Origin of the sequence: Fundidesulfovibrio putealis DSM 16056 (genome assembly GCF_000429325.1) — a bacterium.
GTDB lineage: Bacteria > Desulfobacterota > Desulfovibrionia > Desulfovibrionales > Desulfovibrionaceae > Fundidesulfovibrio > Fundidesulfovibrio putealis.
In genome coordinates this window covers 167947-282604 of sequence record NZ_AUBQ01000003.1, presented here as the reverse complement: position 1 = coordinate 282604, position 114658 = coordinate 167947, and the positions used below count along the sequence as shown (strand labels likewise).

The window sequence follows — 114658 nt, the reverse complement described above, 5'->3', positions numbered from 1 at the left end:
TGGATGCACTCATCCCGGCGTCCGGTCCCGCCAGCTCCCTTGCGCAGGTCGCAGACGCCCCGGACCTGCCAGTCCTGCGGAGCCTGGGCCTGGGCCGGAGCGCGGCCCGCCGACATTATGACGAACAGAGCGGCGAGCATGCCCGCCGCGGCGATCTGTCTCTGGGCGAAAACCTTCATTGGCAATCCCTCCGCAGCCGCTCTACCCTTCTCCGGCCCGCTCCACAAGGCTTGCCAGCGAGCCTCGCGCCGTGCATGCTGCGTCCATGTCACAACAGCTCGAACTGACCATCGAACAGCCCGCCTACGGCGGAGCCGGTCTTGCCCGCCATGAGGGGCGCATCGTCTTCGTGGAGGGCGGCCTGCCTGGCTCGCGCGTCCTGGCCCGCATCATCAAGGAAGAAAAAAGCTGCCTGCGCGCCGTGGCCGAGAAAGTGCTCGACCCGTCGCCCCACGCCGCCGAGCCCTTCTGCGCCCACTTCGGGACCTGCGGCGGATGCACCTGGCAGGACGCGGCCTATCCGGCCCAGCTCACCTGGAAGCGCGACATCGTGAGCGAACAGCTCAAGCGCCTGGGCGGCATCGAGACCCAGGTGGACGACACCATGGCCTCGCCCCTGGAGCGCCTTTACCGCAACAAGATGGAGTTCGCCTTCGGGCCGGGACAGGGCCACGGCCTGCGCCTGGGCCTGCGCGAGCGCCTGAATCCGGGCCGGGTGCTGGAGGTGGAGACCTGCCACCTGATGCCGCCCCTGGCCATGGACATCCTGCGCACCGTGCGCCGCCTGACCCTGGCCACGCAGCTGCCGCCCTATTTCGCGCGCACCGGCACGGGCGCGTGGCGCCATCTGGTGCTGCGCCACTCCGAAAAGAGCGACTCCTGGCTGGCCCAGATCATCGTCGGCCCCAAGACGCCCTTCAAGCGGCTCTCCTCGCTGGTGGAGACGCTCATGGACGAATACGAGCAGCTCTCCGGCGTGGTGGTGGGCATTCGGCGCGACCGCGCGGACTTCGCCATCGCCGAGACGCGGGGCAAACTCGTGGGCGAGGACTTCCTGGAAGAGGATCTGGACGGCCTCACGCTTCGCGTAAGCGCTGACGCCTTCTTCCAGACCAACACCAGGGCCGCCGCCCTCCTCTACGCCAAGGCCGTGGAGGCCGCGAACTTAACCGGCGAGGAGACCGTGTGGGACCTGTACTGCGGGGCCGGGGGCCTGACCGCCTACATGGCGCGCGCCGCCAAGAAGGTCATCGGGTTCGAGATCTCCGAGCCCGCCGTGGAGGACGCGCGCACCAACGCCGCCCAGAACGACCTGTACAACTGCGCTTTCGTGGCCGGAGACCTGAAGGACGCCGTGGCCCGGCAGAAATCCAAACCCGACGTGGTGGTCATCGACCCGCCCAGGGCCGGGCTGCACCCGGACACCATCGAGATCCTCCACAAGATCGCCGCGCCGCGCCTGGTGTACGTGTCCTGCAACCCCTCCACCCTGGCCCGCGACCTGGGCCGCCTTTCCGACCAGTACTCCGTGAGCAGCGTCACCCCCGTGGACCTGTTCCCGCACACCTCGCACATCGAGTGCGTGGCCACGCTGGTACGCAGGGACAGCCTGTAGATTCCGGACCGGGCGACGGGGGACGCGCGATGTCTCCCGTTGCCCGAGTCTCTCTTCAGAATCTGTAGGCGATCGACAACTGCCCGCTGATCCCGGAGCTCTTTGCCCCATCCCCGATGACGCCGTTGCCCCTGGCCTTCACGGTGAAGGCGTCGCGCGTTGCGGTCAGGCCCAGACCGGCCTTCATGAGGTCGTGGCTGTCGTAGGCGGACTTCTGGCTCACGGCGACGCCGTAAAGCGTTGCGAGGCTGTCGGACTGCGGGTTGCCGAGCACCCGTTCATACCCGAGCGTGAGGGCGGGGGCGATGGTCCAGGAGCCGAGGTTTTGCCGGTCAAGGCTTACGTCCAGGTCGACCAGCAGGCTGGAGGACGCCTTGTTCAGGCCATGGACGTTCAGGGGCAGGTCGCTGCCGCTTTCCTTGAACCCGCCGAGGGACACCCCGCTGGCGCGAATCCCGGCTTGCAGCGTAAACGTGGCCGGAGCCAGACAGTACACGTCGCCAAGACCGACCCGGCCGCTGTACACGACGCCGTTGGTGTTGCCGGTGGCGGTTCCCAGGCCTGCGCCCAGTGAGCGCCTGCTCTGGTAGTCGACCCAACCGGCGTCCGCCCGGGCATCCATGAAGACGCCGGATTCGAGGGCTGAAAAGCCGTACCGCCCGCCAAGCGTGGCAAGGACGGTGTTCACCGTGGCCGTGGCGTCCGCGCTCCCCACCGACCCCCAATTGTACCCCACGCCGAAATGTGCGCTGGCCTGCCTGTTCATGCGGTACGTGACTCCCGCCACCGAACCGGCGCTGTACTCCGTGCTGTCCGCGACGCCGCTCTGGCCAGCGGAGCGGAATTCCCCCCCGGAACCGGCCAGCCAGACGCGGGCCTGTCCCTCTCCCAGATCGCTGCCCCCGGCATAGGGCGAGATGGCCTCTTCGGTCCGCAGGGGCTGGCGCAGCAGATACGAGGCGGCGTCGGCATGAACCTGCCCGCCGACCTGGGTCTGGACGCCCCCGAGCGTGCCCTGGTCCACTGCCGATTGCAGATAGTAGTTATAGGCGGTGTAGCTGCCCGACAGCGGGGAGTTCTGCAACGCGTTCAAGAGCGCGGCCCCCGAGGCGGCGTTGCCGGATGAGCCGACTTGTCCGGGCAGCGCGGGGTAATACACCATCCGGGCGCGCAGAACATAGATGTCCGCCTGGCTCAGGCCCAGGCCCTGGGTCAGATACCCGTGCATGGACCCGTAGGACGCGACCACCTGGTCGAACGCGGCCTGGAGATAACTGGCGTCCACTCCGAACAGGGGGATGAGGTCCTTTGCGGAGAGTCCCGGTACCAGCGCCTGGACGGCAGCCACCTGGGGATTGATGCTCCCGGCCAGATAGGCGTTGGAAGCCAGGTAATCCGTCATGATGGTTGCTGGCGACACCCCTGCGATGCTTTGCAGGATGACCGCCGCCCATCCGGTGCGGTCCTTGCCGTCCGAACAGTGGAACAGATCAGGCCGGGAGTCATGAGCCATGGTGACGAGGACCGCGCCGAACCCTGCCCGTTCGATCGGGTTGGTGACGAATGTCCGGTACCCGTTCTGCCCGATGCTCAGAAGCGACCCTTGCGGGTCTAAAAACGCGGTGACCGGAGGCATGGCCGGAGTGCCGATGACGTTGATGTTGGTATACATGGCCCCTGTCGGAACCACGTCCGGCGTCTGGCTGATCTCGGCGGGGGTGCGCAAATCGATGTCCCGGCCAATCCCAAGACGCGAGATGGTCGCAAAATCAGCATTGCTGAGCGTCAAGGCGTTGGAACGGTAGATGACGCCAGTGCGCATCAGCCCGAAGTTGGCGGTGGGGTTGACGTATCCGGTTCCCCCGAAACTGACGGGGATTCCCGCCAGATCTCTGAAGTTGGTGACCGACGGCAGGATCGGCGTGGAAATCGCCAGTTGGGCCTTTGCTGGCGTGAACAAACAGAGCACGACCGCAATGGAGCAAAGCAATACTGTGCGCAACGATTTGAGATGCGGCCTGATGCGAAATCCTGCGGTGTTCGGCTGCATTCCCACGCTCCGTATTCTGACGAGTATCATTGAAATTTTCCTTAACATTCAAGACATTAACATATCGACATATACCGGGTTCCGCAAATGGTTATTCGCTGGCGCGCAGATGTTGCCTGCCAGGGATCGCCTTTGGAATTGGCGAAGCCGGAGTGATGGAATTGCAATTGCCCTCTCACACTCCCCCTGCTCGTCCTCTGGACAGCCGCACGGATTGCGTGCATGAAATTGCCATGGTCTTCCCGGACGATACCAGCCCAGAGCGCCTCAAACAGCGCGTGGACAGCCTGCGGCGCTGCTTCGAACTGTGCGCCCTGATAAGCTCCTCCATCGACGTGGACGACGTGCTGGAGCGCATCATGACCGCCTCGCGCCAGGCCCTGGACGCCGAGACGTGCAGCCTGCTGCTCACCGACCCGGATTCAGGCGACCTGGTGTTCACCGTGGCCCAGGGGCCGGTTGCGCATCTGTTGCCCAAGGGGCGCGTGCTGCGCCGGGGCGAGGGCATCGCGGGCTGGGTGCAGGTGAACGAGAAACCCGTGCTTGTCCCCGACGCCTACGCCGACCCCCGCTTCAACCGCGAGGTGGACCGCCAGACCGGCTACCGCACCAACACCATCATGAGCGTCCCCCTGGCCGTGAAGAACCGGCCCATCGGCGTGGCCTCGCTCATGAACAAGAACGGCGGCGGCCCCTTCACCGAAGAAGACCTGGAACTCTTCACCATCATCGGCGCGCAGGCCTCCATCGCCATCGACAACGCCCGCCTGCACACGGCCATGTTGGCCAAGCAGCGCATGGAGTTCGAGTTGGAGATCGCCGCCAGCATCCAGCGCGATTTCCTGCCCCACACCCCGCCCTGCGTGCCTGGGTTCGAGCTGGCCGGGGCGTCCATCTCTTGCGACTCCACCGGCGGCGACTACTACGACTACCTGCCGCACCCAGACCCCGCCTCCAGCGGCTTCTCCGTGGCCGTGGGCGACGTGAGCGGGCACGGCATCCCGGCGGCGCTGCTCATGGCCAGCGCCAGGGCCTTCATCCGCGCCAGGGCCACCATGCCCGGCATGCTCGGCGAGATGCTGAGCGACGTGAACCGCCTCATGAGCCGCGACACCGGCCAGTCCGGGCGCTTCATGACCCTCTTCTGGCTGGCCCTCGACCCCGAGCGCGGCCACCTGACCTACGTGAAGGCCGGGCACGACCCGGCCCTGGTCTACAATCCGCGCACCAGAACCTTCCAGGAGCTGGACGTGAAGGGCATCCCCCTGGGCGTGGAAGGCTGCTGGGGTTTCGAGCAGTCCTCCCGGCGCGGCTTCGAGGCTGGCGAGATCATCGCCATCGGCACCGACGGCATCTGGGAGTGCCGCAACAAGGCGGGCGAGATGTACGGGAAGACGCGCCTTCGCCAGGTGATCGCCGATCACTCCAGCCTGCACGCCCGCGACATTCTCCAGGCAGTCCTGGACGACGTGAAGAATTTCCAGGGCCAGGCCCAGCGCCAGGACGACATGACCCTGGTGGTGCTCAAGGCGCTCCAGAACGGCGGCCTTCCCATACAAAATTGTAGCACGTGACGCTTTGCTACAATTTTGTACGTCCCGGCATCATTTCATCTTCAAAGCATCGTTCGTGATTCAGGCATGTTAGCATCAGCGCTGTGCTGGCATGGTTGTTGCCCTTATGGAGGCAAGGCGTGAACAACGCCTGTGTCCCCAACGGGAGGTAATCGCCATGATTGATTGGCTGCTCGTCGCAACACTGTTGGCCATAGTCGCATTGCACTGGCTGTTCGAACTCCTTCCGGGGCGCGACCGCTCCATGTGGTGCTCCGAATTGTCCCTGGAGCCCGCCCCCGCGCGCCGCTCCCCGCGCCGACACCGCGCCAGATGACCACAGGCCCGGTGCTCATTCCCCTGGTCCTGACTCTCAAGGTGGCGTTCGTGGCCACCTTGGGAGCCTTGATGCTGGGCGTGCCCGTCGCCTACGGCTTAAGCCGCAAGGATTTCCCCGGACGAACCCTCCTGGACGCCCTGGCCACCCTGCCCATGGTGCTGCCCCCAACGGTCCTGGGCTACTACCTGCTGGTGCTGTTCGGCCGCCAGGGCGTCATCGGCAAGGTGCTGAACGAATATTTCGGCGTGACCCTCATGTTCAGCTGGCAGGGCGCTGCCCTGGCCTCCTGCGTGGTGGCCTTCCCCCTGGTGTTCACCACCGCCCGCGCCGCCTTCGACGCCGTGGACCCCAATCTGGTGAACGCCGCCCGCACCCTGGGCGCGCCCGGTTTCTCCGTGTTCGCGCGCGTGAGCCTGCCCCTGGCCCGGCGCGGCATCCTGGCCGGAGCCATGCTGGCCTTCGCGCGCGGCATGGGCGAATTCGGCGCGACCCTCATGATCGCGGGCAACATCCCCGGAAAGACCCAGACCCTCTCCCTGGCCGTGTACGACGCGGTCATGGCCGGACGCGACGATCAGGCCTTGTTCCTGGTGTGCGTGGTGTCCCTGGTCAGCCTGTCCATCCTGGTGGCGTCCGGCAAACTGCTGCGGGGGCGCGCATGAGAGTGCGCGTGGACATAGAAGCCGTGCTGTCCTCCGGAGACCGCAGCTTCCATCTGCGCTCGGCCTTTGAGGCCTCCGGCGACGCCGTGGTGCTGTTCGGGCCTTCCGGCTCCGGCAAGACCCTCACCCTCCAGGCCATGGCAGGGCTCATGCGCCCAAGCGGCGGGCGCATCGAACTGGACGGGCGCGTGCTCTTCGACCACGCCGCAGGCATCGACCTGCCCCCAAAGGACCGGGGGCTCGGCTATCTTTTCCAGGATTACGCCCTCTTCCCCCACCTGAGCGTGGCCGGGAACGTGGGCTTCGGCCTGAATCCCGGATGGCCCGGAAAACTCTCGCGCGAGCAGAATGAACGGGTGCGCGCCATGCTGGACGCCTTCGGGCTCGGCCAGCTCGCCGCCGAGCGCCCGGTTCGCCTGTCCGGCGGGCAGCGCCAGCGCGTGGCCCTGGCGCGGGCCATGATGGCCAGCCCCGCCGCGCTGCTGCTGGACGAGCCGTTTTCCGCGCTGGATCCGCTGCTGCGCGTGCGCATGCGCCGCGAATTGGCCGCTACGCTGGAAAAATTCGGCATACCCGCCGTGCTCATCACCCACGACCCCGACGACGTGGCTGCCTTCGCCAAGACCCTGGTGGTCTACCGCGATGGGCGCGTGGTGGAACAGCTGGAAATGGAGACCGAGGACGAGAGGAAACGGCGCATGCCGGAAGTTATCGCGCTGCTGGAGGAACAGGACAGTGAAGAGTGAGGCGAGAGCAAAAACATGAACATGTTTTTACTCTCATTATGGTTTTAGCTGGTTACGACTGGTTCCATCGTGAAAAAGCGAGGGGAGAAAGGCGAGAAGATGCCTCCGGCGGCCAGGGGGATGATCCCCCTGGACCCTCAGTGGGCTTCGCGGCAAGACTCGTAGAAAAAACATGAACATGTTTTTTCTACAAAATAGCACTGGTTCTTTTCGGAAGGCTTTTACGGCGCATGAGCGCGCATACGAAACGCGACAACTGGAGCGTATACTTACAAGTACATCCGGTTGGACTTCTTGCGGGCCGAGCGCCCCAGCAGATACCCGAACACCCACCCCGCGAACAGCACCCCGGCCCCTGCCAGGAACCACTTCACGTCGGAGATGTCGCGCAGGGTCTCGTTTTCGCGCTTCAGGCGGTCCGCCTCCTGGCGCGCGGCCTCGGACGCGGCCTTCATTTCATGGAAGCTCTTGGTCATCTCGGCCACGTTGGCGTTGGCCTTGGAGAGCGTCTCGTATTCGGACTTGAGCTTGCCGTATTCGCCCTGAAGCCCGGCCAGGTTCTTCTGGAGGTTCTTGTTCTCCTCCTCGAACTTGCCCACGATGGCTTCCACCTGTCCGGCCTTCTCGATCATCTGGGCGTTGCGGGTCTTGAATTCCTCGAACTGCACCTTCACGGGCATGTCGGAAGTGAGATACCGCTTGAGGACCCAGCCTTCCTTGCCGGTGTCCGTGCGCACCATGGCCCACTCGCCCTCTTCCTTGATCTTGTCCATCTTGGTGCCGCTCTTGACCATCTGGACGATCTTGTTGTCGAGCGACGGCCCGGTACGGACGGTGATCTCCTGCACGTCGGAAACGAAGAGCTGCTGCCCGGCCGCCAGCGACGGCAGGCACAGCAAGGCCGAACATACGGCTATATATCGCAGGATACGCATGGTGTCCGCCAGATCGTTCTATACAGATGCAACTACCCGAAAAAACGCCACCCCAGCCGTCCCGGCATCGGGGGGCGAGACTATCCAAGAAAGCCCACAAGTTCAAGACCCTTACGCCAGGCCGCGCATTTGGCTGCGGACTGTTGCCAACCATCAGTTCGTGGTGCTAAATGCTGCTCATGGAAGAACAGCAATCCGCCGCCTATTACAAGCGACTCATCGACCAGGCCGAAAGCTACCACGACCTGGTGATTCTGCGCTCACGCTTCTTCTCCCTCATGGACCGCACCCTGCCCAAGGAAGACTGCCTGGCCGTGCGCGACCACTGGAACGCCAAGGCCAAAGAAGACTCGCTGCCCATCGCTCCGCCCAAACAGCAGGCCTGAGCCGACTCCTCCCGACTGTGAGACGTGCCCAGGGTGTTATTTCCTTCCACGGGAAATCCTCGGATCATACCCGTCTGTTGAGCCGTTGTCCGGACCGCTCTCTCGACGTCCTGCTGCTCCTGGTGCTCCTGGTTGCCGGGGCGCTGAGGTTCTACGCGCTGGACGTTCCGGTCATCCTGTTCGAGGAGGGGTTGGTGGCCAACGCATCGCTCCACGACTGGGGCTACATCCTGCGCCGGTCCCTCTACACCGACGCTCACCCGCCCTTCTTCTACTTTTTGACCAAGACGATCCTCTGGGCCGGATCGTCCGAGTTTGCGCTGCGTAGCCTTTCCGCTGTCAGCGGCGTGGCTGCCGTCTTCTTCCTCTACCGCCTCGGGACGCGCTTGTTTTCCCGGGAGACGGCCCTGTGCGCCGCCGCGCTGCTGGCGGTCCATCTGCTGCACGTTGAACTGTCGCGGGTGCTTCGTCCGCACAGCCTGATCATACTCCTGAGCATCATCTGCTTCGACCGGCTGGTCTGCTTTCTCAGCGCGCCTTCGCGGCGCAATCTCTGGCTCCTGGCCGGAGCGAACCTCCTGGTGTGCCTGTGGCACTTCAACGGGACGCTGATCATCGGGGCGCAGATTCCGGTCATCCTCGGAGCCATGCTGCTTGGGCACGTCCCCCCCCGCATGGCCCTGGGCTCCCTGGCCGCCAACTCCGTGAGCCTCTTGCTGAACGTGGTCCCCCTGGTCGTGCGCCTCGGCAAGTTTCCCGGCGTCGCGCTGGGCGGCAACTCCATGTTCTGGACCATCGGGCGGACCGGGGACAACCTCGGCGAACTGCTCTCCCTATTTCCTGTGCCCTGGATGACCCTCGCGGGTGCCGCGCTGTTCGCCCTCGGCATGTGGTCCATGTGGAAACGGGACACCGGCCTCTTCGCCCTGTTCGCCATCGCCATTGCCGCCCCGCTGGCGGCCCTGATCGCCGCGCGCTACGGCATCATCTACTCCGCCCAGCACATCGGCTTCATCCTGCCGCTGCTGCTCCTGGTCGTGGCCTGCGGCATCGGACAAATTCTGGGCAGGCCGGAGAGGGCCGTCATCCCGATCCTCCTGGCGGGCTCGCTGCTGCTGGTCGGTAAGAATCATTCGCGAATTTACGGCGCCGACGCCCCCATGATCAATCACAACCTCTGCCAGGACGCCATCGCCAGGGAGATGTCCGTCTCCTTCACCCCCAAGGCCGTGGCGGGATTCCATCCCTTTTACCTCGAGGACTTCGTCGGCTGGTACCTCAAGCGATACACCGGGGTTGACCTGCCCAACGCGGTCACTCCTGAAGACGGCCAGGTGGAGTTCTTCCTGGTGAAGCAACAGGGGTATGAACAGAGCGACTCCGAAAAAGCTTTCGGCATCGAAAAAAGCGGCTTCCGCCAACCCCTGAATGTTCAAATCCCCTGCGGGTTTTCCGTTGCCAGCTTCGTCATCCCCAGGACCCCGGTCCTGGCCGTCCAGACTCTGCCCGCCCGCATGGCCGTGACAGCCGACCCGGAGGATTTTTACGGGCATGTCTACGAGGCCAGGGATCTCACGCCGTATTTTTCACCTTTGGGAAACCTGCTCTATCCGTCCAGGTTCGACGCTCCCGGAGCGATGACCTTCAGGGTGGAGAACAACACCGGCAAACCCGTCCCAGGCCTGGACCTGACTTTTTTCATGGCCAAGACCCTGCCGGAAAGCACCTTCGAGGTTTTCTACAGCTTTGACGGCGAACCCGCGCGCCAGGGATTCGCAGTGCGCGAAGTCACGCCCCACGGCTGGATTCCCTTGCGCCTGGGACGCGCGGAGCCCTTCAGAACCGTGGACATCACGATCCGCATGGTGGCCTCCAGCGCTCTGCCCTCGTTCTACAACAACACCGAGACCGTGCGGTTCAGGTCTCTGGAAATCTCCCTGGACAACCCGGGCCAGTCTTTCGATTCCGACGTTTCCATGGCCGTCACCGGCCTGGACTACACGGAATCAAACCCCCAGGGCGACTTCCGCTGGGGGCGCGGGCCGCAAACCGCCATGTCCTTCCAATCGGACAAGCCCCGGGAATTCGCCTTGCAGCTGGTCGCCAAGAGCCCCATCGCAGGGCAACGGATCGAGGTTGTCCTGAACGGGACGACCATCGGGCAGGCCGACTTCCCGGAAGCCGGAGTCAACAGCCGCATTGCCGTGCCCGTCAAGACGCAGCAGGGCGAGAACACCCTGGCCCTGCGTTACGCCTATTGGAACCACGGCGGACACGGACCCGCAGGCGAGACGTTTGAAGCGGACGATCCCCGCACACTGGCCGCCTATTACTCGACCCTTCGCCTTGTCGACCCTGTCCAGGCAGTCGTGAAGCCGCAGGACGGCCAGTAGCCGCAGCCACGCGACAGGCGGGCCATGCTCACGGCATCTGAACGTCATCCCTGGAATCCCGCGTCGTCCCGTATCAGCTCCCGGCCAGTTCCAGCAACGCTTCCAGCACCTCCTGGGCGTGCCCGGAGCTTTTGGCCTTGGGCCAGTGGCGGGACACCGTGCCGTCCGGCGCGATGAGCACCGTGGAGCGGACCACGCCCTCGGACTCCTTGCCGTACAGCTTCTTTATCCCCCAGGCTCCAAGCGCCTTGATGGCCTCGGTGGAGGGGTCGCTCAGAAGCGGGACAGTCAGGCCTTTCTTGGCGATGAACCCATGGTGGGACTTGAGCGGATCCTTGGACAGGCCGAACACCTGCGCTCCGGCCTGGGCGAACTGCGGCGCGCGCTCTGAAAACTCCAGAGCCTCCACCGTTCAGCCCGAGGTGGAATCCTTGGGATAGACGAACACCACAACCCAGCCGCCCGCAAGCCCGGACAGGCTGACTTGGCGCTCGGACCCGTCCGGCATGGCCGCCGCCAGGGTGAAATCGGGGGCCTTGGCCCCTGGTTCGAAAACTGCCATTGCGTCCTCCTTGCTCTTAAGATGTTCAGCCGACTGCCGATAAGACAGACGAGGAGCTTTTTTATTTCCTGTTGCCAGGAAAGCGCGATGAGGCCGGGAACTTTCCATGCAACCCCGAACACGCTATGGACAGGCCATGCTTTCCGAATTCAAGGACTTCAACCCGCAATACTACCTGGTGTTCGGGGTCATACTGGGCCTGTCGCTGGCCGCGCCGGGCTTTCTCTACGCCCTGCGGCGCAAGGCCCTGGCGAGCGGCGGCGGTTCGCGAAAGCTCATCTCATCAGAAATCTTCTCGCTATTTGCTTCAGTCTATGCGTTTTTCCTTGGCTTCGCCATCGTCACGCTGTGGGGCGCGTACGGTTCGGCCAGGAGCCTTGTCAGCGCCGAAGCGGGCGCGGTGATGGTGGCCTACCGCCTGTCCGTACCGCTTCCGGGCTCGGAAGGCTTCCGGCAGGCCCTGATCGCCTACTCGAAGGTGGTGGTGGAGGACGAATGGCCCGCCATGGACCGCGACCAGTCCATGAGCGTGAGGGCCTCGGACCGTCTGGGCGACGTCTGGGAGGCCTTCTACGCCATGAAGCCCTCTGGCGCGGACAACCAGTCCTATTACGCCGGGCTGGGGCAGGCCGTCGCGGACCTGAACCGCCAGCGCGTGGCCCGCTCCCAGACCTTGTCCGGCAACCTGTACCCGCCCGTGTGGATAATTCTGGGATTCGGCCTGCTGGGGGTGTTCGTGGGGCTTCTGCTCACCAACCCGGAACAGACGCGCTCCCAGGTGGCCTTGGAGATCATCGTGGCCTTCCTGATGTTCTCCTGCGTGTACTTCATCGTGGACATCGCCACGCCGTTTTCCGGGGTGCTGAACGTGTCCAGCGCGCCCTTCACGGAGGTGCACGCTGGAATGCTCACCCTCCAGGGCGCGCCGCGCTGAGCCGGAGCTTTGGCATGAAGATTTCGGACCGCCACTTTCTTCGCTTCGCGGGAGCCGAACCGGCCAGACAGATGCGCAAGGAGCAGCGTCTGGCCCACGATGCCTATTCCCAGGACGTGGCCTATGAAAGGCCGCTGAACCACCCGGAACGCCCCAGCAACAAGGACCGGGCATTCCTGGAGGGGTTGCTAAGCAGCCTGCCGGACTCGGACAATCCCAGCAAGATAGCGGCGGCCTTGAGTTCGTTCCAGCCTCCCGTGCCCGAAGGCCAGGAGCTCACCGTGGTCAAGGACGGGCCGGACAATCCCACAACCATCGCGGCCAACGCGGCGGCTGCCGCACTGCCTGCGGGTCTGCCCCCCCCGGCGATGACCGGCCTTGCGCCGCAGGCGCTTCCCGAAGAAGCCTTGGCCTCCGCGCCAGCTTCCAGCGCGTCGGGCCTGGAGCCGCTCCAAAACGAGACACTGCCCACGGCGGCACCGCTCAGCCCGACCGTGACGGACCTGCCCGCAGAGGCGCGCCCGCGAGGCGAGGAACTTCCCGCAGCCTCGGCTCTCGCCCCCACCGCCACGGACATACCCACGGAGTCGCGTCCTGCGCAGGAAGCCTTGCCGACCCCGCCGCCGCTTGCGCTCACGGCAGTGGACATGCCGGTCAGCTCGCGCGGGGACTCCGGCCCGGTCGGGTCATCCCTGGACCTGGCGGCGGAGTTGCGGCCAGCTCCCCAAGCCCCTGAGAGGAGCTCCGGGCTCATCGTATCGGAAACGGCGTAAATCCCCGCTGGCTGCATCGGACGATTAAAGCCAGCCCCCACGTATGCGGCATACGTGGGGGCTGGCTTTTTCCTGCGTCTTGCCAGCGAGTTTGTTGATCAGGCCGGGACGAACTCTACCAGAACAGATCACCCGGCACGTCGCCGGGACGCCCGGCCAGCCTGAAGGCCGCCTCGGCCAGGGCCTCGATGGCCCTGCGCCCTTCCTGCCCGATCTCCAGGCTGAACGGCGTGACGAAGGTCTCGATGTGCGACTGGCATACCTCGGGCGAGAGCTCCTGGGCGTGCTCGGCTATGAACGCCTTGCTGTCCTGGGGATGCTTCCAGGCGTGCTGCAGGCTTTCGCGGATGGCCTGCGCGGCGAACTGCGCGCCCGGCTCCCCCAAATCGCGCCGGGCGGCGATGACTCCCAGCGGCAGCGGCAGGCCGTAGCGCCCCTCCCACCACACGCCGAAATCCTGAAGCAGGCTTAAGCCCTGGGCCGCGTAGGTGAAGCGCCCCTCGTGGATCACCACGCCCGCGTCCACCTCGCCCCGGATCACGGCGGGCATCACCTCGTCGTAGCGCATCTGCACGCGCCTGCCCGGTATGCCGGAAAGCTCCGCCAGAAGCGCCGCCGTGGTGCGCGCGCCGGGCAGGGCCAAGGTCTCGATTGCCGCGCCAAGAGAGCGATCGGCGCGGGTGACCAGCAGCGGGCCGCAGCCGCGCCCCAGCGCCCCGCCGCAGGGCAGCAGCCGGTAGTGCGGGGCGGCGTCGGCCATGGCAGCCATGGAAATCTTCACCACGTCCAGCTCCCCGCGCGCGGCCAGGGAGTTCAGCTCCTCCACGTCGGCCATCACCAGCCGCGAGAGCGCGAATCCTGGCTCGCTCGGCGCGAGGCCGTTCAGCAGGGCGTGAAAGATGAAGGTGTCGTTGGGGCACGGCGAGATGCCCAAACTGAATGGCCTCAGTTGACGAGGGGTGCTGGGGGGAGTATCGGTGACCACCCGGTCACTTTACGCATGAGGCCCCATGGACGCAAGCCCCACCTTCCAGAACATCCCCGCAGACAAGCAGCAGCGTGTGCTTGGCGAGGCCCGGCGCGAATTCGCCGAGCGCGGCTTCCTGGGGGCCAGCATGAACAGGCTGTCGGCGCGCCTGGGCATCGCCAAGGGGTCGCTGTTCAAGTACTTCGGCAGCAAGGAGGGGCTCTTCTCGCGCGTGTTCGACGGCGCGGTGGAGCGCTTCGCACTCTTTCTGCGCGAGGCCCGCGACGAGACCAAGGGCCGCCCCCTGGCTGAGCGCCTGGAGCGGGTGCTGCTGGTGGGCACGGAGTTCGTGCGCACCCACCCGGACATCTACGCCATTTATCTGAAAATGCTGGCCGGGGGCGATTTCCCCCTGCGCGAGCAGTTCCTGGGCAAGGTTCGCGCCCTGTCCGCCCGGTTCCTGACCCCCATCATCGTTGAAGCCAAGGCCTCGGGCGAGCTGCCCGAAACTTTGGACGCCACCCTGGCCGTGTTCGTGCTGGACGCCGTGCTGGACCGTTTCGTCCAGGCCCAGGCCCAGCCCTGGATGGACATCGGCCTGGGCCTTAGCCTGGATGACCCTGAAAACTCACGGCAGGCCGCCGGAAAGCTGGCCGCCATGCTGGCTGGAGGATTCCACGTTGGATAGACAATACATTGCCTCGCTTGGCCTGGAGCCCGTGTTGGACGCGGTGCTCTCCGGCAAGCGCCTGACCATCGGGCAGGGCCAGGCCCTGTTCGACTGCCCGGACCCGCACGTCCCGGCTGCTCTTGCCGCCCACGCCCGCAAGCGCCTGCACGGCGACCGGGTGCACTACGTGGTCAACCGCCACGTGAACCCCACCAACGTCTGCGTGAACCGCTGCCGCTTCTGCGCCTACCGCCGCGACGAGGGCCAGGAGGGGGCCTACGTGCTCACCCCGGATGAGGCCCTTGCCAAGCTGCGCGAGGCCGGAGCCGTGGACGAGGTGCACATCGTGGGCGGATGCCACCCGAGCCTGGGCCTCGACTACTACGAGGATCTGGCCGCCAGGGTGCGCGCCGCCTACCCCAAGGCATCCATCAAGGCCCTGACCGCCGTGGAGGTGGACCATCTGGCCAAGCTTTCGGGTGTAAGCATCCGCGAGGTGCTCGAACGCCTGAAGGCTTCGGGCGTGGACATGCTGCCCGGCGGCGGCGCGGAAATCTTTGCGGACGCGCCCCGTAAAGCGCTCTGCCCCGAGAAGATCGGCGGCGAGGCCTGGCTGTCCGTGATGGCCGAGGCTCACGGCGTGGGCCTTCGCACCAACGCCACCATGCTGTTCGGGCACCTGGAGACCACCCGCCACCGCCTGGAGCACATGGACGCCCTGCGCCGCCAGCAGGACGCCACGGGCGGGTTCGTGTGCTTCATCCCCCTGCCCTACCTGCCCGGCAACAACCCGCTGGGCGAGGAGGCGCGCGGCCCCTCGGCCATGGACGTGTTGCGCACCATGGCAGTGTCGCGCCTGATGCTGGACAACATCCCGCACATCAAGGCCTACTGGGTGATGCTTGGGCTGAAACTCTCGCAGCTGTGCCTCTCCTGGGGCGCGGACGACCTGGACGGTACCGTGGTTGAGGAAAAGATCGGCCACGAGGCGGGCAGCGACTCGGCCCAGGCCCTGTCCATCGCCGACCTCGAGGACGCCATCCGCTCAAGCGGTTTTACGCCTGTTCGCCGCGACGGGCTTTTCCGGGAGGCTTAAGGAATGTCCGCGATATTCGATCACGCCCAGGTTCTCGCCGTGGCCCGCAAGGCCGACTCGGCCCAGCGCCTCACAATGGAGGACGCCCTGATCCTGGCCGAGTCCGCCAGCCTGCCGCTTCTTGGCAGCCTGGCCCACCGCGCCCGCCTGCGCAAGCATCCGGCCCCGGTGGTCACCTACGTGGTGGACCGCAACGTCAACTCCACCAACATCTGCCAGTGCGGCTGCCGCTTCTGCGCCTTCTTCAAGGCTCCGGGGCAGGCCGGGGGGTATTCCCTCACCCGCGAGGAGCTCGGCCAGAAGATTGAAGAGACCCTGGCCCTGGGCGGCAGGCAGATCCTGCTGCAAGGCGGCCACAACCCGGACATGGGCCTGGAATACTACGAGGCCCTGCTGCACTTCGTGCGCGAGACCTACCCGGACATCCACGTGCACGGCTTCTCGCCGCCGGAGATCGTCTATTTCGCCGGGCTTGCCGGGCTTACAGTGCCCGAGGTGGTGGCGCGGCTCAAGGCCGCCGGATTGGCCTCCATCCCCGGCGGCGGCGCGGAGATCCTGGTGGACCGCGTGCGCCAGGCCGTGGCCCCGGCCAAGTGCTCCACGGCCGAGTGGCTGGACGTGATGCGACAGGCGCATCTCCAGGGGCTTCGCACCACGGCCACCATGATGTTCGGCCACGTGGAGACCTGGGCCGAACGCATCGAGCACCTGCTGGCGCTGCGCGACCTCCAGGACGAGACGCGCGGCTTCACGGCCTTCATCCCCTGGGGCTTCCAGCCCGACAACACCGCCCTGGGCGGGCGCAAGTGCTCGCCGCAGGAGTATCTGCGGGTACTGACCATCTCGCGCCTGATGCTGGACAACTTCCTGAGCGTCCAGGCCTCCTGGGTGACCATGGGCCGCGAGATCGCCCAGGCGTCGCTCTGGTACGGAGCCAACGACTTCGGCTCCACCATGATCGAGGAAAACGTGGTGGCCGCAGCCGGAGTGCGCTTTCGCATGGACGAGCCGGGCGTGCGCCAGGCCATCACCGACGCCGGATTCAAACCCGTGCGCCGGGCCATGGACTACAGCCTGCTGGAGTCTCTGTGATGCCTGCGAACCTGCGCCTCGGGCGCATCAGCTACCTGAACGTCCTGCCCATCTACCATCCCATCGAGGACGGCTGGGTCAAGCACGATTTCGACATCGTGTCCGGCCCCCCGGCCACGCTGAACGACCTCATCCGCGCAGGCGGGCTGGACCTCTCGGCCTGCTCCTCCATCGAGTACGCCAGAAACCCCGGACGCTACTACCTGCTGCCCGATCTGGCCATCGGCAGCCGGGGTCCGGTGAAGAGCGTGCTGCTCCTGAGCCGCGTGCCCCTGCACAAGCTCGCCGACGCAAGCGTCCTGGTGACCGCCGAGACCCACACCTCTGCGGCACTCCTGCGCATCGTGCTGGAGCGCGTCCACAACGTGAAGCCCGCCTTCGTCAAATCTCCCGGCTCCGTGCGCCAGGCCCTGGCCCAGGGCGCGCAGGACCCCGCCGTGCTGGCCATCGGCGACGAGGCCCTGGCCATGCGCACCGATCCCAGGTTTCCCTACCAGCTGGACCTGGGCGAGGTCTGGCGCGACTGGACCGGCCTGCCCTTCGTGTTCGGCGTGTGGGTGGCCCGGCGCGAGGCCGTGGAGGAACGGCGCGAGGAAGTGGCCGCCGCCTCGCGCACCCTGTGCCAGTCCAAGCGCGCGGGCGTGGCCGCCATCGAGGAGGTAGTCAGCCTGGCCTCGCTCACCAAACCCAAGATGAGCCGCGCCGAAATACGTCGCTACTTCGGCCACCTGAGCTACGATCTGGGGCCGGAAGAGCAGCAGGGGTTGTCGCGCTTCTTCGACTGTCTGGCCGAGCACGGTTTCATAACCCAGGCCCCCTCCCTGGAAATCCTGGACAACTCGCCACAAGACGGTTGATTCGCGTGCCTAAGCACCGTACACAGGCCCGGTTCCATTCATAAACCGGCCCATCATACAGGAGGCTTGCCCGCTCATGAAACGCTTCTCCGTCCTGGCGGCGCTCTTCGCGCTTTTTCTCGCTTTCTCCGCCGTGGCCCAGGCCGCCACGGAAGTGGTCATGACCGGCGACGCCCGCGTCCACGGCACCTTCTGGTCCAAGCCCTATTTCACGGGCTGGAACGGGGCCGGTACCCGCACCGGCGATCCCTTCACCGTGTGGCAGCGCTTCCGCCTGCGCACCGACTTCATCGCCAACGAGGGCCTGAAGTTCCGCCTGGGCATCCGCGTGAACAACACCGCCTGGGGCAACGGCACCTACACCGTGGACAATCCCGCCGTGGTCATCGACGTCTACCAAGCCTACCTCCAGTTCTACTGGCCCGGCACGCAGATCGAATTCAGCATCGGCCAGCAGGACATCAACCTGCCCATCTCCGGCGAGATCCTCTCCGCCAACCCGGTACTGGGCGGCATCCGCGGCCCCGGCGCGTTCGTGACCATCCCGGTGTGCGACAGTTTCAAGGCCATCGCCGGATTCCTGCGCTTCGTGGACGCCAACCGCGACTTCGACCCCACCACCACCCAGGTCCCCGACGAGTTCGACGCCTACTACCTGGCCCTGCCAATCACCGTGGAAGGCTTCTCCGCCACCCCCTGGGGCCTCATGGGCGTGGTGGGCCGCAACGCCAACCTCCCCGGCGTCAGCACCGGCGGCGCGGGCGCGAACCAGACCCTGGCCAGCAACCTCTATTCCGCCGGAAGCCGCCTTGCCCCCGTGGGACAGCGCGACGCCCAGGACCTGTACTGGTGGGTGGGCGGCGCGTTCAGCCTCACCGCCCTGGACCCCTTCAAGTTCTACGCCGACGTGATCTACGGCGCGGGCGGGGCCACCGAGCGCTCCAAGAACCAGCGCGGCGGCCTGTTCTTCGACGTGGCCGCCGAATACGTGGGCCTGTCCTTCATGAGCCCGCAGATCGCCTTCTGGTACGCCACCGGCGAGGACTCCTCCACCCGCAACGGCTCGGAGCGTATGCCTGTCATCACCAGCGCCTGGGGCGCGGGCAACTCCTTCCTGTTCGACTCCACCCAGGAGTTCAGCCGGGGCTTCATCGGCGTGGACTACCTGGGCGCGTGGGGCTTCATCGCCACCCTGGACAAGATCTCCTTCATCGAGGACCTCACCAGCCGCATAAGCTTCACCTTCGCCAAGGGACTGAACTCCCCCCAGGCCCTGCGCGCAGGCGTCGCACTCTGGGGCTACGGCAACTACTTCCAGATGGGACGCGAGCTGGCCACCACCGAGCACATCCTGGCCGTGAACATCGACAGCCAGTACAACATCTACAAGAATCTCGCCCTCATCCTGGAGACCGGCTGGGCCCACGGCGAGTTCGACAGCTCCGTCTGGGGACGCAGGCTGGTGAACGCCTCGCACAGCGGCGACACCTGGAAGGCGTCGCTGGGCTTCAGGTACAAGTTCTAGCTGTGGGTCTGTCCCAGCCCCTGGCAGGGCGCTGCCCTGCACCCGCCAGGGGGATGATCCCCCTGGACCCTCAGTGGGCTTCGCGCCGCTTACCCGTCACACGGTAGGCGGCGCGTTTTTTGTTGAAGCAGCCTCTTGACAATTGTTATATCTATGACAATAGTTGTCACATGAATAACAGCAAGTGGTTCTTCTTCTCCTTCACGCTGCCCGCCAAGAACCAGACCGCCCGCATGCGCGTCTGGCGTCGCCTGAACTCCCTTGGCGCGGTGATCATAAAAGGCGCTCTCTACGCCCTGCCCGCCCGGCCCGACCTGCACGAGCAGCTCACCTGGCTGGCCAAGGAAGTGGACGAACTGGGCGGCGAGGCCCTGTTTCTTGAGACCGGCCCCCCGGCCAACATGACGCCCACGGACCTTGCAGCCTGCTTCACACAAGCCCGCGACGCCGACTGGCAGGCCATCGAGCAGGACCTCCTGCCGCTCCTGGACCAGACCCGCCAGCCCGGCTTCGACGCAGACGCGCTTGAATCCGCGCGCCGCAAGCTCGCCAAGCGCGCTGACGCACTCCAGGCCATCGACTACTTCCCTGGCGGGCGCGGCCCACGCGTGGCCGCCCTGCTGGCCGAACTCGCCGCGCTGCTGACTGGTGACGGCCCTGACGCTCCAAGCGGCCCGGCCATCCCCAAACTGGCCGCTTCGGATTACCTGGGCAAAACCTGGATCACGCGCCAGCGCCCCTACATCGACCGCCTCGCGTCCTTCTGGCTGGTGCGCCGCTTCATCGACCCCGACGCGCGCATCGATTTCGTCCCTGCCGACGTACAGCCCGCCGCCCGTGCCGATGCCGTGCGTTTCGACATGGCCGAGGCCGAGTTCACCCACGTCGGCCCCTTGACCACCTTCGAGGTCCTCTGCGCCGCCTTCTCGCTGGAGGCCAATGTCCCGGCGCGCCTGCGCGAGGTCATCCGGGCCATTGATTTGAACGACATCGAAGCCGGGCCGTCCGAGGCGCTGGGCGTCAAACAGGTGCTGGACGGCATGACCATGGCCCAGCCGGACGACATGCTCCTTACCGAAAACGCCCTGGCCCTCTTCGACGCGCTGCTGGCGTCCTACTCCAACCCCAACACCGGAGAATAGATATGAAAGACATCGCAATACAGGTCGCCAACCTCATGGCCGCGTCCGCCCGCACCGCTCCCAAGGCCGGAGGCAAGGATTTCCTGGAGATCGCCGTGGTCTCGCAGGAGGCCGACCTCAAGAAGATCGCCCAGGCCATGAAGGACTACGCCCCCAAGAGCACCAACGAGGCCTACTGGCTGCGCGACGCCGCCAACATCGAGAACTGCCACGCCCTGGTGCTGGTGGGGCTCGGCAAGTCGCTGGCCGCAGGCTACGACTGCGGGGCCTGCGGCTACGCCACCTGCAAGGAGTTCGAAGCGAAGCGCGTCATGGCCGACAAGGACATGGGCTACGACGGCCCGCACTGCATGATGCGCATGATGGACATCGGCGCGGCGCTGGTGTCGGCGGCCAAGACCGCCAGTATCCTGAACCTGGACAACCGCGTGCAGCAGCGCGTGGGAGCGGCCGCGCGGGCGCTCGGGTACATCCAGGCGGGCGTGGTTATGGGCATCCCCGTGGGATTCTACGGCAAGTCCATTTTCTACGACCGCGCCGTGCCGAAGCATTAAGAATTAAGATGCCTCCGGCGGCCAAAGGGCTCCGCCCTCTGGACACCCTGCACCGCTTCGCATTCCAGCGCGGCAGTACGACGATCAGCGGAGAAAGCATAAGAGGCCTATGACGACTTCGCATTTCAGAGCTGTAGACTGGAGCTTCAACGAGGCTGCGTGCTGGCAGCCCACGAGCCTCATTCAGGGCCAGGTAGCGTGTGGTTCACGCGGGTGCCGAAGGTTTGTAGCGGACGCGTCCTGCCCGGAGGGCGACGAATCGTCTTGAAACCGAAGTGGGTACTGGCAGTCCACGGGCCTCGTTCTGAGTCTGGAAGCGTGTGGTTCACGCGGGTGCCGGGGGCTGTAGCGGTCGCGTCCTGCTCGGCGGGCGACGAATCGTCTTCAAATCGGTTCTAGCCCGCCGAGCAGGACGTGAACGGGACAGCCCCCGGCACCCGCATAGCGCAATCTGTCCGCTAACGACGCGAAGCTATTGCAGGGTCCAGGGGGATCATCCCCCTGGCGGGTGCAGGGCAGAGCCCTGCCGGGTCTGGGCGGAGCCCAGCCTTTCCCCCACATCATCAAGGACACTCACATGGACGCATTCAAGAATCTCTGCACCGTAGGTTTCCTGGCCCGCTTCTCCTACGCGCTGGCCCGGAACCCGGTGCTGCCGCTGTTCGCGCTCTTCCTGGGCGCAGGCCCGGAGGCCATCGGCCTGGCCGTCGGCATCTCGACCGTCACGGGCATCTTCTTCAAGCTCCCCTCGGGTGCGCTGTCCGACGTGGTTGGGCGACGCCGCACCATGCTGGCGGGGCTGGTGGTGTTCGGGGTGATGCCCTTCGCGTACCTGTTCATCTCGTCGTATTCGGCGCTGGTGGCCGTGCGCTTCCTGCACGGCCTGGCCACGGCCATCTACGGCCCGGTGGCCATGGCGGTGGTGGCGGACGTGGCCGGGTCGCGAAAGGGCGAGATGCTCTCCTGGTTCTCGTCGGTGGGCATCATCGGAACGCTCCTGGGCGCGCCCATAGGCGGATTTATTCTGGATATGGGCCAGAGCGGCGGGCCGGTGCTGTGGCAGTTCCGGCTGGTATTCGCGGTGAGCGCCTTGGCTGGCGTGGCCGCACTGATACTGGGGCTTCGAACTCTGGGCGTGAAAGAACGGGTCGAACACGGCGTGGGGTTCGGCGAAAGGCTGCGCCGCTTCCGGGAGGGCATCCGGGAGGTGCTGTCGGACAGGCGCATCGTCACGGCCTCGTCCATGGAGGGCGTGCAGAACATGACCATGGGCGCGCTGGAGGCGTTTCTGCCGGTTTACGCGGTCACGGTGGTGGGTCTTTCGGAGTTCCAGGCAGGCCTTCTGTGGGGCGCGCAGATCGTGGTGACCATGCTCTCCAAGCCGCTGATGGGCCGGGTGTCCGACTCGCACGGAAGGAGGCCGCTGATCGTGGCGGGGCTTGCGCTGTGCGGGGCGTCCTTCGCGGCGGTGCCGTTCATGCACGGGTTCTGGACGCTGCTGGCGGCGAGCCTTGTTTTCGGCATGGGCGAGGCGCTGGTGACGTCGTCCTCGGCGGCCATGGTGGCCGACCTGTGCCGGGAGCGGCATTTTGGCTCGGCCATGGGCGCATTCGGGACCATTTTCGACGTGGGGCATGCATCAGGCCCCATTCTGGGTGGACTTCTGGTGGGATGGATGGGATATCAGATCAGTTTTCCCCTGATGGCCTTGGTGCTGTTCCTGGCCATCCCTGTTTTTCTGAAAAACGTGCCCCAAGGCTTCGAGGAGAGACCCCATGCTTCATGACATCGACCCCACAGACGTACAGCTCCTGCGCGCCCAGGGCATGAACGACGAGGACATCGAGCATTCCGTGGCTGTGGCCGAACTGGCCCTGGAGATCGCCCATCGCGTCAACGTCCCGCTGGACATGGAACTGGTGGGGCGCGGAGCCCTGTTCCATGACCTGGGCAAGGCCGCCACCCACGCCATCGAGCATGGGCTGATCGGCGCGGAGATGGGCGCGAAGCTCGGCCTGCCGCCCGAGGTGTGCGCGGTGATGGAGAAGCACATCCGGGGCGGGTTGACCGAGGCCGAGGCCATCGAGTTCGGCCTGCCGGTCAAGGATTACGGCCTGCACCGCCTGGAGGAGCGCATCATCATCTACGCCGACCGGCTGGTGGACATCATCACCGAAGGCAAGGTCCCCCTGCGCGACGCACGCGACGCCGAGGAGCGCTTCGAGGAGATCCTCCGGGAGTACCCGAAATACGGCAAGAACGCGGTCACCATGGCCCGCTACTTCGGCTACCACCGTGAGATCCAGGGCCTGATCGCGGTGGCTGGGAATGCGTCCCTCCCCGTTTAGGCTGCTGTGCGGGGCGGGGTTCCTGGCCATCCTGTCCACCACCATGGCCAAGAACCCGGTGCTGCCGCTGTTCGCCGCGCACCTGGGGGCCGGGCCGGAAGGCGTGGGGCTTGTGTCCGCGCTCTCGCCCCTGGCCGGGGTGCTGGTGGGCATTCCCGGCGGCCTGTGCTCGGACCGCTTCGGCAGGCGGCGCATGCTGCTGGCCTCCTCGCTGATATTTGCAAGCGCGCCGTTCGCCTACCTGCTGGTGTCTGGCGTGTGGGGGCTGGCCCTGGCCCGGTTTTACCACGGGCTGGCCACGGGGATCTTCATGCCCGTGGCCCAGGCGGCGGTGGCCGACGCCTTCGACGCGGCGCGCGGCGAGAAGCTGGGCACGTTTTCCTCGGCCACGCTGGCCGGGCGCTTCGTGGCCCCGATGCTTGGCGGCGCGGCCCTGTGGATGGGCTATTCCGGCGTGTACGTCCTGTGCGGGCTGGCCGGGATAGGTGCGATGCTGCTGGCCTGGAAGCTGCCGAATTTCGAGGGGCAAGAGCGCGGGGCGCAGAAGTGCCGTCCCCCGTTTCGAGACAGCCTGCGCGAGCTGCTGGCCAGCCGGGGCATCCTGGCCGGATGCCTGCTGGAGGCCGGGATACTGTTCGCCTACGGCAGCTTCGAGGCGTTCTTACCCATCGTCTCGCAGGAACGGGGACACCCGGCCTGGCTGACCGGTGCGCTGTTTTCGGCCCAGGTGGTCACCGTGGCCCTGACCAAGCCCTTTTTCGGACGCTTATCCGACCGCCACGGACGCATGGGCCAGATGCTCGGCGGCGCGGCTTTGACCGCAGGGGCCTGCGCGGCCATCCCCTTCGCGCCGGGGCTTGGGTCGCTGTTTGCGCTGTCCGTGCTGCTGGGGCTGGCCTTGTCCGTGGCCACCTCGGCCACGTCCGCCTTTGTTGCGGACCTGAGCCGCCGGGAGAACCGGGGCGGGGCCATGGGGCTCCTGGGGTCCATCATGGACGTGGGGCACAGCACCGGCCCGCTGGTCGCGGGATGTGCCGCCGCACTCTTCGGTAGCGCGGGAGCCTTCGCCACGGGCGCAGCCGTGCTGCTGGCCGTGGCAGCCTGGGTCTGGGCCGGGCCTGGACGCATGAAAACCTGACCGCATCAGGGAGAACACCATGAGCCTGTTCGGATTCCTCAAGAAGCAGAACGCCTGCCGCCTGCTGGCGGACCCAGAGGACAAGGCCGCCCGCAAGTATCGTCATTTCCGGGACATGCTCGCCCACAACGACGCGGTGCTGGACGGGCTGGCCGCGCTCGAGCAGGCCTACTACGGCGGCGAGCCCTTCACCACCGACGCCGCGCGGCGCACCTGCCTGAACATCGGCGAGGCCACACACGCCATGGTCAAGGCGCTGAACGAGATGTCGCGGCAACATCACCTGGGGCTGTATCCGGCCCTGGACCGGGTGCTGAAGCTGGCGCTTAAGGCGCTGGAGCCGAGGCAGACGGCGCAGGCCGGGCCGCTGGCGCTCGCGTTGCAGGACGTTGCCGTCGAGACGAGTCCATCACTGGTCAAAACAGACAACATGGCGACGCTGCTCGGCGGCAAGGCCGCCAATCTGGCCCGCGTGCGAAACGCCGCCACCCTGCCCACGCCCGGCGGCTTCGTGCTGACCACCGCCGCCTTCCAGGCTTTCATGCAGACCGAGTGGCTGGGGGAGCGCATCGCAGACGAGCTGGCACCCATCTCCCCCCTGGACCTGCCGGACCTGGAAGCCCGATCCCTGCGCATCCGCGAAGCCGTGATGGACGCGCCCATCCCCCCCGCCGTGAGCGACGCCCTGGCCGGAGAGCTGAAGAAGCTCGCCGCCGTGTACGGCGAAGGTCTCACGCTGGCCGTGCGCTCCAGCGCCGTGGGCGAGGACGGCGCTGCCAGCTTCGCCGGGCAGTACGAGTCCGTGCTGAACGTGGCCCCGGCGGACCTGCATGCGGCCTGCCGCCGGGTGTTCGCCAGCAAGTACTCCCCGCGCGCCATCCTCTACCGCCTGCGCCACGGCCTGGACGACGCCGACGTGCCCATGGCCGTCTTGGTGCTGGCCATGGTCCAGAGCACGGCCAGCGGCGTGCTCTACACCCTGGACCCGGCCTCCCGGACGCAGGGGGCCATGCGCCTGGACGCGGTCCTGGGGCTTGGCGAAAAGCTGGTGTCGGGCGAGGCCTTGCCCTCGGTGTACGCGCTGTCGCGCGGCCCCCTGCGCATAGCCTCGCGGCCCGATGCGCCTTTGCTGACAGACGCCCAGGTCCTGGAGCTTGGCCGCATGGGCCTCGCGCTGGAGGAACACTTCGGCGCGCCCCAGGATGTGGAGTGGTGCCTGGACGACTCGGGGCAGCTTTACGTGGTGCAGTCGCGCCCGCTTGGGCCGGATGATGCGCATGGTGATGCTCCTGGCGATACGCCCGGCGGCGCAGCGGACATTTCCGGCCATCGCGTGCTGTTGTCCGGCGGCGTGGCCGCCAGCCCGGGCGCGGCCAGCGGCGAGGTCCTTCGCGTGGAGGGGGCCATCCCCGCGAACATACCGGACGGGGCCATCCTGGCGGCCAGGAACGCAGCCCCCGAGCTGGCGGCGCTCCTGGACCGGGCCGGGGGCATCGTCACGGCCATGGGCGGCGCGGCCAGCCATCTGGCCTCGGTGGCGCGCGAGATGGGCATTCCGGCCCTGTTTGGCGTTCCAGGCTGCCCGGAGGCCCTGGCCGACGGCCAGCTGGTCACGCTCGACGCCACGGGAGGGCACATACTGGAAGGACGTGTGGAAGCCCTGCTCACGGCTGGCCGCACGCGCTCGCGCATGGTGGACAGCCCCATGCACCGCCGCCTGCGGGCCGCCCTGGACCACATCTCCCCCCTGACCCTCACCGACCCCCAGGCCGCCAACTTCGTGCCCGAGGGCTGCGAGACCCTGCATGACGTGGTGCGCTTCGCCCACGAGACCGGCATGCGTGAGATGTTCGGCCTGTGCGGCCGCGCCGAGGAGGACGACGTGCTGGTGGCGCGCCTCAAGGCCAAGATCCCGCTCATGCTCTACTGCGTGGACCTGGGCGGCGGCCTGCGCGAGAACCTGACCACCTGCGACGACATCACCCCAGGCGACCTGCGAAGCGTGCCCATGCTGGCGGTGTGGCGCGGCTTCACCCATCCGGGCATCACCTGGTCCGGCTCCGTGGCCTTCGACGCCCGAAGCTTCATGACCCTCATGGCCACCACGGCCACGGCGGACGTCGGCGGAGGCACGCCCGGCGGCGACTCCTACGCCATGCTGGGGCGCGACTACCTGAACCTCTCGGCCCGCTTCGGCTACCACTTCGCCAACGTGGACGCCTTCTGCGGCGACCAGGCCGGGCAGAATCACGTGAACCTGCGCTTCGCGGGCGGCGCGGGCGGCTTTTCCGGCAAGTGCCTGCGGGTGGCGTTCCTGTCCAAGGTGCTGTCGCGCCTGGGCTTCACGGTGGAGGCGAACGGCGACGTGCTGGACGCCTCCTTCAAGGGCGCACCCAAGGCGGAAACCGAAGCGGTCCTGGACCAGCTGGGGCGTCTCCTGGCTTCCAGCAGGCTCCTGGACATGGCCATCACCGGGCAGGGCGAGATCGACTCCATGGCCGAGGCCTTCCTGCGCGGCGACTACGACCTGCTCGCGAAGCGCGCCGAGAGCCCCCTGCCCGGCTTCCACCTGACCCTGGGCGACTGGGAGCGGCTGGAGCCTTCCGACGGCCAGGACGGCGCCATCGCCAGGCAGGACGGCTCCAAGTGGGCCACCGGACTCTCCAAAAGCTTCGCGGGTCTCATGGGCCGCGTGGCCGGACAGCGCTACCAGCGCTTCCTGGATTCCATCGAGGCCTATTTCCACTTCCCCCTGGCCGTGGCCAAGGACTCGGACATGGGCGAGGGCCGCGCAAGCCTCAAGGTGCGCCCCGTGGCCGGGACCATCGACCGCGCAGGCGGCCTGGCCTTCGCGGTGCGCTCCGCCGGGACCTATCTGGTGCTGCGCGTAAACGCCCTGGAGGACAACGTGATGCTCTTCGCGTTCACCGACGGCGTGCGAAAGGAGCTGTCCAGCGCGAACCTGCCCGTGGAGACCGGCGTCTGGCGCGAGCTGTCCGTGGAGGTGAGGGGCGGACGGGTGACCTGCTTCGTGGACGGCAAGCCGTATCTGGTGCACCACTTCGACGAGACGCCGCGAGGGCTCCTGGGCCTGTGGAGCAAGGCCGACTCAATCACCGAGTTCGCGGATCTGGCATGTACCGACGCGGACGGGCAGCCTCGCAGCTTCCCGATTTAGGAGACACATGACCGAGTCTTCCGTCAGTTTCCGGGCGGCCCTGCGCTACTGGTTCACGCTGGGTTTTTTGAACTTCGGCGGCCCTGCCGGGCAGATCGCCATGATGCACAAGGACCTGGTGGACCAGCGGCGCTGGGTGGACGAGCGCACCTTCCTCCAGGCCCTGAACTTCTGCATGCTGCTGCCAGGCCCGGAGGCGCACCAGCTGGCCGTGTACCTGGGCTGGCGGATGCACGGCTACGCTGGCGGGACAGTCGCGGGGGTGTTCTTCGTGCTGCCGTCGGTGGCCATCATGCTGGGGCTGTCCTGGCTGGCGGCGGCCAAGGGGAACGTGCCCGCCGTGGCCGCCATATTCCACGGCATCGCCGCCGCCGTGGTGGCCATCGTGTTCGAGGCGGTGTGGCGCATCGGGAAGAAATCCCTCAGGCATCCGGCCCTGTACGCCTTCGCGGGCATCGCCTTCGGGCTGGGGTATTTCCTGGGAGTGCCTTTCCCGCTCATCGTGCTGTGCGCCGGGCTTTCGGGGATGGTTCTGTCGCGCTCCCACCCGGAAATATTCTGCCACCGCGCCAGCGGGTCCAGGGAGTGCTCCCTGGACGAGCCGGAAGCCTCCGTCGCACTGCCCTCGGCCTGGCATCTGGTCCGGGTGGCGGCGGTGTTCGCGGCCATATGGGCCGCCGTGGCCCTGCCCGTGTTCGCGATATTCGGCTTCGAAGACACGCTCTCGCGGATCGTCCTGTTCTTCACCCAGGCTGCCTTCGTCACCTTCGGCGGGGCTTACGCGGTGCTTGCATACATCGCCCAGTACGCCGTGGAGCTCTCCTGGCTGTCGCAGGCGCAGATGCTCCTGGGCCTGGGTTTGGCCGAGACCACGCCCGGCCCGCTCATCATGGTGACGCAGTTCGTGGGGTTCATGGCCGCCTGGAATGCCCCGGGCGGGCCGAACCTGGGCTACGCCGTGGCCGGGGGCCTGTTGACCACCTTCGCCACCTTCCTGCCGAGCTTCCTGTTCATCTTCGCGCTCGCGCCCTACATCATGGCCATCACCGCCAACCCGCGTCTGGGCGCGGCCCTCACCGGAATCACCGCCGCCGTGGTGGGCGTGGTGCTGCAACTGGCCATGTTTTTCGCGCGCCACACCTTCTTTCCGGCAGCGTCAGGGCCGGACTGGTTCGCCATCGTGCTTGCGGGCGTTGCGCTCGTGGCGCTGGTGCGGTTCAAGATGTCCATGCACGCGCTCATCGTCGGGTGCGGCCTGCTGGGGTTCTTCTGGGGAATGATATCCTGACGTGCGCGCGATGCCCGCGAAAGCATCGCCTGCCTTTATTGTTACAGACGTGTTTGCATTTCGCGCGGGCTTGCCTTAATGGCGCGCCATGACGAAACACATCTCGATAGTGCGGCACGGACATGCCTCCCCTGCTGAAGGCGCGTCCCAGGATCGCCTGGAATACCTCGACCTGCTGCGCTGCCTGGCCATCGTGGGCGTTGTGGTCATGCACAGCGCCTCGCCGCTTCTGGGGAGCTTCCAGATCTCGGCCATGGCCTCGGGGCTGTTCTATTCGTCCATGAGCCTGTTCTGCGTCCCGGCCATGCTCATGATAAGCGGCGCGCTGATGCTGGGAGACCAGCGCCCCATGAGCCTCTCGAAATTCTACGGCAAGCGCTTCGTCAAGATCCTGCTGCCGCTGCTGGGCTGGTCGCTCATCTATTATCTGATCCTGTGCATGCAGACCGAGTCCGCGCCCAACGTCATAAGCTTCGTGAAGCGCTTTTTGACCGGCATGTGGTCCGGCCCGCTGTGGTTTCTGTACATGATCGCGGGCGTGTACCTGATGGTGCCCTTCATGCGCCCGGCCTTCGCGGACTTAAGCTCCGGGAGGGCCACGGTATTCGTGGGAATCATATTCGGGCTCCAGGCGCTCAATTTCGTCACGCGCCTTCTCTGGGAGCAGGACCTGAACCGCTTCCTGTCCGGGGCGGTGATGCCCTATTATCTAGCTTATTTCGTGCTGGGGCACCTGCTCAACCGGACGCACATCCGGGTTCCGGGAGGCAAACCGCTTTTGGCCGTGGTGTTCCTGGCCTGCGCCACGATCACCGCAGCGGGCGAGTTCGCGGCGTTCGGGGCCAACACCATGCTCCCCAACACCTTCTTCAGCTACCAGCAGCCCCTGACCGTGCTGATGACCGCGTCCATCTTCCTGTTCTTCAAGGGCTGGAAGCCGGAAGCCGCCAGAAAGCGCGCCAAGCTGGTGCATGAAGTGAGCGGCCTGAGCTACGGGGTGTTCCTGTCGCACATTCTGGTGCTGTCCATCCTCACGGGGCAGCTGCCCATCCTGTTCACCTACGGCCACGGGCTGGACTGGAACACCGTGCACCCCTGGGTGGGGCCGGTGATCACGGGGCTTACCACCTTCGCGCTGTCGGCGCTCTTGACCGCCGGACTCAAGCGTATCCCCTGGGTCAACAGGATCGTGCCGTAACGCGACACTAGCCGCCAGGCTTGGCGCCGGGCCGGGCGAATACCAGCTCGCCTTCTCCCGGCAGCAGGACGCGAAGCGTCCCGTCCTGAAGGATTCCCCGCAGGATGCCCCCGCTCTTGGAGTGCAGCCAGACCTCCCCGCCGCGAACCTCCCAGCGCACGGGCACGGAGTCCGTGGCGGTCTCCCACTCTCCGGTGAAGCCCGCCTTGAGCGTCAGCGTGACATTTTTCCCGTCCTGCCCCTGCGCCAGGTACTTGCCTTCCACGCCGGGAGACCCCTCGCACCCCGCCAGCACGAGCACAGCCGCCACACACAGGAGGAGAGCGCGCATCACAGCTCCTTCACCTTCACCAGGAACAGGTGCTCCAGGTGCAGTTTCCGATCATAGAAATAGACGTGCAGGGTCATGCCCAGCCACAGGATGTCCCGGAAAAAGGTCTTCCAGGTGATGGGGTCTTCCATGGAGTGAAAACAGCCGCAGCCGATGGGCACGCCGCGCAACAAGGTGATGACGATGGTCACGGTGAACAGCGCCATCATGCCCGCCAGCACCAGGATGGCTGCCTTGGGCCGGATGCCCGTGACCACCAGGACCCCGCTTATGAGCTCCAGCCAGGGCATGACCATGGCCATGGCCCCGACAGCCCAGTAGGGAACCAGTTCGTAGCTGGCGATGGAACCAGCGAACTCTGCGGGATAGTTTATTTTATACACGCTGGCGTAGATGAACAGCCCCCCCATGTACAGGCGCAGGGCAAAGGCCAGCCAGGGGCTGGTGGCCAGTTCCATCAGTCTGGCGGTCAAGACGGGTTTTGTCTGCGTGGCCGTGGTCATGGCTGCACCGGCAATCCCGCCTGCTTCCAGGCCTGGAAACCCCCGGCAAGAAGCGTGACGTTTTTGTGGCCGCGCCTGGCCAGAAGCCCGGCCACGTCCTCGTCGTAGAGCCTGCTGACCGTGCGCCCGTAGATCAGCACCGGCTTGTCCTTGGGCTGCTTGGCCAGACGCATGCCGTAGAGAAAATCGAAGAGGTCCGGGGTCAGGTTGATCGCGCCGGGGATGTGCGCCTGCTTGAAGGACTCCGAGGGGCGGGCGTCCACCAGCACATACTGCCCCTTGTCCAGCATGCCCCTGGCCTCCTGGACCGGCACCGAGTCCGTGGCCGGGCGCGACCAGTGCGAGGGGATCAGGTTGACGCCCGACGGGCTGGCCCAGTTGAACAAAAGCCCCATGGCCACGGACACGGTCAGAAGGATGGCGAAATCCACCCAGGATACGAGGGAGACCCGGTCCATCTCGCGCTGGATGATCTCCTTGATACGGGCCTTGGCCCGCTCCAGGCCGTCGATCTCGATGCGGTAGCCGGTGATCTGGTCCAGGGTCTGCTGCAGCTCCAGGTTCCTGGCCTCAAGCTCGCTGTTGAGCTTGCGCGTGGCTTCCAGCAGGCGCACCGTGCGCAGGCAGGTGAGGAACCCCCCGGCCACGGCCAGAAGCGTCTCGCGCTGGGAGTCGTCCAGTTGCGCCCTGTCCAGCCTGGAGCCGAGCCCGGCGAAACCGTAGACGTTCTCGTCCGCCAGGAACCAGATGCCGCAATACCCTGGCGGCAGGCCGATCTGGGCGAACTGCTCGGGGTCGTCCAGCCAGCCGACCCGGCGTCCGCCGCCCGAGAACAGGCCGCGCGTGGCGGTCTGGCGCAGGCGCACAGGGTCCAGGGCGCGCATCTGCCCCGCGTCCACGCCCTTGCCGCAGAACCCTGCCATCTGGCCGGCGGCGTCCAGCAGCAGGGCGAAGCCGTGGCCACACCCGGCCGTTCCCATCAGGAAAAGAAGGAAGCTCTCCAGAAGGTCGTCCGAACCGGTCAGGGAGTTCATCTCGCCAAGAGCCTGGATGAGGGTCTCCTGCTGGAACACGCGCCGGTCAAGCTCCGTATTGCGCGAGGCAAGATCCTGGCCCATGGCCGCCAGGCGCTGGGTGAGCATGGAGCGCGAAAGCGCCGTGACCAGACAGTCCACCAGATTCAGGAGAAGCGAGGAGTCCTCCGGCCCATATCCGGGGGTTCTTTGTGGGCCGCCGAGCTTAGGGCCAAGCCCCAGGATGCCGCAGCTGCCGCCGTCCAACGTCCAGCGCGCCAGCAGGCGGCTGTCCTTGGGGAAAGGGGAATCGTCCGCCAGATTCGAAGCCGCGATGAGGTGCGGCTGCCGCGGAGGCCGCCCGCCGGGGCCGCAGGCCAGCCAGTCCAGCCGGACCGCGCCTGCCCCATCCTGCAGGCGCTCGGCGCTGGCTTCGTCCAGGCCACGGTGCAGCACCAGCGGATCAGAGGCGTCGCTGCGCCCGTCGCGATCCGGCGCGCCCGTCACCAGGATGAAACCGGAGACCGCCCCGAGGCCGCCCATGGCTGTCAGCAGAAACGCCCTGGCGATCTGCTGCGGCGTGGACAGGCCGCTCAGTTCGCTCGCGGCGTCGTGCAGAAGCCCCAGGTCGAAAAGCCGCCTGTCCGGGCCGGTGCGGGGTGTGGAGCCGTCCATGGGGAACGATCCTCGGTTGGTGGACCCGATTCTAGCGCGTCAGGGCCACTATCTGTTCGTAGAGCGCGTTCACGTCCTCCACGATGCCCAGATGCGCGTAGAGCACCTTGCCCTTGGCGTCCAAAAGCATGGTAAAGGGGGTTTTGGGTTCGCCGAGCAGCTTGTGGGCCGCGTAATCGGGGTCGCTGGCCACCGGGAACTTGTAGACCCCCGATTCGCGCAGGTATTCCATCTCCTCTTTGGTGGCCCCGGCGGCCATGCCCAGCATCTTCACCTTGCCGCCCAGGTCCGGGTCCTGGCTCAGGCGGGTGAAGAGCTTGTCGAAAAGAGGAGCCTGGACGTGGCACTGCGGGCAATACACGCCCACAACTTCCAGAAGCACAAACCCGCCCTTGACCTCGGACAGCTTGAAGGACTCGCCCGCGCCGATGCCCAGGTAGGACCGGTCCTCGGGACTGAGCGGCCCGCGCAGCGTGAGTCCGGGAGGCACCGTGCCGCCCGCCTTGGGTGGTTCCGCACACAGACCCTGGCCGGGCAGGGCGGACACAACCAGCAGGCAAAGAAGGACCAGGACCGGAAAACGGGGAAACGAGCGTGTCATGAGACTCTCCAGGTCAGGATGCGGGCGAGCCCAGCGACGAAAGCGCCTTGGCCTCGGCCTCGTGGATGGGTGCGGCTTGTGCGACGCCCGCCGCTTCCAGGACGTTTCTCTGGCTCTGCCGGGGAGCGCTGATCGCCACGCGAAGCCCCTTGCCCGCGCACTCCAGCAAAAGCTGCGTCAACAGGGCGATGCCCGCTCCGGTCAGCTCGACCGAGGCGTCCAGCGACACCAGCACCGGCCTGGCGCCGCCCACGGCCTGGGCCGTCGCGGAGGTCACGGCCCCCTCCGAGGAGGCCGACAGACGCCCGCGTACGCCGACCACGGTGGCCTGCTCGGTGTTTCGCACCATCACCTGCTCCCGGCACTCCCCGGACTGGCACAGGCGCTCCTCGGCGCGCGCCAGGGCCTGCGAGAGCGCTTCGGCGCGGATTGGCTTGTCGATGAAGTCGGCGGCGTCCAGGTTGAGGGAATTGAGCGCCAGCTCCACGTCTCCATGCCCGGTGACCACGATGACCTCGGCGGAAGGGTCCATGGCCTTGATGCGGGCCAGCACCACCAGGCCGTCCATGTCCGGCATCTTGATGTCGGTGAAGACGATGCGGGGGCGTTCGCGCTCGAAGATTTCAAGCCCGAGCGCGCCGCTGTCCGCAGTGAGCGCGCCGTAGCCCATTGCCTCCAGCAGCAGGCTGAACATGGAGAGGGTCGGCTTCTCGTCATCGATCACCAGCACGGACCGCATGGGTGCCCCCTGCCTCCCTGAGTGGGTTCATGAAGGAATAATCCATGGAAACCAGCGCTTTGCTTCGGAAGGCTTCCAATAGTACCGCGCAGGGGTCCGCCTGTCCACAAAATGGCCGGAAATTCGCCAGTATCGAGGCTGCCTCACGTTTTGACATAACCCGCTCTGAACGCGCTGCCCGGATGAGGGAAGAATCCCGTCGGTGAGGCATGATGCGCCTCGCCGCTGTCACGCGCGCCCTAAGCGTTGCCACACCGCGCGTTGTCGCATATGACTTCGCAGTCGTACGGCTCGGCCATGCGCAGGCCGCGCGTTTGGTCCGGCAGTCTCCACGTTCAAACATCTCCCTGGCGGGTTGCAGTTGATGGCAAAAGGAACCGGGAATAGCGCCGCCGAAAAGGCTGCATGTCAGGTGGCGCTCGAAGGGGGCGACCTCCTGGTCACGTTCGCGGGGCCGTGGCGCGTTGGCAGCGAACTGCCCGACGCCGAGGCAGCGCGCCGCTCCATGCTGGCCTACCCTGCGGCCAAGGCGCTCCGGTTCGAGTCCGCCCAGGTGACCGCCTGGGACAGCCTGTTCCTCAGCACCTGCCGGGCCGTGCTGGCCGTGGCCGCAGAGATGAAGCTCACCGTGGACTTCTCCGGCCTGCCTTCCGGAGCCGCGAGCCTTCTGGACCTGGCCGCCAAGGTGCCGGAGCGCAAGGGCGCTGCCCGCACCGTCGCCTCCGCCCCGTTTTTGGAGCGCATCGGCGGCTGGACCCTGACCGCGCGCGACAACTTCCTGTCGCTTCTGGAATTCATTGGCGAGGTGGCCATGGCCTGCGTGAGCCTCGCCAAAGGGCGCGCCGTATACCAGCGCTCCACGCTGTGGTCGCTCATCAAGCAGACCGGCATCGACGCCGTGCCCATCGTCTCGCTCATAAGCCTTCTGGTCGGCCTGATCCTGGCCTTCGTGGGGGCCATCCAGCTGCGCCAGTTCGGAGCGCAGATCTACGTGTCCACCATCGTGGGCATCGCCATGGTGCGCGTGATGGGGGCCATCATGACCGGCATCATCATGGCCGGGCGCACCGGCGCGGCCTTCGCCGCAGAGCTTGGCACCATGCAGGTCAACGAGGAGATAGACGCGTTGCGCACCTTCGGCTTCTCCCCGGCGGAGTTCCTGGTGCTGCCGCGCGTTCTGGCCCTGGTGCTCATGATGCCGCTCCTGTGCCTCTACGCGGACCTCATGGGCATCCTGGGGGGCTTCATCGTTGGCGTGGCCATGCTGGACATAAACCCGCTCCAGTACCTGCACAGCACCTGGAGTTCGGTGCCCCTGGCCAATCTGTGGATAGGGCTTGTGCACAGCACGGTCTTCGGCGTGCTGATCGCCCTGGCCGGGTGCTACCGGGGCATGCGCTGCGGCCGCAGCGCCCTGGCCGTGGGACAGGCCACCACCTCGGCGGTGGTCACCAGCATCCTGAGCATCATCATCGCCACGGCCATCATCACCGTGGTCTGCGAAATAATAGGCGTCTAAGTCCATGACCCTCGAACCGGAAGCCAAAGAACCCGCGCCGCGCCTGACCGTCGAGCACCTGGACATCGCCTACGGCGATTTCGTCATCATGCGCGACCTCAACTTCACCATCAGGCGCGGGGACATCTTCATCATCATGGGCGGCAGCGGCTGCGGCAAAAGTACGCTGCTGCGCGTGCTGGTGGGCCTGAAATCTCCCTCCGGCGGCGAGGTGCTCTACGAAGAGGGCAGCCTGTGGCGCGCCGACGAGGACACCCGCGCCGCGATCCTGCGCCGGGCCGGAGTGCTCTTCCAGAGCGGAGCCCTTTTCAGCTCCATGACCCTGGCCGAGAACATCGCCCTGCCCCTGCAGCAGTACACGAAGCTCAAGGCGCGCGACATCCGGGAGGTCGTGTCTTTGAAGCTCGCGCTGGTGGGGCTGGCCGGATTCGAGGACTTCTACCCCTCGGAGATAAGCGGCGGCATGTGCAAGCGCGCCGGGCTGGCCCGGGCCATGGCCCTGGACCCGGACATCCTGTTTTTCGACGAGCCCTCCGCCGGGCTGGACCCGGTGAGCGCGAACCTCCTGGACGAGCTGATCCTTGAGCTGCGCGACAGCCTGAAGGCCACCTTCGTGGTGGTGACCCACGAGCTGGCCAGCATCTTCGCCATCGGCAACAACTCGGTCTATCTGGACGTCGAGACCCGCACCATGACCGCCCACGGCGACCCGAAGAAGCTGTTGGAAGAATCCACCGACCCGGTCCTGCGGCATTTCCTCACCCGGGGCAAAGAGTAACCGCATTCCCATGCAAACCAGGGGATTTCTCTCGTGAGCACCAAAGTAAACAAGGGCATGATCGGCGCGTTCGTCCTGGGAGCGCTGGCCCTGGCCGTGGCCGGAGTGATCGCCCTGGGATCGGGCATGTTCTTCACCAAGAAGTTCAAGTTCATCATGTTCTTCGACAACTCGGTCAGCGGCCTGACCATCGGCGCGCCCGTGGTGTTTCGCGGCGTGCCCATCGGGCTGGTCACCGAGATCGGGGTCATCGCCGACCCGCACAACCTGCACTTCTACATCCCGGTAACCATCGAACTTCAGAGCGGCCTGCTGAACATGAGCTCCGGCAAAGGTTCGCAAACGAAGGAAACCCTGATGGATGCCCGCAAGGAAGGCATGGAGGAAGTCCTCAAGGATCTGGTGGAGAAAGGCCTGCGCGCCCAACTGGTCACCCAGAGCTTCGTCACCGGCCAGCTTGCCGTGTCCCTGGACCTCATGCCCAACACGCAGGCCCGGCTGGTGGGCGCGAGCAAGCTGCCGGAAATCCCCACGGTGCCCTCCATGTTCGACGAGCTGTCCCAGACCCTCAAGCACCTGCCCCTGGAGGAACTGGTGAACCGGCTCATCGGGGCCGTGACCGGCATCGAAAAGTTCATCAACTCGCCCCAGATGGCCCAGGTGCCAGCCAACCTGGACGCGGCCCTCATCGAATTCCGGACGCTGACCCAGGACATCCGCACCAGGGTCGACCCTTTGTCCAAGAGCGTGGACGGAACCCTCAAGAGCTACAAGGACCTGGCCGACAACCTGGACCAGCGCTCCTCCGGCCTCACAGGCTCCGTGAACAACACCCTCAAGGTGCTGGACGCGGCCCTCAAGGACGGACGCCAGACCCTTACCAAGATGGACAAGGTGGTCAGCCCGGATTCGCCCACCGTCACGGACCTGAACAAGGCCCTTTCCGAGATCGCGGCCGCCGCCCGCTCCATCCGTACCCTGGCCGACTATCTTGAGCGCCACCCGGAAGCCCTGATCCAGGGCAAGGGAACCAACAGGAGATAAGGCATGTTCACACGCGCCAACGCACTCGCCGTGATGCTCGCCGCACTGGCCCTGACCGCGCCCCTTCTGGGCGGCTGCGGCAAGAGCGCCCCCACCCGCTTCTACACCCTGGCCCCGGACCCCGCAGTGCAGGACGCCCAGGCGGACAAAGCCGCCCCAGGCCAGCCCTGCCGCTCCCTGGGCATCGGCCCGGTGGACTTCCCCCCCTACCTGGACCGCAACCAGATCGTGACCAAGAGCGGCAGCCACCAGATGATCGTGGCAGACTTCGACCAGTGGATCGAACCCCTGCACGACAACTTCAAGCGCACCCTCATCGCCGATCTGGCCGGAGTGACCTGCGACAAGCCCCTGGTGCTGTTCCCCTGGCCCGCCGGGGTGCGGCCCGACTATCAGGTGGCCATCCAGGTGCGCCGCTTCGACGGGACCCTCGGCGGCGAGGCCGTGCTCCAGGCCGACTGGTCGGTGATCGACGCCTCCGGCCAGGCCGTGGCCTGGCAGACCTCCATGTTCAAGGAGGCCCCCGGCGGAGCGGACTACGCCCACCTGGCCTCGGCCCAGAGCCGCCTGGTGGCGCGCCTGGCCCAGGACATCGCCGCCAAGGTCAGGACATTGAAGCCCTGACGGACTCCCAGCTCTCGCCCCCGAACGCAAGAAGGGGGTGGACCACTGCGGTCCACCCCCTTCGTTTGTCTCAGGACGCTCTCATCCCGCAAACCGTGCGAGACTAGAACTTGTAGGCCTTGTTGGTCTTGGAGAAGTCGTTTTCGGTCAACCCCACGTTCACCTTCAGGTCCTTGTAGCCGTACTGCTCCTGCAACTGGCCCTTCTCGTCGTAGCAGGTGATGCCCACGGGGAGCATGTGCTCCTTGTCGATGTGGGCGATCATGTGGGAGGTGTAGTACTCCTGGCCGTCCTTGGGCGTGAACTTGGCCTCCACGCGCATGGTGGGCCTGCCGTCGAAGGGCTCCTCGGTGATGCGCACGTCGTTCACTTCGCCGCGCTCCACGGCCTTGGGGATGTTGCGGCGCATGACGTCTATGATGAATCCGAAGCCGATATCCGTGATGGGGTGGCGGTTGCCCTCCATCAGCCTGGGGTCGCGGGGGCTGAAGGACCAGGTCCACAGGCCGAGCAGGCCGTCGCAGCGCGCCTGCACCTTGTCGCTGTAGGCCCCCTGCACGTAGAGCGCCTCCTTCACGGAGACCTCCAGCCACTTCATGTACACCTTGAACGGCTTCATGAACTTGATGGAGATGCGCTCCTGATCGCGCAGCTTTCCCTCCACCCGCTCCTGCTTCAGGAACGTGGCGGTGTAGTCCTGTACCTTGGCGTATCCCGCCTCCACCTGCTCCACGATGGACAACAACTCGCCGGTATCCCCGGCAGCCAGGGCCGGACGCGCGGAAACCACGGCCAACATGAGAATAAATGCGATCAAAGAAAATGTGCAATGCTTCATCGGGTCCTCTTCAGGCTCTCCGTGAGAGATGTTGTGTCTGCATCCGGCGGCGCTTGCGCACACTGGTTCCGCCCGGCCTGACGCCTCGCGGGTTGCTTCCGGTCGGGGTGTCCTCACTTCATTTTGCTGGATACGTCAACCGTTTCCACCATGAAAAAAAGGTCATCTTCAGTAAAGACCGCCTGCAAAGCCTCTTCGTTACAAGCAATACCGCAGATGAACCCTTTTGAGCCCCATCGCCCGCCGACATGATTCCAGCGCAAACGCCACAGTTTTCCGCCCTCGCAGAGGGCGACCGCTCCCTCAGAGGCTCCACACGGACGTGTCTGGGCGCATTAAAGACAAGATAAGCAGCCTGGGCGCAGAAGCAAGAATCCGGACCCGGGGCCGCCTGGCCACGCCCGGCCCCCGGCCTGTTTGGGGTCGACAGTGCACAAACGTAGGGAGTCTCTATCTTGTCTGCATATATACGATGGCATATGCTCTCTATGAACGCACCATCCCCGGCTGCGCGGAAACCACCCATAACCCGGAAAGACTGACCAGCATGATAGTCAAGATATACACCAAGGACTTGAAGCCCGGAATGCACATAGCCAACCCCGGACTTTCAAGCGAGAGCAACCCGCACATTTTTCTCAAAGAAACCGACATCACCAGCGAGGAGCAGATCATTGCTCTTCAGCAGGGAAAATTCGTGGAAGTGTTTGTCGACACGGAAAAGGGCGAGTATTTTCAGGAAAACAGGCAGGAAAAGATACGCCTGGAGACTCCGTTCACCGTCGTGTCCACGGACAACCCGTACGAAGTGAACACCAGGTCGAACTTCGACGACATCGGCAGCATCGTAAACGAAGCGGACCAATACTATGGCGAACTTCTTGAATATGTAAGAACATTCACTCAGCGCCTTTCCGAGACACGCAACATCAACCTTGAAGACAGCCAGGAATTCACCCGCTCGATCATAAGCCGTGCAGGAAGTCTGGGCAGCGCGCTCCTGTTTCTGTCGAAGCTCCAGAAGTATGACGAGTATTCCTACACGCACAACCTCAACGTGGCCATGTTCTCCATCCTGTTCGGGCAATTCATCGGACTCGGACAGGACAACCTCATGGTGCTCGGCCTGTCCGGCCTGTTCCACGACATAGGCAAGATACTCATTCCGGAACGGATTCTGAAGAAACCCCACAAGCTGTCGGCGGCCGAGTATGCTGAAGTGAAGCGGCATCCGACTCACAGCCGGGACATTCTCCTCAGGCAGAAGAACATCCCCCAGGACGTGATCCGCGCGGCCTATGAGCACCACGAACACTTCGCGGGCGGCGGCTACCCCCAGGGGTTGCAGTACAACCAGATCGGCAGGGCGTCCTCGCTGATAAGCATCGTGGACACCTTCGACGCGCTGACCACCGACCGCTGCTACAGCAAGGCCATGCACGCCCACAATGCGCTGAGCACCATCTTCAACCTGCGCGGCAGTTCCTTCTCGCCCGCCCTGGTGGACCGTTTCGTGAAATTCATCGGAGTCTACCCGGTGGGATCCATCGTGGTGCTCAACAGTGGGAAAAGGGCCGTGGTCATAGAACAGAACCAGGACAACCTGCTGCTGCCCAAGATCCGCGTGGTGCTGGACAAGAACAACCGCTACTGCAAGCCCAAGGACATCGACCTGATGACCGCAAGCACCGGCGCATTACCGCAGAGCATTGTCGGATGCATGAGCTATCAGGAATGCAGGATCAACATCGCGGAATTCGTGCCGCAGCTCAGGAATCCACGGCAGCTGGCAGTCAACGCCTGACGACATCCGCCCTTCACCGTAATGCGGCTGTTACCGGAAGAAGTCGACGAGGAGCGCGATCAGGACGAATGGAACCGATTTTACGAGTTTGGGCGCAAAAAATCTGTCGATGCGCTCCGAACAACTCGACGCGGCGCAGGCCGCGATGCTGAAACAGACATAAATGCCTGTGGTCACGAACAACAAGGGCATGACGACCGTAAAGAGATAGGTCAGTTCACTCTGCATGTTTCCTCTCCTGCCGTAAGAATGAAGCAACAGGAGGCCGTGTCCTTCGGAAGCAGCCGCCCATACCCTGGTTGAGGGCTGCGACCCCGGACAGGTTACACGGCGCGACGGCGGAGAGTCCTGGGCAAGGCCGATCTACGGCCCAGCCCGGCCTGGACTGACCAGCATCATTCAGGATTTCGGGACGAAAAATAAAGAAGGCAGCCCTGCCGGGCCGCCCCCTTCCGCGTTCTCTCGTATGGACACTCTCGGCGCATGCCCGGCAACCCGTGCGTGCGCCGCCTGAAATGCCGTCTCAGGCTCCGGGCTTCAGACTTTCTTCTCCCAGTTGCGCAGGGCAAGCCGGAAGGCCGCGACAGCGTAGGTGTCGCAGTCCACGCAATCTTCCTCGTGCTCAGGCGGCGTGATGCTGCTGCGCAGATCGTCCCCGGAGATTCCCCAGGCCGCGTCCACGTCCAGTCCCTGAGCCTTCGAAATGAGCGCGCCAAGCCACTGCTTGCTGTATGGGCATTCCACCGTGCCGCCTATTCCCGTGACGACTCCGTCCTCCACCAGGATCTGGATCTCGATGGGCCGTTTGCAGAACGTGCTGCCGTATACGGCCTTCGCGGAGTACTTCTCGAGCGGCTTGACCAGATGGTCATACTGTATTTCATTTGTGGGCATACGATCTCCATTGGGCGAGCTCGTCCAGCCTGCATGGCAGGGACGGGCTCAATCCCTATTTGAACGGACAGCGTATGCGCAGGGGTTTCCCGCGCGCTGTCCAGGGTTGCTACGACGCCTTGCCGTGCACTCCAAGGGCGATCAGGATGTCCCACATGGTGATGACGCCCACGAGCTTCTTGCCATCAAAGACGGGCATGCCGGCGACGTTCTTTTCATCCATCATCTTCGCGGCGGCCTGGAGATCGTCGGACGGGGCGACCGAAAACAGTGCCGAGTTCATGATCGCGTCCACGCGCACCTTTGCCGCGTCCAGACCAGGGGCGATGACCTTGGAGATCATGTCGCGCACGGTCACTGCGCCGTAGGAACCGGCTGAAGCGTCTATATCCACCATGAGCCGACGCATGTTGTTCTCCGCCATGAGCTTCATGGCCTGAGCGGCGGTAGCGTCACTCTTCACGAACATGATCCTGGTCGACATCGCATCCTTGACCTTCATCTTCGCCTCCAATCGTAGAAGTGTTATTCACGGCAGCACGTGCTGAACATCCTTCTTTCCAGAACCGCAGAGCCTCACCCCGTCCCCTGCCTCGCGCAGGCATTATCATCCAGTCAGCATAGTGCGTGCCAGCTCTGTAAAAACGTAACACCGGAAAATTACAGTACTATTTGCCATACAATAGATACAGCAGTCTCTTCAGGTGTCAGCTTTCTTTCCGGTATGACAAGTATTCACACGCCCGAAGCGGGAAGCCAAAGCCGTTTGTTCACATCCCTAATAAACCTACTCCAACACCATGCGCCCATTTACAATGACAAGGGCTTGTTATACCGACCCATTGGCGCAGCCGGATTCATCGATCTCCCGTGTTCAAACAATCGGCCACGCCGTTGGATGTCATTCAATTCGGGTTGCATTTACATTACGCACATTGCCAGGAAGATAACACATGCCCGACTATCCCGCCGTTCTTGGTGTTTTTTCACACCGCAAAAACATCACCGTCGGTTCCGGGACCACCAAGACAACCCACCAGAAACTCACGTACTGGTTCGTGCGCCAGGTCGGGGACGACACGTTCGACATCCAGCCTCTCAACATCTACCATGTTCCGTCCGGCATGCGCGAATTCATCAAGGGCGAGGCGTTTCTCGCCCACTATACGCCGGAACCGAACTACTACAACGTGAACACCGTCCCCGCGCTCCACTCGCTGTATGAAAAGATCTCCAAGGGCGAGGAGCACCTCTCCGAAGGAGACCTGGACGCCGCAGAGCTGGAATTTCTCAAGGCGCTCATGATCGACGACATGAACATCGAGGCCAACTACGGACTCGGGACCGTGTACACCGAGAAGAACGACTTCGACAAACTGGCCAGGATATTGAAAGTGCTGATGGGCCTGGGCGATGCCTTCAGCAATGAACACAAGGAGAGGCTCAACGCGTTCGGCGTCCGCCTGCGACGCAACGGCCACCTGGACCAGGCCACCGCCTTCCTGGAGAAAGCCCATGAGGCCAACCCCAGCGACGACCACATCCTGTTCAATCTGGCGCGGGTGTACTTCGACAAGAAGGAATTCGGGAAATGCAGGACCGCGCTGCTCCAGGCGCTGGAAGTGAACCCGTCCTTCCCCGAAGCCAAAAAGTTCCTCATATATTGCGAGAAGATGGCCCCAGCAGCCTGACGACCGGCCGTTGAACCACCCTGTTTTGGCCATGCCCAGCCCCAGCCGTCTTTTCACCTTCGACTTCCTGGGCCTGTGCCTGGTCATCTTCCTGACCTACTGCAACACCACGGTATTCTACAGCCTCGACGTCCACCTGGGGATGCTCGGCATCGACCAGCACTGGAGAGGCTTTCTCATCGGCAGTTCCGCCCTGGCCACCATTGCATCGTTCCTGCTGTACAGCCCGTTCATGTCCACCAGCAACGCCGTGCGCAACGCCTGCCTGGGAGCGGTCACCCTCATGCTCTGCGGCGCAGGCTACCTGGAAGCCCGCAGCATCGCCGCGCTGCTGGCCGTTCGCGTGGCGACCGGCGTGGGCGTGTACCTGCTCAGCGCCTCCTGCATGACCCTGCTGGTGGACCGCATCCCTCCGGCCCGGAGCGGACAGGCCTTCGGCCTCTATTCCGTGGCCATCCTGCTGCCGTATTCCATTGTGCCTGCCGTGTTCGACGGCTTTTTCGGCCATGTGGCGTTCAATCACGGGTATTTCGCCATGTCGCTCTTCCTGGCTCCGGCGCTGGGACTGCTCCTCTCCATCGGGGCGAGGCGCCGCAACGGCCATGCGGCTCCGCCGTTCCCCCCGCCCGGCTACGGCGCGATGATGCGCGACATGGCCACCGCCTCTGTAGGGCTGTTGCTCCTCTTGACCACGCTGTACATCGCTGTGTTCGCATCCGTATTCTTCCTGGCCAAGGGCCTCTTCCAGGAGCGCTCCTTCCCGCACGTGGGGACGTTCTTCGCCATCCAGATGGCCTGCATGATCGGCGTGCGGGTGCTGGCCAGCCGCGTGTTCGACCGCGTCCGCAAGACCAGGCTCATCGCCCTGAGCTTCGGCCTGACCGCCGCCAGCTGCGCCATGGCCGCCCTGGCCCGGGAGCAGTGGCAGGCGCTTGTCTCCGCCGTGGTCATGGGGGTGGGGATGGGGCTTGGCACGCCAGCCATGAACTCGCTCATGTTCCACATCTCGCAACCGCGCTCCAAGGGCATGAACACCAACCTGATGACCATGGCGCAGCAGACGGGCTACTTCCTCGGCCCCGTGCTGGGCTCCCTGGCCGTGCACCGCCTGGGCTACACGGGATTTCTGGCGTTGGACGTGGCGCTGTGCTGCGCAGCGCTCGGCATATGCGCCGCTTACGCCAGACGCGGCCTGGACCGTGACGCCGACGCCGCCAGGACCAGGTCGTGACACGTCCTTGCCCCAATGCCGCCGGATGACAGCCGCCCCAGGCAGGCGCACAGGAGCCTGACCCGCACGACGCGCCCGCGCCTCGGGTGAACTGCTCCCGACCTTTGGCCGGGCTCCTGGCTGTGGATTGCGAATCACAGCTCGGGTGAGGTCACCTTCCAGGCATATTCGTTGCCATCGCCCCCCCATAATCATACAATATCCCACGCTCAAGCAGCGCCCTTTTGCGTTCATGGCCTTGCGTCGGGGCTAATTTTATACCAGCTGCTGCGGTACACTCATTGGTGGGCGCGCTTATGAACAACTGGCTTACTGTCTCCCTTTTCGCAGGAACCGTCTGCTTTTCCATTATTGTATTCCTGTACTGCTTTCTCTACGCCAAGTACCGCAGCAGCGCCTTGATTCTCTGGGGCCTGGCGTGGCTGTCCCATGCCCTGCGCAATGTGGTCATCCTGATCAACGTGACCTATGGCCCCTTCATCAGTGTGGCCATGCTGGAACAGATGCTGGTGGCCTGCACCGGGTCTCTCCTGCTCCTGGGTTCGCTCCACTACGTCGGCAGATCACCCCGGAGATGGTTCTTCGTTGTAGTGGCGGGCGCTGTGCTGTGGCCCGTCGCGGCAGTCCTGTTCGCTGTTCCCCAGCCGTGGTTTTTCATCCCCAACTATTTTTTCTTCGGCTCAAGCCAGATCTTCAACGGCGTGGTGCTCATCCGCAAGTCGCGCGGCGAGAGCATCGGAGGCCGCATCGCCGGATGCGCGATGATCCTGTGGGGCCTTCACCACTTCGACTACCCGTTCCTGCGCCCCCTGACCTGGTTCGCCCCCTGGGGCTTCCTGATCGGGGCGGTGCTGGGCCTTCTTGCCGCCGTGTCGATAATCATGGCCTACATGGAAGCACTCCAGGCCGAGTTGTCGCGCAGCGAGAAGCGTTTCCGTTCGTTGTTCCACGGGAACAAGATGCCGTTCCTGCTCATTGAGCCGCTCACAGGACGCATTGCGGACGCCAACACGGGAGCGGTCAATTTCTACGGCTACAGCCTTGAAGAGCTCAAGGGCATTAACATCAGCCAGATCAACGCCCTGCCTCCGGGGGAGCTGGCCTCCATGCGCGCCCTGGCCATGGCCGGACACCAGCAGCAATTCATATTCCCCCACAGACTCAAAAGCGGCGAGGTCAAAACCGTCGAGGTGTTCTCCAACCTCGTGGAGAGCGGGGGAACACAGCTGTTGTTTTCCATCGTCCAGGACGTCACCGAGCGGCAGCAGGCCCTGGGAGACCTGGCGGAAGGCAGGGAGCGCCTGCGCGCCGTCGTGGAGAACGCGGCTGACGCCATTTACCTGGCCGACGAACACGGCCGCTTCGTGGAGGTCAACGCTGCGGCGCAGCAGCAGACCGGCTACACGCGGGAGGAGCTCCTGGGGATGAGCATCCCGGATGTCGACGCAAACTCATCCAGGGACAACCCCAATGCCCTGGAGGCCGTCATGCAGTCAGCAAACGGCATGGCGTTTGAAACCCGCCACAGACACAAGGATGGCGCCATATTTCCTGTCGAGGTCCGTGCGGCCAGGCTGGAACTGCAGGGTGCCCCCCACGTGCTGGGGATCGTATCGGACCTCACTCCCCGCAAAGAGGTCGAGCGCAAGCTGGCTGAAGCCAACAGGACCCTCACCGCCGTCCTGGACGGAATCCCGGCCCTGGTGAACGTGGTGGATGTCTCCACGCGGGAAGTCCTGTTCATGAACCAGGCGCTAAAGGAAGCCCTGGGCAGGGATGGCGTCGGCGGACTCTGCCATGACATTTTCCGCGACAAGTCCTGCGCCTGCCAGAACTGTCCCATCGAGCGGATGAACCTGGACACTGAAGGCGGGTCCTCCGTCAGCGTATGGGAGGATCGCAACCCCATCTCAGGCATATGGCAGATCAACCACGACCGCCTCCTGCAATGGTTCGACGGCAGGACGGTGCGCGTCCAGATCGCCTTGGACATCGGCCAGCGAAAACAGGCCGAGGAACGCCTGATGCAAAGCCAGGCAACGCTTGCCAACGTCTTGAACATGGCGAAGATCGGACACTGGGAACTGGATGTAACCAACGAAACCTTCACATTTTCCGACAGTTTCTTTGCAGTATTTCATACCACCGCCGAGGCCATGGGCGGTTACACCATGCCGATTGCAGAATACGCAGAACATTTCGTGCACCCTGAAGACAGGCACATCATTGCAGATGAATACAGAATGTCCCAGCGCACAAAAGACAGGGGATACAGCCGCTACACCGAGCACCGCATTCTCTATGCGGACGGCGGCACAGGTTACATCGCAGTAAAGTACTTCGTTCTGAAGGACGATGACGGCAAGACCATCAAGACCTATGGATTCAACCAGGACATCACCGAACGCAAACAGACCATGGAGGCCATGCAGCGCCAGGAGTATTTATTGCGCGAGATGGGGAGGCTGGCCCAGATTGGCGGCTGGGAAGTTGACCTGTCCACCGGTGAAGGCAAGGTCACGGAGCAGGTTGCCTTGATCCACGAGGTGGACGCCTGGGGAGAACGGGGGATTCAAGGTGGCTTGGACTTCTACCTGCCGGACTCCCGGCGCCTCATTGAAGCCGCCGTGAACCGGGCCATACAAGAAGGCATTCCCTATGACCTTGAACTTGAGATACGGACGGCAAAGGGCAATACAAAATGGATCAATACTATCTGTGACCCCCTCATCCACGATGGGAAAGTTGTCCTGCTGCGTGGAACGCTTCAAGACATAACCGACAGAAAACACATTGAGGACGCCGTCAGGCAGAGCGAGGAAAACTACAGGCAACTGTTCGAGGCCGAATCAGACGCGGTATTTCTTATTAACTGCTCAGACAAGCGCCTCATCAAGTTCAATTCTGCAGCCTGCTCTCTTTATGGATACAGCCACGAAGAACTTGACGGCATGGATGCGACAAATCTCTCCGCGGAAACTGAACAATCTTCACTTTCAATAGTCACTTCACCAACTGAAGACAATGAAATACTGCAAATCCCCATACGAATTCATCGCAAAAAATCTGGAGAACTATTTCCTGTTGAACTGACAGGACGTTACTTCAAGTTACGGGGCCAGCAGGTTCTTATCGTCGCAGTACGCGACATTTCCGCGAGAATCGGAGTCGAAGCGGCGCTGCGAAGCGCAAAAGAAGAAGCCGAGTCCGCCAACAAGGCGAAATCTGAATTTCTTGCCAACATGAGCCACGAGATACGCACGCCCCTGAACGGCATACTCGGCATGCTTCAGCTGCTGGAGACAACACACCCCAGCGAAGAACAGCGCGAGTATCTTGTTGGAGCGCTTCAATCGACAAACCGGCTGACCAGGCTGCTGTCCGACATACTGGACATATCAAGAATTGAATCCGGAAAGATGCAGACATTTGAGACAGAGTTCAGCATCAAGGAAATGCGCAACTCGATCAAGGGAGTATTTGAATTGGAGGCGAGGGAGAAAGGTCTTCGCCTGGAGTTTGGGCGCGACGAGGAACTTCCCCTGGAATTGATCGGAGACGAGGCGCGCTTGCGCCAGATCCTGTTCAACCTCGTGGGCAACGCCATCAAGTTCACCGACACGGGAGAGGTGCGCGTGGAAGCGTGCTTGCTCCCGAACCAGGTCGGTTCCGCGATCCGCGTGCTGATCACTGTAAGCGACACAGGAATCGGCATCCCCGACGAAAGCCTCAAGAACATCTTCGAGCCCTTCGTCCAGGCCGAAGGGTCCTACACGCGGCGTTACCAGGGCGCTGGCCTGGGCCTTTCCATCGTCCGCCGCCTGGTCAAGCTGCTTGGCGGGGAAATGGCCTTCGAAAGCACTCCCGGAGAGGGGACCACCGTTTACCTCTCCATGCCGTTCACAATCCCCGACAAACCGGCGGGCTTCACACAAGAAGAAGAGCCCCGCACCCAGGCCCCCTCCCCCGGGAGTCCATTACGCATCCTCTTCGCCGAGGACGACTCTGTGAGCTCAATCGCGGGCAAACGGATGCTTGAGCGGGCTGGATACCTGGTGGCGACCGCCAGAAACGGGCAGGAGGTGCTGCAACTCCTGGCTGCCCAGGAGTTCGACCTGATCCTGATGGATATCCAGATGCCGGTGATGGACGGCGTGGAGGCAGCCAAGGCAATCCGGGCTGCGGGCGAACTGGGCGCGAAGTCGGCCATCCCGATCATCGTCATGACTGCATACACCATGACTGGCGACAGGGAGAAGTTCCTCGCAGCCGGAATGAACGACTACATCGCAAAGCCAGTCAACAGGGACGAACTCATCAAGGTGATCGAAAGGGTCGCGGGGGGAAATGTCACGCGCATGAGCTGACGCAATCCCTTGTAGTCAATTCAATCCGGTGCGTGATCCTGCTGGATACGTCGCTGCCACGGAAAGTTCCCGCGACAGGCGCGGTGAGTGCGGGCTCCGAACTTGCGCACAGAGCCAGATGCGCGTCTGAGACTGCCAATCCCAGCGTGGGATCGTACCCGCGCCAGCCAGCCCCCGGCAGGTAGATCTCGGCGCAGGCGTGAAGGTCCCGCTGGGTCTGGTCGGCATCTCCGGCCTGATAGCAGGAGAGGTAACGCGCCGGGATGCCCACCGCCCGGCACGCGGCCATGAACACGAGCGCCGTGTCCCGGCAGGCTCCGGAACCCAGCGCCAGGGTCAGGTCAGGGGACTGGATGCCGGGGTCGGGGCGTATGACCACCGCTATGTTGCTGTACAGCCAGGAGTTGAGCTCGTTCAGGAAGGCCAGGGTGTTCCGGCCGGTGCTTTCGGCGATTTCCCTTCCAAGTTGCGCCGCCTTGTCCGAATCGGCCACCGCGGCAAGGCAAGGCCCCAGCACGTCCTGCTCCTTGTCCGGAAATTGGGGCGCAAGCTGATGTGCGCCCGGACTCAGGAGGTAATCGTAGGGGTTCGCGCGCAGGGTTCGCGCGCTAAAGCATGTGGTGATGGTCAATGACGCGTGCTGCCCCTCGAACCAGAGCCAGCAGGCCTGATTCCCCTCGGCGTCCTCGATTTCCGAGAACCCTGCCGGTTCCGGGAGAACCCGCATGGAGAACGACTCCAGCTGCTGGCTTCTGTCCTGCCGGGGGAAAAGGCGCACCAGATGCGGCTCCAAAAAAACCGGCCTGGAGAAGTGCCATGTTGTCTCGTGTTCCCCGGTAAAGTGCACGATACTATTCCTCGAGACGGCATTGCAATTTGCGGGTGACCGGAGAGAGCTTTGCCGCAATGGCCTCGATCCATTCCGACGGCAGAACATGGACGCTCTCGCGCAGGCGTTCCTGCCACCAGGTGGAGATGTGCTCCAGGTCCTTTTTTTCGAAGCGATGCTCCACCAGGGAGAACGTCCCCTTGGTGTACACCACGACATCCAGCGGGAAATCCACCCCGGCGGCGCTAATGCGGGTGGAATCGAAGGCCAGGCAGCCCACCTTGAGGGCGAAGTTGATGGAGTCCTCGTGCTTGAGGGTGCGGTCCAACACGGGCTTGCCGTATCCGGTCTCCCCTATGATGTGGTAGGGGGTGCCGGGGCTGATCTCCACCCAGTTGCCCTGGGGGTAGATGAGGTAGAGCCTGTGGCTGGAGTCGCCCGAGAACTGCCCGCCCATGATCACGTGGATGTTGAAGTGGAGCCCTGCTTCGTCGAGGTATTCCTTGTCCTCCTTGGCCACGCGGCGGATGATGTCCGCCAGGGTGTTCACCGCCTTGTAGATCTTGTCCTGTGGGGGGCAGGTCTCCAGCGCCTCTTCAAAGTATGTCACCACTTTGTCGCGCACGGAGCGCAGCCCGGAGGTCATGAAGAAGATGGCCCCGCTCTGGGTCTCGTAGGTGCTCATCTTCTGGGCGGTGGTCATTTCGTTGCCCGCCGTGATCCGGGTGTCGGCAATGCCGACCAGGCCCTCGTCCACGGTAATGCCAAGACAAAAGGTCATTGTTCCACCTGTACCTGGGCCGCCCCGCCGGGGTAGCCGAAAAATTCGCGCCCGAGACAGGCGTCCACTGCGTTCATGCGAATTTGCATCCTGTCCGTGAAGCGGTGCAGACCTTGGTCGAAAACATCCTCTATGGTCAAGTACGACAAGTCTGCGCGAAGCTGGCCCAGCAGCCGCTCGCTCTCGCTGGCGAAGTGCCCCATGGGGGTTCCCGTGATGGTGTACAGGGACGCCTGGGTCTGGATGAGGCCATGCAGCACGGACCGGGGGAACTCCTGGTCGAGCATGAGAAATTCCACGACCTTTGCAGGCGAGATGCGTCCCCGGCAACGCCGGAAGGCGTTGAGCGCGCTGGTGGCCCGCAGCAGGGCGGACCAGTGGATGGAATCAAAAACCAGGCTCTGGTCGCCCTCCTCCGGGAGCATGCGGTGGCAGTTCACGTCCAGAATGCGCGAGGTCTTGTCGCAGCGCTCCAAAAGCCTGCCCATGCGCGCGAAGTGCCACGCTTCGTCGTTGATCATGGCGTCCGCCGATATCCCGCCGACGATGAAATCCCCCCGCTTGACCTCCTGGCAGAGTTCATAGGGGTTCTCCACCACGTCCAGAGGCCGTCTGGAGGCCTCCTTCACGAAGTGGAACGTCGTGTTGATCTGCTCCCACATTTCGTAGGGGATCACCTCGCGTATAGCGCGGGCGTTTTCGCGGGCCAGCCACAGGCAGGAGGATATGGAGTTCTGGTACTCGGCCTCGAAACTGAGGAAGGTGATCACCGAGGCGGCGTCGTATTCTGCGTACCGTTCCTCGAAGAGGGCCTTGTCGCCGCTGGCGATGATGAGGGATTTCCAGGCGTCCTGTCCTGATCCGGGGATATCCAGGGTCAGGTGCCAGTTCACGTCCACGAACCGGGCCAGGTTTCCGGCCCGCTCCAGATAACGGCTCATCCAGTATACGGCGTTTGCCACGCGCGAGAGCATAGCTCGTCCTTTCCGGTTAGTGTTTGAGGACCCAGGTGTCCTTGCTGCCGCCGCCCTGGGAGGAGTTGACCACAAGCGAGCCTTTTTTGAGCGCCACCCGCGTGAGGCCTCCGGGGATCACCCGGACGTCGCCGTCGTGGAGGATGTAGGGCCGCAGATCGACGTGGCGTCCCTCGAAGTGGTCCCCCACGATTACCGGGGCGCGCGACAGCATGAGCGCAGGCTGGGCGATGTAGTTTCGCGGCTTGGCCTTGATGCGCGCGGTGAAGTCCTCGCGCTCCTGTTTCGAGGAACCAGGGCCGACCAGCATTCCGTAGCCGCCGGACTCGTTGGCCGCCTTGACCACCATTGTCTCGAGATTTGCAAGAACGTGATCCCGTTCGTCGTCGCGCCAGCAGAGGAAGGTCGGCACGTTCGGAATGAAGGCGTCCTCGCCGAGGTAGTAGCGGATGATCTTGGGCACGAAGGCGTAGACGACCTTGTCGTCGGCCACCCCGGTTCCCGGCGCGTTCGCCAGGCTCACATTGCCCGCCCGGTAGGCGTCCATGAGGCCTGGAACTCCGAGCACGGATTCCGGACGGAAGACTTTGGGGTCCAGATAGTCGTCGTTGAGGCGGCGGTAGATCACGTCCACCCGCTTGAGCCCCTTGGTGGTGCGCATGAACACCTGCCTGTCCTGCACCACGAGGTCCTGGCCCTGCACCAACTCGATGCCGGTCTGCAAAGCCAGGAAGGAGTGCTCGAAGTAGGCGGAATTGTAGATGCCCGGAGTGAGCAGCGCCACGCGCGGCCGGGTGACGCCCTTGGGGGCCATGCGCATGAGCAGGTCAAGGAGCCGGGCCGGGTAGTCGTCCACCGGGCGCACGCGGGAGGCGGCGAAGACCTCGGGGAGGGTGCGCTTCATGAGCCGACGGTTGGCCAGCACGTAGGAGACGCCCGAGGGGCAGCGCAGGTTGTCCTCCAGAACGTGAAAAACCCCGTGTTCGTCGCGTATCAGGTCAGTCCCCGTGATGTGGCACCAGATGCCCTTGGGGGGATCTATGTTCATGCATGCAGGCAGGAAACCCTCCGCTGTTTCTATGATCTCGCGGGGGATGACCTTGTCTTTCAGGATCTTCTGGTCGTGGTAGATGTCGTCCAGGAACAGGTTCAGGGCGTATATGCGCTGTTTGAGCCCGATCTCGATCTTGTCCCAGTCCCTTGCCTCCACAACGCGGGGGACCACATCAAACGGGAAGATCTTTTCCGTCCCCTCCTCATGGCCGTACACCGTGAAGGTGATGCCCAGGTCGTAGAGGGCCTGCTCGGCCTTGTGCTGGCGACCTGGCAGCTCGCCGCCCGGCAACGCCTCGATTTTCTCCATGAGCAGGCGGGCGCCCTCGCGCGGCACGCCGGGGGAGCTGAACATCTCATCGTAGAAAGGACCCGTGTCGTAGCCCGTGAATTTCATAATTTCGACCTTGTATCTACAATATTGTCATTTTCACCAATCAATGGCCGAAGCCTTCCTTGCTGTCAACACATGGTTGGAAGCGAGATAATCCGGGCAAGAAAGGGGCGCCCCGCCGAGTGACACCTCGACGGAGCGCCTGCACTCTTCTGGGGGGTCGAGAAAACAGCTCAACCTGCCCCCCATCTGCTTCCTCTACGGGGTCTGGCCCCTATCCGGCTGGCTCGTGACGAACGCTCCCCACACCAAACCCGGAAGGACCGTTACGTGGCTGCTCAGGCAGATTCCGTAACGCCTACTCCGGGCTCGTAACTTCCTACTCCGCCCGCGCCTCCATAAATGAACAGGGATCCACTAGCGGGTTGTACTGCTCCGCATTGCAACTTCATTTTTGTTTCTTTCCCGGAGCCAGTTGTTCTGCACTATGAATCGACACAGGGTATCGTGACCACCTCCAGATCCAGGAGTTATATGCCGTGATGAGAAAAGTACTTATTATCATTTCCAAATCCATCCTCATCCTGGCCTCAACCTTGCTCATTGCCGCAGCTTCCGACATCTTATTCAGGCAATATGAAAAGAAATTTTTAATAAAAGCTGTTGACAAGGAATCATCCATCATCAATCTTAAGCAATACGGCTTCAACGATCACAACATTGACCTTTCCCGGTCCAAGCCACCGGATGAATTCCGCATCTTGTGCATCGGGGATTCCTACACCTCTTCCACCACGAAGGCTGAATACGCGTACAGCGCAGTGCTTGAGAAGGAACTCAACAGTTTGAGCCTCGGGAAACGCTTCCGGGTGGTCAACCTGGGAATTCCCGGAACATCCTTTCCACAATACATGGGCTATTATCGCTTCTGGAGCAAACTCCTTCAGTTCGATGCTGTAGTATTCAACAATTATCTCGGAAACGATTACACCGACCTTGAATTCACGCCATACTCACCTGACCGTGCAGTTCTTGACAACATTCTAACCGGTATTGGAGCAACATTACCACGCGAACATTCGCTTCGATTCATGGATTACATCTACACCAACATACAGGCCAGGCAAAACTCCAGTCCGGGCACTGCCCAGTACAAGCCTTCCTTTCAGTTCCCCTGGAAGCGGTACGTCCAGATCATGTCGCGGTCTGCGCGCGTGTTTGATCCTGCGGAACTGCCCAAATTTCATAATGCCATGGACTGGACCCATCAGTTCATGAACATGGTCAGACAAATGCAGGATTCCGGAATCAAGGTCGCGGTGGTAGCGAGCCCGCCTCACATCTTCTTTGACAACAATCTGCTTTTGGAAATTTCGGCGCTCTCTCGCGTCACGTCGGACACCTTCGACCCTGCCCTCCCGGCTTTCCTTCTGGATCAGGAACGCAAACGTGCCGGAGTCAAGGACCCGATAATCGATCCGAGCGCCTGCCTGACCAGCCACGCGAACATGGGTGAAAAACTGTACTACGGCACTGACACCCATTGGACCGTTGAGGGCAACAAAGCGGTGGGTGATTATCTAGCCGCCGTGCTGGCCACGCGCTGGTTCGGGCTGTCCACCGGATCCGACGTTCTGGGTTGCAATTCCGAGGCGGCCCTGCGGGTTCCGAGCGAAAAGGGGCAAGCGGTCATTCGCAACTTGCTAGCAAAATACCGTCCTGCGATTGCGGAGAATCAGTAACGGCAAAAACGAAGTGGGCGACCCAACGGGCAAGGTGGAGAGGGGGGGGGTAAACATTAAATTGTCTAGCAAAATTAGTGCACTACGAAAAGAATCCCAGCACACATCGACATGTACCATACACTGCAAAAGGGGCCGGACCCTCAGGCCCAACCCCATACCTCACAGGCGAGCCAGGAAGAACTCGCGACCCTGGCCGCCTGCCGAGAAGACCCCTGCGGACTTTCCCGCTCCGCACAAACAAAGAAGGCCGCCTCATTTTTCGGCGGCCTTCCTCAAAATTATAAAGAGAAATTCCAATATAATGAATCACGGATCATTTAAAACTGTCCATCATCATGCCCTTGCCTTCCAAAAGGGCGTACTTTCCGTCCGACATCATTTTCTCGATATTCCTGTCAGCAGGGTCAGAGCTGTTCATCATCATCTCAGCCGCCTTCAGCATGATATCTGCGCCGTGCAGCATCTTCAGACTGCCTTTGTCCTTTGCTCCTGCCGACCGCATCATCCGATCACCTTTGGCCATCATCTTCTGGCCATCGATCATCGACTGCTTGTCCTTTTTCATCATCATGTCCGAACCCTCGATCATCAAATCAGCGCCCTTGTTCATTCCATCGTATTTCGCCTTGTTCTCGCTCATCCTCTTGGCGTCGGCCTTGGACGAGTCTCCAAAGGGCACCTGACCAGCGGAACTCGCAGAAAAGGCGGTCAACGGGGACGAAAGACACAGACACGATGCGAGAAGGGACAACACAAGACAATTGCGAATCTTGAACATGAAAGTCTCCTGATGAATGAATCTTTCCGGAAAAGCTCAGGACTTCGGCATGAATCCTGGCCTGCTCCTGAAGGTATATCGTTCAAATATTTTTCCTGATGCATCAGGGGGATAGCTCGTGATGTCGAAGAGCTCCCAGCCATCAGCCACTTTGGAATTGAAGAGTCCTTGCGATTCCATCGCGTGCCGGGGAGTGTCCATCTCCACTACCACGCATGAGTACACCGGCACCCACTCTTGCTGCTCTTCCACAATCCGCCCTCCTGGTTCGGGTTCTGCTCAGGCCGCCACCTGATACCAGGGAGTTCTTGAAAAGGAAAAGCCCGGAATGGAGGCCCGGCCATGTCAAACATGATCACCGCATGGCGAGAGATAACCTGAGAGGAGTGCCCGGCGGCGCCATCAACCTGTCCATGGCCGCCGGACCTCCAACTTCAGGAAGTGGACGCGCAGACTGGCGCAGCTATTTGACTTGCGCTGCGCTCCAGGTGCCTTTTTCAGTTCCCCAGCCGTTGGCAACCCACTCGCCGGATGCCTGTCCTGGCTGCACCGCGCCAGTCACGGCGCCTGTGAATTTCACGATGGAGATGTTGCCAGCCAGCTCGCAGTTCATGGCGCCGGTTTCGCAGTTGAAGGAACCGGTGAAAACGCCCTGGAGCCCGTCGGCGTTGGTCACCCTCCCTTCAACCCGGTCGCCGCTGACGATGAGGGATATGTCACCCTTGGTCCCGCCCGCGAACTTGCCCGAGTAGACACCCTCGAAGCGGGCGGCATGAGCCGCCGCCTGACGCTCTTCTTCTTTTTTCCGTTTGAGTTGCTCGTATTGGGCGAGGATGTCTTTTTCCTTCCGGTCCGCCTGTACCTTGGGAGCCCCGGCGGGCACACTCGGAGCGGCGTTCATTGCCGCCTTGTCCACGGAGTCGATGCGGGCCACGCACTGCTGGACCATCCTGAGGGTCACGGCGTCCAGGGGCAGGAGGTTGCTCTTCTGCTCGGTGGACCCGAGGAATCCTTTCAGCGTCCTTCGAACGTCCACTGTCTCATCGACCTCGCCCGTAAACACAGCCACGCCGGTCACGGCATCAATGACCGTGTAGCGCATTCCCATGCCCCATACGCTGGTTTCCTCGTCGGACTTGATGGAAGCAATGGCGGTTCCCGTAGCAGTGCCGATCTCCGCGCTGTCGGTGACCCCCGCCAGAATGCCTCCAACGAGGGCGCCAGCGAGGGCCCCGTCGAAGGACTTCCGGGATTGCGACAGCCGCTCCGCCTTGATCACATCGAAACGGACCAGAAACCGCGCGTTTGCGAATTTACCCTTGCGAAACAGCTTGAGCGCCTGGGGGTCGGCCATCTGGGCGGCAAGGGAAATCTCTTCCACGATGGCGTCGAGATTGGCTCGATCCAGGATGGGGAAACCGGCCTTTTCCATTTCCATCTCGCCAAAGTCCGCAATATTTCCATCCCCGATCTTCTGCCGGTAGAGAATATGCCCCGATTTCACCGAGCCGGGCAGGATGACCACCGCCGGTCCAGCCGTCTTGGCGTTGACGTATTCGATTGGTTGGTAGGCGACCTGGTCGGCCATCTCGTTGGCGGTCTGGGAAGCCTTCTTGCAGGACGAAAGCAGAAGGGTGAGGACAAGCAATACGATGAAGCCTTGGCGCGGGTTCATGGACGCTCCTTCTGTTTCGGGTCCGGGACTGATTCAACGCTACACGAAGAATGTTCCAGGTGTCCACGAATGGGTGCGGGGCGTCTTGCAAGGCGAAGCTTGTTGCTCTCAACCGGCAAACAGGCGGCAAACAAAAAAGGCCCCTGGGATGTCAAAACCCAGGAGCCTTCACCATTCGTGGCGCGCCAGGGAGGACTCGAACCCCCGACCGTCTGCTTAGAAGGCCCAAGCCACCCACATGAATTTCAACCAGTTAAGTTGATTATCAAGACACTTACGGACTCAGGGGACATCCAGACACCCCCTGAAATGTTTATCGCTTGGAATTGGGACTTACTAAGTCACTCTTGCCCTGCATAGCAGGCAACTCAATCCTCCCCCCGGTAGCAAGGGGTCAGGCCAACACGTCTAACACACTGAATTTACTCGCGTACAAGAGATGGAGGACTCATCTCCGGTAGCATGCTGTACTTGCATGCGTTTCAAGCCCAGCCAGACTCAAGTCCTTCCTCCGCCACTATTGGGTGGGAGTTTTGGGGCAATGTCCCGGAAATCCATTCCTTCTCCCCATGGACAATGGAGCGTCTCTTGTGTGTTTTCCTTGCTAAACACACGGGGCAGAGAAAGATGCTCGCCCTGGCCTGCCAATTATCAAGGAGCGCCCGAAAGAAGAGGCTACCCATGGAAACAACGGACGCCCGTGATCGAGCGGACATGCCGGAACCCGGTGACCACAAGCCAAACCGCTCCGGCATCGGCACCTGGGAACCTTGAGAACCTCATGACCACCATGGCTGAACCCGGCAACAGCACGCAGTGACTGCACACCCGAAAACAGACCCCACCAACCGCAACCAGCAGGAGAAGAGATGAGCAGCCTTACAAAAGCCAACGACGTCCTCGGCACCGTGAATAGGGGAAATATCGCTGAATCCGGGCTTTGCACCCTTTGCCGCGCGGATTGCCAAGGTAAATGCGAATGCTGGCTTTCCAGCCTCAAGGGTCGCGCCATGCTCTACCCTCGGGATTTTGGGATGGTGACGGCAGGCAGTGGAAACACCACCCACGTGGGGGTGAACTACAACGCGTTGCGCATCCAAGGGTACAACTACGGTGCGAAGGCTTTTGTCGAAGGCCGCACCAACAGCCCCGACGACTGCCTCTTCACTAACGTGAGCCTGGAAACATCCTTCGGCAAAGGGCACAAGGCCCGCCTCCCCCTAATGACTGGAGCTCTCGGCTCCACTTTCATCGCGGCCAAGTACTGGGATTCTTTCGCCGCAGGCTGCTCGCTTTCAGGCATCCCCATCGTCGTGGGTGAGAACGTGGTTGGCGTTGACCGAGAGTCCATCCTTTCCAACGGCAAGATATCCAAAGCCCCAGAACTGGATCGGCGCATCGCTGGCTACATGCGCTATTTCGACGGCTACGGGGCCATCATTGTTCAGCTCAACGTCGAGGACACCCGCAACGGCGTGGCCGAATACGTGATCGACAAGTACGGCGACAAGGTGATCATCGAACTGAAGTGGGGACAGGGCGCCAAAAACATCGGCGGGGAGATCGAGGTATCCAGCCTGGATTACGCCCTTTTCCTTAAGCGACGCGGTTACCTGGTGGATCCCGATCCGGAATTGGCCGAGGTGCGCGAAGGATACGAGTCTGGAGCTGTCAAAGGTTTTGCTCGGCATTCCAGGCTGGGCTACACAGACCTGGACTCCGAAGCCGCCGTGCGGGACAACTTCATGGCAAACGTCGCACACCTGCGCAAGCTGGGCTACACCAGCATTTCCCTCAAAACAGGCTCTTACGGCATGGAAGCCCTTGCCATGGCCATCCGCTACGCCACCGACTGCGAGTTGGACCTGCTGACCATCGACGGCTCCGGCGGCGGAACCGGCATGAGCCCCTGGAACATGATGGAAACCTGGGGTGTGCCCTCCATCCTGCTGCACGCAAAGGCCTACGAATACGCCTCGTTGCTGGCGTCCCGAGGCAAGAAAGTCGTAGACCTTTCTTTCGCTGGCGGTTTCGCTCGCGAGGATCATATCTTCAAGGCCATGGCCCTGGGCGCACCGTACGCTAAGTTGATCTGCATGGGCAGGGCGGTCATGATTCCGGGTTTCCTGGGTGCCAACATTGAGGGGGCTCTCAACCCGGAATCCCGGGACGCGGTCTGCGGCAACTGGGACGCCCTACCCAAAAGCGTGAAAGACATCGGCGCTTCGCCGGAGGAGATCTTCGCAGGCTGGGCATCCGTGAAGAAGAAGGTAGGGTTGGACGAAATGAAGCACGTGCCCTACGGCGCCGTTGCCATCTGTACCCTTATGGACAAATTGGGGGCAGGTATGCAGCAATTACTGGCAGGTGCTAGAAAGTTCTCGGTCTGCGAGATTGCTCGGGAGGACATCGCCTCGGCCAACCGCGAAACCGCTCTGGAAACCGGCATTCCCTTCATCACCAGTATCCAGGACGAATCCGCTCGCAGACTCCTTCTGGCCTAGAAACCGGTCGCTGGGGCGGTGCACAGCCGCCCCGGCTATTGTGGTACTTTCCGGTCCGCAGGTGTTGTCTTCCCTCCGAAAAAGCGCCACCATAAGACGTCATGAAAGCCGTTCGCCGAACGCACCTAGCCAGATCCCTCGCCAGGATCCGGACAAGGGTAAGGCATAGCCCATCCCGCGCCATAGGGCCGAGCGGCAGGCAGGGAATACTGGCCGCGCATGGCAAGACCCTACGTGCCCTGCGCGAGCGGGTTAAAGAACTCAACTGCCTCTACTCAATCACGCGCCTCTCACAGGATGAAGACATATCGACTACGGACCTGGTCAAAGGTATTGCGGAGGTGATCCGGTCGTCCTGGCAGCACCCTGAAGGAACCTGTGCGCTTGTGGCCGTGGACGGTGTGGAGCACAAGACCGCAGGCTACTCTCCCACTCCCTGGGTCCAGTCGTGTTCCGTGCGGGCGGGGGGGGAAGAGGCCGGGTTTGTCGAGGTCCGCTACCTGAAGCGATACCCCGACTGCGGGGAGGGACCGTTTCTCAAGGAAGAACGCCACCTCCTGAACGCTGTGGCCGACCTGCTGGGGCGGATAGTAGAGGCGAGACGGATAAAGACCCTTTTGCGCAGCCTGTCGAGCGAATTGATCAAGGCCCAGGAGAACGAGCGCCAGCGCATCGCGCGCGACCTGCACGACAAGGCGGCCCAGGATCTGTCCCTGATCAAAATGGAGCTTGAATCCCTGCTTGCTAGGTTCGGTTCCCTTTCCGCTGAGGCATCCGCGCAGATAGGGCGACTGCTCCAACAGACAGGGGCGGTGATTGGCGAAATACGCCACCTGGCCTATTCCCTCCTGCCACCGGCGCTGGAGCCGCTCGGTCTGCCTTCGGCGACGTACCGTCTCTGCCAGGATTTCGCCTCACGCCACGGTGTGGAGATGGATTTCTCTTGCGAGGGCATGAGCCCGGTCCGGCTGAGTTTTGATACGCAGATCAATCTCTACCGCATCCTGCAGGAATCCCTTGCGAACATCCGCAAGCACTCCGATGCTCGTGCAGTGCGCGTGCGGCTGATTGCATCGCACCCGTCCGTGATACTGCGGGTTGAAGACAACGGCCGGGGCTTCGAGCCCCAAGCCACGCTACCGTTCTCATGCGATCAGGGCATGGGACTTGTCGGCATGAGGGAGAGAGCTCGGCTGATCGGTGCGACCTTGACCATCCGCTCTGCGCCTGGGTCAGGAACCCGACTCATGGTTGAAGTACCCGTGCAAACGGAAGGTGCGCAATGAATACTCCAACCACGCTTCTCATCGTGGACGACCACCCTCTTTTTCGCATGGGTGTAAGAGCCATGGTGGATGCGTCGGCGAATTTTTGCACGGTCGGGGAAGCCGGCTCTGCTGATGAAGCAAGGAAACTGGCCGCACAGTTGCAGCCGGAGTTCATACTGATGGATCTGTCCCTGCCGGATGTTCATGGTATGGAACTTATTATTGAGATGAAATCGCTGTATCCCCGCACCACCTGCATAGTACTCAGCATGCACTCCTCAATGGACATGGTTGCGGCAAGTTTCAGGGCAGGGGCGATGGGGTATGTTGTAAAAGGTTCAGTCGGGGAACGCCTGATCCAGGCGTTGGAGGCAGTAAGGCGTGGGGAGCAATACCTCGACTGCTCGATTTCCCCGCAGGTGATACGAAAACTCCTGGACTATTCGGAACGCCTGAACAGCACCCAAGGTTCCTCCTATGATGCACTCACGCGACGGGAGCAGCAAATCCTGAGACTCCTGGCGGAGGGTGAGAAACCAATAACCATTGCCGGACGGCTCTTCATCACGCGAAAAACGGTAGAGAACCACAGGGCCAACATCATGGCCAAACTAGGGCTTAAATCACCGCTTGATCTGGTCCGTTACGCCATGCGTAAAGGGCTCATAGACACCGATGATGCGGACCAGGCGCGTTGACCACCTGACCTGCACGAGAGGCCGAACAAGCACCCTCCATTTATTAACACTCTCTGCAACCCTTTTCATCGTCCGCCGCCAACACTTTCGCAGTTCAGCATCTCGCGCGCCTTCCAAATGTTATCCAGAATTCCCTCGTGTTTTCGGGTGGTTGGCCACAAGATTCTCCAGGCAGGTAATCCAACATAAAAAAGGGGTCAGGCCAACAGGCCTAACCCCTTGAAAATATGGCGCGCCAGGGAGGACTCGAACCCCGACCGTCTGCTTAGAAGCAAGGATACTGGCCGCTTATCCATTGAAATCATTGCGCAAATAAAACCATGCACGTTCGAACCCCGGGAAAAGCAGACTCCCATTTGGCCATAGCGGTTCTCCAAAAGTTAGCCGACACAGGTGATCAGATGGGGGGCATATGACGAGAAAAAGGCAGTACCTGATCCAACCAAGCTCCCCTGAACCCCATGGAGCATGGCCCCTGACAAAATATACTGATTTCATTAGATAAATTTCAAAAAAGATAACAGTGTTTGGACATTTCCGGGGATTCCATTGGAGCAAACTGTTATCCAGGTGAAGTGGGGATAGCCACGTAATCCTATTCAGGCCACATATTCCGAGCGCATTATAGTATCTTCGCAGAATGATTCAGCACTTGGAAAACAGACGTCCGGGATCGTGGTACACCCAAAATTTGTCCTCGGTGGCGTTGCCGATGAGAGTGAGGTCATAACGCATGGCTGTTTCCACGGCATGGCTGGTGGCCACTGCTATGGACGCGTACACACCGATTCCGGCCCGGACGGCCTTGTGAACGATTTCCGAGGCGATGCGTCCTGTGGACACGATCATTTTGTCCTGCAACGGGATTGCCTCCATCAGACATTGGCCCACGATGGTGTCGATGGCGTTGTGCCTGCCGATGTCCGAGCGGAAGATGAGCATATTTTCCGGAGTGCACAGCGAGGAATTGTGGCAGCCGCGAGTCAGGCGGTAGAGGCTGGAGCGGGTGTGGAGTGCACGCACCATGTCCAGTATATTTGCCGGCCGGATGAATGGTTTTGGCGGCACTGGGATATTGGCCAACCTGGGATTGCCGGAGGTCTCATCCGCTTGTCCTTGCGTCAGGATATCCCGCCCCATGCCGGAGGTGAGACTTACCCCAAGGAGTTTAATCGGGGTGCCCTTGATCTCCACACAGACCACGATACCCCCGGTATCTTCAGTGACGATCATGGAAACGATGTCGTCCGCGTGTTCAATCAGGCCAGAACCGAAAAGGTAGCCGGCCACCAGGAACCTCGGCTGCATGCCGGTGCACTGCAGTGAGATCACTTCCTGGCCGTTGACCACTATGCGTAGGGGAAGCTCCCGGATGGCCTTCACCTCGGCGGCGCTGAAAGCCCCGTCGCGGTATTCAAGGATGTCAAAGGGGATGTTGGGGTCCATACCTTTCCGCTTGAAGTTGTCGATTGAAGTGCACAAGGTCTTGGAGTACCAGTATAATCATTTTTTCGGCGCGCCAAGGCCGGGAAACTGCAACGCTCCGACCCGGCGGGGGGGATATGAAGCGCGGCATCCATCCGGAACTCATCGAACTGGCAGCCGAGGCGGCGGGCCTCGAGACGTCGCTTTCACGCCGGGGCTTCCTCATGTTTTCGGCCTGCGCCGTGGGGAGCATCGCCGCCCTGGGTCTGTGCGAGGCTTTCGGTGCCAACGCGCCGCTGGTGATCCTGGACAACGCCAAAGGCCTGATACTGGCCGATCCCACCCGCTGCGTGGGTTGCCAGCGCTGCGAGCTGGCCTGCACGGAGTTTAACGATGGCCGCGCCCAGCCCTCGCTGTCCCGCATCAAGATCGACCGGTCCTTGAACTTCGGCCCCGAAGGCCCGACCGGAGGCTCGCGCATGCAGGGAGCCTGGGGCAACGGGTTGGTGGTCCAGGGCGTGTGCCGCCAGTGCCCGCACCCGGTGCCCTGCGCCACGGCCTGCCCCCAGGACGCCATCACCGACGACCCGAAAACCGGGGCCAGGGTGGTGAACGCGGACGTGTGCGTGGGCTGCCGCCTGTGCCAGCGGGCATGCCCCTGGGGCGTTATCTCCTTTGACGAAGAGCGCCAGAAATCCTCCAAGTGTTTTTTGTGCAACGGCAAACCCAAGTGCGTGGAAGCCTGTCCGGCCCAGGCCCTGCGCTACGTGCCCTGGCGCGACCTCACCCGCGAGGGCGCGAATGAGAGGATTTTGTTGTCCGTCATCCCGGTGGAAAAAGCCAAGGCCTGCGCCGAGTGCCATGTTCCGTCCGGAAGGAACCCGGCCTCGAAGTAACGAATCTCCAAGGAGCCAATATGTCCGCTACCGCCGGGGGCTTTGCCGGGAAGGTGCTGCGGGTTGATCTGTCCACGGGAAAGATCAGCACCCAGGACACAGTGGAAAAATACGGGGACGTGCTCGGCGGCACAGGTCTCGGATACAGGGTGCTCTGTGATGAGGTTCCGGCCGGAACCGGCCCCTTCGCCCCTGCCAACAAGCTGGTCTTCGCCACGGGCGTGCTGGCCGGAACGGGCGTGCCTTGCAACGGGCGCACGGCCGTCACCACCATCTTTCCCACGGTCTGGCCCAAACCCCTGGTGGGCTCAGGGCACATGGGCGGGCAGTTCGCGGCCAAGCTCAAATACGCCGGGTATGACGCCATAATAGTGGAAGGCCGGGCCGACAGGCCGGTGTGGCTTTTCATACGCAATTCCCGGGTGGAGATTCGCGATGCTTCGCACCTCTGGGGAACGGGCATCCGGCGGGCCACCCTGGAGATCAGCCAGGAGATGGGCGCGGACTGCGTGGTCGCGGCCATCGGCCAGGCTGGCGAGAAGCTTGCTCCCATGGCCATAGTGGCCAACTCCGTGTCGCATTCCGCTGGCGGCGTGGGCGGGGTGATGGGGTCCAAGAACCTGAAGGCCATCGGGGTGCAGGGCAGCGGCGCGGTGCTCATCGCTGGGGATAAGGCGGAATGGGAGAAGCTGGTCAAGTTCCACCTGTCGATCCTTGGCGCCAACAACCAGCACGTGGTGCCGAGTTTTCCCACCCCCCAGTCCGAGTACTACAATCCGGGTTCGCGCTGGGTGGGCGAACCCGGCAAGCGCTGGGGAGCGGCTGATCCGCCCATCGAGATCACCGGCAACATCTACGACTTAAACCGCATCGCCTTTCGGACCAACAGCGCGGCATTTTTCCTGGGCGACAACGCCTGGAAGCACACGGTTCGGGGCAACGGCTGCACGGCCTGCCCCATCCGCTGCCACACCATCGTCAAGGTTCCCTCGGTGGCGGCCAAATACGGCATCAAGGAAATTGGGCAGAACACCTGTACAGGGCTCCTGTTCGGGCGGAGCTTCTTCAAGAAACTTCCCGGCGGGCTCAAGGGCCAGACCGCCCTGGAAGCCTGCATGGTGGGCATGCACTTGGCCGACGATCTGGGGCTGTGGTGCAACTACGGCCAGTTGCAGCGCGACCTCATTAAGCTTTACTCCGACGGTCTTCTCAAGGCCAAGATCGGCTCGGACGAGTACGCCTCCATCCCCTGGGACAAATTCGAGAGCGGCGACCCGGCCTTCCTGTTCGACATCATCCCCCGCATAGCGGAGCGCCAGGGGGAGCTCGGCCACGTGCTGAGCCTTGGCTCGGGGGGCATTTTCTCCAAGTGGGCCATCCCCGAGGAAACCTGGACCAAGGACCACGCCACGCTCTACTGGAAGATGGGCCACCCCAAACACCACGCCAACGAGGACGACGGCCAGTGCGGAGTGATAATAAACACCCAGTACAACCGTGATGCCCAGTGCCATTCCCATTGCAACTTCGTGCGCAACGGCCTGCCCCTGGCGGTGCAGAAGAAACTGGCAGCCGAGATATGGGGCTCACCGGACGCCGTGGACGCGGCCGGGGACTACACGCCCATGAACGCGGCCAAGGCCAGACGGGCCAGGTGGTCTCTGATGCGCAAGGAACTCCATGACTCACTTGGGCTGTGCAACTGGATGGGGCCCTGGGTTGCGTCGCCGCTCAAGGAGCGCGGCTACTCGGGCGACGACAGCCTGGAATCGAGATTCTACAGCCTGGCCACGGGCAAGAAGACGGACCGCGTAGAACTTGACCTGGTCGGTGAGCGTATTTTCACTCTTCATCGGGCCCTGACCATCCGGGACATGGGACGGGCGGACATGCGCGCGGCGCACGATCTGGTGCCCGAATGGGCCTACCACGACAAGGGCGATACGCCCCCCTTCACCAAGGGCACCATCCGCATGGAGCAGGCCGACATCGCCCGGGCCATGGATATGTTCTACGAGGTCATGGGCTGGGATATGGTTCTTGGTGCGCCCACCATGGAAAGCTACGCCCGGTTGGGGCTTGCGGATGTGGGTAAAGGGCTGCAGGCCGCTAAGCTTACTCCGGGCAGCACGGGGGAAATCGATGGGAGCAAGGGATGAGCCCCACGAAAGACGCTAAGCTGTCTCAAACCATCACTGAGGCTGAGTCAGTACGAGCCGCTCATGAAGCGGCGTTGGGACAGGCCGCGATTGAGGCGGTTCTCCAGGCCAGCCGAGAAGTGCGGCTGGTAACCTTGGACGATGTGAGGGAGAGGATCGCGGGTGGGGAGGCTGGACGTGCTCAAGAGAATCCGGAGGCAATCGCCATGGTCTTGTCGGCAAGCCCCGAGGTCGCATCGTTCACGGGCCTTTCCGGCCGGACCCTCTACCACGCCCCGGACCTGCTCAGCAGGACCTACGCCCTCATCCTGGACCGCAAAGGAGCCCCTATCGAGCTCATGGCCCAGGAAATCAGGACTAATTGCCGGGACTACCCAAGACCCGTGCCGGTGGAACTGTTCGAAGCTCCGCCGTTCGAACTTTCACCGGAAGAGATCGAGTCAGTCCTAAAAGCATTGGCATCCAGCCCGGGATGCATGGATATCACCTTTACCACGGCGTCTACCGGAGCCGTCTACCTGTTCTCCACTCTTCACATGGACCGCGAATACGCGACCTTTTTAGCGGAGCGGGCTGAAACCCTGGCCATGAATCCATAAAAGAATCACGGGGCAGTGTTTTGATGTAATCCTTTCAGCCACATGCTCCCAAAGTTCAGGGTCTAACGCCTTCTGCCGCAAGGCCCTGTTATCTTTGGTGGAGGCGATGAGGATCGAACTCACGACCTCAGCGTTGCGAACGCTGCGGCCTGCCTCATGGCGGAATTCCCAGACATCATCATCCTTACCGTCAGCGGTCTTCAACCGTTGGCCGGCATCAATAAGCCATTTAATGTGTGCTGATGTCCAGGGCATTCGGGCATGAGGTAAGCCAACTAAAAAAGGGGTCAGGCCAACAGGCCTAACCCCTTGAAAATCTGGCGCGCCAGGGAGGACTCGAACCCCCGACCGTCTGCTTAGAAGGCAGATGCTCTATCCACCTGAGCTACTGGCGCGCGGCCAATTCCTCTACGCGCTGCCTCCTTCCCGGTCAAGGACCGGTCACTCGCCTTGACAGAACCCCGCCTCCAGGCCCAAGAAAAACCATGCGCCCAACCCCGGAGGCCCCATGAAGCTCAACGTGCTCGGCTGTTCAGGCTCGGATCTCCCCGGGCATCACCTGACGTCCTTTCTCGTGAACGAGCACATCCTCCTGGACGCCGGTTCCGTCACGTCCAACCTGTCCCTGGACGAGCAGGCCGCGATCACCGACATCTTCGTCACCCATGCGCACCTGGACCACATCAAGGACATCCTCTTTCTCGCGGACAACCTGATCGAGTTCTTCGGGCACCACACCCGCCCGCCCGTGAACATCCATGGCCTGCCCGAGGTGCTGGAGGCCATCTCCACCCACCTGCTGAACGACACCATCTGGCCGGATTTCACCGTCATCCCGGCCAACTCCCCGGTGTTGACGTACATGCCCATGCCCGCGCGCAACCCGGTCAGCGTGGGAGGCGTCAAAGTCGCCGCCTGCCCGGTGAATCACGCCAAGTGCGCCAGCGGCTTCGTGCTCTGGGGGCAGGACGAGGGCGAGGCCCTGGCCTACACCGGCGACACCGGTCCAAGCCCCGAATGGTGGGATTTCCTGGCAACCATGCCCGTCACAGTGAAGAACGTCATCACCGAGGCCTCCTTCCCCAACCACCTGGAAGAGCTGGCCACAATCTCCAAACACCTGACGCCAAAGCTGCTGCGCCGCGAACTGGAGCGGCTGCCCTACCGGCCCAAGGTGTACATCTACCACATGAAGGCCCCCTTCTCCGAACAGATCCAGGAAGAGCTGCACCTGGCCATGGACGGGTACTCCTACCACCTGCTGCGCGAGGGAGAGACCTTCGATTTCTAGATTCTCCGGCTTCGACGCCTTCCAAACCTACCTGGACGAGCTGGGCATGCACCACATGGACCTGGGGCTGCACCGGGTCCATTCGGCCCTGGCCGCCCTTGATCTTGCACACCTGCCCTTCCCGTGCGCCCAGATCGTGGGCACCAACGGCAAAGGCTCCACCTCCACCTTCCTGGCCGAAGTACTCACCGCCTCCGGGGTGCGCACGGGCCTGTTCACCTCGCCGCATTTTTTGAGCCCGCGCGAGCGCATCCTGGTGGACGGCCGTCAGCTTCCGGAGTCCGACTGGCTGACTGCCGCCGAGGCGGTGCTGCGTGTGTCGGAGGATGTCTCCCCGGCGCGGCGGCTCACCTATTTCGAGCTGGTCACGGTGATGGCCGCATGGCTTTTCCGGGAATACGGCTGCGAGGCCGCCGTGATCGAGGCAGGCCTCGGCGGCGCGCACGACGCCACCACCGCCCTGGCTCACGACCTGACCGTGTACACGCCCATCGGCCTGGACCATGAGCGCGTCATCGGCCCGACGCTCGCCGACATCGCCCGCGACAAGGCCGGGGCCATGCGGGAGGGCGTCCCGGCGGTGAGCGCGCGGCAGGAGCCGCTGGCCCTGGACATTCTGACGGGCATGGCCAGACGCGTTGGCGCGCCATTTTTCCTGGCGGACGACGTTGCCGCCGAAGTCGGGAAGTCCTGGCCGCACAAGCCCGTCATGCTTGGGCCGCATCAGGCCGACAACCTGCGTCTGGCCCTGGCCGCGCACCACCTGCTGGCTGCGCGCTGCGGCTTGCCGCAGGACGCAGCAACCATGGAACGCGCCGCGCGCACGGCGTTCATCCCCGGCAGGCTCCAACTGGTCCCGGGCGCACACGGCCAACCGAGCATATTTCTAGACGGCGCGCACAACGAATCCGGACTGCAAAGCCTGAACGCTGCGCTGCGCGACCTGGACATCCGCCCAAGCGCGATGATCTTCGCCTGTCTGGCAGACAAGGACTTTACGGCCATGCTCCCGCTGGTGCGCTCGCTCTCGGACGGTCCGGTGTACGTGCCGGGCCTGGACGTGCAGGGGCGCGAGATGGACCCAGGCGAACTGGCCCGCCTGATCGGCCCAACGGCCCTGCCCGTGGCGGACATGGCCGAGGCCCTGCGCCGCGTGGCTGGACTTGAGGGCACGGTGCTCATCTGCGGATCGCTGTACCTGCTGGCCGAGGCCTTCAGGCTGCACCCGAAGTGGCTGGACAAGCCCGCCTCGTCGTAAGTTCAGAACCGGCCAGCTCGATTCTTCTCTCTTTTTACGATTCTTTTCCCACATAGCGCTATATGGGGTGAAATAATATTTCGCCTGCATAGAATTCGGGGACCTTGGCCGGAAAGCCAGGGAATACACCACCTCCAAGGAGGACTCCCGAATGCCTTACTTCACTCCGCCCGGACCCGGCCACCAACCCTTTGAGGCCGTTCTGGCCCAACTCACAATGCGTCCCGGCATGATCGAACACCTGGAAGGCATCGACCTGGACGGCGACGGCATCCCGGACCTGCCCCTGGGCCAGCCGTCACCGCAAATGCTCGCGCATCCCATGGGCCGAATGCAGTGGCAGGCCATGATGCAGGACCGCCAGAACACGATGCGGGCCGCGCATCAGCGCCACACCCAGCGCAAGGAAATCAACAACCAGGTGCTGCTGGCGCATCTTCAGGCCAATGATCCGCTGTTCATGCAGGTGCACGCCAAGGTCGGCGAGTTCGTGCGCACCTTGTCCCCCAAACTGCAACGCCCCTTCTTGCGGGCAGTGGAAGAGACCCCAGGCGCGTATCTCGACCTCTACAAGGAGATGCGTGATCTGGTGAAGATTTCCCTTCGCCTGGGCGGGCATGGCGCGCGCCGATCAGGTCCTCGTGATCAGCGAGATGTGGACCAAAGCGGCGATGAAGGGCAGTCCGTTGCGGTGCGCTCGGCTGAACGCGCAGCCCTGGTGAAACGCGTGAAGGCCGGAGGCGCACGCGAAGGCGACCTGCTGCGGTATCTGGAACTCTGCGGAGTGTAAGAGCCGCGAACTGATCAGGACACGGGCCGGGCGAGTCCCGGCCCCGACACACCACACACAAGCCCACAGGAGGAAACCATGGGCCTTGAATTCGACGATACGAACGGCATCACCCAAAGGACGGATTTCACCGGACAGGACCAAGCGGCAAGCGACCCTGGCCCCGCACCCGTAAGCGAAAACAGCAACCAATCCGATGGCTGGGCTACCGGACAGAGCCAGGACATCGGTGATATGTTCCATCGATTTTCGCCGCAGCAGCAGTTGATGGCCAGCAAGATCGGACTCTTTGGGAACAGGAATTTGCCCAAGGATGCGTCCGGGAGAATGAGCTACAACGCGTTCACCGACTCCTATGGATCATCTGGCGGCTCCGGCATGTCTCTAGCAACCACGCAGAGCAATGAGCTTCAACTCCGTCCGCCGCTGAAGGAGAGGCTGGGGTTCGATGCTGAAAAGGTTATGGTTGAGGAAGGCAACAAGAAAGGAGTCAGCTATGAGCCGACGTTGAACGAACGTTTGACCGGCGCGTTCCAGTACAATGTCCGAGGGAACAAAACAGCTGAAGAACATCGGGCGGAAATCGTAGCACCTTTCGAGGAGATCGGTAAATTTGCCAAAGATCCGATAGACTACCTTACGCCACCGAGCATCCGCAAAGCGCAAGAATCCTGGGGAGGAAGACAGGAGATTCCGCCCTCTGCGAATAATGTGTTGGGGTATGGTGTCGGAGCTGGACTTAACAAGGGTATTAACATGAAACTCCCATCCGCTTCGGTGGGTTCCTTTGGACCTGCGTTTCCAGTACAAGCAATGGCATCTCTTGATGACCTTGCTGAAAACATCCTTGGCAAACCGTATTGGCATCGGGAAAACCCCGAAGTGAATGAACGTTAGCGGCTTGAGAACACCGATTAGGCAAGGGCATGTTGGGCGGGGTCATCTCCATCGCCCAACATGCCTATATTGACTACACCGCACAAAATAGATAATATAAAGCAAAGAGCTAAAATTCCAATCCGTTGCGAAAGGGGAATTGCGAAACCATGACCACCCATAGCTCAAGGGACATAGCCCAGACTTCTTTAACCACTATCATGGAAAGGTGCTCAAGAGCAAACGACCCCATCAATCTACCACGTACAACACCAATTCTTCCCTGCTATAAATTACAAGCTGGATGCGAATATGAAACAAGCTAAAGATAAACACGCAACAAATGACAGCAAAGACAACAGCCATCACCTATGGAACATCATACTCGTTGTGGCATCCCCACTATATATCGCATATTTAATCGCAAACGCACTCGGGATATTCGACATTATCAAGCTCTTCTTTAATTAATACTACCACAAATAGCACAATGCTTAAAAACGATGCTCTAGCAACGATCAAACTCCTTGCCGTACTTCTCTTCGCCATCATTTCAATCACTGCATTCATCTTCTATGACATTTGCAGCAATGACACATTTTCAACAACCTACTCTCCGTCCGGAAAACTCAAGGTCGTTGTGACTGAAAGAGACTGCGGGGCGACAACTTCATACAACTATATACTCACTATCGGAAAATACGATCAATCCTTCTTCCTCACAAAAGCAGCCTGGGTTTACGGCGCTCTTCGTAACGATAAAGAACGCGGGGTGGACCTTCATTGGGCCTCGGAATCCGAGGTCCTGGTCAGGTTTCACAGTTCAAAACTCCAGAAAATCGAGCAGAATCCGGTTGTCATTGGCGATAAACGTATCAAAGTCACGTTCATTGAAGGCGACCTGCCCTCAACACCCTGATTCGCTGCGGCAGCGTCACCCCGACTCCGCATTGTTCCTGAATCATTCCCATCCCGGAACGTCCATCCAAATCTCCAGCGTGGCACGCCCCCCCCCGCTCCCCCCTCCCCCCATCCGATTGCCTTCCCCCCTGTTGTGGGCTAGCTTTCGGCATCTTCTTGGAGGGATAGCCCGCGTGAACCACCTGTTCCGGCTCCTGCCGTCCATGGACCGCGTCCTGGCCCATCTGGAATCCGGCCCGCACATGGCAGACTTCGCCCACGTCCCGCGCCCCCTGGTGCGCGAGGCCGCCCAGGCCTTCCTGGACGGACTGCGCGAGGAGATAAAGGCCGGACTCGTGGCCGACGAAGCGTCTCTCTCCTGGGACACGCTGGCCTCGCGCATTGCCTGCTTCGCACGCAGCTTCGTTCGCCCGCGCTTTCGCCGCGTGCTGAACGCCACGGGCGTGGTGGTGCACACCAACCTGGGCCGCTCCGTGCTGCCTGAATCCGCCGTGACCGCTGTCATCGACGCCTGCCGCCACTACTCTAACCTGGAGTTCGATCTCGCAACCGGCCAGCGCGGCAGCCGCCATAGCCTGGTGGAGTCGCTGCTGTGCCAGCTCACCGGGGCCGAGGCGGCCATCGCGGTCAACAACAACGCCGCAGCCGTGTTCCTGGTGCTGGAGAGCCTGTGCAAGGGCCGCGAGGTGGTGGTGTCGCGCGGGCAGTTGGTGGAGATCGGCGGGTCCTTCCGGGTGCCGGAGGTCATGGCCAAGAGCGGGGCCATCCTGCGCGAAGTGGGAGCCACCAACCGCACCCACCTGCGCGACTACGAGGCGGCCATCGGGCCGGATACCGCCGCGCTCATGCGCGTGCACACCTCGAATTTCCGCATGATCGGATTTACCAAGGAAGTCGGGCTGGACGAACTCTGCGCCCTGGGACGCGAGCGCGCCCTGCCCGTCATCGAAGACCTGGGCAGCGGCACGCTCTACGATTTCGCCCAGGCCGGGCTGCCCGGCGAACCCACGGTGCGAGACGTCGTGGCCGCAGGGGCGGACGTAGTCACCTTCAGCGGCGACAAGATGCTGGGCGGGCCGCAGGCGGGCGTCATCATCGGCAAACGCGAACACCTGGACGTCATCCGCAAGAACCAGCTGGCCCGGGCGCTGCGCCTGGACAAGATGACCCTGGCCGCCCTGGAGGCCGTGCTTCGCCTGTACCTGGACCCGGCAATCGCGCGCCGCGAGATCCCCACCCTGGCCATGATCTGCGCAACGCCCAAGGAACTGGCCGACAAGGCCCGGCGTCTGGCCCGCACGCTCAAACGAAGCGTGGGCGCTCACTTCGAGGTGTCGGTGCGTCCGGGGGCGTCGCGCGTGGGCGGCGGCGCATTTCCCGAGCGCGATTTGCCTACGTCGCTGGTATGCTTATATCCTCTGGATGCGTCGCTCAAAGTGGACGACCTGCGCGAGCGCCTGCTGCACACCGACCCGCCCCTGGTGGGCCGCGTGGAAGACGGGCGCTTCTGCCTGGACCCGCGCACGCTGACCATCCCTGAATTCACGCTGGCCGCCTCGGCACTGGCCTTGGCCGCGTCCGGCAATCACTGTTAAGGAGACACGATGAACTGTCTGGAACACGATTCGAAGAGCTGCTGGGACGTCTATTCCTCCGCTGAAGACCTCGCCGCCATGGACGAACTGGCCAACCGCTATGTCTCGTTCCTCACCGAGTGCAAGACCGAGCGCGAGACCATAGCCTACGTGCGCGAGCGCCTGCTCAAGGCCGGTTTCGTGGAGAGCGTGGACCACGCCTTCACCGCAGACGCCTGTTTCAAGTCCTTCAAGGGCAAGACCATCTTCATCGCGCGCAAGGGCAAGCGCCCCCTGTCCGAGGGCTTCCGGCTGCTTGGCGCGCACGCCGACACCCCCCGCCTGGACCTCAAGCAGCGCCCCATCTACGAGGACTGCAACGTCTCCCAGGCCAAGACCCACTACTACGGCGGCATCCGCAAGCACCAGTGGATGGCCCGCCCCCTGGCCCTGCACGGCGTGGTGGCCAAGACCGACGGCAGCGTGGTGGACATCGTCATCGGCGAAAAGCCCGAGGACCCGGTGTTCACCATCCCGGACCTGCTGCCCCACCTGGCCTCCAAGCAGATGGACCTGAAGCTCTCCGAGGCCTTCGAGGGCGAGAAGCTGAACATCATCATGGGCCACGCGCCTGCTCCCGAAGAAATCGAGGCCAAGAAGACCGGCGCGAAGACCTGCGTGAAGAACCGCGTGCTCACCCTCCTGAACGAGCGCTACGGCATCCACGAGACCGACCTCTATTCCGCCGAGATCCAGGCCGTACCGGCTGGCCCGGCCCGCTTCGTGGGCCTGGACGGGTCCATGATCGGAGGCTTCGGCCACGACGACCGTTTGTGCGTGTTCTCCGGGTTCGAGGCGCTCCTGACCGCCGAGCAGCCCGAGCACACCCAGATCGTGCTCTTCTGGGACAAGGAGGAGATCGGCTCCGAGGGTTCCACCGGGGCGCGCTCCAAGTTCTTCGAATATTGCCTCCAGGACCTGATCGACGCCTGGGAGCCGAAAGCGCGGCTGTCGCGCGTGCTGGACGCCTCCAAGGCCGTGTCCGCCGACGTGAACGCCGCCCTGGACCCCGACTACCAGGACGTGCACGAAAAAATGAACGCCTGCCTGCTGGGCCACGGCCCCACGTTCAACAAGTTCACCGGCCACCGGGGCAAGGTGGGCGCGAGCGACGCCGATTTCGGCTACGTGGCCTGGATTCGCGGCGTGATGGACAAGGCCGGGGTGCCCTGGCAGATGGCGGAGCTCGGCAAGGTGGACCTGGGCGGCGGCGGCACGGTAGCCAAGTTCCTGGCCGTCTACGGCATGGACATCATCGATTTCGGCCCGCCGGTGCTCTCCATGCACAGCCCCTTCGAGCTGTGCTCCAAGGCGGACCTGTACGCCTCGGTCAAGGCATACAAGGCATTCCTGGAGAGCTAGCGAGAAAGATGAGGAATTTCTTGGCCGCCAGGCCTTGAGGTTCTTTATTTTCCGTTTGTCATACCGGACCAGGGGTTTGTGGATGTATTCCACGGCCCCTGTTTCTTTGTGACCGTTGGGTGTTCGATGTCCCCACGATCCGCGTAATTCGACAAGGAAGACGCAGACTCGATGATCCTGGTGCGCTCCGCATGAGCGGGGGAAACAGCCGAAGGTTGATCCCCGGAGTGACCGGACTGACAGGCATGTTTATTGACAACAGTTGACGGTTTGCCCCACGACGACTAGGAAACACGTATGTGCCCAGCCCCCTTGCCAGACACGCACGAGGTCATCAACGAGCTCATGAGAATGGCCGCTTCTCGCCCCCTCTACCCGCTCGAGCTGATGAAACTCAAGAAAGCGGCTGACTTGTTGCTCCCCAAAGAGCCTCATATCGCCAGGTCAGCCTATGGCGTCATTGCATGCCTCAAGGGCGACGAGGCGACCATGCGGCGAGAGCATGAGATGTCTATCAAACTCCAGCCATGGGACTCAAACATGCACAGGAACTATGGCCGCTCGCTGTATGAACACGGCCATGTACAGGAATCGATCCCATATATGGTTCGCGCAGTGGAACTCGCCCCGGAAGACCTTCCCTCGTTGGATTCCCTTCTCAAGTACGCTTACGCCGCGGGCGACACGGTCGTGCTGGATGCCTGGCTCCCGGAGTTCGCCAAGCGTACCGGGGTTGATCATGTCGTAAGAGAATACCTTCGTGAGGACCTTGAAGACGTCGAGCTCCTTGACCAAGTCAAGGTGGAAGACGAACCCAATGTCGCCTGGGAAACCTTGAAGGCGGAACTCGGACTGTAGGGATGCCGTATAAAGTCGAATTTTCGCCTCTTGCCGCGCGGCAGTTGAAGAAACTGAGTCGGCCCTTTCAAGAGCAGGTCGCATCGATCGTAAAAATACTCGCCGATGACCCCAGGCCTCGGGGCTCCATAAAGCTGACCGGCAGGCCTGAGTACCGCGTCCGTTCCGGAAATCTCCGGGTCTTGTATCGCATCAACGACGGAGCATTGATCGTCGAGATCATGACGGTGGCGGATCGGAAAGAGGCATATTGAGCCTTCCCCCGAGGACCTTTTCTTTTTTTCCGTCTCGAAGTGCCCGCCTGCGGCGCTGCCTGATCTCACGCAAGCCCGCGCCCCTTTACAGACCGGCCCCATCCGGCGATAGTCGCCCTGTGGACGCGCTCAAACGCGCGCCGCCATCACATCCCGGGAGACACGCATGCCGGTCATCATGGGTACGGCCGGTCACATCGACCACGGCAAGACCACCCTCGTCAAAGCACTCACAGGCGTCGACTGCGACCGCCTGGCCGAAGAGAAAAAACGCGGCATCACCATCGAGCTGGGGTTTGCCTTCATGGACCTGGACCAGGGCAAACGCGTGGGCGTGGTGGACGTGCCCGGCCACGAGCGCTTCGTGAAGAACATGGTGGCCGGAGCCGCCGGGATCGACTTCGTGGTGCTTGTGATCGCGGCGGACGAGGGCGTGATGCCCCAGACCCGCGAACACCTGGAGATCTGCACGCTGCTCGGCATCAAGGCGGGCGTTGTGGCCCTGACCAAGCTGGACTCGGTGGACGAGGACTGGCTGGCCCTGGTCACAGAAGACGTCAAAGCCTTCCTGGCTCCCACCTTCCTGGCCGAAGCCCCCATCATCCCGGTGTCCGCCCACACCGGCGCGGGCCTGGACGCGCTGAAGGCCGAAATCTCCCGGCTGGCCGACGAATTTCGCCCAAGGCGCCGTTCCGACCTGGCGCGCCTGCCCATCGACCGCGTGTTCACCATGAAGGGCCACGGCACTGTTGTGACCGGCACCCTGATCGCCGGACAGCTCAAGGCCGGAGACGAGGCCGTGCTCTACCCGTCGGGCCGCTCCACCAAGGTGCGCAGCCTCCAGGTGCACGGCGGCTCCGCCGAGCTGGCCCAGGGCGGACAGCGCACCGCCGCCAACATCATGGGCCTGGAGGTGGAGGAGATGGAGCGCGGCGAGGTGCTGGCCCACCCCGGCACGCTGTTTCCCTCGCTGGCCTGGAACATGGAGGTGACCTGTCTGCCCTCCTCCCCCAGGGCTTTGCGGCACCGGGGCGAGGTCCATTTTCACCACGGCACGCGCGAAGTCATGGCCCGGCTGTATTTCCTGGACCGCGACAAGCTCGAGCCCGGACAGAGCGCCCTGTGCCAGGCGCGCTTCGAATCGCCCCTGGCCGGGGTCAGCGGCGACCGCTGCGTCATGCGGGCCTTCTCGCCGCTGCGCACCGTGGCGGGCGGGGTGATCCTGTCGCCGCTTGGGGGGCGCATCAAGCGAAACGGCCCGGAGCTTGCCGATCTGGCCGCGCTGGCGGAGCTTGCGTCGCAGCCGAGCCCCGACCCTGCCGAGCGGGTGCGCCTGCACCTGAAGCTCAAGGGTCGCGCCGGGGCCAGCTTTGCGGAGCTCATGGTGCTGACGGGCCTGGACAGCCGCGACCTGGAGAAGACCCTCCAGGGTTTTTCCGGCAAGGGGCTGGCCAGCCTCTGGGACCGCGAGGCGCGCCAGTGGATTTCCGGAGCAGTGCTGGAAGAGCTGGGCGCGGGGCTCCTCACCCACCTGGAGGCCTTCCACAAGCGCGAGCCGCTCAAGCAGGGCGTCACGCGCGGGGAGCTCGGCTCCACGTGGGGGCGCGCCCTGCCGGGAAAACTCATGCACTTCCTGGCGGAGCGCCTGCTCAAATCCGGCAAGCTGGCCCAGGAGCAGGAGCTCTTGCGCCTGCCCGGCCACTCCGTGAGCCTGGGCGTGGACCAGGCGGATCTTCGCCAGCGCATGGTCGGCGTGTACGAGTCCGGCGGCCTGACCCCCCCCAACTACAAGGACGTGCTGGAACAGCTCGGCGTCTCGCCCAAGGAGGCCCAGCCGGTGTACAAGCTGCTCCAGGACCAGGGGATCGTGTCGCGCATCAAGGAAGACATGTACTTCGCCACCAGCGCCCTGGACGGACTGAAGGCCACGGTGCAGGAGTACTTCTCCACGAAAAAGGAGCTCGGCCCGCAGGATTTCCGCGAGCTTACCGGCCTGTCGCGCAAATTCGCCATCCCTCTGCTGGAGTACCTGGACAAGGAGAAACTCACCATGCGCGTAGGGGACACGCGCATGTCCCGGAGCCGCTGAGGCTGCGCATGCTTCGCGAAGCAGCGCTCCGGCCGGACCTGGAACACACCGAGCATCAGCACTTGATTTTTTCCCCCATGGGGCTAAACCTCCCTGGCGCTACATGCCCCTAACGGGCGCAACCCCTCTCAAGGAGTCAACCATGGCCCGCAAAGCCTTGCTTATCGCCCTCGCCCTGACCCTCGCCCTGGCAGGCGCTGCCCACGCCCAGAAGAGCGCGGACAAGAAGCCCGCGTCCCTGTCCTCGGCGCCATCCGCCGCTGCCGCCGGGCACGCCACCGTGACCAACTTCGGCCAGCGCTGGACCGCCATGACCGACAAGGAGCGCGACACCTTCCTGGAAGGCATGACCACTGCCGTCCGACTGGTCTGCACCAACGCCGTATTCGGCCAGGAGACCAAGCCCGTGGACATGCAGGCAGCCAACAAGAGCTTCATGGAGTGCTTTGCGGGAATGTTCCCGTACAAGCCCAGCGACATCAAGTCGGCCATGACCAGCCTGTACCAGGACAAGAACAACAACATCGTCCCCTACGACATCATGTACGGCATGTCGCTGCTCAAGGTGAAGGGCGATCCCTACGAGGACAATCTGGTCAGGCTGCGCCAGGACCTCGCCAAGCGCAAGTAACCCGGCACGACGCATGAGCGCCCTGAACCTGAAGCTGGGACAGTCCCTGGGGATTCGCCCGGAGGGGGAGGGGCCTGCGCCCGTTCTGGCGGGCGGCGGCTTCGAGGTGTTTTTCTTCTACAGCGGAATCTCGCAGGAGGAGGTGGAGGGGTTCGCCTCCGGCGCTCTCTCCTGCGGGGTCTACGTGGAGGACGCCATCCCGGTGCTGGTGCTGGACATCGACGGGTTCGGCGGCCTGGAAGTGGCCTTCAATATCTACGCCGAGCCCGAAGACAAGCGCCGCGCCTTCTTCGAATCGAACCCCTGGCAGGGCGAGGCGCACCTGGTGCTGTGCGGCCATCCGGATTCGGTGGTGCGGGCCGTTCGCACCATCCGGCCCGGCGCGCTCATGATCGCCGAGATCAAGAAAGCCTGCCTGGACCAGCTGAGCCTGTACCGCGACATGACCCACTGTTTCCGGGCCATGGGCAAGCTCTACGACGCAATCAGCCCGGAAGAGATGCGGGACCGCACCCTGATGCGCCCGGCCTGAGCGGGACGGCGTGAAAAAAGTGGCCGCCCCGATTTCCGGACGGCCACTCAGCTTCCGTCGAGCGGCTAATTCCCGCCGTAGGCCTTCTGCTGCTCCACCAGCGCCTCGCGCATGGAGTCCAGGTTCACCTTCGCGTCTTCGGCGGCCCTGATCAGCTCGTCGAAACGAGCCTTGTACTCGGGCGACTTCTTATCCATGGGGCCGTTTTCCAGAACCCGCACCTGATCCAGCGCGGCTCGGTAGACCTGGCGCTCCTCGCGGATGGCCTTCTCGATCTGCTCGGGGGTCATGGTGGTGTAGGCCTGCTTGTCGGCCAGGGCCACGCCCGAAGCAAGGACGGCCAGAAGCGCCGTCAACGCAATGATTCGAAATAGTTCACGCATGGTGTCCTCTGCTTGTTGTCGGCAATGGTCGAGCCTAGCAACAAACGCCCTGCCTGGACAATCCGTTTTTTCCCCTTCGCCATTTCGGCATTTTTGCGGCCGCCCGAAACCCGCGCGCTGCCACCCTGCGCGATCAACAACTCAACACGTTGATTATGTTGATTATTTAATATTTAACAGCCTCGGCACGCACCTTGCTTTGTGCCATGAGACGCTACAATGTGGAGTCATCCAAGCATTTCGGGTCCAGCGTTGCCTCACACCTGCACCCGTGCTATTTCGCCCTGAACTTCGAACCCTCCGGCCGCCTGTCAGCCAGGAGGCTTGTGACGGTTCATCTCAAGGCGTTTGGACTAGTTATTGAGCCTAAAGCATGAGAACTATTTATCTTTAGAATAAATAGCCATATTTTCATAATCGAGACACCAGGAGGACGCATGTCGAGAATCCTGCTCGCCGCTGCCCTGTTGGCCCTTGTCAGCATCGCCGATCCGACCGGCGCGGCCCTGGCCCAGCAGAGGATTACTTCGAGCGATCTGGAGCAGCTCAGGAACAAGGTTGACACCCAACGGGACGCCTACCACCTGCTGGACATGGCGGAGAAGGAAGCCCGGGAGGAAGGAGCCCAGGAGCGTGCCGACGCGTTCGCCGCCGCCAAGGCCAAGGCGCGCGAACAGTACCATCGGTTCAACGCGGAGCTTAAAAAGGCCCAGGTCCAGAAGACCGAACAGGACAAACGCGCAGCCCAGGGCAACCCGGACTACAAATAGCCGACCCAACCGGGATAGCCGGGCCACCGCCCGGCTATCCCTTCGATTACCTCTGCTTTGTGCCCCTTTTGTGATCTAGATCACATTTTGCTTCTGTCCTTCTGCTACTGTATCGGGCAATCATCCCATCATTTGCCCGGGGCCGCGTGCCGATCCGGGCCAGCACCCAGGAGGAAGCCGCATGAGCAACTCGCCGCCGAGACAGGCAGGAATGACGAACTGGTTTACAGTGGCCATGATACTCTTGGTGGTCCTGGTTCTTGGCGCTGGCGGCGCCTACACCATGCAGGCCACCGACCAGGCGGCCTTCTGCTCCGGGTGCCATACCATGGACTCGGCCTTCTGGACCTTCAAGAACTCCGGCCACGCGAAACTCGCCTGCAACGACTGCCACGCCCCCAACAATCTGGCCGCCAAGATCCCCTTCAAGGCCCAGGCGGGCGGCAGCGACGTCTGGAGCACCGTGTCCAAGAACATCCCCGACGTCATCCACGCCAGCAAGATGCACAAGGACGTGATCCAGGCCAACTGCAAGCGCTGCCATGAGCCCACCATCCAGACCGTGGCCATGGACGCCAAGCCCTACTGCGTGGAGTGCCACCGCTCCGTCCCGCACAAGTCCCGCACCCCCATTTCCACAAGGAAGGTCGCTGATGGCTAAGAACAAAATCGTGCTTGCGTTGCTCGCGGCCGCCTGCCTGAGCGTTATCCTGGCCGGATGCGGCCAGCAGGCCGACGGTCCCAAGTCCCCCACCTACAAGACCGGGCTGAAAAGCGAAGAGACCAGCAACAAGGCCTTCGAGAAGCAGTTCCCGGCCCAGTGGACCACCTACCAGCGCAACAACAAGGACGATCTCCAGCAGATGACCGACTACGGCGGACCAGTGCCCTGGGACAAGAACGACAACGTCAACCAGCCGCCCAAGGGCAACCCCAAGGCCGCGCAGCCCTACCTGAAGAACCTCTGGCTGGGCTATCCCTTCAGCTTTGAATACAAGAAGGCCCGTGGCCACACCTACGCCATCGAGGACATCGAGAACACCGACCGCATCAACCGCTTCTCCGAGCAGGCCGGGCTGCCCACCACCTGCTGGAACTGCAAGACCAACAAAATGGCCGGATGGCACAAGGAATACGGCGACAAGCTGTGGACCATGGAGTTCAACTCCTTCCGCGAGAAGCAGGACAAGAAGGACGACTCCATCGGCTGCGCCTACTGCCACGACCCGGCGGACATGAAGCTGCGCATCTCCTCCGTGCCGCTCAAGGAAGCCTTCCAGAAGCTCGGCGTGGACCTGGAAAAGGCCAGCCGCAACGAGATGCGCTCCTACGTGTGCGGCCAGTGCCACGTGGAGTACTACTTCCAGAACGCCAAGTTCGGCCCCGCAGCCAAGCCGGTCTTCCCCTGGACCACCGGCGCGACCCCGGACAAGCCTTTCGGCGGCATCGATCCCGAAAACATCTACGAATACTACAAAGACCACGGCGCCGTGGAAATGAAGGGAATGGAAGGCTGGTTCGCCGACTGGGTGCACCCCGTCTCCAAGGTTCCCATGCTGAAGGCCCAGCATCCCGAGTTCGAGATGTCCGCCAACGGCCCCCACGGCGCTGCCGGCGTGGCCTGCGCCGACTGCCACATGGCCTACACGCGCACCGTGGACCCGGACAAGAAGAAGACCAGCAACCACCAGTGGACCTCGCCCCTTCTGAACATCGAAGGCACCTGCAAGCAGTGCCACCAGGACAAGACCCCGGAATACCTGAAGGAACGCGTGCTGTTCAGCCAGCGCAAGGTGTATGACCAGCTCATCAAGGCCCAGGACTACTCCGCCCGCGCCCACGAGGCCGTGCGCCTGGGCAACGAGTACAAGGGCGAGAAGAACCCCGCCTATGACGCGCTCATGCTCCAGGCCAAGGAGAACGTGCGCCACGGCCAGTGGATGTGGGACTACGTCTCCGCCGAGAACTCCGTGGGCTTCCACAACCCCGCCAAGGCCCTGGACACCCTGGCCCGCTCCCAGGAGTACAGCCGCCGCGCCGCCGACCTGGCCATGCAGGCCACCAACTACGGCATCGGCAAGGACCTGGAAGGCGACATCCGCAAGATCGTTCCGCCCATCCTGGAGTGGAGCCGCACCATGCAGATGGACCCCGAGAACCTGAAGAAGCACAAGTGGACCACCTACCTGACCCCGCTGCCTAAGACCGCCCAGGTCTGGGACGGCGATAAGAGGCTGATCCCCGCTCCCGCCGCCGCGCCTGCGGCTCCGGCAGCCCCTGCGCCTGCGGCTCCGGCGGCTCCGGCGGCTCCTGGCGCTCCGGCCCAGGGCAAGTCCTAGCGATTCATCCCCGGAGGCCCCGCACGGCGGGGCCTCCGGGTAAAGCGCCCATCAAACGAGACGGCCCCCGGCATAACGCCTGGGGCCGTCTCTTTTTGCGTCGTAAGGGGGTCGGGAGACTCCCTGCGGGAGTGTCAGGTCGTTTGGGCTGGCTCACGAAGCCAGGATGGCTACGCCGCACGAATACGGCCTGGCCCGCCAGAGAGCACTCCAGAGCCGAACCAAACGCCGCCATCCAAGGTTGGCCAGGGCCTGGGGCTTGGCCACGGGATTGCTGGCCACACTCCTGGAACTCCCCGGAAACGCCCGGAAGACAAAGGCAAGCGTACGTCATTGATTGGAACGTCGAACCGCCGGGGGGGCCTGCGTCTTCAGGCCCGCACAGGGGAAATACGGGAGGCGTGTCGCCAAAGCTTGCCGGGGCGGCCCGCAGGCCGCCCCGCTCTGTCCGAAGCCTTACAGGTTCAGGAAGTAGTCGCTGCCGCACACCGGGCAGCAGGTCTCCTTGCCGGCCATGTAGCCGCAGGACGTGCACTTCTTGGTGGGCTGGTCCTTCAGGTTGGGATTGGCCACTCCGCAGATGCGGCAATGGGTGAAGTCGGGATCGTTGCTGGCGTTGCAGGTGGGGCAGTACCATTCAGCTCGCTCGTTGGTCATCGCAGGCCTCCGTAAGGCTGGGATATGGTCTTTCTCCCTCATATACGTGAAAACCCGGGCGAAAGACAATTGTGCCGAAGCATTTTTCCGGGTGGAAATCGCTCTCGGGCAAACAAAAAATCCGGTTCTCAAACGAACCGGATTCATCATGCCCGCGCGGGAGTGCGGGGTCCAGGCCAGGCGTTCCGCGTGCGGCTAGCTCCCCGCCCCCATGGCGGCCACCACCGAGCGGAGCCTGCCCGACATCACGCTCTTGGACTTCAGCTGTTCCACGCGCCACAGCTCCTGCAGGTACTGCCAGACCATGTCCAGGGGCACGTGGGAGCGCAGGTACTCCTCGCAGGTGGAGAAGCTGTAGTGATGGGCGATGGAGCGGCTTACCACCGCGTTCTTCCAGTTGCGGGCCATGAGCAGCGCCGTGACGTTCACCCAGTCCGCTCCGGGGCCCTCCTGCGTCTTGTCGGCGGCCAGGGGCAGCATGGCCTCGATGAGGCGGCGGTCGTACACTGCGCAGTCCATGGAGGCGAAGCCGGGATAGAAATACGGGGCCGGACCGGTCGCGATCCAGTTCTCCACGAAATTCTCGTTCACGACCTTTTCCCACATCCAGCGGTGGTACACCCAGTTCTCTTCCACGGCGCCGCCCTCGAACATGGAGCGCTCCGCCGGGTGCGTGCTCTTCAGGTGCCTGTTCAGGGCGAAGCGCCCGGCCGGGCTCACGGGGCTTAACGCGCTGACCAGGGGGATGTCCGCGCTGGTGCGGTGCAGCCGGTAGCCTTCCAGCAGCTGCTCCAGCCACAGGGGGGCGACGAACACGTCCTCCTCCAGGGAGATGACCACGTCGTCGATGTGGCGGGTCAGGATGGCGCCGAGTATGTCGCCCGCCCTGGGAAGGGTTCCGCGCGGGGAGCAGTGGATGACCTCCACGTTGTCGCGGGTGTGCATGAACCTGTAGAGGATGGCGGCGATGTCTGCCCCGACTCCGTCGGCGACCACATAGATGGCCTTGAAGCGGCCGAGGTTGGTGAAGCGTTCCAGGCTGCGCAGGCAGAGCAGGATGCAATCCACCCTGTGCGACACGTGTATCAGCAGCACCGGGTTCAATGTATCGCGGCTTGGCCGCAGGGCGATTATCTTGCTCATGATCCAGCCTATCCTTGGCCGTTTAAAGCTTGCATTCCAGCTGACTCCGCTGTTCTTATCGGTTCAACAGGGGGCAGACTTTAGGGGGCCTGACATTTTTTTTCGCAACAATGCCCGACCCCCCTCAATCTGTTTGTCCACGCGGCTTGACATGGCTTCCGTTCCGAGGCTAAGGCTTTGCCCATGAGGGCAGTGCGGCCTGCGCGCGCTGCCCAAATGTCTTAAATTATTAGGCTTTCAGGATAGGCCCAACGACTGGGGTGGCTTATCCTTGACCATGAGCGCAACAAACCAACCGTGAGAGTGGAGGTTAGGACCATGGGTTACAAGGTCACCGTTGATGAAGAGAAGTGCACCGGCGACGGCGAATGCGTGGATGTCTGCCCCGTTGAAGTCTACGAGCTTCAGGACGGCAAGGCTGTCGTGATCAACGAGGAAGAGTGCCTGGGCTGCGAATCCTGCGTGGAAGTTTGCGACCAGGACGCCATCACCGTCGAGGAAGAATAATCCCCTTCAGCCGTTTTCTCTTTGAGAAGGCGGGAGCGGCCAGGCTTGGCCTCTCCCGCCTGTATTTTACCCTTGCCCCGAGGTTTTGAAGGCTTATATCATTGGCTGCCGCCATCTGCGGCCTGGAGCTTCCGTGATCGACGCCGATTTCTCCGATATTTTCGAGCAATACGAGGCCCTCTGCGCCGAGGTGGACGCCGTGTTCGCCAAGGTCAAGGCGGCCTGCCCCGCCGAGGTGCGCTGCGAAGTGGCCTGTTCCGACTGTTGCCACGCGCCCTTCGACGTCACCCTGGTGGAGGCAATGTACCTGAACAGGCGCTTCAACCACCTGCACCCCAAAGGCGACTCCCGCTACGTCCTCACCGAGGCGGCCAACCGCTCCGACCGCGAGCACTACCGCCTGAAGCACAAGGCCTGGAAAGCCCACAAGGCAGGCATCGCCGACGAAAAGATCGTCGAGGATTTCGCCCGCGAGCGCATCCGCTGCGCCCTGCTGGCCGACGACGAGCGTTGCGCCATGTACGACGTGCGCCCGATCACCTGCCGCCTCTACGGCGCGCCGCTCAACATCGGCGGCCAGATGCGCGTATGCGGCAAGTCCGGCTTCTCCGCAGGCGGCAAGTACCCGGCGGTGAACATCGCCAAACTCCAGGAGAGGCTTTTCGAACTTTCGAGCCGCATCGTGGAGCGCGTGGGCGGCAAGTACGACTACCTGGCGGAAATGCTGGTGCCGGTCTCCATGGCCATGCTGAGCACCTACGACGACGAGTTCTTCGGCCTCAAGGAGACCAAGGAGGACTAGCCGTGCAGCCAACGCTCACTCCCGAGGAGGAGGCCAAAAAAAAGGCCATCTACGAGAAGATCGCCCCCAGAAGGCGCAAATTCATCGATAAGATGGGCTACGACAACTGGGACCCCTTCCAGAAACCCCTGGAGCCCATCGACATCAGGATCGACACCTCCAAGCGCACCTCGCAGCAGCTCATGCGGGATTTTTTGCAGTCCCTGCCGCCGGACAAGCCCCTCAGCACGGACTACTCCCAGGGAGCCTGGGAGCTTTGCGTGGGCGTGGTGAACGGCTCCGCGCGCTTCAAGGGAATGTTCGACTTCGTGCAGTGGTACGCAAAAATCCTCGAAAAAGAGGGCATGCTGGACGAATTCAAGAATTTCAAATGATTGGGGTAAACAAACCATGACCCAGACCGCTCAGAACATCGACGATTACATCGCGGAGCTTGAAGCCAAGCTCCAGAAGAAAGACCAGTGCGCCACCTCCCACTACAACCTGGGAGTGGCCTACGTGGCCAAGCGCCGCTTCGAGGACGCCAAGACCTGCTTCCTGCGCGCCTCCGAACGCTCCCCCACCATGGCCGAAGCCTACGTGCAGCTCGGCGGCCTGGCCATGAACGACGGCGACATCGAATCCTGCCTCAAGTACAACACCGCCGCCCTGAACGCCCGCGCCCGCTTCGCCGTGCCCCACGCCAACATCGGCTTCTGCCACCTGCAGATGGGCAACGTCGAGGACGCCATCAAATTCCTGCGCAAGGCCGTCAAGCTGGACTCCCAGTTCGTGCAGGCCATCGGCACCCTGGGCAGCGCCCTGTTCATGGCTGGCGAGATCGACGAGTCCATCGAGTTCAGCAAGCGCGCCATCGAGCTTCAGCCCAAGTTCGGCCCGGCCTGGAACAACCTGGCCCTGGCCTATCTGGAAAAGGGCGACGCCGTGCAGGCCATGAACTGCGTCAAGCAGGCCCAGGACTCCAACTACGAAGTCCACCCCGGCCTGATCGCCGACATCGAGGCCCAGCTGAAAGGCTAGACAGCCGGGAATTGCCTCCGGCGGCCAAAGGAACCAGTTCCTTTGGAATCCTTTACCGCTTCGCGCCGTTCGCCGGGCACTCCGGCGGGCGGCGTTTTTTTGGAGCGCAGGGAGAGAGAAGAGCTGCCTCGGCTGGCGGGCTCATGAAGCCATCCAATTCGCACATGCTGAATCATCCCGGATGTATCCGTGGCCGACCGGGAAAACAACCAGCCCATAAGGATACTTGCAAGTTCAGCTCTGAGGCCTATTTTATTAAAAGGAGTCTTTCTGATTCCGATTGACGATGCAGGGTCTCATGAATAAATCCTACCTGCGTCGAGGGATTTCCTCGCTCGATGAAATCCCCCAGGCATCCAGGAACGCTCATGCAGGATTGCGACAAGACAAAAGAACAACTCCTCGAAGAATTGGCCCGCGCGCGCCAGCGCATCGGCGTGCTCGAAGCGGCTGAAGCCGAGCGGGAGAGAATCCGGGACGCCGTCCGGATGTCGGAAGCCAGATTCCGGGCCATCACAGAGCAGTGCCCCCTGGGCATTCTGGTGGCCGACACCGAGACCCGCCGCTTCGTCATGGCCAACGCCAAGGCCTCGGCCATGCTCGGCTACACCGAGGATGAACTCCTGGACCTGCGCGTGGAATCGATACACCCCCCGCAGACCCTGCCCATGACCCTGCGAGAGTTCGAAAGCATGATTTCCGGCGTGACCAAACAGTCACAACCCCTCCCGGTCCTCTGCAAGGACGGCTCCCTCCGGTACGTCATCGTCAACTGCACCTTGTTGGAGATTGGCGGGCAGAACAGGATTCTCGGATTCTTCACGGACATCACCGAACTCAAGCGGGCCGAGGAGTCCCTTCGCGAGAGCGAAGAGCGCTACAGGCTCCTGGTGGAGAACGCAGGGGACGCGATCTTTCTTGCGGACGAAACCGGACGCCTGCTGGACGTGAACCCCGAGGCGCAAAACCAGACAGGCTTCTCGCGCGAAGAGCTCCTCGCCTTCAACATCCTGGACCTGGACATGAACCAGACCCCCGAGTCCCTGAGCAGCTTCGTCTCCGCGTTCCGGAGCCAGGGGAAAGCGTTCTTCGAAACCCGCCACCGGAGAAAAGACGGCTCCGCCCTCCCCGTGGAACTCCGGGCAGTCCGCCTCGACCTGACCGACCGCATGCTGATGCTGGGCATAGCCCGTGACATCACCTCGCGCAAAAAGACGGAAGCGGAGCTGATCCGCCAGAAAAAGCTGCTCCGCTCGCTCATCGACAGCACGCCGGACGCCGTCTACGTCAAGGACGCGCAGGGCCGCTACCTGCTGGTGAACCAGGAGGCGGCCCGACGGGTGGGAAAACCCGTCGAAGACATCCTGGGCCAGTCCGACTCGGCTGTGTTCCCGCCGGAGCAGGCCGCCGCAATCAGGGAATACGACCAACTCGTCCTCGCGGGCAGCGCCACGAATACGATCGAAGAACAGCTGACCACAATGGACGGCTCCAGAGCGTTTCTCACCACAAAAGGGCCGCTCTTCGACGAATCCGGCCAGAAAGTCGGCCTGTTCGGGTTCTCCAGGGACATAACGGAGCGCAACCGGGTCACAGAGACCATGGTGCAGACCGAGAAGATGGCCAGCGTGGGCGGACTTGCTGCGGGTATGGCCCACGAGATCAACAACCCCCTGGGCGGCATCATGCAGAGCGCGCAGGTCCTGGCCATGCGCCTGCGCCCGGACGCCCCGGCCAACCTGGCCGCCGCCGGGCGGGCAGGATGCCCCATGGAGGCCCTCCAGGCATACTTCGAGGACAGGCAGCTCCCGCAGCTTCTGGACGATGTACGCGAATCAGCCAAACGCGCAGCGGCCATCGTCTCCAACATGATCGAATTCAGCGAGGTCGGCTCTTCGGCCTGGCTGCCCATCGACCTGAACGTCGTGGCCGAGAAATCCATCGAGCTCTGCGAGCAGGATTACAACCTGCTGGAACGCTACGACTTGAAGCACATCGCCATCATCCGCGAGTACGACACGCAGGAACTGAACGTGCCCTGCTCCGCCAACCAGATGCAGCAGGTGCTGTTCAACCTGCTGCGCAACGCCGCCCAGGCCCTGATTGAGGCGCAGACGCCAGAACCCGCCATCACCCTGCGCACCCGCAAAGAGGAAAAATGCGCTGTCATCGAGGTGGAGGACAACGGGCCCGGCATGGACGAGGCCACGCGCAAACGCATCTTCGAGCCGTTCTTCACCACCAAGGGACCTGACAAGGGCACAGGGCTCGGGCTTTCGGTCTCCTATTTCATCGTGGTGAACCGGCATTATGGCACGATCACTGTCCAGGCTGCGCCAGGTGGCGGGACGCGCTTCGTCATCCGGCTGCCCCTGGAGCGGATCGCCCCGGCTCAGGGCCTCGCCGGGGGGAGGCCTGACCTGGCCTGACGCAGGATGGGCGCTTTGGCCGTGATGGGGATGTGCGGGTGTCGGCGGGGGCAGCGCAGAGGAGCCTCCGGCGGCCAAAGGAACCAGTTCCTTTGGAATCCTTCAGTGCTTCGCGGGTTTGGGCGGCACGCCGGTCAGAACCGGTTCATTCTCGGCCTGCAACCCGGAAACGCAACAGGAAGCGGCCGCCCCATGCGGGACGGCCGCCACATGCGTGCCTCCGGGCCGGATCAGCCTATGCCCAGTTGGGCCTTGATGTCCGTGATGTCCTTCTGAAGTTCCGCCACCGACTGCTGCATGGCGTCCATGCGGTCCACCAGCTTCTCCAGATGCCGGAAAATCTTCTCGTTCTCGTATTGTCCGCGCGTTTCCTTGATGAGGCTCTTCTGCGCCAGGTCTGCATCGTGTGACATGCTTCACTCCCTGTGGCTGCGGTGCGTTTGCCTGGTTGACTTGCGTTCCTCTGGCCGCCGTTTCGCACGGATGCTCCGGGCGGCCTCGCGGCGCGTTTTCCCAACCTGACTCAAGAGTATTTAAGCGAAGTCGGGCCGGTATGTACACGGGAAATGCGGCCCCGGTCCGATTGAGCCGAACTGGGCAATCACCGTCCTTGCAGCCCTCGGGACGGCATTCCACGCTTTCAGATGGACCGTGAGGCGCACATGGGACGCATCAAGAACCGATAATAATCGCCGGAGAGTGCCGAACGCGCCCAAAATCACGATTTGTCCCCTCGCGTTCCCCTGGACGAAACGGCTTGCCATCCGCCCACGCCGGTACTAAATGTACTTGCTTTCCCATCACAGATTGCAGGTATTCCCCACCATGCCAGAAAAGCAGCCACATATATCGATCCCGCTCAAACGCTTGGTCCCCAGGGTTCTGGGCATCGGCGACCGTGAGCTTGGTTCATGGCCCGAGGACATCCAGGAGCTCGCCATTTCGCTTGCCAGCGAGCTCTTCCTGGTGCGTTACAACCCCTACATCGATGCCGAGGACGTGCGCGAATCCGTGGAGAAGCGCCTCACCGGCGCCACCACCATGCTCACCCCGGAGTACTTCCGCCTGCTTTCCAAGGCCGTGAAGGACTTCTGGGCCGCCTACGACGACGACACCCGCTTCCGCGAGGAACTCAAAGCCAAGGTTTCGCTCTTCCTGGACGAGAAGGCCATCCTGGACGGCCCCCACAACATGGTGGAATGCTCCACCGACGCCACCGACCTGCGCATGGAGCTGCCCCTCATGGTGCTGGCTCCGGACCGCACCGAGCACGTGCAGCGCATCATGCAGCTGGCGGGCGAGATGGGCTTCTCGGTCATCCCGCGCGGCGGCGGCTCCGGCTGCACCGGCGGCGCGGTCCCGGCGAGGCTTCGCACCGTGGTGCTTTCGCTCACGCGCCTCAAGCAGATCCTGAGCGTCAACCCCGAGGACAGCACCATCTGCGTGCAGGCGGGCGTCATCACCCTCCAGGCCATCCGCGCGGCAGCCGAAAAGGGCCTTGTGCTCACCGTGGACCCGGCCTCCAAGGCATCTTCGTCCATCGGAGGCAACATCTCCGAGAACGCGGGCGGCCCTTACGCCTTCGAGTACGGCACCACGCTCGACAACCTGCTGTCCTACAAGATGGTCACGCCAGACGCGCGCGTCATCGAGATACGGCGCGTGGACCATCCCCGCCACAAGATCCTGGACCATGAGACCGCCGTTTTCGAGATCGTGGACCAGGACGGCACGGTGCGCGACACCGTGGCGCTCCCCGGCAGCGAGATTCGCGGCGCGGGCCTGGGCAAGGACGTCTCCAACAAGTTCCTGGGCGGTCTGCCGGGCATGCAGAAGGAAGGCGTGGACGGCGTGATCACCGAGGCCTGCTTCATCTGCTACGAGAAGCTGGCCCACTCCAAGGTGCTGGTGCTGGAGTTCTTCGGGCGCTCCATGCACAACGCCATGCTCACCATCCAGGGCGTGGTGGCCCTTCGCGACCAGATCCGCCGCGAAGGCGACCTGGTGAAGATCTCCGCCCTGGAGGAGTTCAACGCCAAGTACGTCAAGGCCATCGAATACCAGAAGAAATCCTCGAAGTACGAGGGTGACCCCATAAGCGTCCTGACCTTGCAGCTGGACGGCAACGACCTGGAAGCCCTGGACAAGTCCGTGCGCGACATCGTGGCCATTGCCGAAAAGCACGAGGACGTGGACGCCTTCGTGGCCCGCGACGAGAAAGAGGCGGAGCTCTTCTGGGAGGACCGCCACAAGCTCTCGGCCATCGCCAAGCGCACCTCCGGCTTCAAGATCAACGAGGACGTGGTCATCCCCCTGGAGGTCATCCCGGAGTTCTCGGACTTTTTGGAAACGCTGAACCTGCTGTATCTTGCCAAGGCCTACCGCAAGGCCCTGCAGGAGGTCACGCGCCTGCCCGGCTTCCCGGACTCGGACGCGTTCGTGTCCATGGAGATGCAGTTCGCCTCGGAGATCCTGCGCGGCCTGCGCACCGCCGAGGAGCTGAACGACCAGGAGCTTGAGGTCCAGGCCTACTACTTCTTCACGGACGTGAAGACCCGCTACCCCAAGCTCTACGGCGAGATCGAGGCCATCCACCAGGACATGCTGGCCCGGCGCATCATCGTGGCCAACCACATGCACGCGGGCGACGGCAACTGCCACGTGAACCTGCCCGTGAACTCCAACGACCCGGAGATGCTGGCCCAGGCCCACGAAGCCGCCGACAAGGTCTTCGAGAAGGTCATGGAGCTTGGCGGCGCGGTGTCGGGCGAGCACGGCATCGGCATCACCAAGATCGCCTTCCTGCCCGAAGACAAGATCACCGCCCTTCGCGCCTACAAGCAGCAGGTGGACCCCAAGAACATCCTGAACCCGGGCAAGCTGGTCTCGCGCGAGCTGGACTCGCAGCCCTACACCTTCTCCTTCAACAGGCTCATCCGGGACATCCAGAAGACCGCGCTTCCCGACAAGGACAAGCTCACCACCCTGCTGACCAACATCCAGGTCTGCACCCGCTGCGGCAAGTGCAAGCAGGTCTGCCCCATGTATTATCCGGAGCGCGGGCTGATCTACCACCCGCGCAACAAGAACATAAGCCTCGGCGCGCTCATCGAGGCCATCTACTATTCCCAGGTGCACCACGGCAGGCCCTCGGCCCAGCTTTTGGAGAGCCTGCGCAAGATGACCGAGCGCTGCACCACCTGCGGCAAGTGCACCGCCGCCTGCCCCGTGAAGATCAAAACCGCCGGGGCCATCCTGGACATGCGCGCCTTCCTCCAGGAGAAGGGCGCGGGCGGCCACGGCCTGAAATCCAAAGTGCTGCATTTCGTCGCGGAAAAACCCGAGGAACGCGCCCCGTCCATGGCCAAGATGGCCGCCTGGGGACAGGCCGTCACCAACCATCTGGTTGGCCTGATCCCCGGACCGCTTCGCATGCGCTTCGCCAACCCCATGATGCATGGCTCAGGCCCGCTCACGGGATTTAAGAACCTGGCCGACGCGCTGCACCTGGAAAAGGGCGGCATCTTCGTGCCGGAGCGTCCCACGGGCGAGGCGGTGTTCTACTTCCCCGGCTGCGGCGCGGCCCTGTTCTGGCGCACCATCGGCTACGCGGCCCTGCACCTGATGCTGCGCTCGGGCGTCAGCGTCATCATCCCCGAGCGCCACATGTGCTGCGGCTATCCGCTGCTCTCCTCGGGCTACCAGGACGCCTACCGCAAGAACCGCGCCCGCAACATCGAGACCATCGGCGAGATCTTCGTCAAGGCCGCCAACGAGGGCGTGAAGCCCCAGGCCGTGCTCACCGCCTGCGGCACCTGCCGCGAGACCCTCTCCGGCTACGAGACCGAGGTCATCGCCGGGAGCAAGATCCCCCACTTCGACGTGGTGCAGTATCTGGTCTCGCGCCTGCCGGAGCGCTCCCCGGACGGCATGACCGCGTCGCCCAGGCTGATTTACCACGCTGCCTGCCACGCCGAATGGGAGGGGGTCTCCCTGGCCAAGGCCCCCGAGATGTACCGCCAGGCCATCGCGGACCTCACCGGCTCCAAGGTGGACATGTCCCCCGGCTGCTGCGGCGAATCGGGCCTCGGCGCCATGACCAGCCCCGACCTGTACAACCGCATCCGGCTTCGCAAGCAGGAGCAGCTGGTGAAGGACCTGGGCAACGCGCCCAGCGAATCCCAGCCCATCCTGGTGGGCTGCCCTTCCTGCAAGATCGGCATCAAGCGCTGCCTCTTGCGCTCCAGCCGCAAGCAGAGCGTCTACCATACGCTCGAGTACCTGGCCGCCATCTGGGAAGGCCCCAAGTGGCGCAGGAACTTCCGGCGCGCCCTGGCCCAGGCCAAGGTGGAAGGCAGGAAGAGGATCGTCAGCTTCGCTGAACCGGCGCTGGCCAAATAAGAATCCGGCCCGTGACAAGCATCGAACATCGCGGCCAAGGGGTCCGGGACGCTGTGGCGTTCCGGGCCCTTCGGCCCTTCTGGAGCAGGCCGTGAAAACCCTCGGCATCGATTTCGGCCTCAAGCGCGTGGGGCTGGCCCTCACCGACCCTGCCGGGTCCATGGCCTTCCCCCACAAGACCATCGAGCGCGTGGAGCGCCACGGCCAGTCCGGGCGCGACGCCCTGTTCGCGGAGCTCGTGGACATCGTGGCGCAGGAAGGCGTTGAGCTCATCGTGGTGGGCTGGCCCGCCCCCCCGGACGGCATCGACAGCATGACCGCCCGCCAGGCGACCAACTTCGCAGCCAGCATGGCCCGGCGCGTGACCGTCCCGGTCCTGCTCATGGACGAGACGCTCTCCAGCTCGGAGGCCCTGGACGACCTGCGCGCTGCCGGGGTCAAGCAGGCCAAGCGCAAGGCTATCCTTGACCAGCAGGCCGCCGTGCGCATTCTGCAGAGCTACATTGCGGCCCCGGATGCGGCGAGGCCCGTGGAGAGGAAATACTGATGCTCAGGCGCGCTCTTTCCCTCCTGGTTCTCCTGGTTCTGGCCGCTGGCGGGTTCGCCCTCTGGCAGGGGCACCGCTTCCTGACCGTCCCCCCGGAATCTCCTGGGCGCGAGGTCACCATACGCGTGGACCAGGGCATGAGCTTCGAGCAGATCACCGGCCTCCTGCACAAGGAAGGCCTCATCACCGACCCGCTGGGCTTCAAGCTACTGGCCAAGTACACCAAGCAGGACGGCAGGCTCAAAGCCGGGGAATATCTCCTGAATACGGGCTACACGCCCCAGAAGGTGCTGGACCAGCTGGTGAGCGGGCAGGCCATCCTGTACCGGGTCAGCGTGCCCGAGGGCCTGACCATGCGCCAGATCGCCCGCCTCACCGAGCAGGCCGGACTTGGCAGCGCCGAGAGCTTCGACAAAGCCGCGCGCGACAAGGAGTTGCTGGCCAAATACGCCATTCCCGCTGCCAGCGCCGAGGGGTTCCTGTTCCCCGAGACCTATCTCTTCACCAGAAAGCCCGGCAACGACGCCCGGCAGGTGGTGGAAGCCATGCTGGCCCAGTTCGCCAAGAACGCGGCCAAGGTCTGGCCGAACGGCGCGCCCGAGGGCAAGGCGCTCTTCGAGGCCGTGATCCTGGCCTCCATCGTGGAGAAGGAGACCGGACAGTCCGGCGAGCGCGGCAAGATCGCCGGGGTCTTCGCCAACCGCATGAGCAAGAAGATGCTCCTCCAGACCGACCCCACCATCATCTACGGGCTAGGCGAGAAGTTCGACGGCAACCTGAAGCGCGCCCATCTGGACGACCCCAAGAACCTTTACAACACCTATCAGCATCCCGGCCTGCCGCCCGGACCCATATGCAACCCCGGCCTGGAAGCGCTCAAGGCCGCCGCCAGCCCCGAGGTGCACGACTATCTGTACTTCGTGGCCAGAAACGACGGCACGCACCAGTTCTCCAAGAGCCTGGACGAGCATAATGCCGCCGTGGTGAAGTATCAGCTGCGCAAAGGGAAATAACTGGCCTCCGGCGGCCAGAGAGGGCGCTGCCCTCTCTGGACTCTCCCGCCAGGGGGATGATCCCCCTGGACCCTGCATTAGCTTCGCGCAACGCCCCGTTACAGTTCAGATCCCTGCCAAATAAGAGCCCTGAAGCGCGCAAAGCCGCGCTTCAGGCTCTTCAATTCTTGAAATCGCTATCTTCGTCGATGGCGGGGGCTGTGTGCTGCCACGGACGCGGCCTGCGCGGCAGAGTCCGAGCGCCGTACGGTGTGATTTCAGGCGGGGGCTGGGTGCTGTCACGGTCGGGTTCTGGCGGGCGGGCGACGAATCGTCTTCAAATCGGTTCTAGCCCGCCCGCCAGGACACGGACGGGACAGCAACCAGCACCCAGCCCCGCCCCCCCCCCGCGCACGACGCGAAGCTAATAGCCGGGTCCAGGGGAGGCTTCTCCCCTGGCGGGTGCAGGGCGGAGCCCGCCGGGGTGTGGGGCAGCGCCCCACCTCTCCAATGAACGAGGCCCCAGGGAATCATCCCCAGGGCATCATTTGTCAGAAAGAAAGTAGAGGCGTTACTGCGCCAGCCGCTCGCGCCGCACCCGCCCGGGGTCGGCGGGGATAGCCCAGGTACTCTTCACGGGCTCGTCCGCGCCGTCGATTTTCATGCGTTCGATCAATCCGTCCAGTATCCGCGCCTGCTGCGCCAGCTCTTCCACCGCCTGAGCGGATTGGCGCATGGCTCCGGACGTCTCGGCGGAGATGCGGCTCACGTCCTCGATGCTGCGGTTGATCTCCTCGCTGGCGGCGGACTGCTGCTCCGACGCGGCGGCAATGGACCGCACCTGATCGGTTGCCGCCTCCACCAGCGCAACGATCTCGCCAAGCACCCTGCCCGAGTCCTGGGCCAGCGCCGTGGCCGCGTCGATCCCGTCCACGGATTTTTCGACGTTTTCGATATTCTTTTTCGTGCCTTCCTGAATTCCCTGAATGGCCTCTCCGACTTCCCTGGTCGCGGTCATGGTCTTCTCGGCGAGCTTTCGCACCTCGTCGGCGACCACGGCAAACCCGCGCCCGGCATCGCCTGCGCGCGCGGCCTCGATGGCTGCGCGTGGGGGGCTATCCTTCTGATTTTTCACGGTTTATCCGTGAACGATGTCTTGACCTTGAGAAATCCAGAGATTTCCGAGTGTTATGCTGCATTTTCTGGCGCTTAAAGTCTCTCTGTAGTCTAAAAGATCATTATTTTTCAGCATGTTACAAACACAAGTCGAAAGTATCGTCGCTTGATTTTGTAGCAACAGAAAAAGGCGCTGTTAAACTACGCCAGCCCTTGGCTGTCCTTGCTTCCGGGGATCACTCGGCTTCGATCGTTCTAGGGAGCCCGATCCCCCTCTCTCCCTGCCAAACCCTCCACCCGACTGCCGCCCGGCACCTGGCCGGGCGGCCGCAGGCATTCCTTCGCGGGACGAGGGTTCATGCTCCTCTACCTCATTCCAGCGGAAGATCAACCAGGGCAGGGCAGCCCACCTCAGGAAGTATGCTGATGAAGGAATTCTTCTGTAAGACGCGCGTCCTTCGGACTCGCAGGGACCGGATGTTTCCGAAGACCACTTTCCAACGCAGGTATGCCGACCAGCTCCATGTCGAGTCATGGGCCGGGTTCACTATTGCGGAGGCTTTGCGCAAGGGATCGTCGCCTGACCAGGCGGTGGCGAAGGCGGCACAGCTCCTGACGGCAATCGCATTTCACTCGCAACGGTTGAGGAAAACGCCTTGCTGAGCCGGTTAAATGGGATTTTCCCGGCTGGGGTGGTCGCCGGGTTAACACGAGCCCCTTTCCCGGGGTGCGGGAGAGGGCCAAGGCGAAACCGCCCTTCGGGTCGGTCGGTCGGGCGTGGTGTCCCGGTCCTGACGAACCAACCGCTCGGGCAGCCTGGTGGCCGTGGGCACCTTGCAGGCGGTGTCAGACAACAATCATCACTATCACAAGGATCGTCGTTATGAAAACTGGCTTCGGACTCATCTGCCTCATGCTGTTGATACTGCATGGCGGCAGCGGACATGCGGCAGAAAAGAGCATCAAGGCAACGAACAGGATTTTGTCAAACCATCCTTTTTCATATGAAGTCAGCCTGACCGCACCTGTCGATACATTCATTGTGTTGGAAGACAGGAGTTTCGGCGTACCGTTGGAATTATTGCAAGGCCAGACGGTTCATTCAACTACAGGAACATTGCTTCTGATCCTGTCTTCGGTTGAGCATGCCTATTTCAAAGAAGGCAGGCTTATGCGCTATCTGTACATGCGTGATCCGCAGAAGCCGCAAAGAGCTTTGCCCTCCGTGGAGTTTCGGCTTGCAGCGCAGATAGGTCAGAAGGCCTTCATGCATTATTTTGAGCCGGATCATTTCAGTAGCCTGCCGGACTCTTCCACGCCTTTTGTTATCGAAACAATTGATGGAAATAAGTTTGGCGTTACCTACGACGCGGCAACCAAGACCTACGCCTTTACTGTGGGGAAGAGTGAGTAATGGTCGTGTCCGGAGTGTTTACATCCGCACCTGGCCCTGCTGCCAACTCCACAGGGTCAACGTCAATTTTAAAACTGAGGAAGCTTTGCTTCCATGTCGGGCACACGATGTTGACTGTGTACGTCCCCTGCTGGACGGCCTGCGTTCCAGGGGCAGAAAATGTGTACCGGAGAGCATCATTGGTAAAGACGTACGCTGTACAGTCATTCCCCATGCTGATGGTCAAAGGAGTCAGCGAGCTTTTGTTTGTAGATTTCGGGGCACAACCAGCCAGGAGCAAGAGAAATGCAGTGGCAATACAAAGACTGATGGAGCGCATGAGGCCTCCCGTGGTTTCAGCTGGCATGCTTCTTCCGTTCAGTAAAACTTCTTCGGCGAAACCGCCCTTCGGGGCGGTCGGCCGGGCGTGGTGTCCCGGTCCTGACGAGCCAGCCGCTCGGTCAACAGTCCAACCGGGAGCACCGGCGACGAAACAGCGACTGGCCTGAAAAGGCGAAAGCCTCGGGTGCAACCGAGGCTTTCAAAAGCACGAAAGGCAAAGGCCATTCACAATTGGATGGCCGAACCGTACCCGAAAGGGGAGGTCCCGTCAAGGGGTCTGAGTGTTTTTTGTACTTTTCTCTCCAAGTCGCAAGGGCTTGAAACAATTGGAAAATCTCACGGGATGGGACGCGAAACGCGACCATGTGGAGGAGTTTGTCATGAGAACATTCGACCTCTCGTTTTCAGCGGTGATTCTCTACGGCTGCCTCATCAAGCGGTGCGGGCCGCGCGGCCATTGCTGGCCAGGCCAGGCCACCTTGGCGCGAGACATGCGCAGGAGCGTGCGCTCCGTCCAGGCAGCGATCCAGGACCTGAAAAAGGCAGGGCTCATCGCCGTGGAGAACGGCGGGCGGCGCAGCAACATCTATCGGCTGGTGCTCCATCCCGCGATCCTGGCGGAAAGGGCGCGCCGGAGGCCGAGGGCCGTTTCGAGGCAAGGCCAGCCGGATCAGGCCGGAAGACACGGAAATGGATCGTACCAAACAAGTTCATGCCGCACGCAACCTGCTGTTTATCCCGCAGAAAAGTGCGCACGAAATAATAAAGAAGAAATACAGAAGACCCCCCTACCCCCCGCAAGACGGGGGGAGGCGATGGAGCTGGCACCGGTACCCGCTTTTGCCGGGAGCGACAGCCGCAGAAGACCGAAGGCAGTTTTACGCCAAGTGAAGAGATCGGAGAAAGCAGGGCGCGTCGCCCGGCTCAGTCAGGACGAGCTTGCCGAGGCAGACAAAACGTTCGGGGTGATCCTGGCGGTTTGGCCTGAAAACAAAAATCCCGATCCGGGCAAAGCCAAGCGCCTGTGGCGATACCTTTGGCGCTCCGGAGTCCTACCCGATGCGGCCTTCCTGGTGACGACCATCAGGGAAAACCTCGAACGCAATTTCCGTTGGCTGAGAGGCTATGCCCCGTACTTGGCCAACTGGCTCTGGGCCAGGCGCTGGGAGGAGGAACTTCCTGAAGCGCCGAGGAAGGCGCTCCAGGATGGCCATGAGGCCGAAGGCCAGGAATCCACCGGAGCAGTAAGCGCGCAGGCGGATACCTCGAACAAGGCTGGGCACGCTCCGAACGTCCAGGAGAATGCCAAGGGCCACCGCCATGAGGAAAAGCAGGGACTTCCCGCCAGAATCCAGGAGGCCTTGGACGCCATGGCGCTGGGTCTGGGACGCGCCCTGTCCGGCCGGGAGAGATCCACGGCAATCTCGGCACTCATCCGGCTGGGCACCAGACGGTCTTATCCGGCCCGGGAAGCCTTGAGGCAGGAAGCACAAGCTTATGCCGCCTTAGCCGAGGAGGAGTTCTTCGCATGGATTCGAACGTCTCTTGTTCCATGGGCCGAAGACCACTGTGAAACACATGAAACCACGGATGCAAAGGCAGCGTAAATGGAAAAACTCACAGGGAGTGATGTCATCAAATTCAACATCACGGATTTCGTCACGGAAGGCTTCTTGATCTCTCCGGGGGCGAAGCTGCTATACTTCGTGATTGTCCAGAACTGTGGCGAAAACGACGCAATTACAGTTTCGCTGGAGACGCTGAGAAAGAAGATCGCCGTCAGTAAGCCAGCCATGCGCTTATACATCGGTGAAATAGTGAAGACCGGGCTGGTGACGTTGAAACGCGAAGCCCAGAAGAAGTTCACGTTCCAGCTGCGGTTGCACCCAAGGATCGTGGCCGAAATTGAACGGCAGAAGGCTGAAGGCAAGTCATGACAGGCGGGAAAGGCACAGAGGCCCCCACCGGCCCCCACCGGCCCGAAGCGGGCCGGAGCCCGTGCCTGCGGGTGGCCAGGTTCAACCAGCTCGACCCCAGGTCCGTTCAAAGGCAGGCCTGGGAAAAGGTAGGGTTTCTGGACTCCCTTCATAGCCTGTCGCGGATCGAGAGGCGAGCGTTCCCTGTTTGTGCTGGGTACGGCTCCGCCGAAGAGCCTGCACGCCGAAGCGGCGTGAAGAGGGGCGAGGGGCAAGGGCGTAGTCATGAAACCAAGTCCTGAACAAACGCCGCACAAGTATGCGAACAAACGCAATCTGGCACGTGTGGAAACAGTCGAACTGATGGACGACATACTGAAGTTGCTGTTGAAGAGCCACACACTGGCTGAGGTGTACCGGATGTACATCGTTCAGAAGAAGATTTCGCAATATTGCTTCAAGACATTTCAGAAAGCAGTGAAAGAGGTTTTGAAAGCCAAAGGTTACACCCTGCATCGCAACGCACTTCCAATGGAAGTGATAGTAGCGGCCAAGAGCGGGCAAGAATCACAAACGCTGGTTCCGGCTGCGGGGAGTTCCACACCAGGGACGGCGAACACCAACTTACCCGCTGTTAAGGATGATTACGGAATCCCGCGCGGGGTGAAAATCAACGGATGAGAACATGAAACATGTGCATTGGATTCTTCAGGGCAAAGGCGGCGTCGGCAAGACGTTCACAGCGTTCGTCCTCCATCAGTATTTCCAGGCCAAAGGCATGGAAGTGATGGGGGTGGACACCGACGTCGTGAATCACTCCTACGCGGCATACAAGCAGTTCAATGTGCATGTGCTGCCACTGCTCAAGGACGAGGACTTGATCGACAAGGAGAAGTTCGACGCAATCGTGGAGATGGTCAGCACGATGCCGGACTCAACGTGCATGGTGGTCGACTCCGGGGCGTCCACCTTCTATCCGGCGACTAAGTACCTGAAGCAGCAAGAGATTCCGCAGATGTTCGGCGAAATGGGCGTACGTCTGATGATGCACACGGTCGTCACGGGTGGCCAGGCGTTGCAGGACACCGTGGACGGCTTGGCCCTGGTGATGAAGTTCTTCCCGAATGTTCCCATCGTCGTGTGGCTCAATCACAAGGACGGAGTGGTGAAGCACGACGGGAAGCGGTTCCAGGAGTGGGATTTCTACCACGAGAGCGCAAAGTTGATCCACGCGGTGATCGACCTTCCTGAGCGCGACGAATCGACGTTCGGCAAGAACCTGCGGGAACTTCTGGCGCGCAACCAGACCTTTGAAGATGCGTTGGCCCCGGAGTCGGAACTGTACCTGATGGTGAAGCACCGCTTGAAGATCTACTGGCGGGACATTTTCACCGTCGTGGACGCGGCTGGGCTCCTGGAGGAGGCGTGAGTTCCCGGAAAGCGCCGAAGGCGCGGGAGGGACAGCAGGAGGAAGAGCAGGCGGAATCCATCTTCCTCAGGGGAGAGGACGTGGTGGCTGCGATCCAGGCTCAGCTGGGGGTCAAGGTTTTGGATGACGATCCCGTGCTCCTGTTCATGCCCACGGCCATGAACATGCTGATCGGGAAGTTCAACTTGCTGCTCAGGAGACACCGCGAGGAGTTCAAGGAGCTGCTCGACCGGAACGTGACGGATTACTTCACGCAGAGCCAGGCGGCGGCCAACAAGATCGGCCAGGCCCTGGAAGCGACCTCGATCGGGGCCATCCGCACCATCCTTCGCGACTTCCGCAACAGCATGCTGCTGTTGCTGGCCATCCAGGTCGTCATAGCCTGCATCACCGTGATCGCGGTCATAAAGCTGAGGTAACGCGATGATTGACGACCGTCTCTTGCGAAACCTGGAGCAGGCCATGGGGCCAGTGGCCATGGAAGCGCTCCGCGATCCGGACGTGCTGGAGATCATGCTCAACCCCGACGGCCGGCTGTGGCTGGAGAAGTTCGGCGAGCCGATGTTCGAGGCCTGCCGCATGTCACCTGCTGAGGGACAAAAAATCCTCTCCCTTGTGGCCAGCGCCCTGGGCGTGACAATCACGGCATGCTCACCCGTGGTGGAAGGGGAATTCCCTATCGACGGAAGCCGGATAGAGGGAGTGATTCCTCCCCTGGCTCCTGGCCCCTCCTTTTGCATTCGGAAAAAACCCGCGCGCGTGTTCACCCTGGCCGAGTACGCCGAGGCGGGCATTATGGATGCCAGGACCAAGGATTTCCTGGAAGAGGCGGTCCTGAGACACGCCAATATCATCGTTGCGGGTGGCACTGGCTCCGGCAAGACCACCCTCGTCAACGCGCTCATCGAAACCATGTCCAGGCTGTGCCCGCATGACCGCGTGCTGGTCATGGAAGACACCTGCGAAATCCAGATTTCTAGCCAGAATGCTGTCTCTCTCCGCACCGCCGAGGGCTGGGACATGCAGAAGATCACCAAGGTCATGATGCGCATGCGCCCGGATCGGATCATCCCGGGCGAAGTGCGCGACAGGGCCGCCCTGGAAGTCCTGAAGGCATGGAACACCGGCCACGACGGGGGGATAGCAACCCTGCACGCGAACAGCGCCCTGGAGGCGCTGAGGCGCTTGGAGCAACTTGTAGCGGAAGTGACGCCTGCCCCCATGCAATGGACTATCGGTAGCGCCGTGGATGTAGTCGTTTTCATCGAGAAGAGCATGGAAGGCAGAAGAGTGTCGCAGGTAATGCATGTGGATGGCTATGACGAGCAAAGCAAGTCGTATTCCACGAAGTTCATTGTGAACAATCGGCACTCATCCCGTGCCGAAGCATGGCATGAAAAATACATCGTTGGAGAAGCAGCATGAGAAAACTGTATTTGTCCCTGACCAGCGCGACCATCCTGACGTTGACGACCTGCTCCATGGCGTTGGCTTCGTCCGCCAGCGGGCTCGACCAGTTCACCAGCCCTCTGGAAAAGTTCATCGGCTACATCACCGGGCCTTGGGGCAGATATATCGCCATCGCGGGCATCGCCTTGGTGGGGTTCTATTTCATCCGTCACAAGGAGGATCTGACCGGTGGCGTGAAGCTCGCGCTCGACGTCATCCTGGCCATCTGCTTCATCGCCCTGGCCACGAATGTGGTTGACGGCCTGTTCAGCTTCAGCGGGGCGCTTGTATGAGCATCGCGCCGCGCAAAACCCCCATCCGGCAATCTCTACACCGTCACAACCACGTCATGGGAGCGGAGCGCGATCCGGTTCTGTACCTGGCGCTTGCGTCCTTCATGGTGGCCATGGCCGGGATGAACAAGATCGGGGCGGCCGTGGCCGTGCTGCTCTACATCAGCGGGATGTTCGTCCTGCGCAGGCTGGCCAAGGCCGACCCCATGATGTGCCGGGTCTGGTGGCGGCACAGCCTGCAACAGCTCTACTATCCCGCAAAATCCAGCATCTGGAGCCTCGGATCGCAGGACTGGAGGAAATCCTGATGCTCGACCTGAGACAGTTCCGGTCGAGAAACCGGGGCCTGGGAACCGTCTTGCCGTACGCTGCCCTTGTTGAACCGGGCATCGTCATGTGCAAGGACGGCACGTTTCTGGCCGGGTTCGAGATCAGCGGTCACGACACCGCATCGAGCACGCCGGATGAACTGGCCGGCGTTTCCGCGCAGTTCAACAACGCGACTCGGGTCCTGGGCACCAACTGGCTGCTCAATGTGGACGCCGTACGTGCCAAATACCGGGCGTATTCTTCGCCTGAAAAGAGTTTCTTCCCCGATCCGATCACCCAAATGATCGACGATGAGCGCCGGAGCTACTTCGGCGGTGATGTGTACCGGACACGCACATGCGTCACCCTGGCGTTCAGGCCGGATTTGGGAGTGCAGAAGGTGGCTGCGGCCGCACGGGTCGGAGGGGCCACTTCCAGCGCTCTTGAACGATCCCTGGCCGTTTTCAAGCATACCCTCCTGGAGTTCGAGGACGCCATGTCTGCCGTTCTGGCGTCCATGCGCAGGCTGGAGGACTACCCGATCGAGGAGGAGGACGGGGAGGTCTGGTACAGCGAACTCCTGTCCCACTTGCAACTGTGCGTGAGCGGCGTGGACCAGCCGGTGCGCATCCCGCGATGCCCCATGTACCTGGATGCGTTGTTGGGGTCCGAAGATCTTGTCGGTGGCTTCGCCCCCCGGCTTGGCGAAAAACGCCTCGCCGTGGTGGCCATCGACGGACTGCCGCAGGAGAGCTGGCCATCCATGCTGGCCAGCATCGACGGACTGCCTTTGCAGTACCGGTTTTCCACCAGGTTCATTTGCCTGGACCAGTATGACGCCCAGAAGGAGATCAATACCTACCGGAAAGCGTGGAAGCAGGGCGTCGTCGGCTTCTTCGACAAGCTCTTCAACCACGCGAATCCGCGACTGAACCGGGATGCCCAGCTCATGGAGGCGGACGCCGAGGAGGCGCTCACAGAGGTCCAGGGCGGGTATGTCGGAGCCGGATACGTCACTTCCAACGTCGTCTTGATGCATGAGGATGAAACGGAGTTGCGCGACTGGGCTCGCGAATTGCGCCGGACGTTCATCACCATGGGTTTCGGATGCCGCATCGAGTCCATCAATGCGATGGAAGCGTGGTTCGGTTCGCACCCGGGCAACTGGTTCGCCAATGTCCGCAGGCCCATGGTCAACACCATGAACCTCGCGGACTTGCTCCCTCTCTCCAGCGTCTGGACCGGCGAGGAGTTCTGCCCCTGTCCGTTCTATCCGGCCGAGTCGCCACCGCTCATGGTCTGCACGACCGATGGCGCCACGCCGGTCTGGATCAACCTCCATGTGGGGGATGTCGGGCACACGCTGATTTACGGGCCTCCTGGCTCCGGTAAGTCCACATTGTTGGCCCTGATCGCCGCACAGTTCAGGCGATATGAGCGGGCGCAGATATTCGCGTTCGACAAGGGTATGAGCCTGTATCCGTTGTGCACCGCCACGGGCGGCACACACCACGAACTCGGCAAGGATAAGGGACTGGCCTTCGCTCCCCTGCAACACATTGACGATCATGCCGACCGCGTGTGGGCCGAGGGTTGGATTGCCGACTTGCTGGTGTTGCAGGAAGTGAAGGTGACTCCGGCGATCCGCAACGCCATTCACGCGGCCATGGAGCTGTTGGCGGGGAACCCGCGCAACATGCGCAGCCTGTCGGATTTCGTGAACCAGGTCCAGGACGACACGGTGAAGGAGGGCCTTCGGTACTATACCCGCTACGGGACCATGGGCCACCTGCTCGATGCCGAGTCGGACACCTTGGATATCAGCTCCTTTCTGACCTTCGATGTCGAGGAGTTGATGGGCATGGGGGATAAAACCCTTATCCCAGTGCTGTTGTACCTGTTCCGACGCATCGAGCGCGCGCTCACGGGCCAGCCCACGGTCATTCTCCTCGATGAGGCTTGGATCATGCTTGGCCATCCCGTGTTCCTGGCCAAGATCAGGGAGTGGCTGAAAGTGATGCGTAAGGCCAACTGCGCGGTTGTTCTGGCCACGCAGAACATTTCTGACGCTGCCGAATCAGGCATCATGAACGTCCTGGCCGACTCCTGCCACACGAAAGTGTTCCTCGCGAACGTTTCCGCCCGTGAGATCAACCAGCGTCCCTACTACGAAGCGGTTGGCCTAAACGACCGCCAGATCGACATCATTTCCACCGCCAGGCCCAAGCGGGATTACTACTGGGTCACGCCTGAAGGTCGGCGGCTCGTGCAGTTGGGATTGCAGAAGAAGGCCCTGGCGTTCGTCGGCGTCAGCGACAAGGAAAGCATCGCCAGGATCAAGGTCCTACAGGAAACCCACAAGGAATCGTGGCCACAAGAGTGGCTCAAGGAGAGAGCGGCATGAAAAAGGTGATGGTGAGATCATTTTTCCCGTTGGTGTGGCTGCTTCTGTTCTCAACATGTTCATTTTCGCAGGCATCTCCTGTCGTGTTCTGCACGAATTGCAGTGATAAGTTTACGCAAATGATAGACAGGATAACGAACGTTGAAAAGCTGCAAGAGGCATACAAGCAGGTCAGCGAGGCCATGCAGCAGACGCAGAAACAGATACAGATGGTCCAGACGGGTTTTGATCAGTACCAGAACATGCTGAAAAATACGGCTTCCCTGCCCTCAAGCATACTTGGGCAGTTGCAAGGACAGTTTAGCCAGGTTTCACAGCTGTCGAAACAGTTGAAGCTCAACCGAGGCGATGCCTCGGCGTTGAGCCAGATATTCAACAAGATTTATCCGCCCAAGAAGGGGTTGACTCTGCCTTCCGCCGATGGCGGCAGCGCGAAGCCGTGGAAAAACCCCAACGAGGTCGGCGAGGAGAAGGACGCCATTGACCAGGCTGCCATGGATGCGCAGCAGGCGGCTTTCGAGGTGTCTGGGCAGCAGATCGAAGACATCGAGCAGAACGCAGACCAGCTCGACACGGACGTGCAGCAACTCATGCAGACCCCTGACGGCCAGGTGAAGGCCGTCATGGCGGGGAACCAGCTCCTGGGCCGACTGCTTCAGGAGAGCCAGAAGCTGAGGCAGCTCTTTGCGGTCTCCACCCAGGCCCAGGCCCAGCAGGCCATGAACGAGCGCAAAAAGGTGCTCGACCAGGAAGCGTGGGGGCAGGCCACGAAGACTGACAAGCTGAACGCTCCGACTTCAACTACACCTGCCGCCGGATTTTAAAATCCAGCAGCGGGACCTTTTGAAGCAGGCTTGTCCAAATGTTTTTTAAGTTTGTCTGTGTCATACATGTGTTGAATGGAATAGACATCCTTCTTGTCTTTCTCGCTGACAGGGCAGCCATTGGCGATGTTGTGTTCAACAGCCTTCACAAACTCATCACCTTTCAAGCTGGAAGTGTCTTTGCACTTGCTGCTCTGGTTGCATCCACCAACGCAAAGGATGACGAGGGTAATGCTAATGCATAATTTGAAGTTCGTCGTCATAACAACAGTACTCCTGTTTTTCGGAATTGCCGTGGCGGTCTATGCGGTGGAAGCACCACCGTCTCCTCTCAATCCGTACGATGACCAGTGGACACCTGAGGCCGACGGGTATCCTCCCTCGGGAGATGCGACACCAGCGCCAACTGGCGGAAGCGGCGGACCAAGCACTGATATAATAGTGCAAATCGTTTCCAAATTCAAGGAAAAGACCGACGCTTGGTCTAGTGTTCTGACAGGCGTCGCCATGAGTCTGTTTCGGACGTGCGTGATCCTCAACATCCTCGTCTTTGGCGTGCGTGCAGCTCTCAACAGATCAGCTCTAGACAACATTCTGAAGGAGTTTGCGCTCGTAATTCTGTTTACAATGTTCATGTGGGCGGTCATCGCCAATTATCATGAATGGTCGTGGAATATCATCAACGGGCTGAAAAAGATTTCCGGACAGCTCGGTGGCGCAAGCATGGTCGAGTCAGGTCCGATTGATGTGGGCCTTGCGATAGTCAAAAATATATTAAATGGAATAACAAAGTGGGAACCTATGAATGCGTTTGGAATGGTGTTGTGCGCGGCACTGTTGCTAATCGTATTCGCGCTCATAACAGCACAAATTGTCTTCGTGAAGTGTGAGGCCATGATCGCCCTGAATGCGGCGACGTTACTACTAGGGTTCGGCGGCCTGACGTACACCAAGGAATATGCGTTTAACGCCATGCGCTATGCACTCGCGGTCGGAATCAAGCTCTTCGTGCTGGAAGTCATCATAACCATCGCAATGCAGTTCGCGGAAGAGCTGAAGGGTGCCCCAGCAACTTTTGAAAGCATATTCGTCGTACTCGGCGCATCAATTGTGCTGTTGGCACTTTCCAAAAGCATTCCGGAGGTTTGCGCCGGGATCGTTTCTGGATCGCACGTGAGCAGTGGTCATGCGCTGGGGAGCGCGGTGGCCGGGATCGCGGGCGCTGCTGCGGGAATGGCCATTGGTGCGGCGGCGACCGGAGTGCGTGGGGCATCGGCCACGGCCCAGGCGGCGAGCATGGCCAGCGCAGCCGGGAAGACCGGCTTTGGCGCAATGGGGCACATGGCCGGGTCCATGTTCAAGGCCCATAAGGATGCGTTCATGCAAGGCGACAAACGAACCCATACCGGTCGAGCTATGCAGAACTTACGCCGGATGCATGACAACATGAAGAAGAAGTCTTGAAGTCCATAAAGAACACTGGGGGATCACGTGATGTTTTTCCGTAAGAAAGAGAGTCCTGCGGCGCAACCGCCCAAAGAGAAGTCGTCATACGTGAGCGGACGCGAAGAATGGCTTGAGCGTTACGGCAGCTACATCAAGAGGGAAGCGTTTTGGCGCACGACGGCGATCGTGACGCTGGGAATCTGCTTCATCTCCGTGGCCGGGAACGTGATGCAGGCCACAAAGAGCAAGATCGTACCCTACGTGGTCGAGGTGGACCAGCTGGGGCAAACCATGGCCGTGGGCAGGGCGGACGAGTCCACCGGGCCTTCGACGAAGGTGATCCAGGCGGAGCTGGCCAACTTCGTTATCCGCTGGCGCACGGTGAGCCCGGACCTGGAGATTCAGAAACGGTATGTGGACCAGCTCGATGCATTCTTGGAGGGGGCGGCCAGGGGCCAGGTCAAGGAATGGCTCAAGACGTACAATCCCTTTGAGCGAGGCAAGGACCGCATGGTCCAGGTCATCGTGAAGACACTCCCCTCCAAGGTGAGCGCGGAATCCTGGCGTGTCGAATGGACGGAAGTGACCCGCAGTTATGCGGGCATCCAGATGAGCAGCGAGAATTACCAGGCCACGTTGACGATCCAGATGCAACCTCCGGCCACCGATGCGCAGGTGCTGAAGAATCCGAACGGCATCTACGTGGTGGCCATGTCGGTTTCCACGGTCATGGACTCTGGCGCACAGGGCCGGAAATAGGAGCGCCAGATGGTCAAAGCGCCTGAAAAAGAGAAGCCCGAGGACGTTCTTCAGGTCGAACGCATGGCCAAATGGCCCCTGTATGCGTTGCTGGCCGTGGGGCTGGCAGTGGCCGTCTTCATGCTGTTCATGATGGACTCGGCGGACTCGAAGAAAAAGAAGGAGCAAGCACCGCGTCAGACGGTGAACACGACGGAGACAAAGGCTCCCTTGTTGCAGGCTCCGCAAGGAAGCCTCATGCAGCCTCCGCCGCAGCCTTCTGCGGCAGCGAAGAAAGAAGAACCGAAGCTGGTGACGGTGGTCACGAATCCGACACCTCTCGACAACAAGCGTGAGCTGGACGAATTGCAGAAGCGCAAGCACCAGCAGGCCATGAATGCCTTGTCGTCCCCGCTTCTGTTGAAGCGGGGCAACGAGAAGCCCGAGAAATCCGGGGAAAAGGATGCGGCACAGGTTGCGAGCACGCCGATCCTGGCCAGGGAGGTGGGGCAGCCCCAGGCCCCGCGCGAACTGAACCTGGAGAGTATGATGCCGACCCGGGAGGGGGCATACGACCCGGCGGCGGACAAGGACAAAGAGGGATTCTTCAACCGGGCGAAGACGGACGGCCGGTGGGTTTCACAGGAAACCCGTGTTCCCGGGTACAAGTACGAGGTGAAAACCGGCTGGGTCATCCCTGCGGTGATGGTCGGGGGAATCAACTCGGACCTGCCCGGGCGCATCACAGCCCAGGTGAGCCAGAACGTCTTCGATACGGCCACGGGTGAGAACCTTCTGATCCCGCAGGGATCGAAGCTCCATGGATCGTACGATTCACGCATCGTCTACGGCCAATCGCGCCTGCTTGTCGCGTGGAACCGGATCGTGTTCCCAGACGGCTCGTCCGTCACCCTGGAGACGATGCCGGGGACCGACAGCGCCGGTTACGCCGGGTTCAGCGACGATGTGGACAACCATTATTTCCGGTTGTTCGGCTCCGCCATCCTGATGTCGCTGATAGCTGGCGGCACCTCCTGGGCAGTGGATACCGTGACCCCAGCGAGCACCGCCTCCCTCGGCTCCAACAACTCGCCTTCCCTCCAGCAGCAGATGGCCTCGTCGCTTGCGACGCAGCTCGGCCAGACCACGTCACAGATGCTTTCCAAAAACATGAACATCAAGCCGACCTTGGAAATACGGCCCGGATACCGTTTCAACGTGACCGTTACCAAGGATTTGGTGTTCAGGGGGCCGTATGCAAATTGAAAATGATGGTGGCCGGTCATGGGGCCGGGATGCTGTTGCTGGCGTAGGTGAGTTCATTGCCGAGGTACTGAAGTGTTTTTGGAAGTGGACGTTGCGATTATCCACCATCGTCCTCGCATTCCTGTTCGTCCTGTACTTTGGCGTTGTTCATCTCCATTTGCGGTTCAACTTCACGTCGTCAATGCCGCTAGGCATCTACCGCGTTGCTCCTGCTGGTTCTCCTGTCGTTCGTGGGGATTACGCGACCTTTCGGCTTACGGGGCCGCTTGCGGCCTTGGCCATGGAGCGCGGCTACCTGGAGGCCGTGCCATGTCCAGGCGTCAAGACAATACTCGCTGAGCACTGCCCAGCGCCGCTGCTGAAGGCCGTGGCCGGTGTGCCCGGCGACGTGCTTGAGATCGGCCCGGACGGCATCCGGGTGAACGGGATCTTGCTCCAGGAGAGCCGCACCCGTGACACGGATAGCCGTTTTCGGCCGATGCCGGAAAGCCTGCTGCGGCCTGGGCCAATCGCCCAGGGCATGGCCCTGGTGATGTCGGATGCGAACCCGCAGGGATTCGACAGCCGGTACTTCGGACTGGTGTCCTTGGCGGGGTTGGAAAAGGTGCAGCCGGTTTGGACGTTCGGAGAGAAGGGGGATTTATGAGCCCGCAAGCAGGGTCCATGGTCCGGCAAACGCCGGGCCTGAGTTGGTGGTGTCTGGCCGTGATGTATTGCCCGGTGTTGGTCGGGATGATCCTGGCGGCCTTCGTGGCGGCGGCCGAAATCGACCAAGGCGGGAAACGCGCGGCGGGCGTCTGGTACGCCCCGAGTCTGGCGGTAACTGAACCCGAAAGGAAGGCGGAGTGATGAGAAGACGTAAGGCGATCTTGTTGATGATCCTGACCTGGTTGTGGGTGCAGCCGGTGTTCGGGGCGGACGCGCCCGGCCGGGGCAAGGGAGGGCAAGGCGACGGCCAGACGATGGACCTGAAATTGCCCATCAAGCCCTTGACCCCTGGCGACTACATGAGCCCGGACGTCAAATTGAGCCCGCGTGAGCAGCAGGCGGTGAAGCTGGCCCGGGAATGGGAGAGTGCCGGCGTCCCGCCAGTCCAGGCAGGCGGAAAAGTACTGTTCACCTTCGGGGCATCCGTTCCTGTCGTGGTGGGTGCGCCGAACCAGCTCTGCGTTGTGGAATTGCAGCCTGGCGAGGCGGTCAATGAAGTGCTTGTCGGTGATTCGGCCCGTTGGATGTGCGAGGTGGCCAAATCGGGGCCTGCCGCGCACATCGTGATCAAGCCCGTGGATGCGGGGTTATCCACGACAGCTCTCATTACTACGGATCGACGCTCTTACTACTTGCAGCTTGTGAGCCAAAAAAACGGTCATACGCCGCGCGTAGGCTTTTTATACCCTGATGAAGGAGCCGCCAAATACCGGGAGAAGCAGGACAAGGAGGCCAAGGAAAAGCAGTGGAAGACGGCCGAGGCGGCAGGCGAGCCGAAGGACTTGAGCCAGTTGAACTTCAGCTACGAGGTCAAGGGCGATGCTCCTTGGAAGCCCGTCCAGGTCTTCGACGATGGGCGTCAGACGTTCATCAAACTTCCGGCGGCTGTTCAGACCGGCGACGCGCCGGTCCTGTTCTCCCGTTCGGGCGGGCAGGACCAAATGGTGAACTATCGCATGAAGAACCTGTCGATGATCGTGGACGGAATTTTCCCGGAGACGTTCCTCATCTCTGGAGTTGGCAGCAAACAGCAGCGCGTGACCATCCGGAAGAAGTGAGGCGTGAAGATGGCAAAATACTTACTGCTTCTGGTGTTGTGTCTGTCCGGATGCGCCATGCAGGGCCGCCGTGCCGAGATCGGCGGAATGCCGGCATATGACGGCGTGACGGACACGTATCCCGGCGATGCCGGTCCTTTGGCGAAAGCTGCCGCCGACAACCTGGCCGAACAGTATCCGCCTGGATCGACCTCCGTGAGCCTGGCGAAGGTGAAGACGCCCTTCGGCAACGCGCTGGAGGCGGCCTTGCGCGAGAAAGGCTTCTCGGTCTCTTCCGACGGCAACGGCATTGCCATCGGCTACACCCTGGACATGTTCCAAGGGCAAACGCCGCCGACGTGCTACCTGCGGGTGCGCACAGCCGATGGCAACAGCTTCGGGACCGTCCGGGTCGTGGGCGTGGCCACGCCTCTCCAGGCCGGAAACCCGGCCTCTCCCGTGGAGTCAAAGGACTTGCCGCAAGAGCAGGCCGTTGAGGATCGCCCGGCCACGACTCCGGTTGCTTCCTCTACTCCGCCCCAGCCCCATCCCGAAAGAATGATGCCCGTCTCTGGGGGTCGGGCCGCCCTTGAAGCGGCGCGAGGCGATGCGACACCGGTCCGGAGCAAGGCCACGGCGGCGCGGATCGCCAAGCGTAATCGCATCCAGGTGGCGGACTTCTGCCGCTGGAACTCCGTGGCCCCGGAGAGCGTTTTGGAGGTCGGAAGGCTTGTGTATTTGCGTGAGCCTGCCGCCGGCGCTCCTGCCGCTGTGGCCAAGGCAGAGGCTGTTGCACAGCCTGTGGCCAGGACTGCTGATCGTCCCGCCAAGCCCCTCGCATCCTCTCAGCCAGCAACCGCGCCTTCCCCTGCTCCGGTCCAGGTTTCAGCGCCCGAGGGCAAGCCTGGCGCGCCAGCCTCTGCCCCTGCTCCCGCGAAAGCCACGGTTCCGGCCGGGAATTCGGCGGGGACGCCCCCTGCTGTCCAGGCCGCACTTGCAGAACTGACCCCGCCCTCCGCCGGCGCTGTGGAAAAGGTGCTGCCGGAAGTGGCGGCTGAACCGACCTCCGCCAAAGTATTGGAATGGGCGGTAGAGCCGGGCGGTGTGAAGCGACAGATGGAGGAATGGGCCGTGCGGGCGAAGTATCGCCTGATTTGGCGCTCGAAGCGAGACTACGTGTTGGAGACGCCAGCCCGTTTCGGCGGGTCGTACGAGGAGGCCGTGAAGGATTTGTTCACGGGGTTGCAGCGGGGCGGGCATGCGTTGCGCGTCACCATATACCAGGGAAACAACGTCGTTGAAGTGGCTGAAGACTAAGCCAGCAGCCATAGAAGGAGGAAGTAGTTGTGACAAGAAGTAAAATGCTGGTGCTGGCCGTAATGTTGCTGGTGTTGGCCATGAGCGGCTGCGCAAAACCGCAGAAGCATGAAGTGGATATAGAGCGCCAGGGGGAGAAGTTCAGGGAGCAAAGCCGTTCACGGGCCGTGATGGTGACCACGGAGCCATACATAGGGGCCAAGGCGGTTGAGTTAGGAACGGATGCGGACCCCGTGCTGAACCGGCATGTGACGCTCAAGAAGAAAGGCACCCTGTCGCAGATCACCGCAGCCATCGGCGAGCTGGTTTCACTGCCCGTGCAGGTGGGCGCTGATGCGGAGGGAACCATTAGCCCTGCGGCGCAAGCGCCAAAGCAGACTCCCCCGGCCATTCCCCAGGCTGGCCAGCCTGGTGTGAACCTGGAACTCGAGTCTTTGCTGAGCGTGCCCGGGGGGACTGGAAAAGCTACCACCCCCGCGCTCGATGCGCTGTCCGGACGCCAGCTGTCGATATCCTACGACGGCCCGTTGCGGGGACTCCTGGACCAGGTGGCCGTGGCATCGGGTTACGGCTGGGACTTTGAAAAGCAGAGCGGAAGCATCGTGTTCGCCCGGATGATGGTCAGGACGTTCACCCTCCTCGGCGCTCCGGGAACGGTCACGTTCGAGAACAAGGTCACGAACAAATCCAAAGAAAACAGCTCCTCAACCATCAGCGGATCGCAGGTCAACAGCGCCGTTTCCAGTTCGGACACGGCTGCGCAAACAGCGCAGTCCACCGGAACGAAGCTGTCCTTCGACATCTTCGGTGACACCGAGAAGGCCGTGAAGGCGCTGCTGTCGCCGAAAGGCGCAGTGGTCATCAACCAGGCTGCGGGAACTCTGACTGTTCGGGATACTCCGGACTCCGTCAGGAGGGTGGCCACCTTCGTTGAGGACATCAACAGCAGGCTTGGCCGTCAGGTGGCGCTCACGGTGCAGGTGTGGTCGCTGTCCATCAGCGACAATACGGACATTGGATTCAACCTCCAGGGGATCTTCGAGGACAAGGAACTTTCGATCGCTGCCGGAAGCCTTACCAATGTCGGCAATCTCAACACGGCGACCGCCACGATCGTATCCGGCAAGCTCAAGGGGTCCTCGGCAGTGCTCCAGGCATTACGCCAATGGGGAAATGCCTCTCAGGTGACTTCTGCAGGCGGCCTGGTCATGAGCAACCAGCCGGTGCCGGTCATGGCCATCGAGCGGCACGCCTACCTGGCCAGCGCCGGGACCTCCACCACGAACTACCAGCAGACCACGGAGTTGACGCCCGGCGAGGTGACCACGGGATTCGCGATGACCGTCATCCCGCACATCCTCGATCAGCGCCGCGTGATCCTCCAATACAACATCAATCTCTCGGCGCTCGAAGAAATGAAGGAGATCGAGACGTCGGACATCACACTTCAGTTGCCGCAGACTTCGACTCGCGCTTTCGCACAGCGTTCAGCGATGAGAATGGGGCAAACGCTCGTGCTGTGCGGTTTTGAGAAGCAGTCCACGGATTCAAGTACATCACTTGGAATACCAACCACAAAGAGGACGGCGAAGTCTGGAAGAACGCTGCTGGTTATCACCATCCAGGTGGAATCGGCGGAGGTCTAGGTCATGCGTGAGTTGGTCATTGGCAACAAACGTTATGCGGTGGGGCTGCACTGGCGTCCTGATTCGCCGCGTCCGGGCATGGAGGCGTTGCGGCGCGAAGCCCGCAAACTGGACCCCGTGGCGGACATGGTGACGTTCAGGCAACGCCAGCACGGGTTCGGCTGGAG

The 114658-nt window shown here is 62.5% G+C and carries 108 protein-coding genes, 1 tRNA gene, 2 other RNA genes and 1 pseudogene (2 of these 112 running past the window's edge); 82 read left to right on the top strand and 30 right to left on the bottom strand.

Annotated elements, in window-relative coordinates:
• On the bottom strand, positions 1-179 hold the 5' portion of the coding sequence (locus tag G453_RS0101435; RefSeq protein WP_027189601.1) for an SPOR domain-containing protein. The gene continues 961 nt to the left of window position 1, outside the view; the window shows 179 of its 1140 coding nt (coding positions 1-179); its start codon is at positions 177-179; its stop codon lies beyond the left edge, outside the window.
• Positions 180-265: 86 nt separating this feature from the next.
• Here G453_RS0101435 and rlmD point away from each other — a divergent pair, with 86 nt between their 5' ends.
• Positions 266-1615, top strand: a complete 1350-nt coding sequence (gene rlmD / locus G453_RS0101430; RefSeq protein WP_043643905.1) for a 23S rRNA (uracil(1939)-C(5))-methyltransferase RlmD — start codon at positions 266-268, stop codon at positions 1613-1615.
• Positions 1616-1670: 55 nt separating this feature from the next.
• Here rlmD and G453_RS0101425 read toward each other — a convergent pair whose 3' ends face one another.
• Positions 1671-3665, bottom strand: a complete 1995-nt coding sequence (locus tag G453_RS0101425; RefSeq protein ID WP_051271382.1) for a tyrosine-protein phosphatase — start codon at positions 3663-3665, stop codon at positions 1671-1673.
• Positions 3666-3883: 218 nt separating this feature from the next.
• Here G453_RS0101425 and G453_RS0101420 point away from each other — a divergent pair, with 218 nt between their 5' ends.
• The 4 genes from G453_RS0101420 (at position 3884) to G453_RS0101410 (ending at position 6966) form a co-directional block, all read left to right on the top strand.
• Positions 3884-5239: a PP2C family protein-serine/threonine phosphatase gene (locus G453_RS0101420; RefSeq protein WP_235731663.1), complete on the top strand. Its 1356-nt coding sequence runs from the start codon at positions 3884-3886 to the stop codon at positions 5237-5239.
• A gap of 157 nt (positions 5240-5396) precedes the next feature.
• Positions 5397-5555 (top strand): hypothetical protein, encoded by a 159-nt coding sequence (locus tag G453_RS27675; RefSeq protein WP_156920749.1) that lies wholly within the window; start codon positions 5397-5399, stop codon positions 5553-5555.
• Positions 5552-6220, top strand: coding sequence for a molybdate ABC transporter permease subunit (gene modB / locus G453_RS0101415; protein ID WP_027189597.1), 669 nt, complete (start codon positions 5552-5554; stop codon positions 6218-6220). The genes G453_RS27675 and modB overlap by 4 nt, the downstream gene beginning before the upstream one ends.
• Positions 6217-6966: an ATP-binding cassette domain-containing protein gene (locus tag G453_RS0101410; RefSeq protein WP_027189596.1), complete on the top strand. Its 750-nt coding sequence runs from the start codon at positions 6217-6219 to the stop codon at positions 6964-6966. The genes modB and G453_RS0101410 overlap by 4 nt, the downstream gene beginning before the upstream one ends.
• A gap of 269 nt (positions 6967-7235) precedes the next feature.
• Here G453_RS0101410 and G453_RS25850 read toward each other — a convergent pair whose 3' ends face one another.
• Entirely contained in the window at positions 7236-7901 is a 666-nt protein-coding gene (locus G453_RS25850) for a TIGR04211 family SH3 domain-containing protein (protein ID WP_051271380.1), read from the bottom strand.
• Between the two features lie 170 nt (positions 7902-8071).
• On the opposite strand from G453_RS25850, the gene G453_RS28295 reads away from it, so the two are divergent.
• A complete protein-coding gene (locus G453_RS28295; protein ID WP_051271377.1) occupies positions 8072-8287 on the top strand; it encodes a hypothetical protein in 216 nt (71 codons plus the stop codon).
• Positions 8288-8364: 77 nt separating this feature from the next.
• Positions 8365-10680 (top strand): glycosyltransferase family 39 protein, encoded by a 2316-nt coding sequence (locus tag G453_RS0101395; RefSeq protein WP_027189594.1) that lies wholly within the window; start codon positions 8365-8367, stop codon positions 10678-10680.
• Positions 10681-10753: 73 nt separating this feature from the next.
• Here G453_RS0101395 and G453_RS21725 read toward each other — a convergent pair whose 3' ends face one another.
• Positions 10754-11242, bottom strand: coding sequence for a peroxiredoxin (locus tag G453_RS21725; RefSeq protein ID WP_084502025.1), 489 nt, complete (start codon positions 11240-11242; stop codon positions 10754-10756).
• A 106-nt stretch (positions 11243-11348) separates the two neighbouring features.
• On the opposite strand from G453_RS21725, the gene G453_RS0101385 reads away from it, so the two are divergent.
• On the top strand, positions 11349-12176 hold the full coding sequence (locus tag G453_RS0101385; RefSeq protein ID WP_084502024.1) for a bestrophin-like domain: 828 nt from the start codon (positions 11349-11351) through the stop codon (positions 12174-12176).
• 14 nt (positions 12177-12190) lie between these two features.
• Positions 12191-12949: a hypothetical protein gene (locus G453_RS0101380; RefSeq protein WP_027189592.1), complete on the top strand. Its 759-nt coding sequence runs from the start codon at positions 12191-12193 to the stop codon at positions 12947-12949.
• A gap of 115 nt (positions 12950-13064) precedes the next feature.
• Here G453_RS0101380 and G453_RS0101375 read toward each other — a convergent pair whose 3' ends face one another.
• Positions 13065-13883 (bottom strand): 1,4-dihydroxy-6-naphthoate synthase, encoded by an 819-nt coding sequence (locus G453_RS0101375; protein WP_235731661.1) that lies wholly within the window; start codon positions 13881-13883, stop codon positions 13065-13067.
• Between the two features lie 76 nt (positions 13884-13959).
• Here G453_RS0101375 and G453_RS21720 point away from each other — a divergent pair, with 76 nt between their 5' ends.
• From G453_RS21720 to G453_RS0101310, 13 genes are all read left to right on the top strand, one after another.
• On the top strand, positions 13960-14604 hold the full coding sequence (locus tag G453_RS21720; RefSeq protein ID WP_051271374.1) for a TetR/AcrR family transcriptional regulator: 645 nt from the start codon (positions 13960-13962) through the stop codon (positions 14602-14604).
• Positions 14597-15682 carry an aminofutalosine synthase MqnE gene (gene mqnE / locus G453_RS0101365; protein ID WP_027189590.1) on the top strand — a complete coding sequence of 362 codons (1086 nt, stop codon included), beginning with the start codon at positions 14597-14599 and terminating at the stop codon, positions 15680-15682. Before G453_RS21720 ends, mqnE begins: the two co-directional genes overlap by 8 nt.
• A 3-nt stretch (positions 15683-15685) precedes the next feature.
• On the top strand, positions 15686-16774 hold the full coding sequence (mqnC, locus tag G453_RS0101360) for a cyclic dehypoxanthinyl futalosine synthase (RefSeq protein WP_027189589.1): 1089 nt from the start codon (positions 15686-15688) through the stop codon (positions 16772-16774).
• Positions 16774-17631: a menaquinone biosynthetic enzyme MqnA/MqnD family protein gene (locus tag G453_RS0101355; protein WP_043643903.1), complete on the top strand. Its 858-nt coding sequence runs from the start codon at positions 16774-16776 to the stop codon at positions 17629-17631. The genes mqnC and G453_RS0101355 overlap by 1 nt, the downstream gene beginning before the upstream one ends.
• A gap of 76 nt (positions 17632-17707) precedes the next feature.
• Positions 17708-19156: an outer membrane homotrimeric porin gene (locus G453_RS0101350; protein WP_027189587.1), complete on the top strand. Its 1449-nt coding sequence runs from the start codon at positions 17708-17710 to the stop codon at positions 19154-19156.
• A gap of 170 nt (positions 19157-19326) precedes the next feature.
• The gene (locus G453_RS0101345; RefSeq protein ID WP_027189586.1) at positions 19327-20298 is read left to right on the top strand and encodes a chromate resistance protein ChrB domain-containing protein; all 972 of its coding nucleotides are present in this window, start codon (positions 19327-19329) and stop codon (positions 20296-20298) included.
• A 2-nt stretch (positions 20299-20300) separates the two neighbouring features.
• Positions 20301-20852 (top strand): ferredoxin domain-containing protein, encoded by a 552-nt coding sequence (locus G453_RS0101340; protein WP_027189585.1) that lies wholly within the window; start codon positions 20301-20303, stop codon positions 20850-20852.
• Between the two features lie 577 nt (positions 20853-21429).
• Complete coding sequence (locus G453_RS0101335) at positions 21430-22638, top strand: MFS transporter (protein WP_027189584.1); 1209 nt, start codon at positions 21430-21432, stop codon at positions 22636-22638.
• A complete protein-coding gene (locus tag G453_RS0101330; RefSeq protein ID WP_027189583.1) occupies positions 22628-23200 on the top strand; it encodes an HDIG domain-containing metalloprotein in 573 nt (190 codons plus the stop codon). The genes G453_RS0101335 and G453_RS0101330 overlap by 11 nt, the downstream gene beginning before the upstream one ends.
• A complete protein-coding gene (locus G453_RS21715) occupies positions 23181-24338 on the top strand; it encodes an MFS transporter (protein ID WP_051271371.1) in 1158 nt (385 codons plus the stop codon). The genes G453_RS0101330 and G453_RS21715 overlap by 20 nt, the downstream gene beginning before the upstream one ends.
• Positions 24339-24357: 19 nt before the next feature.
• On the top strand, positions 24358-27516 hold the full coding sequence (locus tag G453_RS21710; protein WP_051271369.1) for a PEP/pyruvate-binding domain-containing protein: 3159 nt from the start codon (positions 24358-24360) through the stop codon (positions 27514-27516).
• A 7-nt stretch (positions 27517-27523) separates the two neighbouring features.
• The gene (gene chrA, locus G453_RS21705; protein ID WP_043643899.1) at positions 27524-28804 is read left to right on the top strand and encodes a chromate efflux transporter; all 1281 of its coding nucleotides are present in this window, start codon (positions 27524-27526) and stop codon (positions 28802-28804) included.
• 88 nt (positions 28805-28892) lie between these two features.
• On the top strand, positions 28893-30002 hold the full coding sequence (locus G453_RS0101310; protein WP_027189582.1) for an acyltransferase: 1110 nt from the start codon (positions 28893-28895) through the stop codon (positions 30000-30002).
• 7 nt (positions 30003-30009) lie between these two features.
• Here the strand turns inward: G453_RS0101310 and G453_RS0101305 are convergent, their stop codons facing one another.
• Genes G453_RS0101305 through G453_RS0101285 form a run of 5 tightly spaced genes read right to left on the bottom strand, consistent with a single transcriptional unit; the run spans position 30010 to position 33864 of the window.
• Positions 30010-30333, bottom strand: a complete 324-nt coding sequence (locus tag G453_RS0101305) for a hypothetical protein (protein WP_027189581.1) — start codon at positions 30331-30333, stop codon at positions 30010-30012.
• The gene (locus G453_RS25845) at positions 30333-30836 is read right to left on the bottom strand and encodes a MauE/DoxX family redox-associated membrane protein (protein WP_051271366.1); all 504 of its coding nucleotides are present in this window, start codon (positions 30834-30836) and stop codon (positions 30333-30335) included. The genes G453_RS0101305 and G453_RS25845 overlap by 1 nt, the downstream gene beginning before the upstream one ends.
• Positions 30833-32524 carry a rhodanese-like domain-containing protein gene (locus G453_RS27670; protein WP_027189579.1) on the bottom strand — a complete coding sequence of 564 codons (1692 nt, stop codon included), beginning with the start codon at positions 32522-32524 and terminating at the stop codon, positions 30833-30835. The genes G453_RS25845 and G453_RS27670 overlap by 4 nt, the downstream gene beginning before the upstream one ends.
• 31 nt (positions 32525-32555) lie before the next feature.
• Entirely contained in the window at positions 32556-33125 is a 570-nt protein-coding gene (locus G453_RS21695) for a peroxiredoxin family protein (RefSeq protein ID WP_051271364.1), read from the bottom strand.
• Positions 33126-33138: 13 nt separating this feature from the next.
• Positions 33139-33864 (bottom strand): response regulator, encoded by a 726-nt coding sequence (locus G453_RS0101285; RefSeq protein WP_027189578.1) that lies wholly within the window; start codon positions 33862-33864, stop codon positions 33139-33141.
• A 364-nt stretch (positions 33865-34228) separates the two neighbouring features.
• Here G453_RS0101285 and G453_RS0101280 point away from each other — a divergent pair, with 364 nt between their 5' ends.
• The 4 genes from G453_RS0101280 to G453_RS0101265 are packed head-to-tail and all read left to right on the top strand — an operon-like array spanning position 34229 to position 37829.
• Positions 34229-35383, top strand: coding sequence for an MlaE family ABC transporter permease (locus G453_RS0101280; protein WP_027189577.1), 1155 nt, complete (start codon positions 34229-34231; stop codon positions 35381-35383).
• Between the two features lie 4 nt (positions 35384-35387).
• The gene (locus tag G453_RS0101275) at positions 35388-36161 is read left to right on the top strand and encodes an ABC transporter ATP-binding protein (protein WP_027189576.1); all 774 of its coding nucleotides are present in this window, start codon (positions 35388-35390) and stop codon (positions 36159-36161) included.
• A gap of 33 nt (positions 36162-36194) precedes the next feature.
• Positions 36195-37205, top strand: coding sequence for an MlaD family protein (locus G453_RS0101270; protein WP_027189575.1), 1011 nt, complete (start codon positions 36195-36197; stop codon positions 37203-37205).
• Between the two features lie 3 nt (positions 37206-37208).
• Positions 37209-37829: a PqiC family protein gene (locus G453_RS0101265; protein WP_051271361.1), complete on the top strand. Its 621-nt coding sequence runs from the start codon at positions 37209-37211 to the stop codon at positions 37827-37829.
• Positions 37830-37932: 103 nt separating this feature from the next.
• On the opposite strand, the gene G453_RS21690 is transcribed toward G453_RS0101265, so the two are convergent.
• Positions 37933-38628, bottom strand: a complete 696-nt coding sequence (locus G453_RS21690; protein ID WP_051271358.1) for a DUF1571 domain-containing protein — start codon at positions 38626-38628, stop codon at positions 37933-37935.
• 586 nt (positions 38629-39214) lie between these two features.
• Here G453_RS21690 and G453_RS0101255 point away from each other — a divergent pair.
• The gene (locus G453_RS0101255; protein WP_169725271.1) at positions 39215-40471 is read left to right on the top strand and encodes an HD-GYP domain-containing protein; all 1257 of its coding nucleotides are present in this window, start codon (positions 39215-39217) and stop codon (positions 40469-40471) included.
• 30 nt (positions 40472-40501) lie between these two features.
• On the opposite strand, the gene G453_RS0101250 is transcribed toward G453_RS0101255, so the two are convergent.
• From G453_RS0101250 to G453_RS25835, 3 genes are all read right to left on the bottom strand, one after another.
• Positions 40502-40699 carry a hypothetical protein gene (locus tag G453_RS0101250; RefSeq protein WP_027189572.1) on the bottom strand — a complete coding sequence of 66 codons (198 nt, stop codon included), beginning with the start codon at positions 40697-40699 and terminating at the stop codon, positions 40502-40504.
• A 309-nt stretch (positions 40700-41008) separates the two neighbouring features.
• Complete coding sequence (locus tag G453_RS25840; RefSeq protein ID WP_027189571.1) at positions 41009-41365, bottom strand: hypothetical protein; 357 nt, start codon at positions 41363-41365, stop codon at positions 41009-41011.
• 109 nt (positions 41366-41474) lie between these two features.
• Positions 41475-41867 carry a CBS domain-containing protein gene (locus G453_RS25835; RefSeq protein WP_027189570.1) on the bottom strand — a complete coding sequence of 131 codons (393 nt, stop codon included), beginning with the start codon at positions 41865-41867 and terminating at the stop codon, positions 41475-41477.
• Between the two features lie 451 nt (positions 41868-42318).
• Between G453_RS25835 and G453_RS0101235 the strand changes: the two genes are divergently transcribed.
• The 3 genes from G453_RS0101235 (at position 42319) to G453_RS28665 (ending at position 48654) form a co-directional block, all read left to right on the top strand.
• Positions 42319-43056, top strand: a complete 738-nt coding sequence (locus G453_RS0101235) for a tetratricopeptide repeat protein (protein ID WP_027189569.1) — start codon at positions 42319-42321, stop codon at positions 43054-43056.
• Between the two features lie 31 nt (positions 43057-43087).
• On the top strand, positions 43088-44287 hold the full coding sequence (locus tag G453_RS21680; protein WP_043644071.1) for an MFS transporter: 1200 nt from the start codon (positions 43088-43090) through the stop codon (positions 44285-44287).
• 296 nt (positions 44288-44583) lie between these two features.
• Positions 44584-48654 carry a PAS domain S-box protein gene (locus tag G453_RS28665; RefSeq protein ID WP_051271353.1) on the top strand — a complete coding sequence of 1357 codons (4071 nt, stop codon included), beginning with the start codon at positions 44584-44586 and terminating at the stop codon, positions 48652-48654.
• On the opposite strand, the gene G453_RS0101220 is transcribed toward G453_RS28665, so the two are convergent.
• Genes G453_RS0101220 through G453_RS0101205 form a run of 4 tightly spaced genes read right to left on the bottom strand, consistent with a single transcriptional unit; the run spans position 48638 to position 52688 of the window.
• A complete protein-coding gene (locus tag G453_RS0101220) occupies positions 48638-49501 on the bottom strand; it encodes a transglutaminase family protein (RefSeq protein ID WP_043643895.1) in 864 nt (287 codons plus the stop codon). The genes G453_RS28665 and G453_RS0101220 overlap by 17 nt on opposite strands.
• Before the next feature lie 4 nt (positions 49502-49505).
• Entirely contained in the window at positions 49506-50264 is a 759-nt protein-coding gene (locus G453_RS0101215) for a peptidase (RefSeq protein ID WP_027189567.1), read from the bottom strand.
• The gene (locus G453_RS0101210; RefSeq protein WP_027189566.1) at positions 50261-51238 is read right to left on the bottom strand and encodes an alpha-E domain-containing protein; all 978 of its coding nucleotides are present in this window, start codon (positions 51236-51238) and stop codon (positions 50261-50263) included. Before G453_RS0101210 ends, G453_RS0101215 begins: the two co-directional genes overlap by 4 nt.
• 16 nt (positions 51239-51254) lie before the next feature.
• A complete protein-coding gene (locus tag G453_RS0101205; protein ID WP_027189565.1) occupies positions 51255-52688 on the bottom strand; it encodes a circularly permuted type 2 ATP-grasp protein in 1434 nt (477 codons plus the stop codon).
• Between the two features lie 479 nt (positions 52689-53167).
• On the opposite strand from G453_RS0101205, the gene G453_RS0101200 reads away from it, so the two are divergent.
• Positions 53168-54367 carry an alginate O-acetyltransferase AlgX-related protein gene (locus tag G453_RS0101200; protein ID WP_027189564.1) on the top strand — a complete coding sequence of 400 codons (1200 nt, stop codon included), beginning with the start codon at positions 53168-53170 and terminating at the stop codon, positions 54365-54367.
• A gap of 316 nt (positions 54368-54683) precedes the next feature.
• Here the strand turns inward: G453_RS0101200 and G453_RS0101195 are convergent, their stop codons facing one another.
• The 3 genes from G453_RS0101195 to G453_RS25825 form a co-directional block, all read right to left on the bottom strand.
• A complete protein-coding gene (locus G453_RS0101195; RefSeq protein ID WP_027189563.1) occupies positions 54684-55148 on the bottom strand; it encodes a hypothetical protein in 465 nt (154 codons plus the stop codon).
• Between the two features lie 36 nt (positions 55149-55184).
• Positions 55185-55400, bottom strand: a complete 216-nt coding sequence (locus G453_RS0101190; RefSeq protein ID WP_027189562.1) for a hypothetical protein — start codon at positions 55398-55400, stop codon at positions 55185-55187.
• A gap of 211 nt (positions 55401-55611) precedes the next feature.
• Positions 55612-56823 (bottom strand): hypothetical protein, encoded by a 1212-nt coding sequence (locus G453_RS25825; protein WP_051271350.1) that lies wholly within the window; start codon positions 56821-56823, stop codon positions 55612-55614.
• An 869-nt stretch (positions 56824-57692) separates the two neighbouring features.
• On the opposite strand from G453_RS25825, the gene G453_RS0101180 reads away from it, so the two are divergent.
• The 3 genes from G453_RS0101180 (at position 57693) to G453_RS0101170 (ending at position 61293) form a co-directional block, all read left to right on the top strand.
• Positions 57693-59327, top strand: coding sequence for a glutamate synthase-related protein (locus G453_RS0101180; RefSeq protein ID WP_027189561.1), 1635 nt, complete (start codon positions 57693-57695; stop codon positions 59325-59327).
• 386 nt (positions 59328-59713) lie between these two features.
• Entirely contained in the window at positions 59714-60613 is a 900-nt protein-coding gene (locus G453_RS21665; RefSeq protein ID WP_169725270.1) for a sensor histidine kinase, read from the top strand.
• The gene (locus G453_RS0101170) at positions 60610-61293 is read left to right on the top strand and encodes a response regulator (RefSeq protein ID WP_027189560.1); all 684 of its coding nucleotides are present in this window, start codon (positions 60610-60612) and stop codon (positions 61291-61293) included. The genes G453_RS21665 and G453_RS0101170 overlap by 4 nt, the downstream gene beginning before the upstream one ends.
• A gap of 645 nt (positions 61294-61938) precedes the next feature.
• Here the strand turns inward: G453_RS0101170 and fdhD are convergent.
• A complete protein-coding gene (fdhD, locus tag G453_RS0101165; RefSeq protein WP_027189559.1) occupies positions 61939-62739 on the bottom strand; it encodes a formate dehydrogenase accessory sulfurtransferase FdhD in 801 nt (266 codons plus the stop codon).
• A 116-nt stretch (positions 62740-62855) separates the two neighbouring features.
• On the opposite strand from fdhD, the gene G453_RS0101160 reads away from it, so the two are divergent.
• The 3 genes from G453_RS0101160 to G453_RS0101150 all read left to right on the top strand — a co-directional run bounded on the left by G453_RS0101160 (position 62856) and on the right by G453_RS0101150 (position 66372).
• Positions 62856-63614 carry a 4Fe-4S dicluster domain-containing protein gene (locus G453_RS0101160; protein ID WP_027189558.1) on the top strand — a complete coding sequence of 253 codons (759 nt, stop codon included), beginning with the start codon at positions 62856-62858 and terminating at the stop codon, positions 63612-63614.
• 20 nt (positions 63615-63634) lie between these two features.
• Positions 63635-65773: an aldehyde ferredoxin oxidoreductase gene (locus G453_RS0101155; RefSeq protein ID WP_027189557.1), complete on the top strand. Its 2139-nt coding sequence runs from the start codon at positions 63635-63637 to the stop codon at positions 65771-65773.
• A gap of 206 nt (positions 65774-65979) precedes the next feature.
• The gene (locus G453_RS0101150; RefSeq protein ID WP_235731660.1) at positions 65980-66372 is read left to right on the top strand and encodes a hypothetical protein; all 393 of its coding nucleotides are present in this window, start codon (positions 65980-65982) and stop codon (positions 66370-66372) included.
• Between the two features lie 318 nt (positions 66373-66690).
• On the opposite strand, the gene G453_RS0101140 is transcribed toward G453_RS0101150, so the two are convergent.
• A tRNA-Arg gene (locus G453_RS0101140) sits at positions 66691-66767 on the bottom strand.
• 113 nt (positions 66768-66880) lie between these two features.
• Here G453_RS0101140 and G453_RS0101135 point away from each other — a divergent pair.
• From G453_RS0101135 to G453_RS0101075, 12 genes are all read left to right on the top strand, one after another.
• The gene (locus tag G453_RS0101135; RefSeq protein ID WP_027189555.1) at positions 66881-67663 is read left to right on the top strand and encodes a 3',5'-cyclic-nucleotide phosphodiesterase; all 783 of its coding nucleotides are present in this window, start codon (positions 66881-66883) and stop codon (positions 67661-67663) included.
• 46 nt (positions 67664-67709) lie between these two features.
• Complete coding sequence (locus G453_RS0101130; protein ID WP_084502020.1) at positions 67710-68921, top strand: bifunctional folylpolyglutamate synthase/dihydrofolate synthase; 1212 nt, start codon at positions 67710-67712, stop codon at positions 68919-68921.
• A gap of 151 nt (positions 68922-69072) precedes the next feature.
• Positions 69073-69711: a hypothetical protein gene (locus G453_RS0101125; RefSeq protein WP_027189553.1), complete on the top strand. Its 639-nt coding sequence runs from the start codon at positions 69073-69075 to the stop codon at positions 69709-69711.
• A gap of 78 nt (positions 69712-69789) precedes the next feature.
• Positions 69790-70608: a hypothetical protein gene (locus G453_RS0101120; protein WP_027189552.1), complete on the top strand. Its 819-nt coding sequence runs from the start codon at positions 69790-69792 to the stop codon at positions 70606-70608.
• A 469-nt stretch (positions 70609-71077) separates the two neighbouring features.
• The gene (locus G453_RS0101110; protein ID WP_027189551.1) at positions 71078-71506 is read left to right on the top strand and encodes a hypothetical protein; all 429 of its coding nucleotides are present in this window, start codon (positions 71078-71080) and stop codon (positions 71504-71506) included.
• Positions 71507-71681: 175 nt separating this feature from the next.
• Complete coding sequence (gene selA, locus G453_RS0101105) at positions 71682-73103, top strand: L-seryl-tRNA(Sec) selenium transferase (protein WP_027189550.1); 1422 nt, start codon at positions 71682-71684, stop codon at positions 73101-73103.
• 9 nt (positions 73104-73112) lie between these two features.
• Positions 73113-74504 (top strand): aminopeptidase, encoded by a 1392-nt coding sequence (locus G453_RS0101100; RefSeq protein ID WP_027189549.1) that lies wholly within the window; start codon positions 73113-73115, stop codon positions 74502-74504.
• Positions 74505-74801: 297 nt separating this feature from the next.
• Positions 74802-75362 carry a hypothetical protein gene (locus tag G453_RS0101095; RefSeq protein ID WP_027189548.1) on the top strand — a complete coding sequence of 187 codons (561 nt, stop codon included), beginning with the start codon at positions 74802-74804 and terminating at the stop codon, positions 75360-75362.
• A gap of 2 nt (positions 75363-75364) precedes the next feature.
• On the top strand, positions 75365-75616 hold the full coding sequence (locus G453_RS0101090; RefSeq protein WP_027189547.1) for a type II toxin-antitoxin system RelE family toxin: 252 nt from the start codon (positions 75365-75367) through the stop codon (positions 75614-75616).
• 166 nt (positions 75617-75782) lie between these two features.
• The gene (gene selB / locus G453_RS0101085; RefSeq protein ID WP_027189546.1) at positions 75783-77705 is read left to right on the top strand and encodes a selenocysteine-specific translation elongation factor; all 1923 of its coding nucleotides are present in this window, start codon (positions 75783-75785) and stop codon (positions 77703-77705) included.
• Positions 77706-77847: 142 nt separating this feature from the next.
• A complete protein-coding gene (locus G453_RS0101080; RefSeq protein WP_027189545.1) occupies positions 77848-78336 on the top strand; it encodes a hypothetical protein in 489 nt (162 codons plus the stop codon).
• A gap of 13 nt (positions 78337-78349) precedes the next feature.
• Positions 78350-78868, top strand: a complete 519-nt coding sequence (locus G453_RS0101075) for a hypothetical protein (RefSeq protein WP_027189544.1) — start codon at positions 78350-78352, stop codon at positions 78866-78868.
• Positions 78869-78933: 65 nt separating this feature from the next.
• Here G453_RS0101075 and G453_RS0101070 read toward each other — a convergent pair whose 3' ends face one another.
• The gene (locus G453_RS0101070; protein ID WP_156920748.1) at positions 78934-79251 is read right to left on the bottom strand and encodes a hypothetical protein; all 318 of its coding nucleotides are present in this window, start codon (positions 79249-79251) and stop codon (positions 78934-78936) included.
• A gap of 437 nt (positions 79252-79688) precedes the next feature.
• Here G453_RS0101070 and G453_RS0101065 point away from each other — a divergent pair, with 437 nt between their 5' ends.
• The 3 genes from G453_RS0101065 to G453_RS21660 all read left to right on the top strand — a co-directional run bounded on the left by G453_RS0101065 (position 79689) and on the right by G453_RS21660 (position 82360).
• Positions 79689-80021, top strand: coding sequence for a hypothetical protein (locus G453_RS0101065; protein ID WP_027189542.1), 333 nt, complete (start codon positions 79689-79691; stop codon positions 80019-80021).
• 181 nt (positions 80022-80202) lie between these two features.
• Positions 80203-80682, top strand: a complete 480-nt coding sequence (locus G453_RS0101060) for a cytochrome c3 family protein (RefSeq protein WP_027189541.1) — start codon at positions 80203-80205, stop codon at positions 80680-80682.
• Positions 80675-82360: an ammonia-forming cytochrome c nitrite reductase subunit c552 gene (locus tag G453_RS21660; RefSeq protein WP_084502019.1), complete on the top strand. Its 1686-nt coding sequence runs from the start codon at positions 80675-80677 to the stop codon at positions 82358-82360. Before G453_RS0101060 ends, G453_RS21660 begins: the two co-directional genes overlap by 8 nt.
• Positions 82361-82513: 153 nt before the next feature.
• Here G453_RS21660 and G453_RS28975 read toward each other — a convergent pair whose 3' ends face one another.
• From G453_RS28975 to G453_RS21655, 3 genes are all read right to left on the bottom strand, one after another.
• Positions 82514-82642, bottom strand: coding sequence for a hypothetical protein (locus tag G453_RS28975; RefSeq protein ID WP_268870737.1), 129 nt, complete (start codon positions 82640-82642; stop codon positions 82514-82516).
• Positions 82643-82816: 174 nt separating this feature from the next.
• Positions 82817-83017, bottom strand: coding sequence for a hypothetical protein (locus tag G453_RS0101050; RefSeq protein ID WP_027189540.1), 201 nt, complete (start codon positions 83015-83017; stop codon positions 82817-82819).
• A 195-nt stretch (positions 83018-83212) separates the two neighbouring features.
• Positions 83213-84160, bottom strand: a complete 948-nt coding sequence (locus G453_RS21655) for a hypothetical protein (protein WP_051271343.1) — start codon at positions 84158-84160, stop codon at positions 83213-83215.
• A 318-nt stretch (positions 84161-84478) separates the two neighbouring features.
• Here G453_RS21655 and G453_RS0101040 point away from each other — a divergent pair, with 318 nt between their 5' ends.
• The 5 genes from G453_RS0101040 to G453_RS25820 all read left to right on the top strand — a co-directional run bounded on the left by G453_RS0101040 (position 84479) and on the right by G453_RS25820 (position 88918).
• A complete protein-coding gene (locus tag G453_RS0101040) occupies positions 84479-84667 on the top strand; it encodes a ferredoxin (protein ID WP_027189539.1) in 189 nt (62 codons plus the stop codon).
• Between the two features lie 133 nt (positions 84668-84800).
• Complete coding sequence (locus G453_RS0101035; RefSeq protein WP_235731659.1) at positions 84801-85469, top strand: YkgJ family cysteine cluster protein; 669 nt, start codon at positions 84801-84803, stop codon at positions 85467-85469.
• Between the two features lie 2 nt (positions 85470-85471).
• Positions 85472-85843, top strand: a complete 372-nt coding sequence (locus G453_RS0101030; protein ID WP_027189537.1) for a hypothetical protein — start codon at positions 85472-85474, stop codon at positions 85841-85843.
• Positions 85844-85859: 16 nt separating this feature from the next.
• Positions 85860-86489 carry a tetratricopeptide repeat protein gene (locus tag G453_RS0101025; RefSeq protein ID WP_027189536.1) on the top strand — a complete coding sequence of 210 codons (630 nt, stop codon included), beginning with the start codon at positions 85860-85862 and terminating at the stop codon, positions 86487-86489.
• 368 nt (positions 86490-86857) lie between these two features.
• Positions 86858-88918 (top strand): PAS domain-containing sensor histidine kinase, encoded by a 2061-nt coding sequence (locus G453_RS25820; RefSeq protein WP_027189535.1) that lies wholly within the window; start codon positions 86858-86860, stop codon positions 88916-88918.
• Positions 88919-89148: 230 nt separating this feature from the next.
• Here the strand turns inward: G453_RS25820 and G453_RS0101015 are convergent, their stop codons facing one another.
• Positions 89149-89331 carry a DUF1515 domain-containing protein gene (locus G453_RS0101015; RefSeq protein WP_027189534.1) on the bottom strand — a complete coding sequence of 61 codons (183 nt, stop codon included), beginning with the start codon at positions 89329-89331 and terminating at the stop codon, positions 89149-89151.
• Positions 89332-89743: 412 nt separating this feature from the next.
• Here G453_RS0101015 and G453_RS0101010 point away from each other — a divergent pair, with 412 nt between their 5' ends.
• The 3 genes from G453_RS0101010 to mltG all read left to right on the top strand — a co-directional run bounded on the left by G453_RS0101010 (position 89744) and on the right by mltG (position 94879).
• Entirely contained in the window at positions 89744-93319 is a 3576-nt protein-coding gene (locus tag G453_RS0101010) for an FAD-binding and (Fe-S)-binding domain-containing protein (RefSeq protein WP_027189533.1), read from the top strand.
• 91 nt (positions 93320-93410) lie between these two features.
• Complete coding sequence (gene ruvX / locus G453_RS0101005) at positions 93411-93866, top strand: Holliday junction resolvase RuvX (RefSeq protein WP_027189532.1); 456 nt, start codon at positions 93411-93413, stop codon at positions 93864-93866.
• A complete protein-coding gene (gene mltG, locus G453_RS0101000) occupies positions 93866-94879 on the top strand; it encodes an endolytic transglycosylase MltG (RefSeq protein WP_027189531.1) in 1014 nt (337 codons plus the stop codon). The genes ruvX and mltG overlap by 1 nt, the downstream gene beginning before the upstream one ends.
• Positions 94880-95429: 550 nt before the next feature.
• Here the strand turns inward: mltG and G453_RS0100995 are convergent.
• Positions 95430-95963: pseudogene (locus tag G453_RS0100995) on the bottom strand (methyl-accepting chemotaxis protein); the annotation flags it as partial.
• Between the two features lie 754 nt (positions 95964-96717).
• Between G453_RS0100995 and G453_RS26910 the strand changes: the two are divergent.
• From G453_RS26910 to G453_RS25815, 13 genes are all read left to right on the top strand, one after another.
• Positions 96718-96783: hammerhead ribozyme type II (locus G453_RS26910), an RNA gene on the top strand.
• Positions 96784-96857: 74 nt separating this feature from the next.
• Positions 96858-97388 carry a hypothetical protein gene (locus G453_RS0100985; protein WP_027189528.1) on the top strand — a complete coding sequence of 177 codons (531 nt, stop codon included), beginning with the start codon at positions 96858-96860 and terminating at the stop codon, positions 97386-97388.
• Between the two features lie 372 nt (positions 97389-97760).
• Positions 97761-97826: hammerhead ribozyme type II (locus G453_RS26905), an RNA gene on the top strand.
• Positions 97827-97990: 164 nt separating this feature from the next.
• Positions 97991-99316, top strand: coding sequence for a helix-turn-helix domain-containing protein (locus G453_RS21645; protein ID WP_156920747.1), 1326 nt, complete (start codon positions 97991-97993; stop codon positions 99314-99316).
• Complete coding sequence (locus G453_RS0100975; protein WP_027189527.1) at positions 99317-99646, top strand: hypothetical protein; 330 nt, start codon at positions 99317-99319, stop codon at positions 99644-99646.
• A gap of 264 nt (positions 99647-99910) precedes the next feature.
• On the top strand, positions 99911-100306 hold the full coding sequence (locus G453_RS0100970; RefSeq protein WP_156920746.1) for a hypothetical protein: 396 nt from the start codon (positions 99911-99913) through the stop codon (positions 100304-100306).
• Positions 100307-100310: 4 nt separating this feature from the next.
• A complete protein-coding gene (locus G453_RS0100965; protein WP_027189525.1) occupies positions 100311-101054 on the top strand; it encodes a nucleotide-binding protein in 744 nt (247 codons plus the stop codon).
• Positions 101051-101473 carry a hypothetical protein gene (locus G453_RS0100960; protein WP_027189524.1) on the top strand — a complete coding sequence of 141 codons (423 nt, stop codon included), beginning with the start codon at positions 101051-101053 and terminating at the stop codon, positions 101471-101473. The genes G453_RS0100965 and G453_RS0100960 overlap by 4 nt, the downstream gene beginning before the upstream one ends.
• A gap of 4 nt (positions 101474-101477) precedes the next feature.
• The gene (gene trbB, locus G453_RS0100955) at positions 101478-102479 is read left to right on the top strand and encodes a P-type conjugative transfer ATPase TrbB (RefSeq protein ID WP_027189523.1); all 1002 of its coding nucleotides are present in this window, start codon (positions 101478-101480) and stop codon (positions 102477-102479) included.
• Positions 102476-102796 (top strand): TrbC/VirB2 family protein, encoded by a 321-nt coding sequence (locus tag G453_RS0100950; protein WP_027189522.1) that lies wholly within the window; start codon positions 102476-102478, stop codon positions 102794-102796. Before trbB ends, G453_RS0100950 begins: the two co-directional genes overlap by 4 nt.
• Positions 102793-103104: a conjugal transfer protein TrbD gene (gene trbD / locus G453_RS0100945; RefSeq protein ID WP_027189521.1), complete on the top strand. Its 312-nt coding sequence runs from the start codon at positions 102793-102795 to the stop codon at positions 103102-103104. Before G453_RS0100950 ends, trbD begins: the two co-directional genes overlap by 4 nt.
• Complete coding sequence (locus tag G453_RS0100940) at positions 103104-105509, top strand: VirB4 family type IV secretion/conjugal transfer ATPase (RefSeq protein WP_027189520.1); 2406 nt, start codon at positions 103104-103106, stop codon at positions 105507-105509. Before trbD ends, G453_RS0100940 begins: the two co-directional genes overlap by 1 nt.
• The gene (locus G453_RS25815; protein WP_051271340.1) at positions 105506-106333 is read left to right on the top strand and encodes a hypothetical protein; all 828 of its coding nucleotides are present in this window, start codon (positions 105506-105508) and stop codon (positions 106331-106333) included. The genes G453_RS0100940 and G453_RS25815 overlap by 4 nt, the downstream gene beginning before the upstream one ends.
• Here G453_RS25815 and G453_RS28290 read toward each other — a convergent pair.
• The gene (locus tag G453_RS28290) at positions 106330-106596 is read right to left on the bottom strand and encodes a hypothetical protein (protein WP_027189519.1); all 267 of its coding nucleotides are present in this window, start codon (positions 106594-106596) and stop codon (positions 106330-106332) included. The two genes, G453_RS25815 and G453_RS28290, sit on opposite strands and share 4 nt — an antisense overlap.
• On the opposite strand from G453_RS28290, the gene trbL reads away from it, so the two are divergent.
• The 9 genes from trbL to G453_RS0100885 all read left to right on the top strand — a co-directional run.
• Positions 106571-107797: a P-type conjugative transfer protein TrbL gene (gene trbL, locus G453_RS0100925; protein ID WP_169725269.1), complete on the top strand. Its 1227-nt coding sequence runs from the start codon at positions 106571-106573 to the stop codon at positions 107795-107797. The two genes, G453_RS28290 and trbL, sit on opposite strands and share 26 nt — an antisense overlap.
• A 90-nt stretch (positions 107798-107887) precedes the next feature.
• A complete protein-coding gene (locus G453_RS21635) occupies positions 107888-108538 on the top strand; it encodes a type IV secretion system protein (RefSeq protein WP_235731658.1) in 651 nt (216 codons plus the stop codon).
• A 63-nt stretch (positions 108539-108601) separates the two neighbouring features.
• Positions 108602-109783 carry a TrbI/VirB10 family protein gene (locus G453_RS0100915; protein WP_235731657.1) on the top strand — a complete coding sequence of 394 codons (1182 nt, stop codon included), beginning with the start codon at positions 108602-108604 and terminating at the stop codon, positions 109781-109783.
• Complete coding sequence (gene traF, locus G453_RS21630; RefSeq protein ID WP_051271337.1) at positions 109773-110429, top strand: conjugative transfer signal peptidase TraF; 657 nt, start codon at positions 109773-109775, stop codon at positions 110427-110429. The genes G453_RS0100915 and traF overlap by 11 nt, the downstream gene beginning before the upstream one ends.
• Positions 110426-110632, top strand: coding sequence for a hypothetical protein (locus G453_RS0100905; RefSeq protein WP_027189516.1), 207 nt, complete (start codon positions 110426-110428; stop codon positions 110630-110632). Before traF ends, G453_RS0100905 begins: the two co-directional genes overlap by 4 nt.
• Complete coding sequence (gene trbG, locus G453_RS21625) at positions 110632-111549, top strand: P-type conjugative transfer protein TrbG (protein ID WP_051271334.1); 918 nt, start codon at positions 110632-110634, stop codon at positions 111547-111549. Before G453_RS0100905 ends, trbG begins: the two co-directional genes overlap by 1 nt.
• A gap of 9 nt (positions 111550-111558) precedes the next feature.
• A complete protein-coding gene (locus G453_RS0100895; RefSeq protein WP_027189515.1) occupies positions 111559-112845 on the top strand; it encodes a TcpQ domain-containing protein in 1287 nt (428 codons plus the stop codon).
• Between the two features lie 44 nt (positions 112846-112889).
• Positions 112890-114491 (top strand): secretin N-terminal domain-containing protein, encoded by a 1602-nt coding sequence (locus G453_RS0100890; RefSeq protein ID WP_043643888.1) that lies wholly within the window; start codon positions 112890-112892, stop codon positions 114489-114491.
• Between the two features lie 3 nt (positions 114492-114494).
• A protein-coding gene (locus G453_RS0100885; protein ID WP_027189513.1) for a type 4b pilus protein PilO2 crosses the window boundary here: on the top strand, positions 114495-114658 show its beginning. Its footprint extends 1084 nt past the window's final position; only the first 164 of its 1248 coding nucleotides appear in the window; it begins with the start codon at positions 114495-114497; the stop codon falls past the right edge of the window.

Bases quoted from the DNA above. Each gene is read 5' to 3' on its own strand.
- rlmD (WP_043643905.1), top strand. From the start codon at position 266: ATGTCACAACAGCTCGAACTGACCATCGAACAGCCCGCCTACGGCGGA.
- G453_RS0101425 (WP_051271382.1), bottom strand. From the start codon at position 3,665: ATGCAGCCGAACACCGCAGGATTTCGCATCAGGCCGCATCTCAAATCG.
- G453_RS27675 (WP_156920749.1), top strand. From the start codon at position 5,397: ATGATTGATTGGCTGCTCGTCGCAACACTGTTGGCCATAGTCGCATTG.
- modB (WP_027189597.1), top strand. From the start codon at position 5,552: ATGACCACAGGCCCGGTGCTCATTCCCCTGGTCCTGACTCTCAAGGTG.
- G453_RS0101410 (WP_027189596.1), top strand. From the start codon at position 6,217: ATGAGAGTGCGCGTGGACATAGAAGCCGTGCTGTCCTCCGGAGACCGC.
- G453_RS25850 (WP_051271380.1), bottom strand. From the start codon at position 7,901: ATGCGTATCCTGCGATATATAGCCGTATGTTCGGCCTTGCTGTGCCTG.
- G453_RS28295 (WP_051271377.1), top strand. From the start codon at position 8,072: ATGCTGCTCATGGAAGAACAGCAATCCGCCGCCTATTACAAGCGACTC.
- G453_RS0101385 (WP_084502024.1), top strand. From the start codon at position 11,349: ATGCAACCCCGAACACGCTATGGACAGGCCATGCTTTCCGAATTCAAG.
- G453_RS0101380 (WP_027189592.1), top strand. From the start codon at position 12,191: ATGAAGATTTCGGACCGCCACTTTCTTCGCTTCGCGGGAGCCGAACCG.
- G453_RS21720 (WP_051271374.1), top strand. From the start codon at position 13,960: ATGGACGCAAGCCCCACCTTCCAGAACATCCCCGCAGACAAGCAGCAG.
- mqnC (WP_027189589.1), top strand. From the start codon at position 15,686: ATGTCCGCGATATTCGATCACGCCCAGGTTCTCGCCGTGGCCCGCAAG.
- G453_RS0101355 (WP_043643903.1), top strand. From the start codon at position 16,774: ATGCCTGCGAACCTGCGCCTCGGGCGCATCAGCTACCTGAACGTCCTG.
- G453_RS0101350 (WP_027189587.1), top strand. From the start codon at position 17,708: ATGAAACGCTTCTCCGTCCTGGCGGCGCTCTTCGCGCTTTTTCTCGCT.
- G453_RS0101345 (WP_027189586.1), top strand. From the start codon at position 19,327: ATGAATAACAGCAAGTGGTTCTTCTTCTCCTTCACGCTGCCCGCCAAG.
- G453_RS0101340 (WP_027189585.1), top strand. From the start codon at position 20,301: ATGAAAGACATCGCAATACAGGTCGCCAACCTCATGGCCGCGTCCGCC.
- G453_RS0101335 (WP_027189584.1), top strand. From the start codon at position 21,430: ATGGACGCATTCAAGAATCTCTGCACCGTAGGTTTCCTGGCCCGCTTC.
- G453_RS0101330 (WP_027189583.1), top strand. From the start codon at position 22,628: ATGCTTCATGACATCGACCCCACAGACGTACAGCTCCTGCGCGCCCAG.
- G453_RS21715 (WP_051271371.1), top strand. From the start codon at position 23,181: ATGCGTCCCTCCCCGTTTAGGCTGCTGTGCGGGGCGGGGTTCCTGGCC.
- G453_RS21710 (WP_051271369.1), top strand. From the start codon at position 24,358: ATGAGCCTGTTCGGATTCCTCAAGAAGCAGAACGCCTGCCGCCTGCTG.
- chrA (WP_043643899.1), top strand. From the start codon at position 27,524: ATGACCGAGTCTTCCGTCAGTTTCCGGGCGGCCCTGCGCTACTGGTTC.
- G453_RS0101310 (WP_027189582.1), top strand. From the start codon at position 28,893: ATGACGAAACACATCTCGATAGTGCGGCACGGACATGCCTCCCCTGCT.
- G453_RS0101305 (WP_027189581.1), bottom strand. From the start codon at position 30,333: ATGCGCGCTCTCCTCCTGTGTGTGGCGGCTGTGCTCGTGCTGGCGGGG.
- G453_RS25845 (WP_051271366.1), bottom strand. From the start codon at position 30,836: ATGACCACGGCCACGCAGACAAAACCCGTCTTGACCGCCAGACTGATG.
- G453_RS27670 (WP_027189579.1), bottom strand. From the start codon at position 32,524: ATGGACGGCTCCACACCCCGCACCGGCCCGGACAGGCGGCTTTTCGAC.
- G453_RS21695 (WP_051271364.1), bottom strand. From the start codon at position 33,125: ATGACACGCTCGTTTCCCCGTTTTCCGGTCCTGGTCCTTCTTTGCCTG.
- G453_RS0101285 (WP_027189578.1), bottom strand. From the start codon at position 33,864: ATGCGGTCCGTGCTGGTGATCGATGACGAGAAGCCGACCCTCTCCATG.
- G453_RS0101280 (WP_027189577.1), top strand. From the start codon at position 34,229: ATGGCAAAAGGAACCGGGAATAGCGCCGCCGAAAAGGCTGCATGTCAG.
- G453_RS0101275 (WP_027189576.1), top strand. From the start codon at position 35,388: ATGACCCTCGAACCGGAAGCCAAAGAACCCGCGCCGCGCCTGACCGTC.
- G453_RS0101265 (WP_051271361.1), top strand. From the start codon at position 37,209: ATGTTCACACGCGCCAACGCACTCGCCGTGATGCTCGCCGCACTGGCC.
- G453_RS21690 (WP_051271358.1), bottom strand. From the start codon at position 38,628: ATGTTGGCCGTGGTTTCCGCGCGTCCGGCCCTGGCTGCCGGGGATACC.
- G453_RS0101255 (WP_169725271.1), top strand. From the start codon at position 39,215: ATGATAGTCAAGATATACACCAAGGACTTGAAGCCCGGAATGCACATA.
- G453_RS0101250 (WP_027189572.1), bottom strand. From the start codon at position 40,699: ATGCAGAGTGAACTGACCTATCTCTTTACGGTCGTCATGCCCTTGTTG.
- G453_RS25840 (WP_027189571.1), bottom strand. From the start codon at position 41,365: ATGCCCACAAATGAAATACAGTATGACCATCTGGTCAAGCCGCTCGAG.
- G453_RS25835 (WP_027189570.1), bottom strand. From the start codon at position 41,867: ATGAAGGTCAAGGATGCGATGTCGACCAGGATCATGTTCGTGAAGAGT.
- G453_RS0101235 (WP_027189569.1), top strand. From the start codon at position 42,319: ATGCCCGACTATCCCGCCGTTCTTGGTGTTTTTTCACACCGCAAAAAC.
- G453_RS21680 (WP_043644071.1), top strand. From the start codon at position 43,088: ATGCCCAGCCCCAGCCGTCTTTTCACCTTCGACTTCCTGGGCCTGTGC.
- G453_RS28665 (WP_051271353.1), top strand. From the start codon at position 44,584: ATGAACAACTGGCTTACTGTCTCCCTTTTCGCAGGAACCGTCTGCTTT.
- G453_RS0101215 (WP_027189567.1), bottom strand. From the start codon at position 50,264: ATGACCTTTTGTCTTGGCATTACCGTGGACGAGGGCCTGGTCGGCATT.
- G453_RS0101210 (WP_027189566.1), bottom strand. From the start codon at position 51,238: ATGCTCTCGCGCGTGGCAAACGCCGTATACTGGATGAGCCGTTATCTG.
- G453_RS0101205 (WP_027189565.1), bottom strand. From the start codon at position 52,688: ATGAAATTCACGGGCTACGACACGGGTCCTTTCTACGATGAGATGTTC.
- G453_RS0101200 (WP_027189564.1), top strand. From the start codon at position 53,168: ATGAGAAAAGTACTTATTATCATTTCCAAATCCATCCTCATCCTGGCC.
- G453_RS0101195 (WP_027189563.1), bottom strand. From the start codon at position 55,148: ATGTTCAAGATTCGCAATTGTCTTGTGTTGTCCCTTCTCGCATCGTGT.
- G453_RS25825 (WP_051271350.1), bottom strand. From the start codon at position 56,823: ATGAACCCGCGCCAAGGCTTCATCGTATTGCTTGTCCTCACCCTTCTG.
- G453_RS0101180 (WP_027189561.1), top strand. From the start codon at position 57,693: ATGAGCAGCCTTACAAAAGCCAACGACGTCCTCGGCACCGTGAATAGG.
- G453_RS0101170 (WP_027189560.1), top strand. From the start codon at position 60,610: ATGAATACTCCAACCACGCTTCTCATCGTGGACGACCACCCTCTTTTT.
- fdhD (WP_027189559.1), bottom strand. From the start codon at position 62,739: ATGGACCCCAACATCCCCTTTGACATCCTTGAATACCGCGACGGGGCT.
- G453_RS0101160 (WP_027189558.1), top strand. From the start codon at position 62,856: ATGAAGCGCGGCATCCATCCGGAACTCATCGAACTGGCAGCCGAGGCG.
- G453_RS0101155 (WP_027189557.1), top strand. From the start codon at position 63,635: ATGTCCGCTACCGCCGGGGGCTTTGCCGGGAAGGTGCTGCGGGTTGAT.
- G453_RS0101150 (WP_235731660.1), top strand. From the start codon at position 65,980: ATGGTCTTGTCGGCAAGCCCCGAGGTCGCATCGTTCACGGGCCTTTCC.
- G453_RS0101135 (WP_027189555.1), top strand. From the start codon at position 66,881: ATGAAGCTCAACGTGCTCGGCTGTTCAGGCTCGGATCTCCCCGGGCAT.
- G453_RS0101130 (WP_084502020.1), top strand. From the start codon at position 67,710: ATGCACCACATGGACCTGGGGCTGCACCGGGTCCATTCGGCCCTGGCC.
- G453_RS0101125 (WP_027189553.1), top strand. From the start codon at position 69,073: ATGCCTTACTTCACTCCGCCCGGACCCGGCCACCAACCCTTTGAGGCC.
- G453_RS0101120 (WP_027189552.1), top strand. From the start codon at position 69,790: ATGGGCCTTGAATTCGACGATACGAACGGCATCACCCAAAGGACGGAT.
- G453_RS0101110 (WP_027189551.1), top strand. From the start codon at position 71,078: ATGCTTAAAAACGATGCTCTAGCAACGATCAAACTCCTTGCCGTACTT.
- G453_RS0101100 (WP_027189549.1), top strand. From the start codon at position 73,113: ATGAACTGTCTGGAACACGATTCGAAGAGCTGCTGGGACGTCTATTCC.
- G453_RS0101095 (WP_027189548.1), top strand. From the start codon at position 74,802: ATGTGCCCAGCCCCCTTGCCAGACACGCACGAGGTCATCAACGAGCTC.
- G453_RS0101090 (WP_027189547.1), top strand. From the start codon at position 75,365: ATGCCGTATAAAGTCGAATTTTCGCCTCTTGCCGCGCGGCAGTTGAAG.
- selB (WP_027189546.1), top strand. From the start codon at position 75,783: ATGCCGGTCATCATGGGTACGGCCGGTCACATCGACCACGGCAAGACC.
- G453_RS0101080 (WP_027189545.1), top strand. From the start codon at position 77,848: ATGGCCCGCAAAGCCTTGCTTATCGCCCTCGCCCTGACCCTCGCCCTG.
- G453_RS0101075 (WP_027189544.1), top strand. From the start codon at position 78,350: ATGAGCGCCCTGAACCTGAAGCTGGGACAGTCCCTGGGGATTCGCCCG.
- G453_RS0101070 (WP_156920748.1), bottom strand. From the start codon at position 79,251: ATGCGTGAACTATTTCGAATCATTGCGTTGACGGCGCTTCTGGCCGTC.
- G453_RS0101065 (WP_027189542.1), top strand. From the start codon at position 79,689: ATGTCGAGAATCCTGCTCGCCGCTGCCCTGTTGGCCCTTGTCAGCATC.
- G453_RS0101060 (WP_027189541.1), top strand. From the start codon at position 80,203: ATGAGCAACTCGCCGCCGAGACAGGCAGGAATGACGAACTGGTTTACA.
- G453_RS21660 (WP_084502019.1), top strand. From the start codon at position 80,675: ATGGCTAAGAACAAAATCGTGCTTGCGTTGCTCGCGGCCGCCTGCCTG.
- G453_RS0101050 (WP_027189540.1), bottom strand. From the start codon at position 83,017: ATGACCAACGAGCGAGCTGAATGGTACTGCCCCACCTGCAACGCCAGC.
- G453_RS21655 (WP_051271343.1), bottom strand. From the start codon at position 84,160: ATGAGCAAGATAATCGCCCTGCGGCCAAGCCGCGATACATTGAACCCG.
- G453_RS0101040 (WP_027189539.1), top strand. From the start codon at position 84,479: ATGGGTTACAAGGTCACCGTTGATGAAGAGAAGTGCACCGGCGACGGC.
- G453_RS0101025 (WP_027189536.1), top strand. From the start codon at position 85,860: ATGACCCAGACCGCTCAGAACATCGACGATTACATCGCGGAGCTTGAA.
- G453_RS25820 (WP_027189535.1), top strand. From the start codon at position 86,858: ATGCAGGATTGCGACAAGACAAAAGAACAACTCCTCGAAGAATTGGCC.
- G453_RS0101015 (WP_027189534.1), bottom strand. From the start codon at position 89,331: ATGTCACACGATGCAGACCTGGCGCAGAAGAGCCTCATCAAGGAAACG.
- G453_RS0101010 (WP_027189533.1), top strand. From the start codon at position 89,744: ATGCCAGAAAAGCAGCCACATATATCGATCCCGCTCAAACGCTTGGTC.
- mltG (WP_027189531.1), top strand. From the start codon at position 93,866: ATGCTCAGGCGCGCTCTTTCCCTCCTGGTTCTCCTGGTTCTGGCCGCT.
- G453_RS0100985 (WP_027189528.1), top strand. From the start codon at position 96,858: ATGAAAACTGGCTTCGGACTCATCTGCCTCATGCTGTTGATACTGCAT.
- G453_RS0100975 (WP_027189527.1), top strand. From the start codon at position 99,317: ATGGAAAAACTCACAGGGAGTGATGTCATCAAATTCAACATCACGGAT.
- G453_RS0100970 (WP_156920746.1), top strand. From the start codon at position 99,911: ATGAAACCAAGTCCTGAACAAACGCCGCACAAGTATGCGAACAAACGC.
- G453_RS0100965 (WP_027189525.1), top strand. From the start codon at position 100,311: ATGAAACATGTGCATTGGATTCTTCAGGGCAAAGGCGGCGTCGGCAAG.
- trbB (WP_027189523.1), top strand. From the start codon at position 101,478: ATGATTGACGACCGTCTCTTGCGAAACCTGGAGCAGGCCATGGGGCCA.
- G453_RS0100950 (WP_027189522.1), top strand. From the start codon at position 102,476: ATGAGAAAACTGTATTTGTCCCTGACCAGCGCGACCATCCTGACGTTG.
- trbD (WP_027189521.1), top strand. From the start codon at position 102,793: ATGAGCATCGCGCCGCGCAAAACCCCCATCCGGCAATCTCTACACCGT.
- G453_RS0100940 (WP_027189520.1), top strand. From the start codon at position 103,104: ATGCTCGACCTGAGACAGTTCCGGTCGAGAAACCGGGGCCTGGGAACC.
- G453_RS25815 (WP_051271340.1), top strand. From the start codon at position 105,506: ATGAAAAAGGTGATGGTGAGATCATTTTTCCCGTTGGTGTGGCTGCTT.
- trbL (WP_169725269.1), top strand. From the start codon at position 106,571: ATGCATAATTTGAAGTTCGTCGTCATAACAACAGTACTCCTGTTTTTC.
- G453_RS28290 (WP_027189519.1), bottom strand. From the start codon at position 106,596: ATGACGACGAACTTCAAATTATGCATTAGCATTACCCTCGTCATCCTT.
- G453_RS0100915 (WP_235731657.1), top strand. From the start codon at position 108,602: ATGGCCAAATGGCCCCTGTATGCGTTGCTGGCCGTGGGGCTGGCAGTG.
- traF (WP_051271337.1), top strand. From the start codon at position 109,773: ATGCAAATTGAAAATGATGGTGGCCGGTCATGGGGCCGGGATGCTGTT.
- G453_RS0100905 (WP_027189516.1), top strand. From the start codon at position 110,426: ATGAGCCCGCAAGCAGGGTCCATGGTCCGGCAAACGCCGGGCCTGAGT.
- trbG (WP_051271334.1), top strand. From the start codon at position 110,632: ATGAGAAGACGTAAGGCGATCTTGTTGATGATCCTGACCTGGTTGTGG.
- G453_RS0100895 (WP_027189515.1), top strand. From the start codon at position 111,559: ATGGCAAAATACTTACTGCTTCTGGTGTTGTGTCTGTCCGGATGCGCC.
- G453_RS0100890 (WP_043643888.1), top strand. From the start codon at position 112,890: ATGCTGGTGCTGGCCGTAATGTTGCTGGTGTTGGCCATGAGCGGCTGC.